This is a genomic window from Ruegeria sp. AF3 (assembly GCF_056536285.1).
The window spans coordinates 1-113,706 of sequence record NZ_JBQFJM010000003.1 but is presented as its reverse complement, the minus strand read 5'-3'; the positions used below and the strand labels follow the sequence as shown (position 1 = coordinate 113,706).

The 113,706-nt window shown below is 59.5% G+C and carries 107 protein-coding genes and 1 pseudogene (1 of these 108 only partly in view); 57 read left to right on the top strand and 51 right to left on the bottom strand.

The features are described from left to right. The 5 genes in view from ACR3FC_RS20760 to lnt are tightly spaced (at most 28 nt apart) and all read left to right on the top strand, a layout consistent with a single transcriptional unit that may run on beyond the window. Positions 1-887, top strand: partial view of a M23 family metallopeptidase gene (locus tag ACR3FC_RS20760; protein ID WP_038008349.1) — the 3' portion only. The gene continues 487 nt to the left of window position 1, outside the view; the window shows 887 of its 1,374 coding nt (coding positions 488-1,374); its start codon lies off the left edge, out of view; its stop codon occupies positions 885-887. A 3-nt stretch (positions 888-890) separates the two neighbouring features. Then, positions 891-1,346 (top strand): DUF411 domain-containing protein, encoded by a 456-nt coding sequence (locus ACR3FC_RS20755; protein WP_038008346.1) that lies wholly within the window; start codon positions 891-893, stop codon positions 1,344-1,346. 12 nt (positions 1,347-1,358) lie between these two features. After that, the gene (locus ACR3FC_RS20750) at positions 1,359-2,141 is read left to right on the top strand and encodes a ZIP family metal transporter (protein ID WP_038008344.1); all 783 of its coding nucleotides are present in this window, start codon (positions 1,359-1,361) and stop codon (positions 2,139-2,141) included. A 28-nt stretch (positions 2,142-2,169) separates the two neighbouring features. Next, a complete protein-coding gene (gene lspA, locus ACR3FC_RS20745; RefSeq protein WP_018001715.1) occupies positions 2,170-2,628 on the top strand; it encodes a signal peptidase II in 459 nt (152 codons plus the stop codon). Continuing rightward, complete coding sequence (gene lnt, locus ACR3FC_RS20740) at positions 2,595-4,202, top strand: apolipoprotein N-acyltransferase (protein ID WP_038008340.1); 1,608 nt, start codon at positions 2,595-2,597, stop codon at positions 4,200-4,202. Before lspA ends, lnt begins: the two co-directional genes overlap by 34 nt. On the opposite strand, the gene ACR3FC_RS20735 is transcribed toward lnt, so the two are convergent. Continuing rightward, positions 4,183-4,695 carry a L,D-transpeptidase family protein gene (locus ACR3FC_RS20735; RefSeq protein ID WP_038008338.1) on the bottom strand — a complete coding sequence of 171 codons (513 nt, stop codon included), beginning with the start codon at positions 4,693-4,695 and terminating at the stop codon, positions 4,183-4,185. The genes lnt and ACR3FC_RS20735 overlap by 20 nt on opposite strands. 63 nt (positions 4,696-4,758) lie before the next feature. Continuing rightward, positions 4,759-7,113, bottom strand: a complete 2,355-nt coding sequence (locus ACR3FC_RS20730; protein ID WP_038008337.1) for a heavy metal translocating P-type ATPase — start codon at positions 7,111-7,113, stop codon at positions 4,759-4,761. A gap of 182 nt (positions 7,114-7,295) precedes the next feature. On the opposite strand from ACR3FC_RS20730, the gene ACR3FC_RS20725 reads away from it, so the two are divergent. Further along, entirely contained in the window at positions 7,296-7,580 is a 285-nt protein-coding gene (locus ACR3FC_RS20725; protein WP_038008335.1) for a hypothetical protein, read from the top strand. A 25-nt stretch (positions 7,581-7,605) separates the two neighbouring features. Here the strand turns inward: ACR3FC_RS20725 and ACR3FC_RS20720 are convergent, their stop codons facing one another. Continuing rightward, positions 7,606-8,271, bottom strand: coding sequence for a L,D-transpeptidase (locus ACR3FC_RS20720; protein ID WP_038008334.1), 666 nt, complete (start codon positions 8,269-8,271; stop codon positions 7,606-7,608). A gap of 530 nt (positions 8,272-8,801) precedes the next feature. Beyond that, positions 8,802-9,872, bottom strand: a complete 1,071-nt coding sequence (locus tag ACR3FC_RS20715) for a hypothetical protein (protein ID WP_038008333.1) — start codon at positions 9,870-9,872, stop codon at positions 8,802-8,804. A gap of 299 nt (positions 9,873-10,171) precedes the next feature. Here ACR3FC_RS20715 and ACR3FC_RS20710 point away from each other — a divergent pair, with 299 nt between their 5' ends. The 11 genes from ACR3FC_RS20710 (at position 10,172) to ACR3FC_RS20660 (ending at position 22,326) form a co-directional block, all read left to right on the top strand. Then, complete coding sequence (locus ACR3FC_RS20710; RefSeq protein ID WP_480478343.1) at positions 10,172-12,343, top strand: ParB/RepB/Spo0J family partition protein; 2,172 nt, start codon at positions 10,172-10,174, stop codon at positions 12,341-12,343. 126 nt (positions 12,344-12,469) lie between these two features. Beyond that, entirely contained in the window at positions 12,470-12,850 is a 381-nt protein-coding gene (locus ACR3FC_RS20705; protein WP_480478341.1) for a DUF3768 domain-containing protein, read from the top strand. A gap of 116 nt (positions 12,851-12,966) precedes the next feature. Beyond that, positions 12,967-13,239 carry a hypothetical protein gene (locus tag ACR3FC_RS20700; protein ID WP_027246195.1) on the top strand — a complete coding sequence of 91 codons (273 nt, stop codon included), beginning with the start codon at positions 12,967-12,969 and terminating at the stop codon, positions 13,237-13,239. Between the two features lie 103 nt (positions 13,240-13,342). Further along, positions 13,343-13,726, top strand: a complete 384-nt coding sequence (locus tag ACR3FC_RS20695; protein WP_027246194.1) for a DUF6878 family protein — start codon at positions 13,343-13,345, stop codon at positions 13,724-13,726. 1 nt (position 13,727) lies between these two features. Next, positions 13,728-14,204, top strand: coding sequence for a DUF6915 family protein (locus ACR3FC_RS20690; RefSeq protein WP_027246193.1), 477 nt, complete (start codon positions 13,728-13,730; stop codon positions 14,202-14,204). A 106-nt stretch (positions 14,205-14,310) separates the two neighbouring features. Beyond that, on the top strand, positions 14,311-14,955 hold the full coding sequence (locus tag ACR3FC_RS20685) for a hypothetical protein (RefSeq protein ID WP_027246192.1): 645 nt from the start codon (positions 14,311-14,313) through the stop codon (positions 14,953-14,955). Between the two features lie 50 nt (positions 14,956-15,005). Further along, complete coding sequence (locus ACR3FC_RS20680; RefSeq protein WP_480478339.1) at positions 15,006-15,257, top strand: type II toxin-antitoxin system ParD family antitoxin; 252 nt, start codon at positions 15,006-15,008, stop codon at positions 15,255-15,257. Beyond that, a complete protein-coding gene (locus ACR3FC_RS20675) occupies positions 15,250-15,549 on the top strand; it encodes a type II toxin-antitoxin system RelE/ParE family toxin (protein WP_027246190.1) in 300 nt (99 codons plus the stop codon). The genes ACR3FC_RS20680 and ACR3FC_RS20675 overlap by 8 nt, the downstream gene beginning before the upstream one ends. A 126-nt stretch (positions 15,550-15,675) precedes the next feature. Next, complete coding sequence (locus tag ACR3FC_RS20670; RefSeq protein WP_480478337.1) at positions 15,676-20,073, top strand: strawberry notch-like NTP hydrolase domain-containing protein; 4,398 nt, start codon at positions 15,676-15,678, stop codon at positions 20,071-20,073. Beyond that, complete coding sequence (locus tag ACR3FC_RS20665; RefSeq protein WP_480478335.1) at positions 20,070-21,116, top strand: DUF7146 domain-containing protein; 1,047 nt, start codon at positions 20,070-20,072, stop codon at positions 21,114-21,116. Before ACR3FC_RS20670 ends, ACR3FC_RS20665 begins: the two co-directional genes overlap by 4 nt. A 298-nt stretch (positions 21,117-21,414) precedes the next feature. Further along, positions 21,415-22,326: a DUF2493 domain-containing protein gene (locus tag ACR3FC_RS20660; protein WP_027246187.1), complete on the top strand. Its 912-nt coding sequence runs from the start codon at positions 21,415-21,417 to the stop codon at positions 22,324-22,326. A gap of 81 nt (positions 22,327-22,407) precedes the next feature. On the opposite strand, the gene ACR3FC_RS20655 is transcribed toward ACR3FC_RS20660, so the two are convergent. Continuing rightward, a complete protein-coding gene (locus ACR3FC_RS20655) occupies positions 22,408-22,773 on the bottom strand; it encodes a hypothetical protein (protein WP_232237211.1) in 366 nt (121 codons plus the stop codon). Between the two features lie 596 nt (positions 22,774-23,369). Here ACR3FC_RS20655 and ACR3FC_RS20650 point away from each other — a divergent pair. From ACR3FC_RS20650 to repC, 4 genes are all read left to right on the top strand, one after another. After that, complete coding sequence (locus tag ACR3FC_RS20650) at positions 23,370-23,708, top strand: DUF736 domain-containing protein (protein WP_480478333.1); 339 nt, start codon at positions 23,370-23,372, stop codon at positions 23,706-23,708. A 228-nt stretch (positions 23,709-23,936) separates the two neighbouring features. Beyond that, the gene (locus ACR3FC_RS20645) at positions 23,937-25,292 is read left to right on the top strand and encodes a ParA family protein (protein ID WP_480478331.1); all 1,356 of its coding nucleotides are present in this window, start codon (positions 23,937-23,939) and stop codon (positions 25,290-25,292) included. Further along, the gene (locus ACR3FC_RS20640; RefSeq protein WP_480478329.1) at positions 25,289-26,332 is read left to right on the top strand and encodes a ParB N-terminal domain-containing protein; all 1,044 of its coding nucleotides are present in this window, start codon (positions 25,289-25,291) and stop codon (positions 26,330-26,332) included. Before ACR3FC_RS20645 ends, ACR3FC_RS20640 begins: the two co-directional genes overlap by 4 nt. 234 nt (positions 26,333-26,566) lie before the next feature. Next, entirely contained in the window at positions 26,567-27,847 is a 1,281-nt protein-coding gene (repC, locus tag ACR3FC_RS20635; protein WP_027246246.1) for a plasmid replication protein RepC, read from the top strand. 12 nt (positions 27,848-27,859) lie between these two features. Here repC and ACR3FC_RS20630 read toward each other — a convergent pair whose 3' ends face one another. Beyond that, on the bottom strand, positions 27,860-28,885 hold the full coding sequence (locus ACR3FC_RS20630; RefSeq protein ID WP_480478327.1) for a tyrosine-type recombinase/integrase: 1,026 nt from the start codon (positions 28,883-28,885) through the stop codon (positions 27,860-27,862). A 421-nt stretch (positions 28,886-29,306) separates the two neighbouring features. Between ACR3FC_RS20630 and ACR3FC_RS20625 the strand changes: the two genes are divergently transcribed. Further along, complete coding sequence (locus tag ACR3FC_RS20625; protein WP_297757218.1) at positions 29,307-30,260, top strand: DUF1403 family protein; 954 nt, start codon at positions 29,307-29,309, stop codon at positions 30,258-30,260. Further along, a complete protein-coding gene (gene scpB, locus ACR3FC_RS20620; protein ID WP_297757221.1) occupies positions 30,257-30,871 on the top strand; it encodes an SMC-Scp complex subunit ScpB in 615 nt (204 codons plus the stop codon). Before ACR3FC_RS20625 ends, scpB begins: the two co-directional genes overlap by 4 nt. Here scpB and ACR3FC_RS20615 read toward each other — a convergent pair. From ACR3FC_RS20615 to ACR3FC_RS20605, 3 genes are all read right to left on the bottom strand, one after another. Beyond that, positions 30,868-34,167 carry a DEAD/DEAH box helicase gene (locus ACR3FC_RS20615; RefSeq protein WP_297757224.1) on the bottom strand — a complete coding sequence of 1,100 codons (3,300 nt, stop codon included), beginning with the start codon at positions 34,165-34,167 and terminating at the stop codon, positions 30,868-30,870. The two genes, scpB and ACR3FC_RS20615, sit on opposite strands and share 4 nt — an antisense overlap. Then, positions 34,160-34,813, bottom strand: a complete 654-nt coding sequence (locus tag ACR3FC_RS20610; protein ID WP_297757227.1) for a hypothetical protein — start codon at positions 34,811-34,813, stop codon at positions 34,160-34,162. The genes ACR3FC_RS20615 and ACR3FC_RS20610 overlap by 8 nt, the downstream gene beginning before the upstream one ends. 293 nt (positions 34,814-35,106) lie before the next feature. Then, complete coding sequence (locus ACR3FC_RS20605) at positions 35,107-36,537, bottom strand: Fic family protein (RefSeq protein ID WP_480478325.1); 1,431 nt, start codon at positions 36,535-36,537, stop codon at positions 35,107-35,109. Positions 36,538-37,583: 1,046 nt separating this feature from the next. Here ACR3FC_RS20605 and ACR3FC_RS20600 point away from each other — a divergent pair. The 5 genes from ACR3FC_RS20600 to ACR3FC_RS20580 all read left to right on the top strand — a co-directional run bounded on the left by ACR3FC_RS20600 (position 37,584) and on the right by ACR3FC_RS20580 (position 43,732). After that, on the top strand, positions 37,584-37,922 hold the full coding sequence (locus ACR3FC_RS20600) for a DUF736 domain-containing protein (protein ID WP_027238685.1): 339 nt from the start codon (positions 37,584-37,586) through the stop codon (positions 37,920-37,922). A gap of 635 nt (positions 37,923-38,557) precedes the next feature. Further along, complete coding sequence (locus ACR3FC_RS20595; protein WP_480478323.1) at positions 38,558-38,734, top strand: hypothetical protein; 177 nt, start codon at positions 38,558-38,560, stop codon at positions 38,732-38,734. Positions 38,735-39,260: 526 nt separating this feature from the next. Further along, positions 39,261-39,881 (top strand): helix-turn-helix domain-containing protein, encoded by a 621-nt coding sequence (locus ACR3FC_RS20590; protein WP_480478363.1) that lies wholly within the window; start codon positions 39,261-39,263, stop codon positions 39,879-39,881. Further along, entirely contained in the window at positions 39,874-41,802 is a 1,929-nt protein-coding gene (locus ACR3FC_RS20585) for a relaxase/mobilization nuclease domain-containing protein (RefSeq protein WP_480478321.1), read from the top strand. Before ACR3FC_RS20590 ends, ACR3FC_RS20585 begins: the two co-directional genes overlap by 8 nt. A gap of 16 nt (positions 41,803-41,818) precedes the next feature. Beyond that, positions 41,819-43,732, top strand: coding sequence for a type IV secretory system conjugative DNA transfer family protein (locus ACR3FC_RS20580; RefSeq protein ID WP_480478319.1), 1,914 nt, complete (start codon positions 41,819-41,821; stop codon positions 43,730-43,732). 18 nt (positions 43,733-43,750) lie between these two features. Here ACR3FC_RS20580 and ACR3FC_RS20575 read toward each other — a convergent pair whose 3' ends face one another. Genes ACR3FC_RS20575 through ACR3FC_RS20560 form a run of 4 tightly spaced genes read right to left on the bottom strand, consistent with a single transcriptional unit; the run spans position 43,751 to position 47,396 of the window. Then, the gene (locus ACR3FC_RS20575; RefSeq protein WP_480478317.1) at positions 43,751-45,172 is read right to left on the bottom strand and encodes a phospholipase effector Tle1 domain-containing protein; all 1,422 of its coding nucleotides are present in this window, start codon (positions 45,170-45,172) and stop codon (positions 43,751-43,753) included. A 3-nt stretch (positions 45,173-45,175) separates the two neighbouring features. Further along, positions 45,176-45,775: an SLATT domain-containing protein gene (locus tag ACR3FC_RS20570; RefSeq protein ID WP_480478315.1), complete on the bottom strand. Its 600-nt coding sequence runs from the start codon at positions 45,773-45,775 to the stop codon at positions 45,176-45,178. Then, a complete protein-coding gene (locus tag ACR3FC_RS20565) occupies positions 45,765-47,093 on the bottom strand; it encodes an SMODS domain-containing nucleotidyltransferase (protein WP_480478313.1) in 1,329 nt (442 codons plus the stop codon). Before ACR3FC_RS20565 ends, ACR3FC_RS20570 begins: the two co-directional genes overlap by 11 nt. Positions 47,094-47,153: 60 nt before the next feature. Further along, a complete protein-coding gene (locus ACR3FC_RS20560; protein WP_480478311.1) occupies positions 47,154-47,396 on the bottom strand; it encodes a hypothetical protein in 243 nt (80 codons plus the stop codon). Between the two features lie 445 nt (positions 47,397-47,841). On the opposite strand from ACR3FC_RS20560, the gene ACR3FC_RS20555 reads away from it, so the two are divergent. From ACR3FC_RS20555 to ACR3FC_RS20545, 3 genes are read left to right on the top strand one after another with little or no spacing between them, the layout of a single operon-like run. After that, positions 47,842-48,222 carry a helix-turn-helix domain-containing protein gene (locus ACR3FC_RS20555; RefSeq protein ID WP_480478309.1) on the top strand — a complete coding sequence of 127 codons (381 nt, stop codon included), beginning with the start codon at positions 47,842-47,844 and terminating at the stop codon, positions 48,220-48,222. Continuing rightward, entirely contained in the window at positions 48,219-48,740 is a 522-nt protein-coding gene (locus ACR3FC_RS20550; RefSeq protein ID WP_089423616.1) for an ImmA/IrrE family metallo-endopeptidase, read from the top strand. Before ACR3FC_RS20555 ends, ACR3FC_RS20550 begins: the two co-directional genes overlap by 4 nt. A 13-nt stretch (positions 48,741-48,753) precedes the next feature. Next, positions 48,754-50,163, top strand: a complete 1,410-nt coding sequence (locus ACR3FC_RS20545; protein WP_480478307.1) for an exonuclease domain-containing protein — start codon at positions 48,754-48,756, stop codon at positions 50,161-50,163. 77 nt (positions 50,164-50,240) lie between these two features. Here ACR3FC_RS20545 and virB11 read toward each other — a convergent pair whose 3' ends face one another. Genes virB11 through ACR3FC_RS20475 form a run of 14 tightly spaced genes read right to left on the bottom strand, consistent with a single transcriptional unit; the run spans position 50,241 to position 61,512 of the window. Beyond that, the gene (gene virB11 / locus ACR3FC_RS20540) at positions 50,241-51,221 is read right to left on the bottom strand and encodes a P-type DNA transfer ATPase VirB11 (RefSeq protein ID WP_480478305.1); all 981 of its coding nucleotides are present in this window, start codon (positions 51,219-51,221) and stop codon (positions 50,241-50,243) included. Then, the gene (locus ACR3FC_RS20535; RefSeq protein ID WP_480478303.1) at positions 51,221-52,645 is read right to left on the bottom strand and encodes a TrbI/VirB10 family protein; all 1,425 of its coding nucleotides are present in this window, start codon (positions 52,643-52,645) and stop codon (positions 51,221-51,223) included. Before ACR3FC_RS20535 ends, virB11 begins: the two co-directional genes overlap by 1 nt. Positions 52,646-52,647: 2 nt before the next feature. Then, positions 52,648-53,370 (bottom strand): TrbG/VirB9 family P-type conjugative transfer protein, encoded by a 723-nt coding sequence (locus ACR3FC_RS20530; RefSeq protein ID WP_480478301.1) that lies wholly within the window; start codon positions 53,368-53,370, stop codon positions 52,648-52,650. A 5-nt stretch (positions 53,371-53,375) separates the two neighbouring features. Beyond that, a complete protein-coding gene (locus ACR3FC_RS20525) occupies positions 53,376-54,056 on the bottom strand; it encodes a VirB8 family type IV secretion system protein (RefSeq protein WP_480478299.1) in 681 nt (226 codons plus the stop codon). A 17-nt stretch (positions 54,057-54,073) separates the two neighbouring features. After that, a complete protein-coding gene (locus tag ACR3FC_RS20520; RefSeq protein WP_480478297.1) occupies positions 54,074-55,087 on the bottom strand; it encodes a TrbL/VirB6 family protein in 1,014 nt (337 codons plus the stop codon). Next, positions 55,088-55,513 (bottom strand): hypothetical protein, encoded by a 426-nt coding sequence (locus tag ACR3FC_RS20515; protein WP_480478295.1) that lies wholly within the window; start codon positions 55,511-55,513, stop codon positions 55,088-55,090. Between the two features lie 8 nt (positions 55,514-55,521). Next, complete coding sequence (locus tag ACR3FC_RS20510; protein WP_480478293.1) at positions 55,522-56,289, bottom strand: type IV secretion system protein; 768 nt, start codon at positions 56,287-56,289, stop codon at positions 55,522-55,524. Then, positions 56,286-57,398, bottom strand: a complete 1,113-nt coding sequence (locus ACR3FC_RS20505) for a lytic transglycosylase domain-containing protein (RefSeq protein ID WP_480478291.1) — start codon at positions 57,396-57,398, stop codon at positions 56,286-56,288. The genes ACR3FC_RS20510 and ACR3FC_RS20505 overlap by 4 nt, the downstream gene beginning before the upstream one ends. Beyond that, complete coding sequence (locus ACR3FC_RS20500) at positions 57,395-57,604, bottom strand: hypothetical protein (protein ID WP_480478288.1); 210 nt, start codon at positions 57,602-57,604, stop codon at positions 57,395-57,397. Before ACR3FC_RS20500 ends, ACR3FC_RS20505 begins: the two co-directional genes overlap by 4 nt. Continuing rightward, a complete protein-coding gene (locus ACR3FC_RS20495) occupies positions 57,601-59,994 on the bottom strand; it encodes a VirB4 family type IV secretion/conjugal transfer ATPase (RefSeq protein WP_480478286.1) in 2,394 nt (797 codons plus the stop codon). The genes ACR3FC_RS20500 and ACR3FC_RS20495 overlap by 4 nt, the downstream gene beginning before the upstream one ends. Beyond that, positions 59,969-60,247 carry a VirB3 family type IV secretion system protein gene (locus tag ACR3FC_RS20490; RefSeq protein ID WP_038070148.1) on the bottom strand — a complete coding sequence of 93 codons (279 nt, stop codon included), beginning with the start codon at positions 60,245-60,247 and terminating at the stop codon, positions 59,969-59,971. The genes ACR3FC_RS20495 and ACR3FC_RS20490 overlap by 26 nt, the downstream gene beginning before the upstream one ends. 15 nt (positions 60,248-60,262) lie before the next feature. Next, entirely contained in the window at positions 60,263-60,544 is a 282-nt protein-coding gene (locus ACR3FC_RS20485; protein ID WP_009574106.1) for a TrbC/VirB2 family protein, read from the bottom strand. 16 nt (positions 60,545-60,560) lie between these two features. Further along, a complete protein-coding gene (locus ACR3FC_RS20480; protein WP_480478284.1) occupies positions 60,561-61,259 on the bottom strand; it encodes a lytic transglycosylase domain-containing protein in 699 nt (232 codons plus the stop codon). After that, complete coding sequence (locus tag ACR3FC_RS20475; RefSeq protein ID WP_480478282.1) at positions 61,198-61,512, bottom strand: hypothetical protein; 315 nt, start codon at positions 61,510-61,512, stop codon at positions 61,198-61,200. Before ACR3FC_RS20475 ends, ACR3FC_RS20480 begins: the two co-directional genes overlap by 62 nt. 132 nt (positions 61,513-61,644) lie before the next feature. Between ACR3FC_RS20475 and ACR3FC_RS20470 the strand changes: the two genes are divergently transcribed. Beyond that, positions 61,645-62,223 carry a hypothetical protein gene (locus ACR3FC_RS20470; protein ID WP_480478280.1) on the top strand — a complete coding sequence of 193 codons (579 nt, stop codon included), beginning with the start codon at positions 61,645-61,647 and terminating at the stop codon, positions 62,221-62,223. On the opposite strand, the gene ACR3FC_RS20465 is transcribed toward ACR3FC_RS20470, so the two are convergent. From ACR3FC_RS20465 to ACR3FC_RS20450, 4 genes are all read right to left on the bottom strand, one after another. Further along, positions 62,217-62,417 carry a hypothetical protein gene (locus ACR3FC_RS20465; protein ID WP_480478278.1) on the bottom strand — a complete coding sequence of 67 codons (201 nt, stop codon included), beginning with the start codon at positions 62,415-62,417 and terminating at the stop codon, positions 62,217-62,219. The two genes, ACR3FC_RS20470 and ACR3FC_RS20465, sit on opposite strands and share 7 nt — an antisense overlap. A gap of 77 nt (positions 62,418-62,494) precedes the next feature. Further along, positions 62,495-62,815 (bottom strand): helix-turn-helix domain-containing protein, encoded by a 321-nt coding sequence (locus ACR3FC_RS20460; protein ID WP_480478276.1) that lies wholly within the window; start codon positions 62,813-62,815, stop codon positions 62,495-62,497. 89 nt (positions 62,816-62,904) lie between these two features. Next, on the bottom strand, positions 62,905-63,624 hold the full coding sequence (locus ACR3FC_RS20455) for a response regulator (protein ID WP_480478274.1): 720 nt from the start codon (positions 63,622-63,624) through the stop codon (positions 62,905-62,907). After that, complete coding sequence (locus ACR3FC_RS20450) at positions 63,621-65,618, bottom strand: PAS-domain containing protein (protein ID WP_480478272.1); 1,998 nt, start codon at positions 65,616-65,618, stop codon at positions 63,621-63,623. Before ACR3FC_RS20450 ends, ACR3FC_RS20455 begins: the two co-directional genes overlap by 4 nt. A 185-nt stretch (positions 65,619-65,803) precedes the next feature. Between ACR3FC_RS20450 and ACR3FC_RS20445 the strand changes: the two genes are divergently transcribed. The 16 genes from ACR3FC_RS20445 (at position 65,804) to dmdD (ending at position 85,908) form a co-directional block, all read left to right on the top strand. After that, positions 65,804-67,444: an acyl-CoA synthetase gene (locus ACR3FC_RS20445; RefSeq protein ID WP_480478270.1), complete on the top strand. Its 1,641-nt coding sequence runs from the start codon at positions 65,804-65,806 to the stop codon at positions 67,442-67,444. Between the two features lie 67 nt (positions 67,445-67,511). Then, positions 67,512-68,270 carry an ABC transporter ATP-binding protein gene (locus ACR3FC_RS20440; RefSeq protein WP_480478268.1) on the top strand — a complete coding sequence of 253 codons (759 nt, stop codon included), beginning with the start codon at positions 67,512-67,514 and terminating at the stop codon, positions 68,268-68,270. A gap of 53 nt (positions 68,271-68,323) precedes the next feature. Next, positions 68,324-69,022 carry an ABC transporter ATP-binding protein gene (locus tag ACR3FC_RS20435; protein WP_480478361.1) on the top strand — a complete coding sequence of 233 codons (699 nt, stop codon included), beginning with the start codon at positions 68,324-68,326 and terminating at the stop codon, positions 69,020-69,022. 23 nt (positions 69,023-69,045) lie between these two features. Next, entirely contained in the window at positions 69,046-70,251 is a 1,206-nt protein-coding gene (locus ACR3FC_RS20430; RefSeq protein WP_480478266.1) for an ABC transporter substrate-binding protein, read from the top strand. A 69-nt stretch (positions 70,252-70,320) separates the two neighbouring features. Next, positions 70,321-71,211 (top strand): branched-chain amino acid ABC transporter permease, encoded by an 891-nt coding sequence (locus ACR3FC_RS20425; protein WP_480478264.1) that lies wholly within the window; start codon positions 70,321-70,323, stop codon positions 71,209-71,211. Positions 71,212-71,224: 13 nt separating this feature from the next. Continuing rightward, positions 71,225-72,148 (top strand): branched-chain amino acid ABC transporter permease, encoded by a 924-nt coding sequence (locus ACR3FC_RS20420; RefSeq protein ID WP_480478262.1) that lies wholly within the window; start codon positions 71,225-71,227, stop codon positions 72,146-72,148. A gap of 60 nt (positions 72,149-72,208) precedes the next feature. Further along, positions 72,209-72,967: an electron transfer flavoprotein subunit beta/FixA family protein gene (locus tag ACR3FC_RS20415; protein WP_480478260.1), complete on the top strand. Its 759-nt coding sequence runs from the start codon at positions 72,209-72,211 to the stop codon at positions 72,965-72,967. After that, positions 72,967-73,890 carry an electron transfer flavoprotein subunit alpha/FixB family protein gene (locus tag ACR3FC_RS20410; protein ID WP_480478258.1) on the top strand — a complete coding sequence of 308 codons (924 nt, stop codon included), beginning with the start codon at positions 72,967-72,969 and terminating at the stop codon, positions 73,888-73,890. Before ACR3FC_RS20415 ends, ACR3FC_RS20410 begins: the two co-directional genes overlap by 1 nt. 16 nt (positions 73,891-73,906) lie before the next feature. Beyond that, the gene (locus ACR3FC_RS20405) at positions 73,907-75,694 is read left to right on the top strand and encodes an acyl-CoA dehydrogenase (RefSeq protein WP_480478256.1); all 1,788 of its coding nucleotides are present in this window, start codon (positions 73,907-73,909) and stop codon (positions 75,692-75,694) included. Between the two features lie 46 nt (positions 75,695-75,740). Next, the gene (locus tag ACR3FC_RS20400) at positions 75,741-77,393 is read left to right on the top strand and encodes an electron transfer flavoprotein-ubiquinone oxidoreductase (RefSeq protein WP_480478254.1); all 1,653 of its coding nucleotides are present in this window, start codon (positions 75,741-75,743) and stop codon (positions 77,391-77,393) included. A 15-nt stretch (positions 77,394-77,408) separates the two neighbouring features. Then, complete coding sequence (locus ACR3FC_RS20395) at positions 77,409-77,855, top strand: MaoC family dehydratase (protein ID WP_480478251.1); 447 nt, start codon at positions 77,409-77,411, stop codon at positions 77,853-77,855. A gap of 24 nt (positions 77,856-77,879) precedes the next feature. Further along, positions 77,880-79,631 (top strand): PHA/PHB synthase family protein, encoded by a 1,752-nt coding sequence (locus ACR3FC_RS20390; RefSeq protein ID WP_480478249.1) that lies wholly within the window; start codon positions 77,880-77,882, stop codon positions 79,629-79,631. Positions 79,632-79,696: 65 nt separating this feature from the next. After that, a complete protein-coding gene (locus tag ACR3FC_RS20385) occupies positions 79,697-81,955 on the top strand; it encodes a 3-hydroxyacyl-CoA dehydrogenase/enoyl-CoA hydratase family protein (RefSeq protein WP_480478247.1) in 2,259 nt (752 codons plus the stop codon). A 44-nt stretch (positions 81,956-81,999) separates the two neighbouring features. Continuing rightward, positions 82,000-83,640, top strand: a complete 1,641-nt coding sequence (locus tag ACR3FC_RS20380; RefSeq protein WP_480478245.1) for an acyl-CoA synthetase — start codon at positions 82,000-82,002, stop codon at positions 83,638-83,640. A gap of 77 nt (positions 83,641-83,717) precedes the next feature. Continuing rightward, a complete protein-coding gene (locus ACR3FC_RS20375; RefSeq protein ID WP_480478243.1) occupies positions 83,718-84,893 on the top strand; it encodes an acetyl-CoA C-acyltransferase family protein in 1,176 nt (391 codons plus the stop codon). A gap of 196 nt (positions 84,894-85,089) precedes the next feature. Continuing rightward, positions 85,090-85,908 carry a methylthioacryloyl-CoA hydratase gene (gene dmdD / locus ACR3FC_RS20370; protein WP_480478241.1) on the top strand — a complete coding sequence of 273 codons (819 nt, stop codon included), beginning with the start codon at positions 85,090-85,092 and terminating at the stop codon, positions 85,906-85,908. Positions 85,909-85,992: 84 nt separating this feature from the next. On the opposite strand, the gene ACR3FC_RS20365 is transcribed toward dmdD, so the two are convergent. After that, positions 85,993-87,003 carry an IS30 family transposase gene (locus ACR3FC_RS20365; RefSeq protein WP_480478239.1) on the bottom strand — a complete coding sequence of 337 codons (1,011 nt, stop codon included), beginning with the start codon at positions 87,001-87,003 and terminating at the stop codon, positions 85,993-85,995. A 159-nt stretch (positions 87,004-87,162) separates the two neighbouring features. Between ACR3FC_RS20365 and ACR3FC_RS20360 the strand changes: the two genes are divergently transcribed. Continuing rightward, positions 87,163-87,804, top strand: coding sequence for a hypothetical protein (locus tag ACR3FC_RS20360; protein WP_424991127.1), 642 nt, complete (start codon positions 87,163-87,165; stop codon positions 87,802-87,804). Here ACR3FC_RS20360 and ACR3FC_RS20355 read toward each other — a convergent pair. The 4 genes from ACR3FC_RS20355 to ACR3FC_RS20340 form a co-directional block, all read right to left on the bottom strand. After that, the gene (locus ACR3FC_RS20355; protein WP_424991126.1) at positions 87,801-88,316 is read right to left on the bottom strand and encodes a disulfide bond formation protein B; all 516 of its coding nucleotides are present in this window, start codon (positions 88,314-88,316) and stop codon (positions 87,801-87,803) included. The genes ACR3FC_RS20360 and ACR3FC_RS20355 overlap by 4 nt on opposite strands. Before the next feature lie 101 nt (positions 88,317-88,417). Beyond that, positions 88,418-88,759, bottom strand: coding sequence for a copper-binding protein (locus tag ACR3FC_RS20350; RefSeq protein WP_013959881.1), 342 nt, complete (start codon positions 88,757-88,759; stop codon positions 88,418-88,420). A 33-nt stretch (positions 88,760-88,792) separates the two neighbouring features. Further along, positions 88,793-91,975, bottom strand: coding sequence for an efflux RND transporter permease subunit (locus tag ACR3FC_RS20345; protein WP_093454932.1), 3,183 nt, complete (start codon positions 91,973-91,975; stop codon positions 88,793-88,795). After that, positions 91,972-94,395, bottom strand: a complete 2,424-nt coding sequence (locus ACR3FC_RS20340) for an efflux RND transporter periplasmic adaptor subunit (protein ID WP_480478237.1) — start codon at positions 94,393-94,395, stop codon at positions 91,972-91,974. The genes ACR3FC_RS20345 and ACR3FC_RS20340 overlap by 4 nt, the downstream gene beginning before the upstream one ends. Before the next feature lie 182 nt (positions 94,396-94,577). Between ACR3FC_RS20340 and ACR3FC_RS20335 the strand changes: the two genes are divergently transcribed. The 3 genes from ACR3FC_RS20335 (at position 94,578) to ACR3FC_RS20325 (ending at position 98,429) form a co-directional block, all read left to right on the top strand. Then, positions 94,578-95,783 carry a DsbA family protein gene (locus ACR3FC_RS20335; RefSeq protein ID WP_480478235.1) on the top strand — a complete coding sequence of 402 codons (1,206 nt, stop codon included), beginning with the start codon at positions 94,578-94,580 and terminating at the stop codon, positions 95,781-95,783. A 59-nt stretch (positions 95,784-95,842) separates the two neighbouring features. Then, positions 95,843-96,298, top strand: coding sequence for a rhodanese-like domain-containing protein (locus ACR3FC_RS20330; RefSeq protein ID WP_480478233.1), 456 nt, complete (start codon positions 95,843-95,845; stop codon positions 96,296-96,298). 73 nt (positions 96,299-96,371) lie between these two features. After that, positions 96,372-98,429 (top strand): protein-disulfide reductase DsbD family protein, encoded by a 2,058-nt coding sequence (locus ACR3FC_RS20325; protein ID WP_480478231.1) that lies wholly within the window; start codon positions 96,372-96,374, stop codon positions 98,427-98,429. A gap of 5 nt (positions 98,430-98,434) precedes the next feature. Here ACR3FC_RS20325 and ACR3FC_RS20320 read toward each other — a convergent pair whose 3' ends face one another. From ACR3FC_RS20320 to ACR3FC_RS20300, 5 genes are all read right to left on the bottom strand, one after another. Then, entirely contained in the window at positions 98,435-99,088 is a 654-nt protein-coding gene (locus ACR3FC_RS20320) for a DUF3047 domain-containing protein (protein ID WP_424991120.1), read from the bottom strand. Between the two features lie 8 nt (positions 99,089-99,096). Beyond that, positions 99,097-99,864 carry a MauE/DoxX family redox-associated membrane protein gene (locus ACR3FC_RS20315; protein WP_424991139.1) on the bottom strand — a complete coding sequence of 256 codons (768 nt, stop codon included), beginning with the start codon at positions 99,862-99,864 and terminating at the stop codon, positions 99,097-99,099. Between the two features lie 16 nt (positions 99,865-99,880). After that, positions 99,881-100,819: a DUF305 domain-containing protein gene (locus ACR3FC_RS20310; protein ID WP_424991119.1), complete on the bottom strand. Its 939-nt coding sequence runs from the start codon at positions 100,817-100,819 to the stop codon at positions 99,881-99,883. Positions 100,820-100,887: 68 nt separating this feature from the next. After that, a complete protein-coding gene (cueR, locus tag ACR3FC_RS20305; RefSeq protein ID WP_424991118.1) occupies positions 100,888-101,289 on the bottom strand; it encodes a Cu(I)-responsive transcriptional regulator in 402 nt (133 codons plus the stop codon). A 12-nt stretch (positions 101,290-101,301) separates the two neighbouring features. Then, positions 101,302-103,812 carry a heavy metal translocating P-type ATPase gene (locus ACR3FC_RS20300; protein WP_480478229.1) on the bottom strand — a complete coding sequence of 837 codons (2,511 nt, stop codon included), beginning with the start codon at positions 103,810-103,812 and terminating at the stop codon, positions 101,302-101,304. Positions 103,813-104,018: 206 nt separating this feature from the next. Between ACR3FC_RS20300 and ACR3FC_RS20295 the strand changes: the two genes are divergently transcribed. The 3 genes from ACR3FC_RS20295 to ACR3FC_RS20285 are packed head-to-tail and all read left to right on the top strand — an operon-like array spanning position 104,019 to position 104,854. Beyond that, on the top strand, positions 104,019-104,312 hold the full coding sequence (locus ACR3FC_RS20295) for a DUF2933 domain-containing protein (protein WP_424991116.1): 294 nt from the start codon (positions 104,019-104,021) through the stop codon (positions 104,310-104,312). A gap of 51 nt (positions 104,313-104,363) precedes the next feature. Further along, positions 104,364-104,576 (top strand): heavy-metal-associated domain-containing protein, encoded by a 213-nt coding sequence (locus ACR3FC_RS20290; RefSeq protein ID WP_299784433.1) that lies wholly within the window; start codon positions 104,364-104,366, stop codon positions 104,574-104,576. A gap of 8 nt (positions 104,577-104,584) precedes the next feature. Further along, positions 104,585-104,854, top strand: coding sequence for a hypothetical protein (locus ACR3FC_RS20285; protein WP_480478227.1), 270 nt, complete (start codon positions 104,585-104,587; stop codon positions 104,852-104,854). Between the two features lie 34 nt (positions 104,855-104,888). On the opposite strand, the gene ACR3FC_RS20280 is transcribed toward ACR3FC_RS20285, so the two are convergent. The 10 genes and pseudogenes from ACR3FC_RS20280 to ACR3FC_RS20235 all read right to left on the bottom strand — a co-directional run bounded on the left by ACR3FC_RS20280 (position 104,889) and on the right by ACR3FC_RS20235 (position 112,777). Beyond that, complete coding sequence (locus ACR3FC_RS20280; protein WP_424991114.1) at positions 104,889-105,557, bottom strand: L,D-transpeptidase; 669 nt, start codon at positions 105,555-105,557, stop codon at positions 104,889-104,891. Between the two features lie 54 nt (positions 105,558-105,611). Further along, on the bottom strand, positions 105,612-106,340 hold the full coding sequence (locus tag ACR3FC_RS20275; protein WP_424991113.1) for a DsbA family protein: 729 nt from the start codon (positions 106,338-106,340) through the stop codon (positions 105,612-105,614). A 10-nt stretch (positions 106,341-106,350) separates the two neighbouring features. After that, on the bottom strand, positions 106,351-106,827 hold the full coding sequence (locus tag ACR3FC_RS20270; RefSeq protein ID WP_424991112.1) for a c-type cytochrome: 477 nt from the start codon (positions 106,825-106,827) through the stop codon (positions 106,351-106,353). Next, complete coding sequence (locus ACR3FC_RS20265; protein ID WP_424991111.1) at positions 106,824-108,209, bottom strand: multicopper oxidase family protein; 1,386 nt, start codon at positions 108,207-108,209, stop codon at positions 106,824-106,826. Before ACR3FC_RS20265 ends, ACR3FC_RS20270 begins: the two co-directional genes overlap by 4 nt. Continuing rightward, positions 108,206-108,862 (bottom strand): copper resistance D family protein, encoded by a 657-nt coding sequence (locus ACR3FC_RS20260; protein WP_480478225.1) that lies wholly within the window; start codon positions 108,860-108,862, stop codon positions 108,206-108,208. Before ACR3FC_RS20260 ends, ACR3FC_RS20265 begins: the two co-directional genes overlap by 4 nt. A 213-nt stretch (positions 108,863-109,075) precedes the next feature. Beyond that, positions 109,076-109,341 (bottom strand): annotated as a pseudogene (locus tag ACR3FC_RS20255) (copper resistance CopC family protein). Positions 109,342-109,442: 101 nt separating this feature from the next. Then, positions 109,443-109,757 (bottom strand): c-type cytochrome, encoded by a 315-nt coding sequence (locus ACR3FC_RS20250; RefSeq protein WP_259650590.1) that lies wholly within the window; start codon positions 109,755-109,757, stop codon positions 109,443-109,445. Between the two features lie 125 nt (positions 109,758-109,882). Beyond that, positions 109,883-110,455 carry a L,D-transpeptidase gene (locus ACR3FC_RS20245; RefSeq protein WP_424991109.1) on the bottom strand — a complete coding sequence of 191 codons (573 nt, stop codon included), beginning with the start codon at positions 110,453-110,455 and terminating at the stop codon, positions 109,883-109,885. Positions 110,456-110,576: 121 nt separating this feature from the next. Beyond that, the gene (locus ACR3FC_RS20240) at positions 110,577-112,022 is read right to left on the bottom strand and encodes an ATP-binding protein (protein ID WP_480478223.1); all 1,446 of its coding nucleotides are present in this window, start codon (positions 112,020-112,022) and stop codon (positions 110,577-110,579) included. Between the two features lie 5 nt (positions 112,023-112,027). Further along, on the bottom strand, positions 112,028-112,777 hold the full coding sequence (locus tag ACR3FC_RS20235) for a response regulator (RefSeq protein WP_480478221.1): 750 nt from the start codon (positions 112,775-112,777) through the stop codon (positions 112,028-112,030). Between the two features lie 164 nt (positions 112,778-112,941). On the opposite strand from ACR3FC_RS20235, the gene ACR3FC_RS20230 reads away from it, so the two are divergent. Both ACR3FC_RS20230 and ACR3FC_RS20225 read left to right on the top strand, forming a co-directional pair. Then, positions 112,942-113,265, top strand: coding sequence for a hypothetical protein (locus ACR3FC_RS20230; RefSeq protein ID WP_480478219.1), 324 nt, complete (start codon positions 112,942-112,944; stop codon positions 113,263-113,265). A 3-nt stretch (positions 113,266-113,268) separates the two neighbouring features. Further along, positions 113,269-113,706 (top strand): TVP38/TMEM64 family protein (locus ACR3FC_RS20225; protein WP_480478217.1); only part of this gene is annotated, 438 nt, incomplete at its 3' end.

The following is a 113,706-nucleotide window of genomic DNA, read 5'->3' as shown; positions in this document are numbered from 1 at the left end:
TTCGGATCGAGGTGGTTTTCGGCGAGCAGTTGTCCACACAGGTCGTGGCTCCGGATCCGGAGATCGTAACCCTTGCCGGCGAAGCCGTGATCGACAGCTCGATCTTCGCGGCACTCGACGAAGCCGGCATACCCGCCCGTTTTTCCGTGGACCTTGCGCAGATGCTGGGAGGGACCGTGGATTTCCGCCGCGAGATGGCCGGCGGCGAAACACTAAGGCTTCTCTGGCGTGAGGCGCGGGTCGGCGAGGACAGGATCGGACAGCCCGAACTCGCCTTCGCCGCACTGGACATCGGCGGTTCGCTCTACGAGATCGTATGGCCTGACGACGGCAGCGGTCAGGCGACGATCTACGTCGATGGCGAGGTGCTGCGCGTCTTCGCACAGCCGGTCGAGGGTGCGCGCCTCAGCTCGGTGTTCGGGCGCCGCACGCATCCGGTCTTTGGCAACGTCCGGATGCACACCGGCGTCGATTTTGCAGCGGCACGTGGGACACCGGTTCAAGCGACGGCACCGGGGCGGGTCAATTTCATCGGCTGGCGCGGCGGATATGGTCGCGTGGTCGAAATCTTGCACGGCTCCGACACCATGACGCGCTACGCGCATCTGAGCGCCGTGCCGGAAGACTTGGCACAAGGCCAACGCGTTGCGGCGGGAGACGTGATCGGCCGCGTCGGCGCGACTGGCACGGCGACAGGTCCGAACCTGCACTACGAAGTCCTCGTGGATGGGCGCCCGACTGACCCCCTCGCTGACGACCGGCTCGCCGAAGCAGCCGAGAGCGAAGCGGATGATACCGCCGCGCTCTCGCGTCTGGCCGAGGCGCGCGCGCTTCTGAATGAAAACCTCGGCAGCGAGATTGCCGAAACGACAACCGAAAGGCTCTGACCCATGAAACGCATGACCCAAGCTCTTGCCATCACGCTCGCCCTGTTCCCGGCGGCACAGGCCCTCGCAGAGGCAACGGCGATCGACGTCCGCAAGACCAACGGTTGCGGCTGCTGCCTCTCGTGGATGAACCATCTCGAAGAGAATGGCTTTGCGCCGACCGGCCAGGACATGTTCGGCGGGTTGCTGGTTCGCTTCAAGCTCGACAACGGCGTGCCGCAGCGCATGGTCTCCTGCCACACCGCGCTCATTGATGGCTACGTGATCGAAGGCCATGTCCCGGCCGCTGACATCCGCCGCCTTCTCGAGGAGCGCCCGGACGCCGTCGGCCTCGCCGTTCCGGGGATGCCCTATGGCTCGCCCGGCATGGGGCCAGAAGACGACCGCGAGGCCTATGATGTCTTCCTCATCCGCAAGGACGGGTCGACGGAAGTCTTTTCGAGCTACGCCGAAGGATAATCTGGCCCGCCCATGGAAAATCTGTCTCCGATAATGCTCGGCTTTCTCGGAAGTCTCGCCGCCGGATCGCTCACAGCAGTCGGAGCAGTTCCTGTGCTGTTCGGGCGCATCCCGTCTCGGGCCACACGCGATCTGTCGCTCGGCTTCGCTGCCGGTGTGATGCTCGCCGCTTCTTTCTTTTCGCTGATCATCCCGGCATTGGATGCGGCGGAGCCGATGTTCGAAAACGGCGCGATGCCTGCGGCCATCGTATGCGTTTCGATTCTTCTGGGCATGGGGGCTGTCGCCCTGATGAACGAAAAGCTGCCGCACGAGCACTTCAAGACGGGACGCGAAGGGCCCGAAGCGGCGTCTTTGCGGCGGGTCTGGTTGTTCATCATTGCGATCACGATCCACAACTTCCCCGAAGGCCTTGCCGTGGGGGTCGGCTTCGGATCCGGAGGTATGGAGGGCGGTCTGCCGCTCGCCATCGGCATCGGGCTTCAGAATGCGCCCGAAGGATTGGCCGTCGCTGTATCTCTGCTGGGCGAGGGATATCCGAAGCTGCGCGCCTGGGGCATCGCGGCGCTGACGGGCATGGTCGAGCCGATTGGCGGTTTGCTCGGGGCCGGCATCATCACACTGTCGGAACCGCTGCTTCCATGGGGTCTGGCCTTTGCCGCGGGCGCAATGCTCTACGTCATTAGCCACGAAATCATCCCCGAAACCCATCGCAGCGGCCATCAGAACAGGGCGACGCTCGGTCTCGCAGTCGGGCTCGTTCTGATGCTGTTCCTTGATGTCTGGTTGGGATGAGGCAATGTCACTAAACAAGGTATCTCCGATGATCGGCGTCTTCGCAGCACTTGCTGCGTTCGCGATCGATCAGATCACCAAAGCCATTGTCGTTGCGAATGCCGTCACTTTAAGCGCCGGAATTCCCGTGTTTCCGGGATTCAACCTCGTCTTTTATCGTAATGACGGCGTGACTTTCGGGATGTTGGGCGGCGCGCCGTGGTGGAGCCTCATCGCTTTCGCTCTTGCCATCTGTGTTTGGCTGGGGGTTATGCTGTTTCGCGCCGACAATGCGGTGGAAACGCTTGCCTACGGTGCGATCATTGGCGGAGCCCTAGGCAATGTCATCGATCGTGTGCGGTATCGGGCTGTAACAGACTTTCTCGATTTCTACATTGGCACAACACATTGGCCTGCCTTCAACTTGGCCGATGTATTTGTCGTCAGTGGCGTGGGGCTCTTGCTCGCCGCGCCATGGATCAGCGCGCGGCGTTCGATCAAGTCGTGAAGCCGGAAATTCTGAACCGCATCGCTCTGCGCCACCGTTTTCTTTCGCGGATGACGCTTGGTTTCGCCGCCGGGGCGATGACCGTTCTGACTTTCCCGCCTCTTTCGATTCTCCTGCTCGTTCCCGTTGCCTATTCCGCGTTGTTTGTCGGGCTTCGCGATCTCTCCTTCGGGCGCGCTTTCCTCGTCGGCTGGGCGTTTGGTCTCGGCCAGTTCGGTTTCGGGATTTGGTGGATCGCGGAAAGTTTCTACGTCGAGGCCGAGCGGTTTGGGACGATGGCGATTCCGGCGGTCGCGGGATTGTCCGCAGGTCTCGCGATTTTCCCAGCCATTGCCGCTGCGCTTTTTGCCGAAATCGCGCGGCGCGGAACCATGGGCAGTCTCTTGGCCTGCCTCCTGTTCGCGACCTCCTGGACCGTGGCCGAGTGGTTGCGTGGTCACGTTCTGACAGGGTTTCCCTGGAATCTGGCCGGTTACGCACTTGTAGACTACGCCGCCCTTCGCCAGACCGCCGCCTGGGTCGGAAGCTATGGGCTAAGCTTTCTCACCGTGTTCGTCGCGGCACTTCCCGGCGCGGCTGTCATGGCGTCCGGGCGGCAACGATTGACCGTTTCGCTCATGGCGCTGGCCGGCATCGCGGCTATGTGGGCCGTCGGCACGCTTCGCCTCCAGTCGGATGCACAACAGCCACCCAGTGTCGACCTGCGCATCGTCCAGGGCAACATTCCACAAGAGGAGAAATGGGCGCCCGAGAACCGCGAGGCGACCTTCGCGCGCTATCTTGAGCTTTCAACCCGGCACGGCGATTTCGACGTGCTTCTCTGGCCGGAGACCGCCTTTCCGGGTTTCCTCGATGAGGATACGGAGGCGCGGGCCCGCATTGCCGCTGCGCTAACGGAAGGCAGCGTGCTGCTCACCGGGGTGCCGGACCGTGTACCGAGCGACGATGGCACCCGATATTTCAACACGGTCCAGGCTTTTGGCGCGACCGGCAGAATCCTGACCGGATACGCGAAACACCATCTCGTACCCTTCGGCGAATATGTGCCATTCCGTGGCTGGTTGCCCATCGAGCGGCTCACGGCGGGTCTGGGCGATTTTACGCCCGGACCGGGCCCGCGAACGCTTGCGCTTCCGGGTGTGCCGCTGGTCGCCGTGGCGATCTGCTATGAGATCATCTTCCCAGGTCATGTAGTCGACGACCTGTTCCGACCCGACTGGATCTTCAACGCGACAAACGATGCCTGGTTTGGCAGCAGCATCGGACCTGAGCAGCATCTGGCTTCCGCACGCATGCGCGCCATAGAGGAAGGCCTTCCTGTCATTCGAGCCGCGAATACAGGCATCTCTGCGGTCATCGACGCGAACGGAGAGATCGTTGCGCGGCTCGAGACCGGCGAAACGGGCATCATCGACGCTAGTCTGCCCTCCGCGCGGCCGCCGACACTCTACGCGAGCTTCGGGGACTGGATGCTGTTGGCGCTCATTTTGGCTTCGTGGAGCTGGGCTCTGACGGCCAATGCGACGGCTCATTACCGCCGCATGAGAAAAACCGTCATGCAAAGATCTGGATAGGTGTTCCGTCCTTCACCATTGCATAGATGTCCTCGATCTGCCGATCTGTGACCGCGATGCAGCCAGCTGTCCAGTCGCGGACGTCCGTTGGGTCGATGCCCGGGCGTGGACCACCATGGATGAAGATGTCGCCGCCGGGGGAAAGGCCCTGCGCTTCGGCAAAGGCGATGTCGGCCTCATTCGGATAAGAGATGCCAACTGAAAGATGATAAGTGCTTTCAGGGTTGCGCTTATCGACTACGTAAGCGCCCTCCGGGGTCCGACCGTCTCCCTCAAATTGCTTGTGACCTTCGGGCGCGAAACCCAGCCCGACCGGATAGGTTTGCAATACCCGGTCGACTCCGTCGAGAACAAGCAAGCGCTGCCCCTTGTAGAGCCGAACACGGGTCACCTCGGGTCCGCCATAGCTGCGGAACTTGCTGGCACACCCGGACAAGAACGTTGCCAGCGCGCCTAACAGGACGGCGCGGCGGGGAAATCGGATGGTTTTCACTGCTCGATGCCTCTTTCGTGAGGTCTGATATGGACATTACGTTACCCTGCAAATGCTGCCTGATCAATGTCCGTGGGCAAGCGCGGCCTTTGTCATCTGTGGACCAACCTGTTCACCGCCGGACGGCGGCGCCTTGGCCTCTTGGCTGTTAAGCAGGCGCAGGGCGTTGGCCACCACCAGCAATGACACTCCTACGTCGGCTGCAATAGCGCCCCACATCGATGCCACTCCGAACGCAGTAGCGACGACGAAAACGCCCTTGGTCGCCAAGGAAATACCGATGTTCTGATGAATGATCGACACTGTCCGGCGCGAATGACCGATCAGCCAAGGCACCTTGCCGAGGTCGTCGGTCATCAGGGCAATATCCGCCGTCTCGATTGCCGCGTCCGAACCAACAGCACCCATCGCGATGGCGTAATGCGCACGTGCCATGGCGGGGGCGTCGTTCACCCCGTCGCCGATCATGGCCACCATGTCATGCGTTTCGACCAGTTCTTCGATGGCAGTCACCTTGTCTTCGGGCAGAAGCTCGGCGCGGACCTCGTCGATGCCGACCTCGGCGGCAACGGCGCGCGCTGTCCGCTCGTTGTCGCCCGTCAGCATGACGATGGTCTTCACGCCTTGCGCGTGGAGCTGTGCCACGATGCCCTTGGAGTCGGGGCGGATACGGTCGCGCAATTCCAGGATGCCGGTGACGCCGGTGTCGTCGCCCACGGCAACAAGGGTGCTGCCGGCCCCTTCGATGCGGTCGCGCAGATCCTTCGGAATGGCGTCGCCGAAACCCTTCTCCTCGGCAAACCGGTCGGACCCTAGCCAGATCGACCGGCCGTCTGTGCGTCCTTCAAGTCCCCTACCTGGAACGGTTCGGGTATCTTGCGCGGCGGACACATTGATGCCGTCGGCTTCTGCCCGCGCGAGAATGGCGCGCGCCAAGGGATGCGAGGAACGTGCCTCCAGCCCAGCGGCGAGGGTCATCAGATCTTGCGCCGATGCTTTGCCCAGCGGATGCACCGCCGCCACCTCCGGCTCGCCCATGGTGATCGTGCCGGTCTTGTCAATGGCCAGTGCAGTGGTCTTGCCCGGTGCCTCAACATATGCACCGCCCTTGATCAGCACCCCAGCCCGCGCTGAGGCGGTGAGTGCGGCGACGATGGAGACCGGTGTCGAGATGACCAGAGCACACGGGCAGGCGATCACCAGCAGCACGAGTGCATTGTAGAACCAATAATCCCAGGCCCCACCGAAAATGAGCGGCGGCAGCAGGGCAATTGCAATGGCGAGAGCCATGACGATAGGCGTGTAGATGCGGGCGAACTTCGCCACCCACTGCTCCACCGGCGCGCGGCGGGCATGGGCGTCACCGACCATGCGGATGATCTTGGCCAACACGGTATCCGAGGCGGCCTTCGTGGCGCGCACCGTCAGTGTGCCTTCGCCGTTGATCGTACCGGCATAGACTTCGTCGCCCCGTTCCTTTGGGACCAGCGCACTCTCTCCGGTGATTGGCGCCTGATCGACGGCCCCTGCCCCATCGACAACCTCACCATCCAATGGGATGCGGTCTCCGCCGCGCACGACGAAACGTGCGTTGATAGCAACCGCAGAAGCCGGAACGTCCGCTTCTGAGCCGTCATCATTAAGAACTCTTGCCGTCGGCGGCGCCAGGTCGAGCAGAGCTGAAACCGCATTCCTCGCACGCCCGACGCTCCAGCTTTCGAGGTAGAGCGAGAGCGAGAAGAAGAACGCGACTGTCGCCGCCTCGAAAAATTCGCCAAGCCCGATGGCACCGGCCACGGCGACCACCATGAGCAGGTTCATGTCGGGCGACAGCCGCCGAGCGGACGACCATGCCTTGGGTGCCACGAGCCAGACACCGAACAGGATCGCAACCGCGAACAGCCCTGCCTCGACCAGTGGCATCGGCGCTTCGCCGTGACCCGCGAAGAGGCCGAGCGCCCCGCCCATGCCGGTCTCGATGATGTGCCACAGAAATCCCGCGGCCCAGAAGCCTCCACTGAGCGCCGTAAACAGCCGCTGTCTTGCAAGATGGGCCGCCTGGTCGACCGACGCGTTCTCGGCATCCCAAGGCTTGGCGGTCATGCCGGTGCTTGCGACCAGTTCTGCAATTTCGCCGTCCGATAAACTCTTGGCGCTGTCGAGAATAGTCATCCGCCCATTGATCACGTCGAACGCGAGATGCTCGGCCCCGCCGATCTTCGGGCCGACCACCTTGTTTAGGATTGCTACCTCCTCGGCGCAATCGAGGCCGGACACCTGAAAACTGCGCCCGCCCGCTGGCGCGGGGGTCGCCGGAACGATGTCGCCGCACGTTCCGGCGCTCCTGCAGCAGCTGCCGCCGCTTGTCTGGGCATCTTCGGCGTGATCGTGGTCGTGACGATGGGTGTCGGGCGGCATGAATGGACCTCTGGATTCGGGTGCTTTACCATGACATAGCCCCTACAGTAGCTAGAGCTTCAAGAGCAAAATACGGTGGTATTTCAGTTTGTTTTATTGCTAGAGGATGCGGTGACTGGCTCTATCACGCCTTGAGGCATGAACAGCCGCTGCAAAGAAAAACAGTCACGAAAGGAAGCTGAATGCGGGTTTTGATGCTGAAGCAAAAAATGATAGGCGCAGTGGCGCTGTCGCTCACGGCCGGGTGCGCAGTCCAGCCGACTGGACCGGGCGACGCGGCAAAACAGGGGGGCAACGTTCCCGAAGCCGTGATTGCAATGGCTGGCCCGGATCAGGATGTTGCAACCGCGCGCTTGGTGCCGGAAGACGGCTGCTATTGGTACGAACACAGCGGCCCCGTCGAGACGACCTTGCTGCCGCTGCGCACGGCGAACGGCAATCGTATCTGCACCCCTCGCGAAACTTAGCTACGTTTGCCGACCGCTGCTTGGCTTAGCTGCGGGCAGTGACGCTGTCCTCTGCCGAGTAAAGATAGGCCGTAGAGCCGGTTTCGACGTTCGGGTAAAGGTTATTGATATGCGCCATAACCATCCGTACGCAACCCGAACTTGCGCGGCCACCGATACTTCGTGGGCTCGGAGTGCCATGGATGCGCAGAAGGGTATCGCGATCCCCGACGTAGAGATACAGCGCCCTTGATCCAAGCGCGTTTTCCGGTCCCGGTTCCATGCCATCGGCAATGTCAGCATAAAGTTCGGGGTCGCGATTGATCATGCTCTGTGTCGGTTGCCAGTGCGGCCACCTGACCTTGCGCTTGATGGTATAGACACCCGGCTCGTAGAGGTTCCCCCGCGCGATCGCCACGCCATACCGCATCGCTGTTCCACCATCTTCGATATGGTAGAGATACCGCGCGACCGCGTCGACATGGATATCTCCTGGCACGAGACCAGCCTTCGCAAGGACTCGTTGCGGCAGGAACCGCGGGTGCAAATCCCAGGGATTGGAGGTTTCGGGGACATAATTTGGAGGCGTCACCTGTGCGTCCCATTCAGCCTTCTGCGCCTCGGTGGGCCAGCTATCGGCAAACGTCACGCCGGGAACGGTCGCAGAAAATAGCGCCGTTGTTGTTTGAATGAAGTGTCGTCTTGTCAGCATGTCGTACCCTTTCGGTTCTCACCGGCGATTGATGGCAAGAACGGTATGTGTTCTCCTTGAACAGATAGGACTTCTAGTGGCTAGAGGTTCAAGGGCAAATTTTCGTAAGTAAACATGCGATCCTTGCAGTTTCCAGTTTGCTAGGGAGGAGAAAACTGCTCGCACGATACCTGGTCCGAAGTTGCGCAGCGACAATTCGTTAAGTCGCAGATTGTCTGGAAATTTAGGCACAGCGGCTTCGATATCGCGACCATGAGATCGGGAACGTCACGGCACAGGGAACTTACGCCACTCGCAAATGCTACGATGCCATCTCTGGCTCCGGCTCTCATTCCGTTATTTCGCCCGTTACAACCTTCACCCACTGGAGCTTCAAGCGATCAATTGTCACAAAAACGTGAGACGAATGGCTAACGAACGCTTTGGGCTGGAAAAGCCTTTTCGCATTCGAACGGAAAGTGGCTTAAACGATCATCTGGGGCGGCACTAAAGCGTGCCAGGTCAAGCCGGTGTCAGCCTCGACAAATGACCTATATTAGGTCAGCTTTCCACATGCGATACCTCCCGTGCCCCGTCACCTCGCGGATCAAACCGCTTGCCTCCATCCATGCGAGATTGCGCTGAACGGCGGCGCGGCTGGCTCCGGTCATGGCCTCAGCCATCGGGGCGGAGACCAAGGGCCATTCCGTGAAAACCTTTCGCAAGGCAACCGGCGTGCGGCCAGATAATTGCGCCATGACGTTTTCTGCCCGCCCGATCCACACTTCAATATCATCAAGTGTTCGCATCGCCGTAAGAATTGCGCTGTTCATCCCATCCAACCAGCGGGCCAAACGCTCGGGTGGCAAGCCCGAAACGCGCAGCCCCCCGGCCCCGGCCATAGCGAGCGGCGCGAAGATGGCACCGCTTCCATCGCTGGTCGCGATCCTGGACGCGGTGACGGCAGCTTCGATCTGGTCGCCGTGGCGTCCGAGGCCCGCCAAGCTCCACAGGTGATACCCCATGCACGCCCGCGTGATCGGGTGGAGACCCTTTGCGGCTGCCATGACGTCCAGCCACCCACCCGCGCGATCCTTGAAACGCTCAGCGCTGTCTTCAATGTTCTCGGGATCGCGGCGATCCAGGAAGGCGGCCAAGTCAGCTTTCGGTCCAGGACCGCCTGTTAGGCGCCGAACAGCCCATCCAACTCTTGCCAGTGCATTTGGGTCATCCTGTGCACCTGACAGCCGCATCGATATCCAGAGCGCCAGACGATCAGAACTCACCCGATCCCCTGCGAACCAGCTGAGATCCGCTGCCTCGATAAGAGCGAGGCGATGCCGCCAGCCTTCCGGGCCACGCAGCAGCCGGTCATCCAGAGCTCCCAGGCGTCCAGCCACTCTTGCCAGTCGCGCAGCGTGAACGCCTTCTGCTTTTGCCCAGTCTTCGACGACAGCAGTGTCGGGCGGTTCCGCCCGTGGCCCTGGAGGCAAATCATCCGGTTCTTCTTCAAGTGACCTAGGTAGAAACCAGAGATCGTCTTCGTGAGCCTCTTCATCCTCCTCGATGGTGATAAGGGGGTCGTCGTAATCATCAGTCAAAGAAGAGGCTTGCGTCATCATGTGTGCAAAATACTGATTTTTTGCACATTGCCCAGGCGTTTTTGTGGCCGCTGCCTGCGCCCTTTATATAGTACGAGCGCGCGACTGCAGGTGAAACCTCTCAGATCGCTTTCAGCGCAAGGAAACCAAAGGTTTTTGGACGAGCACGACGAGAGAGCACCTACTTGCATTTGTTTACAAACGGTCGATTGTTCACGTGATCCGCATTTGTAAAGAGCCAGAGAAAGGGAAGCCCGGGTGCCGGGCTTGAAAGGATAGAGAGAGGCTCTTCCGGGTCCGGCATGACAAGGACCCTGATCATGGCCAAGACCACGACCCGATCGAAACCCGCCACCAAGAAAAAGACCGAAGGCACCGGACCGGCAACGCCCGACGGCGCCGCCGGCGTCCGGATGATCTCACTCGACCAGTTGGAGCCGAGCCCGCTCAACGTGCGCAAGGTTGCGGCAAGCGCCAGCGATGACGCCGAGCTCCTTGCCAGCATTCGTGAGACAGGCATCAAGCAGAACCTGGTGGTTCATGCTCTGTCTGAGACACGTTTTGCGGTCGATGCTGGCGGCCGCCGCCTCAAGGTGCTGAAGCAGCTCGCACAGGACGGCGTCATTCCCGTTGATCACCCGGTGCCCTGCCTCGTCGAAGATGAGCGCAATGCTGTCCTCACCTCCGCCACGGAAAACCTCCAGCGCGCGGCGATGCACCCGGCCGACCAGTTCGAGGCCTTTGAGGCGATGATCGGCGAGGGGCGCAGTGAAGACGAGATCGCCCTGAAGTTCGGCGTCTCGGTCGACCTGGTGCGCCGCCGGCTTAAGCTTGCCCGTGTCGCGCCGGAAATCATCGAGCAGTTCCGTGCCGGTGATCTGACCCTCGAATGCGTCATGGCCTTCACGTTGACCGACGACCATGATCGCCAGCTTGCGGTCTGGAACGCAGTGAAGGGCGGCTATCACATCCATCCACAGAGCATCAAACGCCAGCTGACCGAGACGGCGCATTCGGCGAACTCGGCCCTCGGGCGCTTTGTTGGCATCGAGGCCTATGAGGTGGCGGGCGGTATTCTGCTACGCGATCTCTTCGACGACCGTGCGAGTGCCCATATGGAAAACCCCGAACTCCTCGAGCGCCTCGCCATTGAGAAACTTCAGGCTGCGGCCAAACCCTTCGAGGCGGCGTGGAAATGGGTCGAAGTGCATCTCTCGGTGGACTACGGCGCGTTTCGCAGTTTCGGGCGGGTCTATCCACAGGATATCGACCCCGATCCGGACCTGCTCGCCGAGGAAGAGCGTCTGATTGCGCGCGAGGAAGAACTGGCGGCGCAGAATGACGGTGAGGATTGGACCGACGCCGAAACCGAGGAATACTACGCCATCGAGCCGCGCCTGCGCGAGATCGAGGCCTTGCAGCGCGAGCGGCAACCTTACGCAGACGAAGACCGCGCTATCGCTGGCGTCGTTCTGACCATCGGTCATGACGGGGCGTTGCGCGTCGAGAAAGGACTCGTGCGACCGGAGGATATTCCCGCTGCGCCGGAACCTGACGAGACCACCGCAGATGCGGATGGCGCCCCCTCCCCTGCCCGCCCACACGTGACGCCGCCGACCTCCTCCACGCCGGTGCCGAGCTCCGACCCGGCCGCGACGTTGCGCAAAGCCGATGGAATTTCGGCGAGCCTTGCTGATGATCTGCGTGCCACGCGTCAGCACATCCTGCGGGCGCATCTGGCGGCGGATTTCGAGGTGGCGTTCGACGCGATGCTCTACGCGCTCTGCGAGCAGGCTATGGGGCGGTCCTACAACAATGAGGCGCTCGATATCTCGATCCGGCCCTTCCAGGCGCAGAACCGCGAGGTTCTGCATGTGGACACCGTCGCCCAGAAGATGCTCGAGGCGCTGGAGCAGGACCTCGCCACCGACTGGATGAAGCTGGAGAAACCCGAGGACTTCCGGGCCATGTCGGTGCTGCCTATTGCCGACAAGCAGGCGCTTTTCGCCTGGGCGACGGGTCTGGCGGTCAAACCGCAGCTCTCCTCCGACAATCGCCCCTCCCCGATCATCGAGGAGATTGGCGCGCGGCTCGATGTCGATGTGGCGGCCTGCTGGCGCCCGACCGCGCAGAACTACTGGGGTCGGGTCAACAAGGGGCATGCGGTGGCCACTGCGCGCAAGCTGATCGGCGACGACTACGCCGAAGATCGCAATCGCGAGCGCAAGGGCGATATCGCGGCCGCGATGGAACGGGCTTTCGCGGAAACGGCGGGCGAGACGGAAGGGTTCAACGCCGCGACGGTTGCAAAGACGACGCGCTGGCTGCCTGACGGGATGGTCTTTGCCGGTGCGACGGAGGCTGACGCCAAAATGACTGGCGATGCGCCCGAGGCCGAGGAAGGCGACGTGCCCGCGGCAGATCCTCTGGCCGAGGCGGAGAGCGATGAACCATCGTCCTTGCCCGCCTTCCTCAGCGGGGATGCGGCCTGACGCAGCAAACACCGATCTGAACCTGACCTGAGCCTTGGGCCGTCCTCACATCGAGGGCGGCCCTTTCCGGCTGACGGGTTGCCTACAGCCGATATCGGATCGGCTGGCCCGTCCTGGAGATATCCCATGACCACCACACTCGATCTCGATCCCGTTCGGGAAGCCGCGCTGATCGCCGCGCAAAACGATGCGTTTCGCCGCTTGATCCTCGGCACGACCCCTGTCGCCGATGCCCCGCAGGGCCAGTTCGTGATGACACGCGGCGTCGCGGCGCTTGGGCCCGACGCCCAACTGGAGCTAACCCGCCGTGTTGCCGCGTTTGACGGGTTCGATGCCGACAGCGACCCGCAGGGTTGGCACGAGATGGGCGTCATCGACCTCGATGGCACAACCGTCTGGTTCAAGGTCGATTTGTACGACGTCGACTACCAATATGGCTCGCCTGAGCCCTCCGATCCCGCGCAAACGCGCCGCGTCCTGACCCTGCTTCTGCCGTCGGAATACTGACGCCCTCCACCCCCAATCGCCGCCCTGGACCGCCCTTGCACAAAGGGCGGTCCTTTCGGGCTGGCGGGTTCCAAGGGGTGCGATGATCGCGTCCGGCCTGCTGCAGGAGACCAGAGATGGCCAAGACACTCGACTACCAGATCACCCTCTATCCCGCGCATCGTGACGGCGCCTTCGTTGTTACCCAGTTCCAAATGCTGGGGAGCTACCCCGAAAAGCGCATCCAGGCCGCTGGCATGGATGACCTGATCGACAAGGTGACGCAGTTCGCAATGGAGCACGGCGAAAGCTGTAGCGCTTCAGTGCGTTGTCTCGCCCCGCGCAAACCTCCGGGGTTCAAGCGCGCGACTGAGAACCTCTATTTCAACCTGGTTGACCGGACGGCTTAAAACCGCGGTGACGCTGCGGCCTGAAGCCCCCCCAAAGGAAACTCCCGGGCGGCCTGGCTGAGCGGGCGCCCTCCCCTTCCTTCAATTCCAAAGGACCAAAGACATGACACAAGCGACTGATTTCTACGCGCAGAAGCTCGAATCCCAGAGACGTGCTGCCGAGCAGCGGGCCGAGACCCGTGCGGCGCTTCTCTCCGAGCTGCGCGCCCTCGGCGTGACCAGCATCGAGGTGCAATACGAAGGCTACGGAGATTCCGGCAACGTTGAGGATGTCGTGGTGACGCCTGATGCGATCACCCTGACGGAGGAGTTGCGACGCCGGGTCGAAGACTTCGGCTGGGATTTTGCCTACGCACTAAGCCCCGGCTTCGAGAACAACGAAGGCGGCTATGGCGAACTGACCTGGGTGCTCGAGGTCGATAAGATCGATGTCAGCCACTCGAACCGCTATGTCGAGACCAACACCACCGAACACGAGGGGCTCTGACATGGCCCATCCTCTCCATCACGCCGAAAGCTCGGCCCGTAAGTTTGGCGGTGTTCCGGATGATTACCAACATGTGCATGATTGGTTCGATGCATCCAAAGAGCACCTGGCCCTCTTCGTTCACAGAGCCTATCGTCATCATACGGCCGGGGTCTATGATGCTCAACGAATTTTCGGCCACAGCCTGATCAACAGCGCGGGCCGGGTCGTCCCGATCCGCTGGATCGGCGAGCAGCATGTGCGCGAGGATTGCCAGGGGCGCATCCCGTCGCTGGCGGACTGGCTCGGGCGCATTCAGCCGGAACCGTGGATGGCCAATGGCCGGATCGACAATGATCCGACGCAGATCGGCAGCGATCCGCGCGCGGCTTGGGTCGCGGCGGTCTCCAATCACCAGACCATTCTCGGCTTCGAGGATTGGCTGCTGAAGGTCTCGGTCGAGCACGTCCAGCATCGCGAGAACCGCGCCGCCGCCTGATCCATGGGGGCAATGACGCCAACGCCCCTCGGAAAGCACTCTGATCGACCCGCTCGAGCCACTACCGGCCGGGCGGGTCGATTTCGTTTCAAGAAAGGACATCGATATGCACGACCCTGTCTATGAGGAGGCCCACCGCGGCCACACCATCAAGATCTACCACGACCCCGACGCTGAGAGCCCGCGGGAGTGGTCCAACCTCGGCACGCTGATTTGTTGGCACCGCCGATACCGCCTGGGTGACAGCCACTCCTTCGACAGCCCCGAGGCGTTCTTGCGCGATCTCTCGGGCATCTCAGCGCAGAGCGACCTTTCGATGGACCAGCTGCGGGACCGCGCCGAACGCAAGTCCGTCCTGCTGCCCGTGTTTCTCTACGACCATTCCGGCCTCGCAATGAACACGATCGGGTTCCATTGCCCGTGGGATTCCGGTCAGGTCGGTTACGTCTATGTGACGCTCGAGGCGGTTCGGAAAGAGTTCGGTGTGAAACGCGTCACCAAGGCGCTGCGCGAGAAGGCTGAAGACATCCTGCGCGGCGAAATCGTCAGCTACGATGCCTATCTCGGCGGCCGGGTCTATGGCTATGTCATCGAGCAGGACGGCGAGGAGATCGATGCCTGCTGGGGTTTTTTAGGGCACTATGAGTTGGACTGCCTGTCCGAGGCACGAGCATTTGTAGACCAAATGAACTTGCGAGAGGCACACTGGCCCGCCGCCGCCGAGCAGGGCGCAAGCCCAGCCCCGAGTTGAAATGCCCGCAATACTCATATATCTTATTCATGCGTATTCCGGAGATGAGAATGGCAAGCACAAGCGTGACACTCGGCCCCCATTGGGATGAATTTATCGCCCTGATGCTGAAAGAAGGCCGATACGGCTCGACTAGCGAGTTGATCCGCGCTTCCTTGCGTCTGATGGAAGAGCAGGAAGGTCAGCGGGCGCGGCTTCGCGTTGCGTTGATGGAGGGCAAGCAATCCGGCTACGCGGGTCCGCTCGATATGGATGAGATCAAGCGCGAGGCGCGGCGCCGCTCCGGCGCTCCTGATGCGTGACATCCATCTCTCCCAGGCCGCAAGATCCGATCTCGTCGACATCTGGGCCGAGACATACCGACAGTGGGGCGCGGCGCAGGCAGACCGCTATCTCGACGACATCGATCGTGCCTTGCAGGGGCTGATCGCCAATCCTCAAATGGGGTCTGACTGCTCTGATCTTCTGCAGGGCGCACGCAAATTGATCACGGGTCGGCACCTGGTTTTCTACGAGGTGGGTCGGGACAGGATATTCGTGATCCGGGTCCTGCATCAATCCATGGACGTGCCGCAACATCTGCGTCCGGCCTGACATCGGACAAACACGCAGCGGGGCTCTGCCATGAAAGAGCAAAAGACAGGACGGGAGGGGTGACCCCTCCCGGGTGAGAGAGTGCGCGCGGGGCTTGGGGCCAACCCTCAACCCCGGAGATTGCCGATGAACGCTCACCCCCATTCCGTCCAGCTTGCAACCGAGCCCGAAGCCCCTGCCCGACGCGAGGCCTCGGGTTTCGCCCAACACCTTATGCAGGTTGCGAGAACCCTCGTCCCCCTGTTCGAGGCAGGCAGGTCCATCGACGCCGCCGCCCTTCGCGCCGCCATGGAAGAGGCCTTCGGCGTCAGCGACACGAGTGGCGCCTGGGTCTGGAAGGACGCCTATGAGGCCGCCGAGACCGCCCAGATCCTGATGCTTTCGCGCTACGGCGCGCTGATGCAGCGCCAGGCACCCTCGCCGCAGGCCTTTCTTTACATGATCGAGCGTCTCGCCGGTCTAGCGCCGTCCCACACGCGGCGCTCTGAGGACAGCGTCCGTCTGCAACAATTCTCAACGCCTTTGCCGCTCGCAGCCATCGTTGCGCAGGCGGCAGGGTTTCGGGCCGAAGATCTGGTGCTGGAGCCCTCTGCGGGCACCGGCATGCTGGCGATCTTTGTACAAATTGCAGGTGCTCCGCTGGCGCTGAATGAGCTTGCGGAAAATCGCCGCGCCTTGCTGGAAAACCTGTTCCCCGGTGCCGTCGTCTCGGATCACGATGCCGCCTCGATCGACGACCGGCTTGATCGCTCGATCATGCCCTCGGTCATCGTGATGAACCCGCCGTTTTCTGCGGCCAACCATGTCGAGGGCCGGTTCCGGCAGGCAACCAGCCAACATGTGCTTTCCGCCCTGGCGCGCCTTGCACCGGGTGGGCGTCTTGTCGTCATCACTGGCGAAAGCTTCCGACCCTCGACGAAATCCTTCCAGTCGACATTCCAGCGGATTGGCCAGAGTGCCGATGTGGTGTTTTCTGCCGCCATCGATGGCAAGGTCTTCGCGCGACATGGCACCACGATCGACACGCGGCTGACCGTGATCGACAAGCGCACGGTCGGCGAACAAGAGAAAGCTCCGGACGACATCGAGGCCGCCTATCATCCGATCTGCGCGACCACGGCCGATCTCCTCGCGTCTGTTCTGACTAACTGCCCGGAGCGCCGCAGCCCCCCGCCCTGCCCTACTAGTTCGGCGTTGTCGGTTCCGTCCAGCCCGACGCGTACGAACCTGCATGCCCTGCGCAATGCCGCCCGCAAGGAAACCCGTGCGCTCGCCGAGGAACGTGCGAGGCATCCGTTCGGCGACATCCAGACGGTCCCGCTCGACTACCTGCCGAAAGCCTGGAGTGAACCCGAGGGCACGCTGCAGGACACGGTTTACGAGGCCTATGACCTGCAGGCGATCCGGATCGACGGCGCAGCGTTGCACCCGACCGCACTTGTCCAATCCGCCGCCATGGCCTCGGTCCCGCCGCCCGTGCCGACTTATCGTCCCGTCCTGCCGAAGACCCTCGTCGCGGACGGGCATCTTTCCGCGCCGCAGATCGAAAGCGTCATCTACGCGGGCAATGCGCATGAGATGCATCTCAAAGGCTGGTTCAAGCGCGGCGAGGTCGAGGGCCAGCTGATGGCGGCGGCCGAGGGTGATGAGGGGGCCTTTCGCCTGCGCAAGGGCTGGTTCCTCGGCGATGGCACAGGCTGCGGCAAGGGGCGGCAGGTCGCGGGCATTATCTTGGATAACTGGCTGCAGGGACGACGCCGGGCGGTCTGGGTCTCGAAGAGCGACAAGCTCATCGAGGATGCCCGGCGCGACTGGATGGCGCTCGGGGGGCGCGAAAGCGATATCGTGCCGCTCTCGAAGTTCCGTCAGGGCGGCGACATCAGGCTGCCCGAAGGCATCCTCTTCGTCACCTATGCCACCCTGCGGTCGGCTGAACGCGAGGGCAAAGCCTCCCGCCTCGATCAGGTGACGTCCTGGCTCGGCGAAGGGTTCGACGGTGTCATCGCCTTCGACGAAAGCCACGCCATGGCGAATGCTGCCGGCGAAAAGTCCGACCGCGGCGACAAGAAGGCGTCCCAACAGGGCCTCGCTGGCCTCGCGCTGCAGAACGCCATGCCCGACGCCCGCGTGCTCTACGTCTCGGCCACCGGCGCGACGGTTGTCGGCAATCTCGCCTATGCTTCGCGACTTGGCCTTTGGGGCACTGGCGATTTCCCCTTCGTGACGCGGGCAGAATTTGTCGCCGCGATGGAGGCTGGGGGCATTGCCGCCATGGAGATGATCTCGCGCGACCTGAAGGCGCTCGGGCTCTATCTCGCGCGGTCCCTCTCTTATGCCGGGGTCGAATACGAGATGCTGGTGCATGAGCTGACCCCCGCTCAGGTCGCGATCTATGACAGCTACGCCGATGCCTACCAGATCATCCACAACAACCTTGAGGCCGCCCTTCAGGCCTCAGGCATTTCGTCTGAGACGGGCACGCTGAACCCCCAAGCGAAGTCTGCCGCGCGTTCGGCTTTCGAGAGCAACAAGCAGCGCTTCTTTAATCATCTCATCACCGCCATGAAATGCCCCTCGCTGATCCGCGCCATCGAGGCGGATCTGACGGCGAGTCATTCGGCAGTCATTCAGGTGGTGTCGACCAGCGAGGCGGTCATGGAACGCCGCCTCGAGGATATCCCGCCTTCGGACTGGGACGACCTGCAGGTCGATTTTACGCCCAGGGAGAACATCATGGACTACCTGATGCACAGCTTCCCGACGCAGCTCTTCGAGCCCTACACCGACGAGAATGGCGATCTGCGCTCCCGCCCTGCCCTCGATGGCGACGGCAACCCGATTATCTGCCGTGAGGCGGAGCGGCGACGGGATGATCTTGTCGAGCATCTTGGGGCCCTCGCCCCGGTGCAGGGCGCGCTCGACCAGATCCTCTGGCATTTCGGCGGGGATGCGGTCGCCGAGGTCACCGGACGCAAGCGGCGCATCGTGAAGACGCGCGAAGGGCGGCTTAAGGTCGAGAACCGCCCCGCCTCCTCCAACCTCGGCGAAACCCAGGCCTTCATGGATGATGCCAAGCGCATCCTGATTTTTTCCGATGCCGGGGGCACCGGGCGCAGCTACCACGCCGATCTGGGGGCCAAGAACCAGCGCCTCCGGGTGCATTACCTGCTTGAGCCCGGTTGGAAGGCCGACAATGCGATCCAGGGGCTGGGGCGCACCAACCGCACCAACCAAGCGCAGCCGCCGCTCTTCCGCCCCGTCGCGACCAATGTGAAAGGTGAGAAGCGGTTTCTCTCTACCATCGCGCGCCGCCTCGACACGCTTGGTGCCATTACCAAGGGGCAACGCGAGACCGGCGGGCAGAACATGTTTCGCGCCGAGGACAACCTTGAGAGCCCCTACGCGCGCGCGGCACTGCGGCAGTTCTTCTACAAGCTGCGCGCGGGCAAGATCGACGCCTGTTCTTACGCGAAGTTCCAGGAGATGACCGGGCTGACGCTCGATGAGGCGGATGGCACGATGAAGGAAAACCTGCCGCCGATACAGCAGTTCCTGAACCGTTGCCTCGCTCTCCGCATCGACATGCAGGACGCGATTTTTGAGGCTTTCGGCGGGTTCCTCTCGGCCATCATTGAAGATGCGCGCCAGGCGGGCACGCTGGACGTCGGGCTAGAGACCCTGCGCGCCGAGAAATTCGACATTGTCGACCGCAAGGTCATCTTCGAGCATGAGGCGACGGGGGCGACGGCGACCGCCCTGACCGTTGAGCGGACCGATCGCAACGACCCGCTCACCCTGCCCCGCGTCAAGACTATTTGCTCCGATACGAAGGGTGCGACGCTGTGCTGGAACAAGACTTCCAAACGCGCGGCGCTGATGGTGAAGGCGCCGGCCTTCATGGATGAGGACGGCGTGCCGATCCTGCGGGTGAAGCTCCTGCGACCGATGACAACCGAAATCCTCGCCGCCACCGAGTTTTCGAAATCGCACTGGGAAGAGGTCGACGATGCGATGTTCGAACAGCTCTGGCAGGCCGAGGTCGAGGCGGTGCCAGAGTTCACCATCTCGAAAATCACCCTGATCTGCGGGCTTCTTCTGCCAATCTGGGACCGGCTGCCCGCTGAGAACATGCGCATCTATCGCTTGCAGACTGAAGATGGGGAACGCGCTATTGGGCGTCTGGTCAGCCAGGAGCAGCTTCTCAATGTCTACGCGCGGCTCGGGCTCGATTGCCAGATCGAGATGACGCCGCAGGAAGTGCTCAGCGCAGTGATGGAGGCGAAGACGACCCTCAGCCTGCTCGGGGGCTACCAGCTGCGGCGGTCGCTGGTCATGGGACAGCCGAGGCTCGAACTCATTGGGGGGTCAAGCGCGGCCCTGCCCTCTCTGAAGGCCATGGGCTGTTTCACCGAGGTGATCCAATGGAAGACGCGGGTGTTCATCCCGGTGGATGGCATCGAGGTGCTGGCGCGGGTTCTCGCGGTGCATCCTGTTGGTGCCAGCGCAGCGGATACGGCGGCATGAGCGCGCAGCGCAGCATCGCAGACCTCTCGGCCGATCTTGCGAACCGGGTCGAGAGTTTCTGCCGCCAGTATTTCCCCGACGGACGCAAGCAGGGCAACTATTGGCAGGTCGGCGATACCTCTGGTGCCAAGGGGCAGAGCCTCGCCATCCGGCTGCAAGCGCAGGGTGGTCGTAAAGCCGGATCCTGGCAAGATTTCGCGACGGGGCAATATGGCGATCTGATCGATCTGCTGCATGAACGGCTCGGGTCGGTCACGCTTAAGGAAACGCTGAGGGAGGCCCGGTCCTTCCTCGGTGAATCGCCCTGCCCCGCCGTCCCGCACGCGGCCCGAAAGGCTGAGCGCCCGGATGCTGCCTCCGAAAAACGCATCGCGCGGGCGCGGAAGCTCTTTGCCGCCGGCAAGCCGGTGCTCGGCACATTGGCCGCCACCTATCTGCAGAGGCGCAGGATCACACGGCTCGGCCCGGCCCTCAGCTATCACCCCCGGGTCTTTCTGCGGCAAGGCGAGGATGAGAACGCTCCGCCGCAAAAGGCCCCTGCCCTGCTCGCGAAGATCACCGACAATCGGGGTCAGATCACCGGCTGTGCGCGCACATATCTGGACCCGTCGACCGGCGGTTTGGCCGCGATCGAGAGCCCGAAACGGATCCTGGGGCAGCTGCACGGCCATGCCATCCGTTTCTGGTCCGGTACGGGCCGCTCCGACCTCATCGTCGGCGAAGGTCTCGAGAATACCCTTTCGGTCGGCATTGCCCTCCCTGAGTTCGACCTCGCCTCCTGTCTCACCGCCACCCATCTCGGTCTCTTCATCCCGCCGCCGGGGATCAAGCGTATCTGGATAGCGCGGGACAATGACGAAGTTGGACGGAACGCATCCATGAGATTGCGTAACCATCTGGAATCGCTTGGAATTGCTGGTGGTGATCTTGTACCGCAGTTGGACGATTTCAACGACGATCTGCGGGCATTTGGCAGAGATGCGCTGCGCCGGTCCCTGCTCAAGGCCATGAAAGAGCAAGGTCTGAAGGTCGAGGACGAGTGACAGCCAACCTCCTCTCGGATGCCTGACAGAGCAAAGGTTCCGCCGGTTAGATCTGATCCCGTTTGGATAAGGGGAGCGATGGACCGGCGGGTCGGGGCTGAGCGCCCCTCGCCCGGGCAGCAATGCGCCGCTACCCGGAAAATTCCCCTGCCCCTTCGGGCCATTCCTCGCGGGACCAATTTTCCGGCCCGCGGCGCATTCTCCGCTTTGCTCCGATCCTGACGGATGCGGCCCGGTCGCCGCCGGTCCTGGTATCGCCCCATCCAAATCGGGTCAGATCAAACAGAGGAACCAGACCATGCCCCATCAGACAGACATCCAAGAGGAGACCGGCGTGACCTCCGCCATCCTCGACCACCTCGCACTTCACGGCGCAACGCCCGGGCCCGGCGAGACCGATCATCGCCCCCTGCCCCAGCCCGACGAGGTCGAGCTCGCCATAGCGACGCTCTTTGACACCACCATCGGCCTCCTCACCGGCAGCCAGTTGGAAGACAATCTCGAAGAGATGCTCTGGTCCCTCACCTCGATCTTCCATCGCCGGCTCACCCATATCCAGAAGCTCCTCGACGACAACGAATTCGAGGTTCGGGAAAGTCTGGCCAACCAGGACGGTTCCGAGGTCTCCTCGGTCGAACTCGAGCGCCTCCAAATGATTGGGCTGAAGCTCTGGGACCATCGTGACGCTTTCGAGCAGATGCGCGATCTGGCCGTGGAGCATTTCTCGGCCACCACCGGCTCGCCCTGGCTGCCCCGCACGGGATCGAAGGTCTCGCATCGCGGTCTCACTTCCGCCGTGGTGGACAGCCGTGCCTATCTTTCGGCCAAGCGGCGCAAGGAGACCGAAGTGCACTGCCCCGAAGGCACGCGGATCGCCTTCTCGGGCGGGGACTATCAGGCCTACGACCTGATCTGGTCCGTGCTCGATGCCACCCATGCGAAATACCCTGACATGGTGCTCTTGCATGGCGGTACGCCCAAGGGTGCCGAGATGATCGCCGCCCGTTGGGCAGATACCCGTGGTGTCACCCAGGTGGTCTTCAAGCCCGACTGGAAAAGCCACGGCAAGGCCGCTCCCTTCAAGCGCAACGACAAGATGCTCGAGACGATGCCGCAGGGTCTGATCGCCACCCCCGGTTCGGGCATCACCGAAAACATCGTCGACAAGGCCCGCAAGCTCGGGATTCGCATCAAGAGGATCGGGGCTTAGGCCCCGGTTCTACCATGACATCAGTCTGAGCGCCCTGTGCGGTTCGCTCAATGATTTCACAGTTCTGCGTGATTTGGTCTGTCAGACTGCTGAGTGTGTGGATGAGTGTTTCAAGCTGGTCGCTGTAGCGGGACTTCCTAAAGCCTCATGGCGCTCACGTCGTCCAGCGATCAGCGGGATGTTCGCCGAAAGGCAGCCCATGTCGGCCAGGAAACTGACCAATCCGACGATCGTCTTAAACTTGCGCAATTTGAAGACGCTACGGCTCGTGACAAGCATCTTCGCATCCTTGCCATCCTTCGTCACCGCGTGCACGACCCAGGAGCCATACCAACTGTTGTGGCGCTTCTCGGCGGTCTGGTTGCAGATCACCTCAATGAGGTAGCCATCTGAGAGCAGATTGCGCAGGCCATCCTCGGTGACCACATTCGGTGTTGCGCCATCCAACAGCTTATCCCCTTCACATGTGACGAGACGCAACAGAATTTGAGCAGGCCCGAGCTTTTGCCTGATCTTCCGAGTCGCATGCGTCGTTGCTCAGTTTCGCGATGCCATACGGGACATCCTCGAAGTTCGCAACGCGGCCGGGATTGAAGCCTTCGGGGACAGATACGCGTGTCCTCGCCCTGGCATTTCATCTTCTCCAGCCTGTCAGATCGCTTTCTGCTTGAGGCCCCTTGTGACTCGACCGAGGAACTGAATACGGGCCGGTGCCGCGTTGCGACGGGTCGTGGTGTGTGTCGAAAGATCAGGCGTGACTGTGCAAGGATCGCTTTGGCGTTCTTGACTGTCCGCTATTCATCCAGTTTCCTTCGCGGCCACAGCACTTCTCCCTTTGTCTGAGTTGCATGACATGCTGGTCGCAGCTGTCGTCCCGTCCACAAAGGTTGTCGCCGATCTTTTTCCCCTGTCCCTGCGGGCCATTCCGCGCGAGCCAAAAAGACCGGCGCCTGCCCCTCTCCGCTGCGCTCCGCCTTCGGTGTGGCCGGGCCTTGGCCAGCTGCAAGGTGACCATCATTGCAACGCGAACAAGGAGAAGAGCAATGACCACGAACTGCATCAAATTCACCAGCGCCGACATCAAAACCGCCAAAGGCGTCGGTTCCATCTCGACCCTGACCTTCGACCTCGACATCACGGTCAAGCCCGTCGCGAGCGCGAACCCGATGGCCCCCACGCACCGCGTCCTCGGCCGCTCCCCGCGCGGCAAGCTGGTCGAGTGCGGCGGCATCTGGAAGAAGCAGAACAAGGAGACCGGCGCCGACTACTACACGCTGACCATCCGCGACCACGGCTTCAACGCCAACCTCGGCAAGGCCGCCAACCAGGACGATCTGTCCCTGCAGGCCGTCATCCCCTGGGGCCCGAAAGACGCCGCCTAAGCCAAGGGCCAGACCGCTCCGGCGGTCTGGCTGCACCAGGCTCCGAGGTTTTTGCACGCGTGCAAAATCACCTCGGCGGTTCAGGTTGCTGTCCGTATTTTCAATCGGTGTAGCCCATATTGTGCGCCGGAAATCCTGTAGGCGTACAATATCTGTACATTTCCTCAAAAACCGTGCTATTTACAGCTCGGAGCGATTCCGTGAGAGAGTCGAAATGAGAGCGGTGTAATGGGCGGCAGTATAGAACAGTTCCTTCAAGAGCTCGAGCGGGGCCTTGGCAGGACCATGGTCTCGGTCAACAAGGAGTTGACGATGCGCGAGCGCATCAAGCGCTCTTGGTCGATGCGCCAATGTGCTCGCTTCCTGAACATTAGCCATCAGCATCTGACGAAGTTCGCTAAGGACAATGAGGATTTTCCTGCCGGCAAGCATGTAGGGCGCGAGCGTGTTTTCACCCTGACGGAGCTGATGCACATCCGGGCTTTGATGGCTGCCTCAGCAAAGCGGCCTGAGCATTTTCTTGCTTGGCGCAAACCCGACGATCCTTTGCCCGTTATTTCGTTTGCAAGTCAGAAAGGTGGCACGGCGAAGTCGCTTAGTGCTGCGCACTTCGCTCAGTACCTGAGTCTGCACTACGGCATGCGAGTCGGCGTCATGGACGCTGACCCGCAGAGCACGATCACGCTCTATTTTGTCGGCGGCGAAGAAATGCCAACTTTGCCAGATGACGAAACTCCGACGATGGTTGACTTCGCGGGGCTGTTTCAGACCGACGAATCCATCCCCTACACTGACTATGATGCGGAGACGCTTGACGGGTTTTTCAAGAAAACGTCCTGGCCGGGCGTGCGGCTAGTACCTGCGCATGGCGAAACCTCAGAAGGTGAAATTCAGATCGCGAGGTTGTTGCGAGCGGGCACCCCGGAAAAGCGGTTCTACAGATTCCTAAGAGACTCCATAGATCGTTGGAAAGAGGGGAATCCACCGGTCACCCGTCCGAATGAACTGGTGAGCAACGGTAGGGTTGACCAAGCGAAGCTTGAAAGTGCCCTCAACGAGACCTTGGACTGCATCATTATCGACTATCAGCCTGCGCTGACACTGTTCCAGCTGAACAATGTGATGGCGTCTACTTCGTTGATTATCCCGCAGACGATGAAGGGGTTCGACATTGCGACCTTGTCCACCTTTGTGACTGGTCTCCTCACCATGCTGCGCCACATTTTCGCGACGGATCGGATCGATATGGGCGGTGCGGCACATATGCTGTTGCCCACGATCGTGCAGAGAACAAATGAGCAAGATCTCACACAGGTCGGCAACCTGCTCGAAAACTGCCCAGATGAGGTGCTGCCCGTATTCTATCTTCGCTCCGATGCTATTTCGAACGCGTCGGACGTTTATCAGTCCGTCTACGAGTATGACCCAGATACGCCAGGCAAGCGAAAAGGCATCAACAGGTTCATCGAGAATGCTGACGCAGTGAATGACGCCATCGTCTCACGCCTCTGGCCTGGTCTTGAGCGTGGCTATGCCGAGGATTGGATGCAGAACTTCTACAATTTCGAGGAGGAAGCCGAATGAAGCGAACATTGAGCAGCTCGGTCCTCAAGAAAAAGTCCGCGCGCCCAGATGAGAATGTGTCTGCGGCTCCTGGATCTGGTGCAAGCGAACAGGTCCACGAAGACGAAGCGAAACTGGTTGGTGGGGTTAAGTCAAGACTGGGCGGCTCTGGTAGTGCTTGGAAGGCCGGAGCGCTTTCAGACGCCAGCCAGATGCTTCACGTTGAGCGCGCACAGGTCGTGGAGCGCATTCTCGCGGGTCGACATGAGTTGCAGATTGATCCGTCTCAGATCGTGGACGTGATTGGATCGGACCGGCGTGAAGATTGGCGCGACCAAGAGGCATTCGAGAAGCTCAAAGAGAGTATCGAGAAGAATGGTCAAGATACGCCCATTCATGTTCGGCCAGCGGATCCTGATTGGCGACCGGATGAACGTGAGCCCGAGAACGTAGAAGGCGTGACATTCCAGTTGATCGTGGGTCGGCGACGCCATGCGATCCTTGAAGCTTTGGGATTGCCTGTCCGCGCCATTCTGGTTCCACAATCCCATCGGGGTTCCCGTGAAGAGCAGTTCGAGATGCTATTCATGCGCTTCCGGGAAAATGAGGAACGTGAAAACCTGAGCGCTTTCGAGCGTCTGGTTTCGATAGGCGAAATGTTCGAGCGGCTACAAGATGCCAAACCGGACGAGAAGATAACTGCAACCGAGTTCGCCAAGCGTGTGGGTGTCCATAACAGCGCGGTATCACGTGGTCGCGCTGTCTATGCGGCTAGAGGTGAGATTTTGCACACGTGCAAAGATGTCTACGATCTCAGCCACCGTGACCTCGAAAAGGTTCTTGGCGACCTGACTAAAAAGCCGTCCAAGCCTGCAAAAAAGAAATCGCAGAGCCCAAAGAAACTCACGGTACAGCGAAAGATCGGTTCGCGGAAATTGAGTGTTACAGGGCAGGGCGGGAAGCTCTCGGTCGCTGCCACGGGGCTAACATTGGACGAGGACATTCTCAGAGGTTTGAGTGATGTCATCGCTGAGTACTTGGAGAAACACGGATCGAAGTAAGAGGCAGGAGCCGCGGAGACGGTCGTCTTCGATCCAAACGAGGTAAGAAACAGGAGCGGATATGCTTTGAGATAACGGCAAAAGAAAAGCCCCCAAGCTGAGGGCCTGAGAGCTTATCAAGATTAGTTTGGTCGCTATCAAGATAGTTCTCCGGCGAATCACTGTCAACAGCAACGCTCCTGAGCGAACGGGATTCTTTTGCCCTCCATCAAGCAGAGGAGGCGAGAACTATCCATGAAACATACAGGTTGGCGCAAGCCGACACCGGGTCTTGGCATTGCAGAGCAGCTTGCCCAAGCCGGTGAACAGGTGGCTGTACCCAAAACGCGGGCCTTCGTGGCCGTGAAGCGGGTGGGGGCCTACATCGGCCTCAAGGCCGGAGACATGATGCTCCTCGACACGCTCGGGGCGTTTACACAGGCTCAGGACTGGGAGGAGGGGCAGCGTCCGATCGTCTGGGCGTCGAACGCTTATCTGATGGAGCAGACGGGGTTTTCGCTCTCCGCGCTCAAGCGCCATGCGCGACGCCTGGCCGAGATTGGCGTGATCTCCTTCCAGGACAGCCCCAACGGCAAGCGGTGGGGCCGCAGAGACGCCGAGGGACGCATCGTCGAGGCCTATGGCTTCGATCTGTCGCCCCTGTCGGCGCGCGTCGAAGAGTTCGAGGAACTGCATGCCGAATTGCAGGCCGAACGTGAGCTCTGTCAGCGCCTGAAGCGCCAGATCACGGTTGCACGCCGTATGATCCGCGCTCGGATCGAAGCGGCCGTCAGCAGCGCGCTGCGCGGACCCTGGACGCAATTCACAGGTCTCTTCGAGGAGCTTCTGGACCGGCTTCCTCGCCGCCATGAAGCTTCAGAACAGCTTGAGCGGCTGCTAACCTGGTTCAAGGAGCTTCAGGAGCGCGTCGAAGCGGCCTATCTCAAGGCAACCGAGGTTGTTCAGCTTGTGGAAAACACCCCTGAAACCAAGGAACAAGGTTCTAAGAAAACTCAAGAAATGAACCCCAGGGAGGTCATTTCCGACCCTCATATACTAATTACAAACCAACTTAATCCTGTAACTCGTAATTCCTCAGAAAATGAGGAAGCCGCGGCCGTGGTGCCCAATGCTCAGCCCGAAGATCAGGTTGATAGGGAGCTGGAAGAGTGGGTGGCTGAAGTACGCAAGAAGCGCGCGGCACTGGATCTGCCCACAGTGATGCAGGCTTGTCCCGAATTCGCATCCTGGGCACGCAATATGGGCGGGTTCCTGAAAGATTGGGGCGATCTGCACCGGGTTGCTGGTCAACTCAGGCCGATGATCGGGGTGTCCGAGCATGCCTGGAACGTGGCACAGGACCGGCTGGGCAAACAGGTGGCGGCAGCAGCGCTGGCGCTTGTCTTCGAGAAGCATTGCGCGGGCGAAGTGTCCTCGCCGGGCGGATATCTGCGCGGCATGGTCGAGAAGGCCGGGGCAGGGGAGCTGCATCTCGAGCGCAGCTTCTATGGCAGGCTCAGTGGACAGGCGGCATGATGGGGCAGGGGGTCAGAGTCCGGCGGCCTTGGTCAGGTTCACGCGGAACCGGTCGCGGCGGCGCTGGTAACGGCGGGTCATCTCGGCCGAGGCGTGCCCGAGCTGTTTCTGGACATAGCGCTCGTCGACTTCGGCTGAACTCGCCAGACCGGCGCGCAGCGAGTGACCAGAGAACAGCGACAGGCGGTCCTTTTCGGGTAGCTCGGATCGGATGCCTGCGTCCATGACCGTACGCTTGATCAGGCGCGCGACGTGCTTGTCGGAGAGGCGCGTTTCCAAGGCCTTCTTGCCGTCCCGCGAGGTGCGCACAAAGACCGGGCCGATGTCGATCCGGGCGAAGTGCAGCCATTTCTCGAGCGCATGCACCGGGCAGGTCCGATCAGAGGATCCCCGGCCAATCTCAACCTCGCGCCAGCCGGTCTTGGCGTTGAGGGTGAGGATCGCGCTATCCTCGAGGACCTCGATCCAGCCGCCGCTGTCGAGGGTGTCGCCTTTGCCGTGATCGAGGGCGACGATTTCAGAGCGCCTGAGCCCGCCTGCGTAGCCGATCAGCAGGATCGCTCGGTCCCGAAGTCCGCGCAGATCGAGGGGCAGGGTGGCGACCATGGCGAGGATGTCCTCGGGGAGAATGGCCTCCTTCTGCACCGGCGGTCGGGCGTGCTTGCGTTTGACCCCCGCCAGGACCGAAGCAATGTGGCGGTTCTTGCGATCGAGAGTGAACCCCCGTTGCGCATAGTTCCATGCCAGACCTGAGAGGCGACGCTCGATGGTGCTGACCGAGAGGGCAGGGGATCCGCTCGTCGGCGCGGCCAGATCGGCCAGATACAAGCCGATCATCTCTGAAGACGGAGGTAGGGACTCCGCACCCTTCAGCCTGCACCAGCGCGCGAAGTGCTTCCAGTCGGCGGCATAGGCCTTGTTCGTGTTCTCGGCCGTCGAGGCTTTGGCGTAATCCCGAGCGGTGTCGACAAGGCGGTCGAGTGTGCCGGAACCGGCGACATGCACGGGCAGGGTAATCCGATCGTCATCCTCCCTCATAGTAGAACCTCTCTCGTTGAGCTAAAGGCCTTCGGTCGGACATGGGTGCGCGCAGGTCGACGAGAGAGCATGCCAAAATGCCAGGAAGCGTCCGAACCACCGCCAGTCTCACGAATACTGCTCCACCCAGTCTCACGAACCCCGACTCGAATTTGGTCCGCTTCAACTTGGTTTGGCATTTCGTCAGGAGTCCAGTGTTTGAGCTAAAGCCTTGTCCACCAATGAAATCCGAACGAGGTCGACGAGAGGGCCGATTTCGGGCGAGTCCAGTGATGAAACATGAGCTGAAGACCATGTTTCTGCGCATATCATTTTTACGTCCGATAATGCAAACTTATTGGACATGTCTGGGAACTGCAGAGTGGGGCGGTTTGCACACTATATGGTAGGCAAAAGCGCCGTCTTAAGATAGTCTTGTGGCATGACATATCAGCCCGCCACCATCTCTGACGACCTGAACACCCTACCGCGGCTGCCGGGCTGGGTCACCTCCGGACGTGCCGAAACCCCTGAAACTGTGGCCTTTCGGTCGGGGGCGGCACTGATGGCGCTCGACCAACTGATCGGCGATCCGAGGCATGGCGTGCCGGTGAAGCTCCTGGCCAACCGGCTGGCACTGAGCGCCGCAACGGCGACCTCGAAATTGGAAGGACGGTTGGCGCGAGAGGCGGACATCCGCGACGCTTTCCATCTGACGCCGCCAGGCGAAGCACGGGGTCCGGATGGCGATCTGTTGGCGTTCTGGCGCGAAGGCGTCCGGCTTCATGCAGGCCGGACGGGCGAGATCACCGACTTCGTTGGTGCGGAGTTCGCGGGCGAGGCGGGCGCTTGGCTCGACGTGGGATTGGAGCGCGCACGGACCCATGGTCCGTTGTCGGGTTGCGTCGCCGCCCTGCGCGCCGTGCTCGAAGTCGACGACCGGGCAGAGCGCACCGCCTGCCTGCTCTCGGACGTCGTCCTGGCGCGGACGCTGAACTGGAAGGAGGTTCTGCCGGTTTCGGCGCAGAGGCTGACCAAGACGGCGTTGCATGATCTGGCCGCGGTCGGGCAGGGGGGCGAGTTGGTGGTTCAGGCGCGGACTCTGGAAAGCATCGAAGAGACGATCCGAATGGCGCGGGACCTGGTCCGGCGAGCCGGTGCGCTTCACGCGATTGCGCCGAAGCTGCGGGCGAAAGGGTCGGGCGCTGCGGTTGATCTGTTCCTGACCGAGGATGCCGTGGCTCCGGCGTCGATGCTGTCGCCGCGTATTCGTGGAACGTCGATCCCCATGACTGACCGCGCCGCGCGGCGGTTTTGCGACCGGCTTGTTGAGTTGGGCGTGGCACGGGAACTGACCGGGAGGTCGACCTTCCGGCTCTACGGGATCGCATCATGACGGTCGCGACAAGAAAACGGAAACCGGCGGAGGAGGGCGGCGGCTTCTTCGATCGGGAGCTTGACGATCTGCCACAGGAACTGCGCTGGCGCGAATGGATGGGGCGGATCGAGGCGGTGCTCTTCGCCTCCGCCTCGCCGGTCGGCCGTGAGGATCTGGCGCGAGTGGTAGGGCAGAGGGCCTCGATCGAGATGCTGATCGAGGACATCCAGGCCGAGCTCACCGGGCGGCCCTACGAGCTGGTCCATGTGGCTGGCGGCTGGATGTTCCGGACGCAACCGCAGTTCGCCGATGCCATCAAGGCCGCCGCCGATCTGGGCGACCAGCCGCTCGCCTTCACCGAGATGGAGATGGGCGTGCTGTGTGCCATCGCTTATCACCAGCCGATCGACCGGGCAGGTCTGGCCGACATCTTCGGCAAGGAGGTCAGCCGCGATCTTCTGGCCCGGCTGCGGTACAAGGACCTAATCGCCAGCGGGCCGCGGTCGCCACGTCCCGGGGCGCCGCATACTTTTGTCACAACCGAGACGTTTCTGGTGACGTTCGATCTGCAGAGCCTGCGGGATCTGCCGGAACTGGAAGTTGTCGAGCCGTCCAATCTTGCTGGTTAGATGAGGTCGTCCAGATCTCGATTATTTAGTTCGCTATCAGAAGCGGACTCCACGCGTGCTTCCAATGCCTCTTGAGATTCACCGACCGCAGCCGGTTTGAGATAGGGTACGATATCTGCGAATTGTCGATGGACTTCACGCCGCGACCATTTGGCTGACCACATAAGTGATCCAAACGAGGCCATCTCAGCATTTGAAAATCCCCGCCTCACGCAACGATTGGCGAACGCCATCGCTGTACACGGTTCCGTCTTTTCCTCGGAATGCACGTTGACATGACCCTGAAGGATTTGAAGCGGCGCCCCCATGAGATGGGCGAGATCAGGAACAAGCCTAATCACGAATTTTCGGGCACTGGTAGAACGTTTTTTGTCGCGTGTTTTGTCTGAAAGCCGCGTCTGAATTTGCTTGAGCGGCGCGCCGTTCATCCAGTCCTGCAAGGCTGCGCGAATCTTCGGAAGAGAAAAGGATGCACGGGAACGATCATCTTTGAGCTTCTTGATTTCCGTTCCGAAGAGATACTCTAGGGTCTCCAACTTAACCAAGCGAACGAGGTATTGCGGTCTAACCATCAGCCACTCAAAGACCCAATCGCACAGGCTGTCGACTGTTTCGAAGTTTCGAAAACCGTGCATGTCGAGCGCCTTTGACATGTCGTCCAGGATATCCTCCGGCAACCCCAACATGGATGCAGTGTTGCGCAAAGACAGTTGCTCTACGGGCAATTCTCCGTCATCACTCTTCAGCAGTGAAAGGGCTGCGGAGGTTCTGCTCTCAACCCAGTCTTCATCCGCATCGTGACGTTTACGATAAGCCGCGAAGCTCCTCGCGAGGCCAAGTCGTATGTCTACTTTTCCATCGTCGCCTTGATCAGTTTCAGCCAAGCGCGCGACGACGTAGCGCTCCAGGTCACCGATGTCTGTTGCGCTGTCGTGGATGCGGTCCATCAGGGCCGTGAATGGATCGTCCAATACCAAACACTGATCGGTTTGCCCAAATATGTCTCGCAGCCTACTCCATCTTGAACCGATCCTGTTCTCTGCATCGTCCAGGCCAACGACCTGGCCTGGAATGACTAGAACGATACCGGTTGCGCTTTCACCGGCCCGCCCGGCACGGCCGGCTGCGTTCAGCAGGTCCTCTGGATTCAAAAGGTCCTTTCGACCGGAAGATGCGTCGAACTGGCTGTCCTCCGCAATGATGACCAGGTCCGCAGGCAAGTTCATACCCTGGCCGAGCGTCGGGGTTGCTGCGAGCACCGCCAACGCACCCTGGCGCTTGTACAGTGCCTCCACCAATTGGCGCTCCTCAGGAAGCAATTGTCCATGGTGGGTCGCAGCCTGGGACGCCAATTTTCCGCCCACAAGAGTCAAGTACAGCTGATCAGCACCACCCATTTCATCGACGGAAATCTCATACAGACGCTGCTCAGTTTCAGTCAGTTCGACACTACACTCATCAAGTGCTGCCCCAGCCTTTTCTGATATAGAAAAGGCATTCGGTATGGATTGAGAAAAGACGAGAGTTCGTAGCCCTGCTCCGGCGGCTGCAGCAGCGACTGAAGATGCAACGACACCGGAGTTGGGCGTCACTTTCCAGAACTTGTTTGTCGAAAGCTGAAGTGCTTCGTTCAAGAGTGGTACAAGAGCATAGTCGCGGCGAACCTGTGACGCCCATGTCTGCTTCACGCTGAAGAACGCGTTTGGTTTTGCCGTCAGCTTGCGCTTTACCGCAGCAGGAACCCCCGCAGTGGAGCTTTTTGCGCGAGCATTCCGCAAGAGTTTTCGCAGGTCAGCAAGTCTCTTTTCATCGTAAACGACGCATCCTCTTAGTTGCCGGGTTGGTTTCCATGCATTGTCGAGAGCAAGAGAGTTTCTACCTGTCAGCTCCGCCAGCCAACCGCTCAGTTCATATGTGTTCTTCATCATAGCCGACATCAGGACGATATCGGCGTCCGGTACGACGCGGGTAAACCCCAAGATGCATAGCATCGCGTCGATTGCTCTCCGGTCTCCGTCAGTGCTCGGATGCATCAGATGACATTCATCGAAGATCAAAAGACCGACGTCATCAAACCGCTCTGGTTCCATATGACTGGTAAGGAGACAGGCTTCTGGAGTCATCACCATGACGTCCGGCAACTCGTCGCTATCCCCAGAAAACCCGAATTCGTCCATACGTTCACCGCGAACGGTTGCCCGCGGAAATGCACCGCGCAGGTCCCGTGCTGTCTGATCAACGAGAGCGTGCGTAGGAGCTAGGAATACCGCCTTGCGCCCGGACAACAAAGTTGCATGAATTTTGAGTTGTGCGGTCGTAGACTTCCCGGCCCCAGTGGGGAACCCTATCGCAGCAGATGTGCCAATCTTGAGGTACCCTTGGGCGACGGCGTCCTTGTGATTACGCCACAGATACGGGCGCGTCTCGGCAACCGTTTTCATGGCCTCGGTCCAACGATCCTCAGGTACGCCATCCGGAGGCGGTAGGTTGACGACGGCGCTTTCCATCAGGGCAGAGCCTGCAGCGATCAAGAGACTGGCCAAATGGAACGGTCCGGGAAAGACAGCGATTGCACCTTCGGGGAATGTATCCTCCAGATCTGATGCGCCGGCGGCGAGCGACTTTACTTCAGAGAAGACTGCAATTGGATCGACCATCCCCCTCACTCGACGCCCTTGCAGCACGAAGGCCAAGGCTCGAACACCTCGCAAGAGTCGATAGTAGAGCGCTGCATTGGCTCGCTCGCCACCGGTACCCGAGACGAGTCGGTCTTGGGGCGGTCGCTTTCGATTCCGAATACGACCAACTTGTCCTTTTGCGAGCATGATCAAGTGAAGAATCAGTTCCGACTGCAGCCAATCGCCGCTCGGGATGCGGATAGAGTCTGCCACCTCAGCAGCGTCCGCCGATGCCCCGGCTACCAAGAACAGGAGCATTGCCGAAACATCCGGACTGATCGCATTCGGCGATACAAATGAAACTGGCTGGTCCGAGTCCCGTAGAGCGATCGCTTGATGAACCAACTGATAAGCCGTTGCGGCAACAAAGCCTGCCGCTGCCCGGTTTTCTCTATCGGGATTAATGGCTACCAAAGCTTCATTGGTCTGCGCCAACCGGCGTGCAAATCGAATTGTGTCCTCGAGAAGCTCTTCCCCATTTTCACTCTCGCGAAGCAGTACCCTTGCCGATACGATCTCGGCGAAAGCACGTGCAAGACGGTCAGGCAAACCTTCGCGGTCCAGGTCGGGCAAGTCTGGGGTGGACCTGATGAGTTCGGACGTTGCGGGATCATACATTGGCTGCCGCCTCCGCACTGTCGATCTTGACGAGCGCTTTCTCCGCTACACAATCTATCCAGTCGCGAACGTCTTCTAAAACTAAGGTTTCGGCGCGCCGGCGTGCTACGTCGCCCAGTACAGACTTCTCATACCCTTTGAACAAGCCCTTGCGTCCCTTTGCCGATGCATATTTGCCACCAACGGTCACCGCCACGCGGTATGCCCGTTTTTCATTCCATAGAATATCGGCAACAGTCCCGTCGGGGTCTGGGTCTCTGGATACCTGAAGTAGCGAAGTTACCGACGCAATGAGTTCGTTGTCTCGTCCGCCTGTTTCAAACTGCTCAAACTCCGGCCAGACCTTTGATTTAACTTGGTTCCGAGGGTTCTTGGTCGCCTTCTCTTCGCAGATGACAACATGGGCAATGCCGTCGCTGTCGAATTCAATAATGAGGCCATCCAACCCTTTGTCCGCTTTAATCATCTGTGGAGCCCGTATGAGAGCCTCATCGTCGAAACGGTGAGCGGCGATCCACGCAATGACCTGAAAAACCCAACCATCCCGATGGTAGGTCTTGTCGCCAGTGCCGACGGTCAAAAGCTTTCGCGCACCTTCGAAACCGCCTTTGGGATAGCGCGCGGGCAAATCGCCTGTGGCGCGCAATATGCGCTCCACTGTTCGCGACTGACCTATTGCGACGCGGGCCAGGAGCTCAGCAAGCTGGTCCTCGTCCTCAATCGTCCAAGTGGAGCCCGACCAACAATCTTTCTGCCGTATTGGGGTTAGGGTTACTGGCATGAGCTAGACGCGCAACTCAGCGATGTCGATCAGGCTTGGCGTCTTAATGGTAGCTGCAGAATGAGTGTTTCTCATCGTCGGACTCGCTCAAATGTAGAACTTGAATGGCTGGCGTTCGGCGTCATTGGCGCTTCCCATGACCAGAACATATTTATTTGTCATTGCGCTGCCCTTGTCTCGGCCAGAAAAGCTGCAAACGGTCGAATATCTTCCCTCACGCTCGCTGTCTCTAAAGCGGCCATGTAAGCCGCGCGCTGTTCGAGCTTGATGACTGTCCATGGTTGCCCGGCAGCGGCCATCATGACGTTCATCAGAAAGCGCGCTATTCGACCGTTCCCGTCCAGGAACGGATGGATAAATACGAAGATGAAATGTCCAAGGACGATCCGAACAGTCGGGTCATCTTCCGCCTTGAGTAGGTCGAAGAAGACCGGCATGCAGTCTCGAACTGCCTCAGGACTCATTGGTACATGCTGGGATTGCCGAATGTACACTGGGGACGATCGGTAGCCTGCCAGTTGGGAGGCCTTCAGGATGCCCGCTGTGACAGACGGTGCGAACAGGTTGCGATACCAATCACTCAGATCGCGTTCAACAACCTCGCCGGCATCAGCACCCTCCAGAACTGCCCGAATGCTTTCCTTCACTCTCTGAAATGCTTCCCAATATCCACGCGCTGCAAGGGCGTCTTTCAGCGCTCGGTCTTGCTCATCTGTTTCTGGGTTCCAGGTTCCCGAACGCACTTTGTCAATCAGTTCCGGCGAGACACGATAGCCCTCAATGGAGAGCGAATGATACGCATCCGTGACATAGATTTCGTCGATCTGCTTGAGATAGGCGTCGATGTCATTGGTGATGGGTTGGGCCTTTGGAAAGAGATCAATAACATCGTCGCGCATGCTCTCCCACTTCAAGCGGATGCGATGCACGTGGGGCGAGGTGATCCGCCCGGCGTTTGGCACAAGAATCGACTGCTCAAAGGGGTTGATCTCGCGAACGTCATGCGAAGCGGCTTTCATCGCCGCAAGAATTTCGTCTGCGACCTTTTCGGACCCGATGCTTCTAAAAGCACCAGCAAGCCTGCCGGCCGCTCGCGTGTGCCCCCCGTCCAACAGCTTGCCAAGAAGCCGTGAGGCATCCGGCATCATCGCAAGCACAGTGCGCGCTTCTGTCGGATGGTTTTGAAAGAAGACCTCGGGAACGAGGATTAGGGCATCCTCGACGGAGAATAGTCGTAAATTGTCGACGATTTCGAGCGCCTCATCTGACGCGATCGTTGCGCGCGTCTCAAAAAGCGACGTGTTGTGGGGCAGATCGGTCTTAGAGTTTCCGCCCTTGACCGCTCTTACCAAAAGCTGTGCAGGAACTGTCGTGTTTCCAGCATGTATGATGAGGGACTGTTCAGGAGACAGAGACCAGTCAGTGCCAAACCGATCTGACAGGTATTGTGCGCAGAACCCCCAAAACGATGTGTACCATGCTGTGCTCTCACCGGCGTTTTCATCGGGGCGTGATGGGATGTACCAGCCCTTCATGACTTCCTTCAGGAAGCCAGCCTTCAGCAGCCGTTCGCGGTGAGTGCGTGACATGTCTTTGGAGCGAATGGCAATCGAACCACCAGACTGTAGTGTCTCGAGCTCTTCCAAGGAGCTTGCAAGCTTCTCTGCGGCACTCGGCATAATTATTCGGCTCCGTTCGAGATTTAGGTTTTAGCGTCGTACATGATTTAGGTGTATGTGTCGAACGATCTTTAGGGTTTTGTGATGCGCAAACCTTAGGTTTTAGTGTTATTGGCCCCTCCTGCCCTTTGGTCAGGACCGCGCCCTACTCGGTCGGCTGCGCGCAGCCGCCCTCCCCGAGCTGAACCGCCGCCTCTCCCTACGACGTGCTGCTGGCCATGCCGTCTCCTCCGGAGCCAACCCGACCAGCCGTCGCATGGTCGTGGCAACGCTTCATCTCGGCCGTTCCGGTTACGGTCGCTGGGGCGGGCGCGTGACATCATTGATCTCGTACCTCGCGTCTCGGCCGGTATTGCTCCTTGCTTTGCCGGACGTGCTGCGCAGCCCCGTCATCAAGGGTCGCAAACGGCGTTCCACGACCGCCGGATTGCATTGACCGCAGCTGGCATCAGGCCAGTGATGGTCGTGCTGCGCGGATTGCAGAATATCGGTCTGCCGTAGAGGGTTCGTTCGAAATCCGGGTGAGCCGAGCACGGTGTCGAGGCTTCGACGGTCTGCCTGCTGCTCTTCCAGACAACACGCATCACGGTGCCACGGAAACCAGCCGTCGCGGCACGTGAGGCAGGGTCAGGCAAAGCTCTGCCTAGTCCGAGTGTGGATCGGGGCAAGAGGGCAAGAAGGGCGCGCGCCCTTGACATCTTCGACGGCTGTTCCTCCACCTTCCTTCGCGGCCACTGCACTTCTCCCTTTGTCTGAGTTGCATGACATGCTGGTCGCAGCTGTCGTCCCGTCCACAAAGGTTGTCACCGATCTTTTTCCCCTGTCCCTGCGGGCCATTCCTCGCGGAGCAAAAAGATCGGCGCCTGCCCCTCTCCGCTGCGCTTCGCCTTCGGTGTGGCCGGGCCTTGGCCATCTGCAAGGTGACCATCATTGCAACGCAAACAAGGAGAAGAGCAATGACCACGAACTGCATCAAATTCACCAGCGCCGACATCGAAACCGCCAAGGGCGTCGGCTCCATCTCGACCCTGACCTTCGACCTCGACATCACGGTCGAACCCGTCGCAAGCGCGAACCCGATGGCCCCCACGCACCGCGTCCTCGGCCGCTCCCCGCGCGGCAAGCTGGTTGAGTGCGGCGGCATCTGGAAGAAGCAGAACAAGGAGACCGGCGCGGACTACTACACGCTGACCATCCGCGACCACGGCTTCAACGCCAACCTCGGCAAGGCCGCAAACCAGGACGATCTGTCCCTGCAGGCGATCATCCCTTGGGGTCCCAAAGACGCCGCCTAAGCCAAAGGCCAGACCGCTCCGGCGGTCTGGCTTTTTCTCGTTCCGGGGAACTCGCTCCGGGCGGGCGCACTATCGGTGTCCGAAAGAACGCGGCATATTTCGGACGCGGAGGCAGAGCCGGGTCGTCAGGCAGGTTCGGTTGCTGATGCGGCTCCGATCTCTTTGTTCAGTGACAGCGTGGATCGCGCCAACCCGAGGCGGAACCGAAAGATAGCCGGGAGACCTGGGAGCCCACTGAGCGAGGCAAGCGCACCCCTTCTCTCAGTCGAGCAACCCGTGCCTTGGTCGTCTTGGCGAAGCTCCCTGGGGCGGCGAACTCGCCCTGCGCCGTAGGCAACGAAATCGCAAATCAACGTCATGCATCCCGGGGCAACGTCTCACGTCAGGGTCACCGCCGCGCGCCTTTCCGTCGACCTGTTGGCCTTAGAGATCGCTAGCCCGGGGTCGAGCGGTCGGCAACGCCGGGGTCAGGTTTCTGGGCGGCTGACGCCTTAAGCGCTGCGGTGCACCGCTCACAACAAACCTGCCCCCGGCGTGCTCCATTTCATTCCGCCCCGTTCCGGGTGCAGCCCGCTCTCATACCCCCGGTCTTTTCCACGATCCGTCCAACGACGATCAACGGAAAGGATCACACCATGACACTCGAACAATCCATCGACCTCGCTGAACTGCAAGCCGACATGGCCTTCGATGCCTACCTCGCCGCCTTTGATGAAGACGCCCATCTCGAGACACTCGACAGCCTCGAGACCGAGGCTCTGATCGCCCGCAGCCGCTACGACGATCTGCGCAATCAGGGACTGGGTCACTGACCCAGATACCCCTGCGGGTCTTCGGATCCGCAGGGGTTTGACGCCGTCTCTCAGAAGCTTCGTGACGCTCGCAGAGGATGCGACCCGCGCCATCCAGCGCGGGCCGTTTTCGTCGTCTTGGCGCCCGATCCGTGACCGGCTCGAGCGTTTGGTTTGCCTTTCGTCGCGTGCGTCTTGAACACAAGTTTCGTAAGCCTTTTCGACCTGCTTGTCCTGCATCGATGAGGGTGGGACCCGCCCCGCGTCGCGCCGCGACGCGGGGTCTTGATGGCGTCTGATAGCCGCAAAAATACACAACATGCAAAACGTCATATTGCGCAATGTGAAGTATTGAAGTATAAGCGAAGGAGAGAAGAAAGACGTTGGCAGGATATGGCCAATGTTTGCACATTTTGTCCGAGGGGTATGACATGGGCGTTTCCCGCAAAGCTGAATGCTCCGCCGCACACGAACGCGATTGCAGGCAATCGCTGCCTCGCGCGCGACTGCGCATGCATCCATTTCTTTGAAGCGGGAGAACGCCCTAGTGCCGAGGCCAGCGAAAAACCTGAAGCTTGAAGAGCGCATCGAAGTCGCGCGGCGCTTTGCGGCGGGCGAAAGCGCGAAGGACCTGGCGGCGGCGTTCGGCATCTCTCCACGCCACGTGAACCGGCTCGCGAAAGAAGAGGCGGGCGAGGGGCTCGCGGTGCGCGATCCGAGTGAGACGGTGGCGTTCCGGGCAAGCCGATTCGAGCTCGATGCCTTCGACGCGGAGTGGCGCGCGCGGGGCTATGCCAACCGGTCACAGGCGCTGAATGCGGTGCTCCGCGGACGGTGCGGTTTCCTCGATGTACCCCGTGATCTGGTCGCGGAATTCTGCGCCGCATGGCGTCAGGCCAAGGATGTGAGCAACGCCGGATTGGTGCTCGCCAAGGCGGTCCATCGCGGTCGGTTGGAGGTCTCGGAGGCCGACCGCGCGGTGCTGATCGAACTGCTCGATCTGGCGCAGTCCATGAGCCGTGAGATGGGCCGGATGAAGGATGCGGCGCAGGTGCTGCGTCATCAGGAGTGGCCACAAAAGGAAGAAGGGCAGGGGGCGGATGGCGCGGTTCTGGAGGATGGTCCGCGCGCGATTGAGCGCGGATTGAGGCTCGTCAGGAATGGCTGATCCGCTTGCCCTCTACACCTCGGTCATGGGCCGGCTCTGGGAGGATGAGCGCATCCGGGGCCAGGCCGCGGCGCGGATCGACGCACGGCTGGCGGGGCGTCGGCAGGGGCGGAGTTTCGCGCGCGTCGGATCCATGTCGGCGCGCAACGCGCTGAAGGCGGCGTCGGGGCAGAGCCGCGCGGCGGTGTTCAAACGTATCCGGGCGGGAGGCTGCAAGACGCGTGCTTCGCTTGGGGCGCAGCTCTCCTACATCAACGACAAGGCGGTCTACACCTACTCGACGATGACCAATGCGCTGACCGATGCGGCGGTGCTTTCTGAGGAGCAGAAAGTGGACATCATCGAGGACTGGGCCGGGACCTGGCGCGGCTCGACCAAGCTCGGTTTCACCTCGCACATGCTTCTGTCCTTCCCGACCGATGTGACGGTCGACGAGGTGCGCGACATCGCCATGGACTGGACGGAGCATTTCTTCGAGAGCGGGGAATATGGCGATCAGTGGGACTATGTTCTCGCGGTTCACGACGACCGAGACCACAAGCACGCCCACATCATCCTGAACAACCGCGGCGTCGAGAAGGGCACCTGGTTCTCTTGCTGGGCCGAGGGCGTGATGTCGCCGCAGCTCATGCGCGAGAAGCAGGCCGAGATCGCGGAAGGCTACGGCGTGATGCTCGACGCCACTACCCGGCTCGAGCGGGGCATCTTCGAGAAGCCCGCCGGTCTCGAGGAGATCTACCGCGCGAAGGAAGAGGCCCGCCTGCCGCGCGAGATCGTCATGACGGCCCAGGAATCCGCCGTCGCGCAGGCGCAGGTGGTGGGCTTCGCCAAGGACTACAAGACCCTCGCCGACCTGCTGGACCGGATGGACCAACGCCACATGGCCCGCGCTGTGCGCGGCATGGCGGACGGGCTTGGTTCGGGCACGCCGTGGAACTTCACCGAAGGAGAGATAGACATGAAGGACATCAAGACCGTCGGTGACGCGATCGACTATTCCGAGCGCACGATCGAGGCGCTCAGGCTCAAGGCCGAAGAACTGGACCCGGCCGAGCGCGCCGCCTTTGAGGCCAAGGCCGCGCCGATCATCGCGGACCTCTCGCAGATGGTCCCCGACCCGGACCTGCGCGCGCGCTTTGGCAAGCAGCTCGAAGAACCCTATCCGCCGGGGGCGGGCAGCGAGGTGCTGATCGCCGCGCTGCGGTCCGGCAATGACGAGGGGCTGCGCGACGTGCTCGAGCGCGCCGAGGAGGTGGGCATGGACAGCGAGGAGCTGGTGGCCCGGATCGCGGCGGGCGGCACGCGGAACTACGGCATGGCGCAGGACTGGGTCGAGCGCGACATGAACGCGGTGCTGGCGAAAGACGGCCTCAGCGTGGAGACCGCGAGTGACGACCAACTGGATGCCGCACTCGAGAAGGTCGATGGGGTGATGGACGCGCTGATGGAACGCGCCAAGGAACTGGGCGTCGAGATCGGGCGAACCCTCACGGACGAGGAAGAGGCGACACTGCCGCTCATCGACGAGGATGACCGGACGCCAAATCCCTACCTGCAGGACCTCGCCGACATGTTGCGGGACGGCAAGCTCACCGAGGAACAGGAAGAGACCGTCGAGCGGACACTGCAATTTGAGCTCTTCAAGGAGTTGGGTGAGGAGGGCCTGGCCGAACTTCGGCGCGGGAACTACGAGGTGCTGGATGCGGCCCTGCCGAGCAAGCTCGACCAGATCACCGTCACGCAGGAGTTCCTCGAGATGACCTTCGAGGAGACCGGCGACCAGGTCTTCGCCGACCGCGCCGCCGGGTTGCAGCAGGACAAGGCGACCGAGGTCGCGCGGCTGCGCGGCCAGCAGGAGGCGCAGGAGATGGGCCGTGATCTGGGTCGTGACCGCGGTCTCGATGACGAGATGGAATTCTAAGGGGGAGATGACAACCATGACCAAGACACTTCCCCTCTGGGCCGCGCTTCTTTTCGGTGTGATCTGCGGCGCCGTCATCGGCACCATCGTCGCCGCCTTCTACCTGACCCTGGCCCTGAAAACCGGGTTTCAGAGTTTCGACATGCTGGCGCTCTGGAAGGCCAGCGCCGGCACCCGCGCGGCGCACCCAGAGGCCTTCAAGGTGGGGTTTGGCGCCGTCGGGCTCAGTTCCATCGGGCTTGGCGCTCTGGCGCTGGCCTGGACGTGGAAGAAGGAGCGCGACGATTACGGCTCGGCCCATTGGCAGACGAAGCCCGAGCTGAAAAAGAACGATATGCTGCAAGCGCCTGGCAAGGGCTTCGTCTGTGGCAAGCTTGGCGCGCCGACCTCTAAGGCGGAGTTCATCTCCTCTACCACCATCCCCCATGTGATGATGGTCGCACCGACCCGTGCCGGTAAGGGCGTCGGCTTCGTGATCCCGAACCTTCTGAGCTTCGCGGGCTCGGTCGTGGTGCTCGATGTGAAGGGCGAGAACTTCGAGAAGACCGCGCGTTTCCGGGCACTCAACGGTGACGAGGTCTATCGCTTCAGCCCGTTTGACTGGGCCAATGCCACGCATCGCTACAACCCGCTCGCCCGGATCGCCAGGGCCCCGAGCTTCGCGCAGCGGTTCACCGAGGTCTCGATCCTCGCCGACCTCTTCCTCGACAAGGACAACAAACAACTCGACACTTTCTCCGAGGCCGGCAAGTCGATCTTTGTCGCCGCCTGCCTGCTGGCGATCCAGCGCGGCACCCCAAACCTTGGCGCGGTGAACCAGATCGTCGCCGGGGGTGAATACAAGAACGCGCAATACAAGACCTATGCAGACGAGGCCGAGGAAGACATCCTGCGCGAGCTCTGGACCAACGCGGCCTCTGCCTCGTCGCGGCTGCTGACCTCGAACATCCAGGCCCTGATGACCGCCGGTCTCAAACAGTGGGACAACCCGGCAGTGCGCTCGGCCACGCAAGACAGCGACTTCGATTTCTCGACGTTCCGGAAGACCCCGCAGTCGCTCTACATCGCGGTGTCCGAAGATCACATCGCAACACTCGCCCCGCTCCTGCGCCTGATGTTTGCCGACCTCATCGCCTCGATTCGCCTGAAGGAGCCGGGCCCGGACGAGCCCTGGCCGGTCATGATGATGATCGACGAATTCCAGCAGATGGGGGCGATGCCCTATCTGGAACGCGCGATCCATTCACTGGCAAGCTATGGCGGCCGCGTCGCGATGATTGCGCAGTCGCTGGCCTCGCTCGATCGGATTTACGGTCCCGAGGGCCGCGAAAGCCTCGAAAACGGGGCGGGGCTCAAGCTCTACATCACCCCGCGGGACCAGCGGACGGTGAAGGAAGTCTCCGCCGCCGTCGGCAGCACCACCCGCGAGGCCGTGACCCGCATGTATGGCCGCAACAAGGGATTCCTTGGCGCGACCTCGACATCAGCGCGGCTGGAAGAGCGGCCGCTGCTTTCCGAGACCGAAGCGCGCTTGATGGACCCCGACGAGGTGATCATCCTCGCCTCGCCCCAGCATCCGATCAAGGCGAGCCGGATCAAGTATTACGACGATCCGTTCTTCAAGGAGATGCTGGCCCGCCAGGAGGGCAAGCCCTTCCCCTATCCGCCAAGCGTGCAGGGCGTGGGGCCTTGGGGCGGCGACGGTGAAGACGAGGTCGGCGCAGACGAGCAGGCGAAACCAGCCGAACGCGCGCCAGTCCGGGACCGCTCGCAGCGCCGCGAAGCGCGCGCGATGAGCGTCATGGCGATGGAGGCGGGGCGTGGGCAACCGGAGCCGGAGACGCTCGAACGGGAAGCCGCCGTGCCGAAGGAATGGGAAGCAGCGCTCGATCGGCAGGAGGACTTCATCGAGGAATTGTTGGGAGGGTGAGCGCCGTCGATTAGTCCCCTATTCGTCGTAGTAGAATTTCAAGTCGCGTCGCTCTTTCAACTGGGCAGGTCGGTAGGGCTTAACCTCGCCACACTGGGCGACGGCCTTGGCTCGCATGCGCTCTTCGACTGAAGGATGGAGCGGGAAGTCGTCGCCAACTGCGCGAATTCCCTTCTTCCAGCGGATGCGGAGGGGGCCAAATGCTACCATCGCGTCTTCGCGGTGCTGCAAACCCAGAGGGTCAGGGGTGCGGTTCAAGACGTTCTCGTTGATCTGGATCGACGGCACGCAGTCTTTCAATTCGTCGACCATCCAATCGAGGGCGATATCGCTCAGGCGGGACTCTGCCTCGGGATAGCTTCCACCGATGTCGCTATGGCAGCCCGGGAACCAGACCTGCTTCAACCACTTCGGCTCTCGATCTTTGGTCTCAATCGCGGCCGCCTTGGATGCCCATCCGACCCTTGGAAAGTCAGCACGGTCTTCGTCGATCGCCATGGCGTGACGGGCGTGTTGGACATCGGGATCAAGCCACTTGTCGTAGTTGCGCTTGTTCCAAGCCGCGAAATGACCCGTCTTGAGAATCTGCGGCCAATCGGTTGGGCGCCATAGCTTCAGTTTGTGCTCGGGATCGTCAGAGAAATATTTGAAGTTGTCGAGCAACAGGGAACCAAGCTGCCAAAGAAGCGCTACTAGTAGGACGCCGAGTGGAATAACCAAAAGCCAAGACCACCCGAATGCAACGCCTGCGGCAAAAGCCGCTCCGACCCCGAACGTGACGCCCCAGACCAAGGTGCGGACAACTGCCGTTCGCAGTGATGCCACCGTATCGAAGACCCCAATGAATGTTGGCTGAACGTTTCCCTGATTGTCTTCGCCTACGAGAGGAAAGCTTGAATACTTCTTGCGAAACCGCTTGCCGAGCTCTTCACGGTTCTTGAAGTACGGATTTTGTCCACGGGGTTTTCCAGCGCCGTGATTATAGACAAATTTCACAGCATCTTTGGCGATCTTGCGCAGGCCGGGACCATGACGCGGCACCGGAGAACCATCCGGCATCTGCGTCGGGACACCGCAGAGGTTCATGACGTTTGCCAGCGCTCTGACCGTGTAGGCCCCCCGCGAGAACCCGAACAGCAACACGCGGTCGCCAGGTTCGTAGTGAGCGATAATCTGCTCGTAGCAATCGATGATGTTGTGATCGATGCCGGTGCCGACGGCGCTTTCAAGGATCGGCTTGATCCGACCGAAAAATCCGCCCCGTTCTCCCGTTCCCAAGCCAGGGTCGTAAAAGGCCACTTGGTCCTTCGGGCTAATTGGTGAATCTGGGCCGGGACGCATGGCTCGATACATCTTGTAGACGTTCGACAGCCGTTGATCCGGCCTGGCACCGCCCATTTGGCCGGTTCCGTCCGAGAATATGCAGATGTTCTTCGCCATGATTTAGCTTTTGCCTTCGCCCGGACGAATTTCGATTGGCTTGGGACGTCCGCCTGACCGTTTTAGGGAGAAAGGAAGAAAGCAGTCGATTTCATCGTCGGAAAATGTCATATCTTCCAGCTTTTTTAGTCGGTGTTGCGCTTCCCGGTATGCCTTACCGTCAGTCTGTGGTGCGCTTGCATAAAGGGCTGCGAGAGCCGCCTGAAGTTCATCACGGCGCTCGACTGCCGCTTCATGCTCAAGTCTAACGAGGTCCGTTAGAAGCGAAAGATAGCACTCGCGGACGTTCCAGAGCTTTGCAGCTGCGTCGCGGTGCTTTTGGGCGATGGCGCCTGGGTCGAAGTTTTTTAGGTAAGCGGCTACGAACAGCGTCAGGAAAGAGACCACGACGGTCGCGATCTCTACCCATTTCTGGTCACTTGCTATGACCCCGACTGCGCCGGCACTGGTAAGCGCTGAGAGCGCGATCTGGGCCATCTTGTATCTGCGCAAAGTAGCCGCGCAACGATCGGCCATACGTTCATGGGTCTTGTGGGTATAGACCACACGTCCGAAGCATTCCCTGACTTGGTCTTCAAATGCGATATCGTAGTCAGGCTGCATAGTCTTCGTCCTCGGCGTCTCGCACACGGATCGGTACACGGATCATGTCCCTTGCTATGACAACGCCACGGCTGACGGCGTAGCACTCGACGAGGTGATCGCCGCGGAAATTCGTCGTTTCTCGATGCTCGCCGCGTCCGTGGTCGCGTACAATCTGACCCCGGATCATATCGCGGCGCTCGGCTTCGTCACCTCGGTTCAGGACTTTCCAGTACAGCTCAATATCATCTGGCAGGTCCGATGTGTCGGAAAGAAAAAACCGAAGATCTTTCTGCGGTCGGAGGATACCGTACCCTTCTAGTAGCTCACGGAGCATCGTAGGGCGGAACCCATCCTGCGTAACTTCGCAGTTGATGCGAAGATGATGGCGAATATCGACACGGAACCTTTCTTCAACAAACTGTTCAGTGTCTCGAAAGACATGGGAATACGCTGCGGACTCTCCCGCTGCGCTCTTCGTCACAGGTGCTGGATAGGCATTGCCGAACACGTCACGCCACTTTTGGCGCTCATTCTTTTGACCGCTGGCCTCGATTGCCTTGACGCACAAGTCATAGGCCTTCTTGGCCTTCGTCTCGAAGCGCTTCTTGACCCGCACTCGTTGCCGACTACCCAATGCGGCGTATTCGGATTGCTTCGGTTGATCGGCCAGAAACTTGAAAAAATCCCGGCACATCCAGTCATAATAGTAATAGCTTCGATCGTCGTATTCGTCTGTCGATTCTAGGAAATTGTACGCCAAGGTATCGATCAACAGCCCACCCATGGCGACACCGTGTTTGTTTTTCCACGCCCTCGCCATTTTACAAAGTCGACGAAGATTGCGGTTCTTGCGCTTGTTGGCCTCGCGCATTTCATCAATTTCTGCCTGCGGCTTAGTGATCTTCCACGATCCGCCATTCGCGGTATCTGGGTATTTGTAACTACCATCATCCTGCTTGAACGCTGGCATCACTTCTATGTGGAAGTCCTTGTAAAGGACGCGAACAACCAAACGGTCCACACGTACCGTCGTAGACGGATAGCGACGCTTGATAGCTTCTTTGGTGTCTTGGAGTAGCTTGGTCTGACCACTGTTCTTATAGTCGTCCCATTTTCCGGCGGGCATGATGTAAATCATGTCCAAGTCAGACACACCCTTGATGGCGGTCCACCGTCCGTAGGATCCAACTTGGAGGCTGTTTGCTGTCTTGGATTCGGTATCTCGGAACTGCTTGTTAAGGGCAGCTGTAACCTCGCCGTACCGTAGCGAAATAGTTTCGGCGTTATCGACCTGGATGTTTTCCAAAAACGCTTTGAAATCGTCGGAAATGCTCATTTGACCTCAACTTCTCTTCTGGAAACACACACCAAGACCGCCCGATCGCAGGGCTTGGCCTCAGCTTGCGCCCATGATTTTCTTTGCTGCTGCGATGGCTTTTGGCGAACCTTCGACATTCCAAGTCGCCTTGCCATTTCGAACCTGCTTAGTGACCTTAACCGGTCGCCCTGTTTCGGGATCACGAAGGGATTGCAGGCGGCGCTCCACCTCGCCTTCGGCCTTGGCAAGAATATCCTTCTCGATGCCGTCAAAGAACTGTTGGCTCGAAATTTTGCGACCATTGCGTCTGAATTCTAGCATCTGCTCATTTCCCTAGTTCCCATGTTTTCTCCTGCATACGCTTCTGCCCATCTACTCCGCGAGGAGGTTTCCAAGGCGAAATTGCTATCTTTCGCGCACAGTAGTTTTCGGGTTGGCCTTCCCGTACTTCGCCGTCACAAAACGACCACTTACAGCGCTTCGGTAGCTCCCGCCCGTGGACCCACTCTTTCCGGGCGCCTCTAGGACAGTCGTCCGTGGATGCGATTTCCCGTATGCCTTCGTGACGTAGCGACCCGACTTCGCGCTGCGGTATCCGCCGCCACCTTTTCTCTGGTTTGCCATGAGCTGCCCCTTTCGTTTCCAGTGCTCGATTCTAGTTGGTCATGCCTAGGATGAATGGTTAACCGTGTGTTGTCAATGCAAGCACGTTTGCAGATCAATATGTTGAAAATACAAACATGATGTTTGTGATATTGACACGACAATGACAAAAATGGTAACGGAGCGCATGTCAAGGGAACTGATACACAGGGCGTTCGGTCGTGCAGTGGCGACCCGAAGGAAGCAGCAAGGCAACATGACCCAATTGGAGCTCGCTCAGAAAACGGGGCTCTCGCGTGCGTCGATTGCGAACATAGAGCGCGGTCAGCAGAATGTTGGCCTCCATCACCTTTACTCGATAGCCAACGCACTCGAAGTGTCTTCGTTATCTGACCTGCTACCTCCTCTGAGTATTGGTCAGGATAGGGAGGAAGAACCGCAAATGCGTACTAGCGAGAAACTGTCTGAAGCCAGCAAGGCAGGTGTAGAGCAACTCATCCGCAAAGCTTTGAAACAGGGCGCGAAGCAGAGTACCGGACGATGAGTGCGGACAAAGAGCGAGCAATAACGGCGGCGCGCAGAATCCTTGAAGAGCACAATATTCAACGAGCGCCAGTTCCCGTAGAGCGCATTATCAAGAGCCGGAACATAGTGCTTGATTACGCGCCTCTTGATGAGGACTTATCGGGTATGGCCTATAGCCAAGACGGTGTTTCGATGATCGGGGTAAACGCTTTGCACCATCCCAATCGACAAAGGTTTTCGGCGGCGCATGAGCTGGCTCATCACGTATTGCATGAGGAAAGACTGCATGGCGAAGTTCACCTTTCCAAGGGATTGCGGGCATTGAGGCGCGATCAAGTATCTTCGCAAGGCACAGATCCATTGGAGGTCGAAGCGAATACATTCGCTTCGGAACTTCTAATGCCTCACCAACTACTGCTGGATGCTTGTGGCAAAGAGGGCTTGGATTTGGATGATGAGGCCAAGGTCGAGAAGCTCGCCAAGAAATTTCGGGTCAGCGTGTCTGCAATGAAATACCGGCTGGCCAGCCTCATGTGATTTTGGTGGCCACTTGTCGTTCATTTTTTTTGACACTGAAACTACTGGTTTGCACGCTGGCTTCGATCAGATCGTTCAATTTGCAGCCGTCAGAACAGACAATGACCTCAACGAAACCGATCGGTTCGAATTGAGATCAAGAATCGATCCGAATGTTGTTCCGGACGTACAGGCGATGCTTGCCAACGGTTTGTCAATTGAAGAACTGACAGACCAGCATCTTTCCACCCATTATCAAATGATGCGGGATTTGAATGAGCGGCTGGTGTCTTGGTCGCCAGCCATTTTTTTAGGATACAATTCCATAAGATTTGACGAAGAGTTTCTTCGCCATGCGTTGTATCGAACATTGCACCCTCCCTACCTTACGAGCCTTCATGGGAACGGTCGGAATGACGTTATGTCACTCGCTTTGTCCTGCTCGGCGTCTGGTGACAACGCCCTACGCGTGCCGCTCAAGGACTCAGGTGATCCAAGCCTCCGCTTGCATGATATTGCAGCGGCCAACGGCATTACTGTGCTCAAGGCACACGATGCAATGTTCGACACGCAAACAACGCTTGAGCTCTGCCGCCTTGTGAAGAAGCTGAGCCCGGATCTTTGGCGAAAGTTTGTGCGTTTCTCCAACAAAGCTTCGGTTGCCGATTTTGTTACGTCGGACGAACCCTTCGTACTTACTGAGTTTTATGGAAACAGCGCATATCACACTCCTGTAGTTTTCGTTGCAAATGAACCCGACCAACCAAATGGCATGCTTTGCTTGAGCTTGGTCGAGCCAATCGAAGAGCTCGCATCAATGTCAGATGAGCAGTTGGCAAGCTGGTTATTGAGCCCACCACGCCCAATCCGGAGAGTTCGATCAAACGCAGGTCCGACAATGATGCCACTTTGGGAAGCATCTGAGGAAATTTTCGTGGGCACCTCATGCGAAGAACTAGAGGATCGGGCCGCGCGAATTGTGGAAGACGAGGGGCTCAAAACTCGAATCGAGCGAGTCTTCTCAGAAAACCGTGCGCAGTATCCTGAGCCAGCTCATGTTGAAGAGATGTTGTACACCAAGTTTTCAAGTCGGAACGACGCTACGCTTTGTGATCGGTTCCACAGCGCTCCTTGGAGCGAACGGCGCGCAATCGCACGGGCCTTCGAAGATGACCGACTCAAAGAACTAGCGCTGCGCATTTGCCACTTTGAATGCCGTTCTGCACTCGCACCCGAGTTGGTGCAGGCGATGGATGTCGAACTCGCGCATCGACTTATGTCTACCGACGCTCGGCCTCCGTCGGTTGAGCGGGCCCTAAAGAAAGTCGAAGAGGGGCGAGCGAGTTCCGAGTGTGAAGTGAGCGATATCGGGCTGCTGGAAGGCTATGGGGCCTTTCTTTCTCAGCGTCGGACAAAAATTATGAGGTTTCTTGAGGGGCAATAGGAGGCTGTAACGGTTCGTTGGGAAACCGCTGTACCGTATCAGGGAATGGCGACATTCCACTCCATAGGCGCGACGCCTCACCTGCTCGGCAAATAAAACTCGGTAATCCCCCGCTTCCCCTCGGCCCGCCCGAGCTGCACGATCACATCGATGGATTTCCGGATGTATTCCCGCACCTCGGCGAAGGTCAGCGGTGTGCCAGCCTGCAGCACCATGATCGCCAACCGGTCGATGGCGAGTTCCGCGGTTTCGGCGTGGATGGTTGAGACCGACCCGCCATGGCCGGTGTTAATGGCTTCGAGATAGGTCAGGGCCTCTGCGCCGCGCAGCTCGCCGACGATGATCCGGTCGGGGCGCATTCGGAGGGAGGCCTGCAGAAGGGCGTTGGCGCTGCGTTGCGAGCCGGCACCTCGGTCGGCCAGGAGGGCGACGGTGTTCGGCTGGCCGGGGAAGAGCTCGAAGGCGTCTTCGATGGTGATCAGCCGCTCGTGCTCGCTCACGTGGGTCAGGAGATGGCGGGCGAAGGTGGTCTTGCCGGTCGATGTGCCGCCGCTGATCAGGACGTTGAGCCGCGCCTCGACCAGGGTCTGTAGGGCAGCTTCGAGATTCTCTTCGGCAAGACTGGCAATGTTTTTCATCTTCTCGGCGCGGAGCGCGTCGAGCGAGACGGCCTTACTGAAGAGATAGGCGGGGGCGTAATCCCGGACGCTGCCCGAGGCGAAGAGACGGATCGTGATCGAGGCGCCGCGATCGATGGCGGGCGGCACGGCGACCTGGACCCGGAGGGGTCGGCCCGCATATTCCACCTTGCCGGAGACGAGGGGGTTCTTTTCAGAGACGCGGGCCTTGGCGTCGCCGACGATGGTCTGGGCCATGTTAAGGGCGGTGGTGCGATCCACGGTCTGACCTTCGTGGCGCATGGTGGCGTCGCCTGCAACCTCGAGCCAGACCTTGCCGTCCGGGTTGATCGCGATCTCGACCACGTCGTTGCGTCTCAGCAGGTCGCGGAACGGGTCGAGGTAGCGCTCGAGATATGAGGCTGGTGATGCATGCTCCATCAGTAAATCACCACATCCCGGTCCACGAGCACGGTGACCGAGGCCCCCTGATCGACATAGATCGTCGGCGCGATCGAGACCTGGTCGGCGATGACCGAGCCGACCGCGTCCTGAAGGTCGCTGCCGACATCGCCCAGGACGATGCTGGTGGTTTCATCGTTGGCACTTTCCGCCGCGACGGCTGGTGCCGCCCCGATCACGGAAATCAGCGCCGCCCCGCCGAAGCGCTCGGCGAATTTGGTGTCGACGAGACCGGTGAGGCCCGAGCGGCCAAGCTGGTCCCCGCCTACCGCGGCGATTTCCATCGAGGTGCCGTCCGGGGTCAGGGCGCGGGTCCAGAGGATCAGGATGCGCTTCTGGTGCATCTCGATCCCTGAGCGGTATTGGCCAAAAAGGCGGGAGCCGCGGGGGATCAGGATCCGGTCCCCGGAAAACGCAGGGACCGGCTCGGAAACGACCGCCACGACAGACCCGGGCAAATCGCTGTTGATGGCGGTCTGGAGCGCGGCCTGGATTACGGACCCTTGGGTCAGCGTGCGTTCTGGATGGGTGAGGCGGGCGGCCTCCTGCACCTCGAGCGGCCGCGCACTCTGCAGGAACTGCTCGTTGCCCGAGAGGACCGGCCCGCCAGTGCCAGCGGCAGCAGGATCGGCAACCGCCGCGCCACTTTGGCCACCACGTGGACCATCTGCGTAGACCACGGCGGGGGATTTAATCTGCGCGGTCAGTAGTTCCTCGGCGACCCGTTCGGCTTCGCGCTGGCGTTGTTCCTCTTCTTGGCGGCGGCGTTCTTCGAGCAGGCGCTGATCGGCGATCAACCCTTCGCGGTCGAGCTCGGCCTCGAGGCCTTCGCGTTGTGCGCGTTCGGCATCGAGCATGGCTTGCAGCCCTTCGATGCGGGCCTCGGTCTGACGCTGCAGGTTGGCAAGCTCGGTTTCCTTGGCGGCGAGCGTCGCTTCAAGCGCGGCCTTCTGTTCGTCGAAGGCTTCGCGCAGGTCGGCGACGGCGGACTGGATTTCCGAGTTGCGCGCGGCCTGGCTGGCGGCAAGCGCCTCGCGGAGCTTGGCGATCTCGGCCAGCACTTCGGCGCTCGGTTCGGGGGCAGGGGCGGCGGGCACGTCCAGAGCTTCCTCGACAGCGATCAGCGCGTCATTGACCCGCTGCTCTGTCTCATCAGGAGGAAACTCCAGCCGCCCGCCGGTGCCGGGGCGGCGGTCCTGGAAGGTCTCGACATCGGAGGTCTCGAGCGCACTGTCGCCCTCCTGCAGGCCAGTCGCCAGGAAATACGCGACCCCGGCACCGCCCAAGGCGAGGGCAGCGGCGAGCGCACCGACTCCGAGGCTGTTGCCCCGGCCTTTGGATTTGCCGCGATGGCTGAATTGATCGAGGCGGTTTTGAAGGTCAGGAGGGGTTTGATCGGCCATGGTCAATTGCTCACATAGATCGCGCTCTCGTCGCGCCAGGCACAGATCGCCTCGTCGCCGATGCGCAGCGTCCAGTAGGTGTTGACCCCGAGCACGCGGACGGTATTGCCTTGCTGGGTCCAGTTCACCGTGCGTTCGCGGCCCTGGTCATCGGCCTTGAAGAGGGCGGGCTGGCGACCACTCTCCGGGAAGACAAAATACGTGTAGCGCCCGTCGTCGTAGATATGGCTGGGGCGGAAATCCCCTTTTCCCGAGACGCGGTAGTTGTAGTTGCGCGGTGCCTCAAAGCCTTTGGGCTGGGTCGCACCTGCCGCGCGGCGCTCCTCGTCGGGGTAGCGGAAGCGTACCTCGAAGAACATTCCGGTGCGGTTCGGGATCGAGCCCTCGCGCAGATGGAAGGAATAGGTGCGGCGGTTGGTGATCACCGTCATGTTGGTCGAGGCATTGGCCACATGCGGTTTGATCGTGAGCACATTGCCAAGCTCGGGGATCGGATCGACCTGGAAGCTTTCGGTGTCGCCGACAATCACCGCCTCGAACCGCTCGCCTGCGCCAAAATGGATCGTGGTCGAATGTCTGAGATCGGTCTCGATCCGGTAGACCTGGTTTTCATTATAGACGGCGGTGCGGATGCGGATGTCGAGCGGGCCACCTTGCGGTGTGGCCTCGGCATTGGCGGCAACAGGAAGGGCAAGCGCCAGGAGGAGCGCGGGCAGGGATCTCATCTTGGTCAGTTCTCCAGGGTCTCGGCATCGACGCGGTAGGAGGTCACCACGAAGCCCAAGGGGTTGGCCCAGACGTCCTGAAGGCGCTGGCGGGTTTCGGGTTGGAAGTCGTAGCCGACGGTGGCCACGTAAGACCGGGTGACGGTGCGGGTATCTCGGGGGCGGCGGAGCGTGCGGGTGAAGCGGACCTGTGCCACGCCGCGCTCGATCTGGTTCACCGACTTGATCACCACCTCGATCTTGGCGTCGCGGCCATAGACGGTGATCGGGTAGTCTTCGTTGGTGGAGGACCAGAGATCACGCAGCGTGCGGGCGGCGTCGCCATTCGAGCGATCGAGCACCGAGTTGATGCGTTGCTCGCCATCGGTCAGATCATAGGTCTCTCGGTCATCGACGTAAGCGACGAGATTGGCCTGAATGATGGCGTCGCTCTCGGAAAGCGTCAGCGCCTGGACAGCCGCAACCCGGTCCATCTCGCCGGTTTCCTTGTCGACCACGACCACGAAGGTCTCGGTCGATTTGAGCGGAAAGAGGCTCGCGCCCGCGACCATGCCTGCGACGCCGACCAGCACACCGGCCGCCGCGACAAACCATGCGAAGCGCTCACGCTGCCTTGGCCCGTAGATGAAATCCGCCTCGAAAGCGTCGCGGTCAGGCGCGGAGGAACTGGTTACAGTCTTCTTCAAAGTGGTCGTCTTTCAAATCAGGGTTTGCGAAAGGCCTTGGCGGCGGAGAGGAGCGCGCCGGGGCTTTGCCGGATCAGCTCGCCGGTCTTCACCACGCCCGCATTGGCCATCTGGTTCAGCTCATGCGGGGACTTGCCGGTGACGAGGCGCGAGGTCGCGCCCGCGCCATACTCCCGTGTGTTCACGAAACCCTGACGCGCAAGGCCCGTGAGACCCACAGCATTGGACGCAATGCCAACGACGCCGGTGAGGTTGGAGGCGATGTAGGGGACCGAGGCCATTATCCCGGCGCTGAGGATGAGGATCACGAGGAAGGGCAGGATGAGGCTGACGGTCTCGACATCGCCCGGATCGGCGGAGGCGTCCCCGATGGCCTCGGCGATCGCCACGATGATGCCCGCGGCCCCGGCGGCCGCGACGGGCATGAGCGCATAGCCGATGGTGGCGCGGGTCCAGGCCTCGAAAAGCGACTGGGTCGGCTTGAAGAGCGAGGTCACGATCATGAAGGGGGCGATGACGATCATCAGCGCGAAGACGATGCGGGCGAAGGCGATAATCCCGGCGGTGACGGCGGCGAAAACGGCGGAAAGGACGAAGAAGATCGCTCCCAGAACTGCGCCGAAGACCCAGCCCGCGCGGTCGCCGATCGTATCGCCATAGGCGGTGATGCGGGCGACCATGTTGTCGAGGCTCTCATAGACCCCGGCCTCGTCGCCCGAGCCGGTAAGCGCCAGGATCGAGGCGCCGACGGAGTCGGGCACCCGCGTGACGATGTCATAGATGACGCTGAAATTTTCCCAGCTCTGCGCGAATAAGCCCACCAGTGCCACCTTCATCCCGAAGGCAAACCCGGTGCCGAAGGGAAGGGGGCGGAGTTGCATCACCGCGTTGATCCCGAGGAGCACGACAAGGAGCGCGGCCCCGGCGGAGATCACGTCGCCGACAGCACCTGCCGAAGAGACAAAGCCGTCCTGCGCCACGGTATCCACCGCCGCGTCGACCTGGCTCAGGATGTCGCGAATAACGCCCATCTACTTTACGCAGGCCTCCACAACTTGCGCCTCGAGCGCGTCGGCTTGCGCGTAGAGATCGAGCACCTTGAACGGCAGGCGCGGGTTGTCCGAGGTCTGGAACCGGGGCAGGGCGGTGATCGCCTGATCCCAGGTGAACTGATCCAGCAGGCAGGTGCAGGTTTCCGAGGCGAGGGCTTCTTCGGCAATCAGGATGCGCAGGATCGCGCGGTAGCCGTTGCGGAGATAGGCGGTCTCGGCCAGATCGGCGGGCGGTTTTGGGACGCGGCAGGCGTCATTTTCGTCCGGCGCGATGGCCATCGAGCTGAAGGGCGTGTCGCCGGACGGGTTCGTGCTCGGGGTTTGGGCCAGCGCGGCACAGGGCAGGGCACTCACTACGAGCGCGGCGAGACAAAGAGACCGAATTGGCGCCAAGCTGTGGGTCATGGCTTGCCTCATGGATCCACCGCCATTGAGCGGAACTTGCGCTCATCCGCGAGGGTCGCGGCATCGACAACGCCAAGCTGGCCTGCACTCACGCCTTGCGCCGCTTCCAGCCGCCAGATCTGGGTCAGGATGATGCCAAGTTCGGCGGTAACGCGGGTGTTGAGATCGACGGCGGCCTTCAGCCCGTCCTGATCGTCGATGAGCCCGACCATGGTCTCGAGCCGTTCGAGGCTTTGCCCCGCCTCTTCATGGCTTTCTTGCGCCGCGACGGAGAGCATCGCACTGGCACCGGCCGAGGTCGCGATGCGGTTGTCGGCGGGCTGATCGGAGCCCGAAAGCGTGCTCAGGCGTTCCGAGGTGAAGCCGCTGCCTGAAAGGGCGCGCTCGACCGAGGCCGAGAGTTCCGCGCCGGGATTGAAGCCGCTCAGGAAATCACCGCTGGCCAAGGACTGCGCGGTATTGAGCGGGGCCACGAGCTTGCCGCGGAGCGCGCGGAATTCTTCGACAGTGGCAAAGAGTTCTCCCAACCCGCTGCCTTCGATCAGCGAGGTCAGTTGCGCCTCGAGGTTTGTGAGCTGCGACAGCTGGGTTTCCAACTCCAGCCGCATGGTGGCGAGTTGCTGCATTTGGACGTTCAGGTCCTCGGCCATGTGTTCGAGCTGCGCCACCAGCTGGCCAAGCTGCGAGCCATCAAAGGTTGGTACGCCCTGGGAAGAGGCGGGCTCGGAGAGTCCGAGTGTTGTGACCGCAGCCACGGTCAGGAGAAGCTGTCTCATTCGGGAACTCCCATCTGCATGAAGTCGCGCTCGGCCAGCCGGTCGGCCACAAGGTGCTGCGCATGGGCCGCCTCGCGCTGCTGGTTGGCGGCCATCAGCCGGACGCGGAGATTGAGGATGCGGCCGATCTCGGCCTTGGCGTAGGTGTTGAGTTCCCAAGCCGCCTTGGCATTGGGCTGGGCATCGATCTGCAGGATGATCGCGCGGAGGCGATTGATGACCTGCTCGGTCGTCGCCGAACTGTCGGCGGCGTAATAGACGCCCGCCTCGGAGATGCTCGCATATTCGGCGAGCGCAAAATCCGAGGGAGAGAGCGTGCCGAGCGCGTCGGCGCCGCCCACCACAGCGAGGTACTCGTTGTAGAATTTGGAGATGTTGCGCACGTAGCCTTGGGTCTCGGCAAAGGGCGGCACGCCGCCATATTCGATGACCCGACCCGGTCCCGCGTTATAGGCTGCGAGTGCGTGCGGAATGTTGCCGAAGCGATTGAGCTGGGTCGTGATGTAGCGGGCCCCGCCGCGGAGGTTGTCTTTCACATCGTAGCGGTCGACTCCAAGATCGGAGGCGGTGCCAGGCATGAGCTGGGTCAGACCATAGGCGCCGACCGGGCTTTCAGCGGCGACGTTGAAGCGGCTCTCCTGCTTGATCAGGGCCTGGAAGAGGCAGCGCCATTGGGTGGCCGAGAGACCGGCGCGGGCCACACCGGGCGCGCCTGCAAATTCGCCTGCCACCTCGACGATCATCATCTCGACCGTCTCGCGGCCCTCGCCGAAGAGGCGGCTGTTCATCGGGCTCGGATCGGTGTTCGGGTAGACCGCCGCTACCCCGAAATCCGCATTGCCCTCGAGCGCGCGGATATCGAAGCCGGGGCCGGTGATCGCGGCGGTCATTTCCTCGAGGACGCGCAGCTGGTCGGCCTGCACATCGGCCAGGGTCGACTCTGTCCGATCCTTGTCCTGCTGGACGCCCAGATCCTCGGCGAGCGCTGTCACCCGCGCGATGGCGCGGCCGATCGCGGAATTATCCTGTGTCGGCACGCCCTGGCCATGGGCGGGCAGGGAACCAAGGCCGAGGCAGAGCCCGGCGGATATGATCGCGGCGCGGCTCATTCCGGACGGGGCAGGGGCTCGAAAGTGCAGTCGGGTTTGGCTGTTGCGTGAGCCGGTGCGCCCATGGTCGAGACCGAAAACGCGGCGCGCGTCACCTGCGGCGCGCCATTGCGTCCGAAGCAGGGCGAGGTCTTCTCGGTGTATTTCTCGCAAGCGGCCAGAAGGCTTGTGGCGGCGCAAAACGCGAGGAGGGGTTTCGAACTCATTTCGCATGTCTCCAGAAATCAGGGTTGGCGCGCCAATCGGCGGGCACGCGGGCCTCACCGGTGGCCCCGCCGCCAAGGATGGGAAGGAGGTCGCCGAGCGCGGAGAGGTCGGCATCGACGAAGACGCTGTCGCCAGCTGAGCGGATGAGCGCGATGCGCTGACCGATGGTGGGCTGGACGAGAAGGGCAGCCTCCTTGGCGTTGACGCGGAGAAAATCGTAATCGGAGACCGTGGCGCGATCGTTCGGGAAGAGGATCTGCGTCGGCACCGTCTCGACGATGGTTTTGCCGACGCGGCTGTCGCGCAATTGGTTCGGATACTGCGTCATCATGATCACGACGCAGTTCATCTTGCGTAGCGTGACCAGCCAGTTTTCCAGCCGGGCCCCGAAATATGGGTCGTCCAGGAGCTTCCAGGCCTCGTCGAGCACGATGATGGTGGGGCGGCGATCCTCGACCACGCGTTCGATCTGGCGGAAGATGTAGGAGAGCACCGCCATGCGCTCAGTAGTCATGTCGAGGATTTCGGTCATGTCGAAACCAATGATGTCGGAGGCCAGTTCAAGCCCGGCACCGTATTCCGGCTCATCGAAGACCCAGCCGTAGCGGCCGCCCGGGGCCCATTCGGCGACGCGGAACTGTAGCTCGCCATCGTCATCGAGCGACTGAAACAGGGTTTCGAAACTCGCGAAGCGCCGGAGCGAGCCCTCGGCATGGGCATTTTGCGCGACAGCGCTCTGGATGTGTCGTGACTGCTCGCCGGTGAGGGTTCCATTGCGTGTGAGAAGTGTCGAAAGCCAATCCGAGAGCCAGGCGCGGCCACGTTCGTCGATTTCGGTATCGAGGGGGTTCAAGCCCGAGGGCACACCGGCGCGGATTTCGTTGTAGCGGCCACCAAGGGCGCGCACGGCCATCTCGAGGCCGCGATCCTTGTCGAAGAAAAAGAGCCGTGCGCCGACCCGTTGCGCTTGGGCTGCGAGGAAAGCGGTGGTCAGCGTCTTGCCGGTGCCAGTGCGCCCCAGAACCAGCGTATGGCCAACGGTCGGTTCTTTGCCAGGGTTGCCCGCCTCGTGAAAATTGAAGCGATAGCCCGAGGTGCCGACCGTGGGGAGGACCGAGATGGTCTGACCCCAGGGCGACTGGTCAGGACCTCGCCCCTCGACACTGCCATGGAGCGCGGCGAAGTCGGCGAAGTTGATCGAGGAGATCGGCGTCTTCCGCGCCCTGTAGCCGAAATTTCCCGGAGATTGCGCGAAGTAGGTGGCTTTCAGCGCCATGTTCTCGCGCACGATGACAGACATGATCTCCTGGCCCACGCGTTTGATCTGGGCAGCGGCCCGCTCGAGCGTGTCGCGGTCTGGCGCATAAACCGCGATCGAGAGGTGATGGTCGCCAAAGGCGATGCGCCCCGCCTCCTGATCATCGGCGGCTTGGCCGAGTTGTTCCCGCAGGGAGACGGCGGCATCGTCGGAGGCATGCATCTGGCGGATGATCCGCTGGATGCGTTCGGCCATAATGTTGTTCGGGATCGGGCTGAAGGAGTTCGTGAGCACGATGTCGAGCGGCAGGTCGAGCGCATCGAGCAGCGTCACATCGGTCAATGCCGGGTAGGTCTTCATCGAAAAGAGCGCGCCGTATTTGATCTGACCGGTCACGGCGTCGGTCAGGGTGACGACGTCGCCGTCGAAGGTCGCGCGGCAATTGCTCAAGGTATGCGAGAGGGGCAGAGCGCTTTGCCCGAAGGCGATGGGGGAGAAGCTGCCTGCGTTCAGCGTATCGAGGTAGCCCAGCCATTCGCCGCCCTTGCGGGTCAGCCGCACGGGATTGGCCGAGGCAAGCGCCACCTCGAAGAAGCCCATAACCTCGTTCAGTTCTTGCATCCGCGTCGCGCGGTCCTTGACCCAGGCCTTGCGAGCCAGCGCCCGCAGAAGCGGAATGCGGGCCGAAATGTCGGGCCGCCGGATCACGCTGAGATAGAGCTGGCGTTTGGCCGGGCGCAGGTCTTTGACATGGGCCTGCCAGCGCGCGTCGATCGCGGCGGCGAAGCTGTCCCCCTCGATCGCGCGCATCCCGAGATCCTGCGGGACCGAGATGCGGTGGATGTAGAAGCCGAAGGCGTTGCCGGTCTGGGCGACGATGGCCGCGACCGCGCGTTTGAGCGCGTCGAGCCGGGCGTCCTCACTGGTCATCGGGTTCAGACCATCAAGGCGCAGGGTCGCCAAGAGGTCGCCCTCGCGCAGGACCATGACATCATCATCCGCGAGCGCGAAATACGGCAGGTGTTCGGCGAGATAGCTCTCCCGCGCGAACGCCCCGCCGCCAGCCTGAAGTAGTGCCGTTCCGTGAGTGGAAAGTGTGCCCGCATCAAGCGCCAAAGCTGTCGCCTCCATGCAGGGCCCGGTTCTTCGTCGGGCGCACCGATCCATAGGAGACGCGCAGCACTTCGAAGAAATGCGGCTCGCGGTCGGCGACGAACCAGAGGATCGGATAGGCGACGAGACCAATCAGGAAGAAGACCATCGACTTCGTCCAGATGAACGGCAGAACGACCCCTGTCGCCAGCACCACGAGGTATCCGACGGGGAGGCCCAGATACTTGGGCGGACGGGCGAGGCCCAGAAAGAGGGGAGATCGTTCTGCCACTGCTCTACTCGGTTCTCAGGAGAAGCCGTCAACGATGGTGCCGGCCGAGAAGATCAGCACGATCCCGATGATGACCGATGCGAACCAGCCCCAGTTCAGCCGTCCCATCATGCACATGAAGCCGGTGCCGATGACCGCAAGCGTGGCGACCGCGATCCCGATCGGACCGGTCAACGCGGCCTCGACGGTTTCCAGCATGGTCTGGATGGGTGACAAGTCTTGCGCGAGAGCGGGCGTTGCGAAAGCCGCCAGGGTTGTGGCGGCAGGCAAGAGGCGGCTGAGGCGATGTCGAAGCATGCGAAGTTCCCTTGTTTTACTGAAGATCGATGAGGACGGGCGCGCGGGCTGGAACCCGGTCTGCGACGCGGATGTCCGGAGCGGCAACGGGCGTGCCCGCGAGCCTGGAGCGGATCCAATGGATGCGCGCGATGTAGTCGCGGGTCTCGGCGAAAGGCGGGACACCGGAATATTCGACCACGCGGTGCGGCCCGGCATTATAGGCGGCAAGCGCCAGGTCGATGTCCTTGAAGGTCGCAAGCTGCGCCAGCAGGTAGCGCGCTGCGCCATCGAGGTTCTGGGAGGGATCGCGCGGATCGACCCCGAGGGCACGGGCCGTGTCCGGCATCAGTTGGCCAAGACCATAGGCGCCCTTGGGGCTCAGGGCAGTCGGATTGTAGCTGCTTTCGGCCTCGACCAGAGCGCGGAACAGGATCTGCCAGTCCTGCGCGTCGAGACCGACGCGACCCAAGGCACGATTGCCCGCATGGCGCTCTGCGGTGGTGCGGATCAGCGCGAGAATGCCGTCGCGACTGGAAGGCGGCGTGGCGTCCAGCGAGGCCAGAACGACTTCGGCCTCGGTGCTATCATCCAGCCCCGCCCAGGCAGGTCGCTCGCCATGAAAGGTCCAGCCAGAAGTCCGGGCCGTCCCGTCGCGGCCGAAGGCGATGACGTCAGCCGCGCTCCTCGAGGGTGATGCTGTAATCAGGACCAAAGCGCAGATCGCGCCCGTCACCGAACTCGAGATGATGTTTGAAGAGCCCCGGCCATATGTTGAAATACCGCGGCTCTGGCCCGTGCGGGGTGATCCGGGTCGAGACCAGAATGGCTTCCGGCTCGCCGTCGCGCAGGTAGATGCACTGGTAGCGCGGCTTGCCATCGTCCGTGAACCCCACGAGTTCATACCGGCAGCGGAACGCGATGCCCTTTTCGGACAGGTCTTTGACACCATCGATGGTGATCAGGATCTGGTTGCGCGCTATCGGCATGTTCGGACTCTCCCCACGAGAGCCCTTCTACTTCCTGCGCTTAAATCCATAAAGTCATATGGAGTCAATACGACATATTGCAGATAAATACATATTGCGCGATAGTCTGCGCAACTTTTGCGGGAGAGTGACATGAAACGGCAATTGATGGCGGCGGCGATGGGGGTGATGGCGGTGTTTGGAGCCCCGGAGAAGGCGCAGGCCTATGACATCGACTGCGCCATCATGCTCTGCATGGCGGGTGGTTTCCCCCCGAGCGCCGTATGTGCACGGGCCTATCGCACCATGATCCGCCGCATCACGCCCTGGCCAAGCCTGCCGCCCTTCGGGGTCTGCACCTTCGCCCATGTGCCGGTTGAGCTGGGTGGACCCGGCGGAGAGGGTGAGCTCGACACCAACCTGCCGGAGTATGAATGGCTGAACCGCACTCATGTGATCTGGTTCACCGGGCGCTCCTACGAGCCGCGTGACGAACCACGTCAGTGGGACTGGTCGATCCGCTCCTGCGATCGCGAAAACCGGACATGCCGTTACATTCAGCGGGTCTACGGATCCCACACGCCCTGGCCCGCGACATTCATCTCGGAAAGTGGACAAGAGATCGCCTATCCGACCAGTGGCGGTCTTTGGCACTTCTATTCCCGCAGCATCATGGTTGAATTTGGCGACTACGAGGGCAACATGGGCCACTCGGAGTGGTTTTCCTACTGATCTGAACTTTTACTGGGCGTCAGGGAAAACGGGCGCAGCTCAGCCAGACAAACATCAAAGCGTTCCGGATCGACATGCCAGCGGCGACTCACCGAGCCGTCATTCCAACGGTAATCGGTGAACAGGTGGATCTCCTGCGCACCATCGTTCAGAAACCCTTCCTGGAAAGGCCAGCCTGTCTTTCTCTTCGCCATTTACCCGCGCCACTCGTACCGTTCTTGTCCTTGTGTCTTTTCTGCTGAGCTGTGCGATCAAACTCGGATGAAACGGACTAGCGCTTCACAAAAAGTTCGACGGGATCGACATTGAGCGCCTTGGCGATGCGTTCGAGAAGGTCGAGGGAGGCGGCGAACTTGGCGTTCTCGACCTTGCCCATATGACCGCGGCTTACGTTGGCTCGATGGGCAAGCTCCTCCTGGCTGAGGCCGCGGGCGCGTCTCAAATCCTGGATGTTCTGTGCTACACGGTCCCGCAGTCTCATGCCTTTGAGACGGACACGGTGCATGATATATCGCCACGCGATATATGTTACATTCGCAGATGAAGAGAAGAAATCGTCGAACGGCGCAGGGTTGTAGTGAATATTTGCCAACCAGAAAGCGCGGCATTCGTCTACTCGCTATGTGATGTCATACTGCCAGAGATTCTTTCATTCCGTAGGTTTGGCATTGCTTTGAAGGACTATTCACCGTCTTTCCTCGGTGCTGCACTAAAGACATATCCGGCGCCATAGACGGTTCTTATCAGTTTCGGTGTTTTCGGGTCGTCGCGCAGCTTCTTTCTGAGACGACTTATTCGCGCGTCCATACTTCGATCAAAGGGACCGTCATGGTGACCCACGGTTGCGTCAAGCAATTGATCGCGGCTCAAGACCCGCCCCGCGGATTCAACGAAAACTTTCAGGAGGGATGCTTCCGATGCACTCAGGGTCTCTATGCTACCGTCGGAATGGGTCAATGTGCATGCGTTGAAATCGGCCGCCCACTCTCCGAATTCTACGTCCTGTCCAATGGGTTGCAAATTCGGTGTTGAAGACGACGAATAGCGCCGCAGAACTGCGCGGACGCGCGCAACCAATTCTCTGGGCTCGAAAGGTTTTACAACATAATCGTCTGCTCCGATTTCCAAGCCTACAACCCGGTCAGTAACATTGCCGCGTCCAGTTACGACAATTTTCGGCAAAGAGCCCAAATTGCCGGCGTCTTGAAGGAGAGTCATGCCATCACCATCGGGCAAACTCAGATCTATCAAGCAGAGATCTGGGACCTGTTTTTTCATAGCGATCTCTAGCTCCGAAAGTTTTCGGAGACACACAACTTGCATGCCTTGTTGCTTGAGCGTCCGTGATATCAGCTTGGAAATATCTGGATCATCCTCGATTAGGTAGATGAGCGTCCTCATTCTATCTTCATCCGATCTTCGGCGCCGTCATAATCGTCAACTTTCGTCGCTGTGAGGCATGAACGGAGTTCATCTGCCTCAAATGGCTTCTTTAAAAAGATAACATCCGAGGGCAGTTCATCTTCGGTTTGTATGGACCGATTTCCACTCATTAGAATTACCTTGATTTCATCAAATTGACTTTTCAAAACATGAGCCAACCCAATCCCGTCCATGGTGCCAGGCATGCCGATATCTGAAATTACGATCGAGATATCTTTGATCTGGCGGATGAGGTTCAATGCTTCGTCTGCATCGCCCGCCTCTACGACCGGGTAACCCAGGCCGGCTATCTTTCGACGCACCGTGCGACGGACGTCAATGTCGTCATCTACCAAAAGCACTAGGCCCGAACTCGTCGGAGAAATCGCTCCGGTGCTTTCGATACTTCTCAGCTTTTTGCCGGACGGGTCAGCTAATGGTTTTTTCGTATTCAGTTCAACGCTTGGCAAGAGGATTGAGAAAGTCGTTCCCTTGCCTAGTGTACTATCAACGAAAACGGCGCCGTTCGATTGTTGCACGAAGCCGTAGACCATCGATAAACCTAGCCCGGACCCTGAACCAGCAGCTTTCGAGGTGAAGAACGGTTCAAAGATCTTTTCCGAAAGATCGGGCGCCATTCCACAGCCATTGTCGTGGAAACTGATTTTTACATAAAGGCCTGTTGGAAGATGCGTCATATCTGCATGATCCTGAGTCATTTCAAAGGGCTCAGATCGAATTTCAATATTCCCCCGTCCGTCGGTAGCGTCGCGTGCATTCAGCGTCAGGTTGAGCATAGCCATTTCGAGTTGCGAAAGATCGACCAGCGCTATGGGGAGATTGTCACTTTGTTCTACAGTAATCGTCAAACTTTCCGGGACTGAGGATTCAAGCAGTTTCGCGATTTCTGTGATCGCCTCGCCAATATCAGTTGGGGCCGGATCGAACTGTTCGCGCCGCGCCAATGACACCAGACGTTTTGTAAGCGAAGAACCACGTCGTGCGGCGGAAATGGATGGAGCCACATATTCTTCGACGAGTTCATCCGAAATGAGCTCGGTCAGGGGATTAAGATTGCCCAGGATAATGGTTAATAGATTGTTGAAATCATGAGATATTCCGCTGGCCATCCGACCAAGTGCATCCATCTTCTGGGAGCGCATCAGCGCATTCAAGGTTGATTTCCGCCGGGTAACATCAATGGATACGAGATAGAAACCGATCACTTCTCCCGACGACGGTTTTTCAGGTCGCAACAGTGTGCGCACATCCTTGAAGCGCCCACCTGGCAGCTCTAATCGCATCTCGAAATCAACCAGAATGCCGCGCCGTGCCTGTTCGAAAAAGCGCGAGGATTCTTCCATGGTATTAGGGTGAAGCACATCGTAGGCGTTCAGCCCGACGGCGGCATGTTGATCGACCTGATATGCGCGAGCGAACCGCTTGTTCATGTAAAGGAGGGTCATATCCTTATCGACGTGAGCAATGCCAGCTGGGACTTCGTCTGCAATTAAGCTCAGACGCTCTTCACTGAGCTGTAGCTCGCTGCTTCGCTGGTCAACCTGTCGCTGCAATTCCTTAGTTCTGAGTGTGTAACGTGTGGTGTCAGAATAGGTGGTGACAAAACCGCCGTTGGGAAGCGGCGTACCTGCCACAAGGATTGTTGCTCCGCTAGACGTGGTGCGTTCCAACTGGTGCTTTTGAAACTTGCGGGCGGTCTCAACGCGAGCGCCGACTTGCTCGGACACATCCCCCTCACCATATTCTCCGCGTTCGGCGTTATATCTGATGAAGGAGTCGAAGCTCGCCCCTCGGTAAGCCATGTCGGCAGGATAGCCATAGAGGTCCAGAAATTTGGTGTTCCAAGCGACAAGCTTAAGATCTTGATCAAAAATGGTTATTCCCTGATCAAGATGTTCCAGCCCTTCCAAAATATGAACGGCGTCTGTGATTTCTCTTGGCTGCCTGACCACGAGGTAACCTCCGAAAAGCGTGATACCGGCCTTATGATTGGGGGCGCGTGGCGGATTACCAAGTGAAATTTCCTCCGCGTCACAATTGAGTACAATTCAAGCAAACTTCCGCAAGATCAGTGTGTGTAGTTAAGGCCTCGTAAACCGGCCCATGAGTCTCGGTCGGTCCAAAGGGGGGGAGCTACATGTCGCACGCTGGCATCTACAGTTCAGGTCTTGACGCGAATTCAGCGAATTTCGAAGCGCTTACGCCGCTCAGCTTTGTGGAGCGGACGGCGACAATTTATCCGGAATATGTCGCGGTGGTCTACAACGACCTTAGGCTTACGTGGGGCGAAACCTACGCACGGATGAAGCGCCTGGGTAGCGGTTTGGCCGCGCGCGGAATCGGCAAGGACGATACCGTTTCGGTCATTGCCGCCAACATCCCGGAAATGTTCGAAGCACATTTCGGCGTCCCCATGTGCGGTGCTGTGCTGAATACTGTGAACACCCGCCTCGATGCAGAGGCCATAGCGTTCATTCTCAACCATGCAGAAGCCAAGGCGGTTCTGGTCGATCCAGAGTTTTCCGAAGTCGTCGGCACCGCCATCAAGATGACCGGCCGTGATGACATGCTGGTGGTTGATATCGAGGATGCGAGCTTTGAGGGCGGAACGCGTGTCGGGTCGCTAACCTACGAAGAGTTGTTGGCCGAGGGTGCTGAGGATTACGATTTTGTTCTTCCCGGCAACGAATGGGACGCAATCAGCCTGAACTACACATCGGGCACCACCGGCGACCCCAAGGGGGTTGTCTACCATCATCGTGGCGCGGCCTTGAACGCGCTGTCCAATATCGTGACCTGGGGCATGGGTCATCATTCACGGTATCTGTGGACCCTGCCCATGTTCCATTGCAACGGCTGGTGTTTTCCTTGGACCATCGCCGCGAATGCCGGCGTATGCGTCTGTCTGCGTGCCGTGCGCGCGGAACCGATCTATCAGTTGATCCGCGATGAAAAGGTGACCCATTTCTGCGGCGCGCCGATTGTTTTGAACATGCTCGCGAATGCTCCGGATGAGCTGAAGGACTTCAGCCACGAGGTAAAAGTCATGACTGCCGGGGCATCGCCGCCCGCGGCGGTCATCGCAAATATGGAAAACATGGGGATCGAAGTCACCCATGTCTACGGTCTCACAGAGACCTACGGTCCTTCCGTGGTTTGTGCCTGGAAAGGTGGATGGGACGAAAAATCGACAGATGAGAAAGCCAAGTTGAAAGCGCGGCAAGGCGTCAAGAATGTCGCTTTGTCCGCTCTCATGGTGGCCGATCCGGACACGCTGGAACCCATGCCCAACGACGGCGAGTCTATGGGTGAAATCTTCATGCGCGGCAACAATGTGATGAAGGGTTACCTCAAGAATCCTTCGGCAACGAGCAAATCTTTCAAAGGAGGCTGGTTCGCTAGCGGCGACCTTGGGGTCATGCACCCCGACGGCTATGTCGAGCTGAAAGACCGGTCCAAGGACATCATCATCTCGGGCGGTGAAAACATCAGCTCGGTTGAGGTCGAGGATGTGCTCTACAAACATCCTGCCGTCATGGAGGCCGCCGTCGTGGCCCGTCCCGACGAGAAATGGGGGGAAACCCCTTGTGCCTTTGTTGCGCTCAAGCCGGGCAAAGACGCGACGGCTGAAGAGATCATCGCCTACTGCCGGGAAAACATGGCGCGGTTCAAGGCCCCCAAGACCGTCGTCTTCGGTGAGCTGCCGAAGACTTCAACCGGCAAGGTTCAAAAATTCGTCCTGCGTGATCGAGCAAGGTCGTTGGAAGAAACATCCTGAACCCTCCCTGCAACTGGGGGAGGGCGTTTTCCTCCCGCGTTCCTCCCCAACTTTTCCGGGTAAGACAATGACCAACACTGGACAATACATTCTTGAAACCGACGGACTTACGAAAGAGTTCAAAGGCTTTACTGCCGTGGACAATGTGGATTTGCGGGTTCAGCGGCACCAAATCCACGCGTTGATCGGTCCCAATGGCGCGGGCAAGACAACTGTCTTTAACTTGTTGACCAAGTTCTTGATTCCGACGCGCGGCTCAATCAAGTACAATGGCGAAGACATCACACATATCAAATCGGCAGAGATCGCGCGCAAGGGTGTGATCAGATCCTTCCAGATTTCGGCAGTCTTCCCACACATGACCGCACGGGAAAACGTGCGTGTCGCTCTGCAACGCAAACTGGGGACATCCTTCCATTTCTGGCGTTCGGTCAAGTCTTTGAGTGGACTGAATGACCGAGCAGACGAGCTTCTAACGATGGTTGGGCTCGAACGGTTTTCCGACAGCCAGGTCGCAGATATGTCCTACGGCCGAAAGCGGGCACTAGAAATTGCTACCACGCTGGCGATGGAGCCAGAGTTGATGCTGTTGGATGAACCGACACAGGGCATGGGCCGTGAAGACGTGGAATTGGTCACCGAACTGATCCGTAAAGTCTCGGCCAACCGCACCATCCTCATGGTCGAGCACAACCTCAGCGTTGTTTCTCGTCTCTGCGACACAATCACCGTTCTGCAGCGCGGCGCCGTCCTGACCGAGGGCAACTATCAGGAAGTTTCGGCCGACCCGCGCGTCAAGGAAGCTTACATGGGGAAGGCGGCATGACAACTGCGACCGTAGAAAACCACGAACTAGGTGGCCAGCACGTTTCCGAGCATATCGAAGAGCTGCGGATCCAAGACCTGCACGCATTTTATGGCGAAAGCCACGCGTTGCATGGCATCGACATGACGGTTCATCAAGGTGAGCTGGTTACCCTGTTGGGGCGAAACGGGTCCGGGCGCACCACGACGTTGCGCTCCATCATCGGGCTCATTTCCCATCGCACCGGGTCGATTGTCCTGAAAGGGCAAGAAACAATCAAATCGCAGCCGCACACGATTGCGCACCTGGGCGTCGGCTATTGCCCGGAAGAACGCGGAATCTTTGCCAGCCTGAACGTCGAAGAAAACCTGATGCTGCCGCCCGCTGTGGCTCCCGGCGGCATGTCGGTTGAAGAGATCTACGAGATGTTTCCCAACCTTGCCGAACGGCGCAAAAGCCAAGGTACGCGGCTTTCGGGCGGGGAACAGCAAATGCTGGCCATGGCGCGCATCTTGCGTACCGGCGCAAACGTTCTGCTGCTTGATGAAATCACTGAAGGTCTGGCGCCAGTTATCAATGACAAGCTGGCTGATGTTCTGATCGAGCTCAAGACCCGTGGCTATACCATCGTGCTGGTGGAGCAAAACTTCCGCTTCGCAGCACCCTTGGCGGACCGGCATTTCATCATGGACCACGGTCACATCGCCGCCGTCATTCACAAGGACGAACTGGAAGAAAAGCAGCACGTCTTTGACGAATACCTAAGCGTTTAACCAACTACTCCGGAGGAGAAACTATGAAGCTTACGAAATACCTGGCGGCCAGCGCGTCCGCCGTCGCAATGATGGCGTCCGCTGCGGCGGCAGAGATCAGCGATGGCGTGGTCAAGATTGGCCTGATGACCGACATGTCTTCCGTGTACTCGGATGTCGCTGGCCAAGGCGCTGTAGTGGCCGCAGAAATGGCAATCGAGGAATTTGGTGGCACTGTCGCCGGTGCGCCGATCGAAATCGTTACTGCCGATCACCAGAACAAAGCCGATATTGCGGCGAACAAAGCGCGCGAATGGGGCGATACCGGTCAAGTCGATGCCTTTGCCGAACTGGTAACGACCTCGGTTGCGCTGGCTGTCTTCGAGGTTGCCAAACAACAAAACAAGATTGCACTTGTGTCCGGCGCGGCTTCGTCTCCTCTGACAAACGATGCTTGCATCCCTACCGGCCTGCACTGGACCTATAACACCCGCGCACTGGCGGTTGGCACGGGATCGGCAATTGTCAAGGAAGGTGGCGACAGCTGGTACTTCTTGACCGCTGACTACGCTTTTGGCGAAGCACTGCAGCGTGACGTTTCGGCCGTTGTCGAAGCCGAAGGCGGCGAGGTCGTAGGTGCGGCAAAGCACCCGTTCCCGGGCTCCGACTTCTCGTCCTTCATTCTGCAGGCACAGGCGTCGGGCGCCAAGATCATTGGTCTCGCCAATGCCGGCGCTGATACGGTCAATGCGATCAAAGCCGCCAACGAATTCGGTGTCGTCGCTGCTGGGCAAAAAATCGCTGGCCTCTTGGTCTTCATGCCGAATGTCAAATCCATCGGTCAAGATGTGGCTCAGGGGCTTCAAATGACCGTGTCTTTCTACTGGGACATGGACGAAGAAACTCGCGCCTGGTCGCAAAAGTTCTACGAGCGCACCGGTACCATGCCGACGGGTGTTCAGGCGGGCACATATTCGTCTGTGCTGCATTACCTGAAGGCCATCGAGGCCACCGGTTCGGATGACACCGACACGGTTCTTGCCAAGATGCGCGAAATGCCCGTTCAGGACATGTTCGCCAAGAACGGTGTCCTGCGTTCGGACGGCCGCATGGTGCACGACATGTACCTTGCGGAAGTCAAAGCGCCTTCTGACTCGGATGGTGAGTGGGACTTGCTGAAGATCGTGCGCACTATTCCGGGAGAAGAAGCTTTCGGTCCGCTTTCGGAATCGACCTGTCCGACAAAGTAATCGTGACCGGCCCGGCAGCCGGACAGCCTGCTGCCGGGCACAACTCGCAAAATATGGGATATCTGGGACATGTTGACTGATCTGTTGGGCTTCCCGCCACAAGTTCTCTTTGGCCAGCTTTTGCTGGGCCTCATCAACGGCGCGTTCTACGCGGTTCTTTCTCTGGGACTGGCCGTCATCTTTGGGCTGCTGAACATCGTCAACTTCGCCCATGGTGCCTTGTACATGCTCGGCGCGTTCGCCACCCTTGCGGTGACCAAGTACCTTGGTGTCGGCTACTGGGGTGCTCTCATCATTGCGCCGCTGATCGTTGGCGCATTTGGCATCCTTCTTGAAAGACTAATGCTGCGGCGTCTCGCGGGCGTCGACCACCTATACGGCCTGCTTCTGACCTTTGGTCTTGCGCTGGTGATCGAAGGCACATTCGTCAAACTTTTCGGGTCGTCCGGGCTGCCATATGCGGCACCCGAGGCACTGCAGGGCGGGGTGAATCTCGGATTCATGTTCCTGCCTTGGTATCGCGGTTGGGTTGTGGTGGCGTCGCTGGCCGCGTGCCTTGCGACCTGGTACCTGTTCGAACGCACGAAGATTGGCGCCTACCTGCGCGCAGGCACCGAGAACCCGAAACTGTTGCAGGCGTTCGGCGTGAACGTGCCCCTGCTGACAACGCTGGCCTATGGCTACGGCGTCGCTCTGGCCGCCTTTGCCGGTGTGCTGGCCGCCCCGATCACGCAGGTGAACCCGCTCATGGGATCGAACCTGATCATCGTGGTCTTTGCCGTGGTCGTGATCGGCGGCATGGGCTCGATCATGGGCGCGGTCGTGACCGGCCTTGCCATGGGAGTCATAGAGGGGCTGACCAAGGTTTTCTGGCCCGAGGCCTCGTCCACTGTCATTTTTGTCGTCATGGCTATCGTCCTGGTTTTGCGCCCGGCCGGCCTGTTCGGCAAATCCGCTTGAAGGAGCTGAGCTTATGAACACCAAGATCGGTTACCTTATCGCGATCGCATTGCTGCTGGTGGCACCCTTTGCGATCTACCCCGTTTTCCTGATGAAGCTGCTGTGCTTTGCCCTTTTCGCCTCTGCGTTCAACCTGATCCTCGGATATGGCGGTTTGCTGAGCTTCGGGCACGCGGCCTTCTTTGGTGGAGCAGCATACGTCACTGGTCATGCTCTGAAAGTCTGGGGCCTGCCGACTGAACTGGGCATTCTGGTGGGAACCGTGATCGCGGGCGTGCTGGGGCTTGCCATAGGGCTTTTGGCGATCCGGCGCCAGGGCATCTATTTCGCGATGATCACCTTGGCCATGGCGCAGATGGTCTACTTCTTCTTTATCAGCGCTGACTTTACCGGCGGCGAGAATGGGTTGCAGGGTGTTCCGCGTGGGACGGCTCTTGGGTTTATTGACCTGCAAGACAATCTCAACATGTATTATTTCGTGTTGGCCATTTTCGCGCTCGGGTATTTCATCATCTCGCGTGCAGTTAACTCACCGTTTGGGCAAATCCTCAGTGCCATTCGAGACAACGAAGACCGCGCAACTTCCCTTGGCTACGATGTCGACCGCTACAAGCTGCTGGCCTTTGTGTTGTCCGCAACTCTGGCAGGTCTTGCCGGATCGACCAAGACGGTGGTGTTTCAACTTGCGTCATTGACCGACGCACATTGGCACATGTCTGGCGAAGTGGTCCTCATGACCCTCTTGGGTGGGCTTGGAACCATTGTCGGTCCGGCAGTTGGTGCCGGGATAATCGTCACGCTCCAAAATTACCTGGCGTCCGGTCCTCTTGGTGCCTGGGTGCCGGTGGTGCTGGGCATCATCTTCGTCATCTGTGTGCTTGCCTTCCGTCGAGGCGTAGTCGGCGAACTGCGCGAAATGCTGCGCAAGTCCTTTTGACAATCGGTGGGGCCAAAGCGGGCCCTCCATTAACGCAAAATGTATCGCAGGAAGAACGTCATGAAACTACTCGTACCTGTCAAACGCGTGATCGACTACAACGTGAAGGTTCGCGTCAAAGCGGACGGTAGCGGTGTCGATCTTGCCAACGTCAAGATGTCAATGAACCCGTTCGACGAGATTGCCGTAGAGGAAGCAATCCGGCTGAAAGAAGCCGGTGTAGCTACCGAGATTGTGGTGGTCTCGATCGGCGTGAAGCAGGCGCAGGAAACCCTGCGAACGGCGCTGGCCATGGGTGCGGACCGCGCAATTCTGGTTGTGGCTGCCGATGATGTGCACATCGATATCGAACCGCTGGCGGTGGCCAAGATACTCAAGGCCGTGATCGACGAGGAACAACCAGGCCTGGTGCTGGCAGGCAAGCAGGCAATCGACAATGACATGAACGCGACCGGCCAGATGCTGTCAGCGCTTCTGGGTTGGAGCCAGGCGACGTTCGCCTCTGAGGTCAAGATCGACGACGATCATGCTGTCGTTACCCGCGAGGTTGATGGCGGTCTGCAGACGATCAAAGTAAGGATGCCCGCCATCGTGACCGTGGACTTGCGCCTGAATGAGCCGCGCTATGCGTCGCTGCCTAACATCATGAAAGCCAAGAAAAAGCCACTCGAGGAGAAGACTGCCGAAGATTACGGCATCGACGTTTCTCCGCGTCTCCAAGTGGTCAAGACCTCCGAACCGGCCGAACGTGCGGCCGGGATCAAGGTCGGCTCGGTTGACGAACTTGTGGCGAAACTCAAAGAAGCGGGGGCTGTGTAATGGCTGTTCTTCTCCTTGCCGAAGTAAACGATGGCGCGCTGTCGATGGATGCCACAGCGAAGGCGGTGACGGCCGCCAAGTCTCTGGGCGATGTGACAATCCTGTGTGCGGGCGGATCTGCCGCCGATGCCGGGAACGAGGCGGCCACGATTGACGGCGTCGCCAAGGTACTGGTCGCCGAAGACGAGGGGCTGAGCCACCGTCTGGCTGAGGCCACCGCAGAGCTGATTGTGGGTTTGGCCGGTGATTTTTCCCATATCGTCGCCCCTGCCACCACCGATGCCAAGAACGTGCTGCCACGCGTGGCCGCACTTCTGGACGTCATGGTTCTGACCGATGTGTCGGGTGTGGTCGATGCCGACACGTTCGAACGCCCGATCTATGCGGGCAACGCCATCCAGACGGTGAAATCGTCGGATGCCAAGAAAGTCATCTCGTTCCGGACGTCGACATTTGACGCAGCGGGGACCGGCAATTCGGCATCTGTCGAAACCATCGGCGGCGCGTCTTCGGACCTGTCCTCTTGGGTCGAAGACAAGTTGGCGGAATCCGACCGCCCCGAACTGACATCGGCTGGTGTTGTCGTATCAGGTGGTCGTGGTGTCGGCTCGGAAGAAGACTTTGCGCTGATCGAGAAACTCGCCGACAAGCTGGGGGCCGCCGTTGGCGCCTCGCGCGCGGCGGTCGATTCAGGCTTTGCCCCAAACGATTGGCAGGTGGGCCAAACGGGCAAGGTCGTGGCACCGGATCTTTATGTGGCCATCGGCATCTCGGGGGCCATTCAACACCTTGCCGGCATGAAAGACTCGAAAATCATTGTCGCCATCAACAAGGACGAAGAAGCCCCGATTTTCCAGGTCGCCGATTTCGGCCTCGTCGCCGACCTTTTCGACGCCGTCCCGGAACTCACTGAAAAATTGTAAGCGTGGAGACAGAGCAATGAGCTATTCCGCCCCATTAAATGACATGATGTTCGTGCTCGAGGATCTCTGCGATTTGGATGGTGTATCCAAGTTGCCTGGTCTCGAAGATGCAACGCCGGACATGATTTCTGCTATCCTCGAAGAAGCTGGGAAATTCGCCGGTCAGGTGCTGGCGCCGCTGAATGTGATCGGTGATCAGAAAGGCCTGACTCTGACCGACGGAAAGGTCGGGACGCCTGAAGGTTGGGCCGCTGCCTATCACCAACTGGTTGAGATGGGCTGGAACAGCCCGACAACGGACCCCGAACACGGGGGAATGGGACTGCCTGCGGTGGTCAACGCTTGCATCCAAGAGATGTTCAACGGGGCCAATACAGCCTTCCAGCTGTGTTCCTTGCTGACGCAGGGCGCAATTGAGGCAATCGAAGGCTATGCCGAGGATTCGCTGAAAGAGACCTATCTTCCCAAGCTGGTGACAGGTGAATGGACCGGCACAATGAACCTGACCGAACCGCAGGCCGGATCGGATCTTGCGGCGATCAGGTCGAAGGCCGAACCGCAGGGTGATCATTACCTCGTATCCGGCCAGAAGATCTACATCACCTATGGTGAACACGATATGGCTGAAAACATAATTCACCTCGTTCTTGCGCGCCTGCCCGATGCGCCTGCCGGGGTGAAAGGGATTTCGCTATTCGTGGTGCCGAAATTCCTTGTGAATGCCGATGGCTCCCTGGGCGAACGCAACGACGTGCGCTGTGTTTCGATCGAGCATAAACTCGGCATCCATGCCAGCCCAACTTGCACTCTTGCTTTCGGTGATAACGGGGGAGCGACGGGTTATCTGGTGGGCGAACCCAACAAGGGTCTGCAGTACATGTTCGCAATGATGAATAGCGCGCGCCTCGGCGTCGGTCTGCAAGGCGTCGGCATTGCCGAACACGCCACCCAGCATGCCATCAATTATGCGATGGAGCGCAAACAGGGGGGTACACCCGAAGGCGCTGAAGCCACGATCATGGGGCATCCCGACATTCGCCGCATGTTGGGTTTGATGAAGGCCCGCACCGAGGCCGCAAGGGTCATCGCTTACCGCGCCGCGCGGTCACTGGACTACGCGCATCGCGCCACGGATGCCGACGAAAAGGCGCGTCACCAGCGCCGCGTCGATCTGCTGATACCGATTGCAAAGGGCTGGTCGACGGAGCTTGGCATCGAAAACGCGTCGCTTGGCGTGCAGGTGCATGGCGGCATGGGCTATGTCGAAGAAACCGGAGCCGCACAGCATTTGCGCGACGCGCGCATCACTACGATCTATGAGGGCACCACCGGCATCCAGGCATTGGATCTCGTCGGTCGGAAAATCCAGCGTGACGGCGGCGTCGCGGCCAAGGAACTGGTTGCGGATATGCGCGCATCTGCCAAAGCCTTGGGAGAGCAAACCTCTGCCCATGCTGATTGGGCGATGCTGTGCGCGACAATCATGGACGCGGCGGACACGGTGGAAGACCTGACGGATTGGCTATTGGCTCAGAACGGGTCTGAACCCTTGGCGGGTGCTGTGACGATCCTTGAATGCTTCGGCATATGTCTGGGCGCATGGGCCATGGGGGACGCGGCGATCAGCGCGGCAACCCGCCTTGAACAGAGTCGAAGCCCGGCACATGCGCAAGCAAAGCTCAAGATCGTGCACTTCTACATGAAGAACGTCCTGCCCAAGGCTGCGTCGCTTTCGGCGACGGTCAAGGGCGGCGCCGGGTCGGTTCTGGACCTGACAGCGGCCGATTTCGGCGTGGAGGCGTGAGGCCCTTCTAGAGGGTTTGTCGTCGCTGGACGCAGGAGGTGAAACTATGTCAGAATTCGAACGTGAAAGCATGGCCTATGACGTTGTGATTGTCGGGGCAGGGCCGTCGGGCCTTTCTGCGGCGATCCGGCTGAAACAGCTCGATCCGGATCTGGCAGTTGTGGTGCTGGAAAAAGGCTCCGAAGTTGGTGCGCATATTCTGTCGGGGGCGGTTCTGGACCCGTCAGGCCTCACTCGGCTGATCCCCGACTGGAAGGAGAGAGGCGCGCCGGTCACCGTCAAGGTCAAGGAAGACAACTTCTATGTGCTTGGGGAGGCGGGCCAGCTTCGCATCCCCAATGCCTTGCTGCCGCCCTTGATGAACAACCACGGCAATTACATCGTATCGATGGGCAACGTCTGCCGCTGGCTTGCCGAGCAGGCCGAAGAACTGGGCGTCGAAATCTTTCCCGGCATGGCCTGTTCCGCGCTGGTTTGGCACGATGACGGTAGCCTGAAAGGCGTGATCGCTGGCGAGTTCGGTAAGGAACCCGATGGCACGCCGGGGCCGGGTTACGAGCCGGGGATGGAACTGCATGGTAAATACATATTCCTGTCCGAAGGCGTACGCGGTTCGCTCTCCAAAGACGTGATCGCACGGTTCAAGCTGGATGCCGACTGTGATGTTCCCAAGTTCGGCATCGGCATGAAAGAAATCTGGGAAGTTGACCCGGAGAAGCACAACGAAGGCGAGGTCACACATACGATGGGTTGGCCGCTCGGGTTCGGGAACGGCGGGGGATCCTTCGTCTATCATCTTGATAACAATCAGGTCTACGTCGGCTATATCATCGACCTGAATTACAAGAATCCTTACCTTTTCCCTTACATGGAGTTCCAGCGCTTCAAGCATCACCCAAAAGTTGCGGCGCTGTTGAAGGGGGGCAAGCGTGTCGCCTACGGCGCCCGGGCGGTAACCAAGGGCGGCTATCAGTCGATCCCGCAAGTGGCCTTCCCTGGCGGCGTGTTGCTGGGGTGTTCCGCTGGTCTGGTGAACCTGCCGCGCATCAAGGGCAATCACAACGCGATGCATTCTGGCATCGAAGCGGCGGAGGCGGCCCATGCCGCGATGTCCGAAGGCCGCTCTGGCGATACGCTTCAGGCCTATGAAACGGCCCTTCGTCGTGGTGCCGTGGGCAGAGATCTCAAGATCGTGCGCAACGTCGCGCCGCTGAATGGCAAGTTCGGCCCCTTGGGCGGGCTCACGCTGGGCGGTTTCGACATGTGGTTCCAGACAATTTTCCGGTTCTCACTATTCGGCACGGTCAAGCACGGAAAGAACGATGCTAAATCGACCGAACCCGCCTCGAAGCACAAGCCGATCGACTACCCCAAACCCAATGGGGTTCTGTCCTTTGACCGACTGACCAACGTGTCTTTCGCTGCGACCAACCACGCCGAAGAGCAGCCCTGCCATCTGCAACTCATCGACCCTGACGTACCGATCCGAGTCAACCTGCCGCAATTCGCGGAGCCGGCTCAGCGCTACTGTCCTGCCGGTGTCTATGAAGTGATCGCGGAAGAAGGCAAAGACCCGCGCTTTGTGGTCAATTTTCAGAACTGCGTCCACTGCAAGACCTGCGACATCAAAGACCCCAGCCAAAACATCAACTGGGTCACCCCACAGGGCGGCGACGGTCCAAACTATCCCAACATGTGATCTCAGGAGGATCCTATGAACGAATTGAATGGGTACGACATCGAGGATTTGCAGGTTGGAATGACAGCCGCCTTTTCCAAGACGATTACAGAGGCGGATATCATTCTTTTTGCCGGAGCTTCCGGTGACAATAACGCCATCCACATCAACGAAGAATTTGCCAAGACGACACCGTTCAAGGGGCGTATTGCGCACGGGTTCCTCACAGCGAGTACAATCTCGGCGGCAATTGCGAACCGCCTTCCAGGGCCGGGCTCGATTTACATGTCTCAGCAGATGAAGTTCGTCGGACCGGTCCGTCCTGGAGATACAGTGCAAGCTCTGGTTCGGGTGAAAGATGTCGACATGGAAAAGAGCCGTGTCTTGTTGGAAACCATCTGTTCAGTCGAAGGCAGGAATGTCGTCGAAGGCGAAGCATTGATCCGCACGACATCAAAAGCGCGGCGCGAAGCCAAGAACTAATTTTAGATCTAAAGGTTCAACCAAATGGAAATCGAACGGCTCCAGCAACAAATGTCGGATTGGTCCGAGCTTCTTACCCGTACCCAATTGGCGTTTCAGAAGTCCGGGCGGCTGGCTGCTGATAAAGCGACAGGAGACGAGTTCTCGCTTGTTGATTTCAATTCCGTTTTGAATGCTTATCTTTCCGAATTGCCCAAGCTCCTGTCAGATCCGGTGCGCATGACTCAATGCGTTCAGACATACTGGTTGGACTGGGCAAAAGCCTGGACGCCAGCATGGCAGGATGGACAGCCGAGGACAAAGGACAAGCGGTTTCGAGATGAACGCTGGGACTCGGATCCAGCATTGAAAGGATTGAAAGAAAGTCACATTGCCCTTGAAAAGGCGACCGCTCAATTCCTGTCGGGCTTGCCAGAAGATTCAAGAGAGGCATTGCGGGTCAAATTCTACACCCGCCAGATGTTGTCGGCAATGTCCCCGGCAAACCACCTTTTGCTCAACCCGACGGCACGCGACAAGCTGATTGAAAGCGAAGGACAGAGCATCCTAGACGGGTTTCGGAACTTTGTGGAAGATCTGGAGCGCGGGGACGGGCGTCTGGATATTGCGACTAACGATGCACAGGCATTTGTCGTAGGACAAGACCTGGCCGCGACACCCGGCAAGGTCATCTTCGAGAATGAGCTCATGCAGCTCATCCACTACGCGCCTCTGACAGAAACGCAGAAGAAGCGCCCGTTGATCTTTGTACCGCCCTGGATCAACAAGTTTTACATCTTCGACATGCGACCACACAATTCAATGGTGCGCTATATGTTGGAACAAGGCCACAGCGTTTTCCTCATTTCCTGGGTGAACCCGACAAAAGAGCACGCCCATCTGAGTTTCGAAGATTACATGAAGTTGGGGCCCTTGGCGGCGCTGGATGTTGCTCAGAAGGCAACCGGTGAAAAGAAGTTTGACATACTTGGATTTTGCATCGGCGGCATCCTTGTGACGGCTACTTTGGCCTATCTCGCGGCGAAAAAAGACAGGCGCATCGTGACTGCCACGACATTGGCGACGATGGTTGATTTCGAAGACGTAGGCGAGACAGGTGTCTTCATCGACAACGACCAACTTGCATCAATGCGCAAGCATATGAAGGAGACAGGTTATCTGGAAGCAAGCCACCTTCAGGATATGTTTTCTATGATGCGGGAAAATGATCTTATCTGGTCATTCCATGTCATGAATTATCTGATGGGCAACAAGCCGCCCGCCTTTGACTTGCTGTACTGGAATGCGGACAGCACCCGTCTGCCGGCCGCCATGCTGCTATGGTATCTTGAGCATGTCTATCTTGAAAACGGGCTGCGCAAACCAGGACATCTGGTTCTCGACGGTGTGCCGATCGATATTTCGAAAATCAACATCCCGATGTTTGTTCTGGCGACCAAGGAAGACCATATCGCCCTTTGGAAGTCGATCTACCCGGCGACACAGCTTTTGGCAGGCGATGTGACCTTCGTTCTGGGTGGCTCAGGGCATATTGCGGGTGTGATCAACCCACCGGCCTCGAAGCCCAAATATGGCTACTGGACAAACGAAGATTACCCTGCCGACCATGAACAGTGGTTTTCGGGCGCAGAGCAGCATGAAGGCTCATGGTGGCCGGCCTGGACAGAGTGGATCACCGATCACACATCTGAAAAGGAAGTGCCTGCACGCATTCCGGGTGAAGGTGGGATGCCAGCCATAGAAGATGCCCCCGGACGATACGTCCTCGCAAAGTAAGGAAAATTCGGGTTTGCACGAGCGAACTCCGAGTTTCGGTGTCGAGATCCAAAGGACAAGTAGGCATGGTCAAAACCGCATGGGGCGTTGAGCGAACCGAGTGCAAAAAAGTTGCTGTTATTGGTGGTGGCAATATGGGCGGCGGCATTGCCGCACAATTTGCAAATGCAGGTGTCGCGGTCGAACTATTGGACGTTCCAGGCGCAGGACCATCCCGGAATGAACCTGCCCAACTTGGCCTGGAACGCCAGAAATCCGCAAACGCTTTTATGGTCGAATCTGCCGTTGAGCAGATACGCATCGGCAACACGGAAGATCATCTGGATCGTGTCGCTGAAGCAGACTGGATTGTCGAGGCGATCATCGAAGACCTGTCACTAAAGCAATCTCTCTATGCACGCATCGAACCGCTGCTGAAGCCAGGGGCGATCATCTCTTCCAATACCTCGACGATACCGAGATCAAAATTGATTGAAGCGCGCGGTAAGGCGTTTCAGGACAGCTTTATCATCAGCCATTTCTTCAATCCTCCACGGCGGATGGAATTGCTGGAACTCGTTAGCTCGGGCGAGAGCCAAACCTATCAGGCAGCGGCGGATGTCGCGCGGGTTGCGCTTGGCAAAACCATCGTTGAATGCCGCGATACCCCCGGTTTCATCGCGAACCGGATCGGATGCACATGGATGTCTGTCGCCGTCACCGAGGCGGTCCGGCTTGGCATCACTGTCGAAGAGGCCGACGCGATCCATTTCGCACTGGGCCTGCCCCGCACGGGGGTGTTTGGCTTGCTGGATTTGGTCGGCATCGACGTCATCCCCTATATCTGGGGATCGCTCATGACGAATTTGCCGGAAGATGATCTGATCAACGCCTACGATCTGCCGGGCCTTGGGATCATTTCAGTTTTGATTGGAAAGGGCTACTTGGGGCGCAAAACCGGCGCGGGGTTCTACCGGCGCACCACAGACGGCAAACGCGAAGTGCTGGATCTGCGCGACGCTGAGTATCGCGCCCATAGCGGGTTTGCGGTCGGTAACCTTCCCGGTTGTGGCAAGGATCTGGATGCATTGTTGTCGGATGACGGAGTTCATGGGGAGTATGCGCGCGCGGTTCTGGGAAATGTCGCGGCCTATGCGATTGCCCATGCAAACGAGATTGCACCGGGATTTGATGAAATCGATCTGGCGATGCAGCTTGGGTACGCGTGGCACCAAGGACCAATTGCGCTGGTGAATCGGTTGGCGCCGCAAACCCGCGGCATGCTTGCAAAAACCTACCAAGGCAGTGGGGATTTGGTCGCGGCGCCGGCAAACGTAGCTGTGGCAAGCGCCGATCGTGTCGCGCGGGCCAAAGCGCAGGGCGCGCCGCTGGCAAGCAATGACAGTGCGGCCTTGTTGGACATCGGCGACGGGCTGGTGTGTCTGGACATAAGAACCAAGATGCACGCCATTGACGGACGGGTACTGGATATTCTCCGAGAGGGGCTGAACGCATTGGCGGGGTCCGCCCGAGGAATGCTTGTGGGCGACCCCAATGCTCGCATTTTTTCCGCCGGGGCTAACCTGAGCGAAATGGCGGCCTTGATTGAGGCACAGAACTGGGCTGCGATTGAAGAATTTGTGCAACGAGGGCAAGATCTGTTCCTGGCCCTTTCCCTGTCGCAACAGCCCAGCGTCGCCGCCATTCCCGGGCTGGCTTTGGGGGGCGGCTGTGAGCTGGCGATGCATTGCACCGGAACCGTCGCCCATGCCGAGGCGCGGCTGGGCCTCCCTGAACATATGGTCGGGCTGATCCCAGGGTGGGGCGGCGTCCGACGGTTACTGTCGCGGCTCAATCGAAAGGGGCCCACGGCCAACGACGATTTGACGCCGCGTAAGATTTTCAGCGGAATGTCGTCGTCCGAGCCCACCGGGTCTGCGCGTGAGGCCGTCGAACTTGGTCTGCTCGAACCCCACCAAGAGATAGTCATGCATCCCGGTGATCTTTCAGTAGCCGCTATCCAGCGCCTTGAGGAATTGATATCTGTTTCTGCCCCCCGGGAGCCAGAGGCCTGCCAACCGCTTGGCACCGAGCTAGTGTCTGATCTGGTCGCACCTTTTCGTGAACGCCACCGTGAAGGAAAGCTGTCTTCTGAAGATTTTGGTCTGGCCATCCGGGTCGCCGAAGTTTTGACGGGCGGTCAGAACGAAGGACAATCCAAAGTAATGAGCGAAGAAGAGTTTGCGGCCTACGAAAGAGACACCTTCGTGTCGCTGGCACGCAATTCCATCACTCTGAAGCGCATTCAACACATGCTGGAAACAGGAAAGCCGCTGCGGAACTGAACAGTCGTCTTCAATCCAGTGACATTTCTCGGAGGAACCGATCTATGAGCGAAAACATCTATGAAATGGGGCTGGATCAGACCCCGGCAAACTATACACCGCTTACCCCCGTCAGCTTTATGGCGCGGACCGCGCATATCTATCCTAACCGGACAGCGGTGGTCTATAACGAGATCCGGCGCAGCTGGGCGGAAACCTATGATCGCTGTCGACAGTTTGCCAGCGCTTTGTCCAAGCGGGGCTACGGCAAGGGCGATACGGTTTCCATCATCGCAGCCAACATCCCGGAAATCTATGAAGCGCACTTCGCCGTGCCCATGGCTGGTGCGGTTTTGAATACTATCAATACCCGGCTGGATGCCGAAGCGGTAGCCTTCATACTGAACCACGCCGAAACCAAGGTGTTTATAGTTGACCCTGAGCTTTCCGAAGTCGCCGGCAGGGCCGTCAAGATGACCGGTCGGGATGATATTCTGGTTGTCGACATTCTGGACGAAACGTTCGAGGGTGGCGGTCGCGTCGGGTCCATTACCTATGACGAGCTTCTTGCCGAGGGTGACGGCGATTTCATGTGGACGCCCCCGGACAATGAATGGGATGCAATCAGCCTGAACTACACTTCCGGGACGACGGGTGATCCCAAGGGGGTCGTGTATCACTATCGCGGCGCTCATTTGAACTCGTTGTCCAATATCGCCACCTGGGAAATGGGAACGCAGCCTGTTTACCTGTGGACCCTGCCGATGTTCCATTGCAACGGGTGGTGTTTCCCCTGGACCATCGCCGCCGCCGCGGGCACGGTTGTGTGTCTCCGCGCCGTGCGTGACGAGCCGATTTTCCGTCTTATGAAACAGGAAAAGGTTACGCATTTCTGTGGTGCGAGTGTGGTTCTGGCCCTACTGGTCCATGCGCCTGATGACATGAAGGTCGGCCTGCATGCGGGCATCAAGGTCTTGACTGGCGGTGCACCTCCGCCTGCGATCATTATCGAAAAAATGGAAGAGCAGGGATTTGAGGTTACACATGGTTACGGTCTGACCGAAACTTACGGTCCTGCCGTCACCTGTGCCTGGCACGGCGAATGGGACACGCAGCCGGCCTCGGAGCGTGCCGCGTTGAAGGCCCGTCAAGGGGTCCGCAACCTTGCCGCCGAGGGCTTGATGGTCGCTGACCCGGAGACGTTGGAGCCATGCCCTTGGGATGGTGAAACCATGGGTGAGATCTTCATGCGCGGCAATAATGTGATGAAAGGATACTTGAAAAATCCGTCGGCCACGGAAAAGTCCTTCCGTGGTGGTTGGTTTGCAAGCGGTGATCTCGGGGTGATGCATCCCGATGGGTACGTTCAGCTGAAGGACCGTTCCAAAGACATCATTATTTCGGGCGGCGAAAATATTAGTTCGGTCGAAGTCGAGGACGTACTCTATAAACATCCCGCAATAATGGAGGCGGCCGTGGTCGCTCGACCGCACGAAAAATGGGGCGAAACTCCTTGTGCCTATGTTGCTCTAAAACCTGGAGCGTCGGTCACAGAGGCGGAAGTAATCGCCTATTGCCGGGACAATATGGCGAACTTCAAGGCGCCCAAAACAGTGGTTTTTGGTGATTTGCCTAAAACCTCTACGGGCAAGATCCAGAAATTCATCCTAAGGGAGCAGGCCCGAAATCTGCCGCTTCAAAGCTAGGAACCCGTGCGGCAGGCGGGGCAGTGATCCGCCTGCCATTTCATTCGCGCATATGCGCCAAAAAACGTGAGAAACATATGAAAGATATCGTCGTGTTGGGTGGTGCTCGAACCGCCATCGGGACCTTCGGAGGATCACTCGCAGGGACCTCCCCCATCGAAATGGGAACAATCGTCTTCAGGGAAGCTTTGGCGCGTGCTGGCGTGGACGGTGGCCAGATAGGCAATGTGGTTATGGGCCACGTTATCAATACCGAACCTCGCGACATGTATGTGAGTCGCGCGGCTTCGGTGGCCGCAGGTGTTTCTGAAACTGCTCCTGCGTTGACACTGAACCGGCTTTGCGGATCAGGGCTTCAGGCTATTGTCACGGCGTCGCAGTCTCTGATGCTTGGGGATGCGGACTTTGCGCTGGCTGGTGGCTCTGAAAACATGAGCCGGGCCCCTTACATCATGCCCTCGGTGCGGTGGGGTCAAAAGATGGGCGATACCAGCGCAATTGACATGATGGTTGGTGCCCTCACCTGTCCGTTCGGCACGGGCCATATGGGGGTCACCGCCGAAAATGTCGCAGAAGAACATTCCATCACGCGCGAAGCACAGGATGCATTTGCGTTGGAAAGCCAGGCCCGGGCAGCACGTGCTATCGAAGCCGGTTATTTCAAGGATCAGATCGTTCCCGTCGAGGTCAAGCAGCGCCGAGACACAGTTTCGTTTGACACCGATGAACATCTAAAACCGACCACTCTGGAAGGTTTGAGCAAGCTTCGCCCTGCATTCCGAAAGGACGGATCGGTAACCGCGGGAAACGCATCGGGTCTGAACGATGGCGCGGCAGCCGTCGTGTTGGCGACAGCGGCCGCCGCAGAAACCGCAGGCCTGAAACCCCGTGCCCGCATAGCAGGCTATAATATCGCGGGAGTTCGGCCTGAAGTCATGGGGATTGGTCCCATTCCTGCTGTCCAAGGTTTGCTGGAAAGGTCCGGCCTCGCCATTTCTGATTTTGATGTGATCGAATCCAACGAAGCCTTCGCCGCGCAAGCGCTCGCGGTTTCCAAGCAACTGGGCCTCGATCCGGCGAAGGTTAATCCGAACGGTGGCGCGATTGCCCTTGGCCATCCGATCGGTGCGTCGGGCACAATTATTTTTGTAAAGGCGCTGTACGAACTGGAGCGGATCGGTGGCCGATACGCTTTGATCACCATGTGTATTGGGGGCGGCCAAGGCATCGCAGTCGCAATCGAGCGACTCTGAGTTTCCAGCGGTATCCGGTCCCGAGCCGGTTTCGGATACCGCCGACCGAGACAGGTCTTCCGACGCCTCTGGAAGATTTCTGTCGCTTGCGGGATTATCCAGTGGTGAATGCTGCGCGCACCTTGCTGCTGGCCCCTTTGCCTGCAACGGCTGGTCGTTTCCGCAAAGGCGTAGCAACATGGTTGGAGGACCGAACATGAATAACGTCGTGAGCCCGGATAGTTATGAAAGACTGGCGATCTCGTCGCATGACAACGGTTTGTACGTCGTCAAGTTGAACCGCCCCTCCAAGCGCAACGCTTTGGATGTGGCGACCGTTGAGGAGTTGATCCGCTTCTTCAGCGGCGCACGAATGGCGGGCGTGAAAGCAGTCGTGCTGGCCGGGGAGGGTGACCATTTTTGTGCCGGTTTGGACCTTGTAGAGCACTGGCAAGCTGATCGCAGTCCAGACGAATTCATGCATGTCTGCCTCCGCTGGCACGAGGCTTTCAACAAGATGGAATATGGCGGCGTCCCGATCATTGCTGCATTGCAAGGCGCGGTTGTTGGTGGCGGGCTGGAGCTTGCCAGCGCGGCGCATGTGCGTGTGATCGATCCCGGCACATATTTCGCGCTGCCCGAAGGTCAGCGCGGTATCTTCACCGGCGGCGGTGCCACGATACGTGTGTCCGATATGATCGGGAAATACCGGATGATCGACATGATCCTGACAGGCCGTGTCTATCAAGGTCAAGAGGCTGTCGATCTCGGGCTGGCACAATATATTGTCGAAGAAGGCCTCAGTTTCGAAAAAGCGATGGAGATCGCGGACAAAGTTGCCCGCAACCTGCCTCTCACCAACTTTGCGATATGTTCTGCAGTGAGCCACATGAATAACATGTCCGGATTGGACGCAGCTTTTGCTGAAGCCTTCGTTGGCGGTATCGTTAATACTCAACCGGATGCCCGGGCCCGTCTGGAAGCATTCGCAAACAAGACAGCTGCAAGGGTGAGGCCTAAAAACCCGACGGAGTAGGCGCCTGGTTTGGTCGCGGCGAGACCCAGTTTGGAATTTGCCCGCTGTGAACTCACGGCGAAGTGCAATTTCTGATATGTCTTTTTATTCCAATCGGTTCTGGATTTCCATCAGCTTGGATTCGAAGATTTCGGCAGGCGTCCGGTAGCCGAGGCACTTGCGCGGCGTAGAGTTGAGGCGCTGGCAAATCGACCTCAAATATCGGTTTGTCAGCGCCGTCGGTTCGGTGGAACGGGGCAGGTACTTTCGCAGCCTGTTGTTCGTATTCTCGACGGTGCCTTTCTGCCAAGGCGCCTGAGGATCGCAGAACCAACTATCCGCGCCGATCCCGGCCTTGAGGCGTCGCCAGGCAGAAAACTCGGCGCCTCGGTCGAAGGTGATGGACTGTCGCGCATCTGCGGGCAGGGGAGCCAGGCCGTTGATCAGCGCTTCCATGATCGGCTTCGACCGGCGATCTTCGTTGCGCATGACGACGGCATAGCGGCTGACGCGCTCGACAAGCGACGTTACGTTGACCTTCCCGTGCTCTTTGCGGAACATCATCAGATCACACTCCCAATGGCCGAACTCAGCGCGTTCAGAGATGCGCTGTGGCCTGCGGGATAGGCTTTGGACGTCGAAGATATGTGTCCTGTTGTGCCTGCGGTAACCACGTGGCCTGCGACGGCGGCGGTGCTCCGGCAGATGGCGAAAGAATTGTTCGTCGCGGCCGTCTTTGGAATAGGCGAAGCGGTAGATCGTCTCGTGGCTCACACGGATCGGATGGCGCTCCAGGCGCATACGGCCTGCGATTTGTTCTGGCGACCCACCGGCCTTGAGCCGATCTTCGATGGCGGCTTTGAGTTCCGGGTGCACAATCATCTTGCGATGAACAGCACGGCGCTTCTCGTACATGTTCTGGGCATTCAACGCGTAGTAGCCGTTCAACTCGGGCAATTCCTTGTCGCCATAGAAATTCCGCTTCAGTTCGCGGTAGATTGTCGAGGGCGCACGGCCAAGCCGATCAGCAATCTCCGGCACTGGCATTTTGGCTTCACGCCACTTGTCGATCTTGCGTCGTTCTTCCAAGCTCAGGTGAGGGTAGTAGCGTCCCATTTGTGATCCTCCAGGCAACATTCTGTTTTGATACAGAATTTGCACTTCGGATGTGAATCCACCCGCCAACAGATCGTGTACCGATAATGAAGTTTATGTAAAATTTTAACGTTCGCGGAGAAAGTCGACTGTTGCCTCCCGACATGCCAACCTGCTCATATGCAACGGTTCTTCTCAACCAAGATGCCGGGCGTGAAATTTGTAATGAACGTCTTGGTCTTCAGCCTGATCGGGCTCCTACCGGTCTTGCTCGTTTATGTCATGCGTGCGCCTGGATTTGCTTCTGCGTTGATGGACAGTGGACCGGCATTATCACGATTTCTCAGACAGGTTCTGACGAATGGGCTACCGGTCATCTTTATCGTCAACTACGTCGGCTTCTTCCTGTTTGCGGTGTTGAATGCGAAAGACACCAATAGCCGTGATCCGGCGGTATTCATTCTCTTCGATGTGATAACTCGCGTCGCTCTTTTTCTCGTTCTCCACGCCTTCATTTACGTGCTTTCCGCCAGTTGGTTCGGCTCTTTTGGAGGCAGTCGGGCGACGGCTCTTTCAGTGGTTGCGCCCACACTGGCGCGGTCAGCACTCTTTGAAAACATATCCGGAGTCTACCTGTACGCCACTTTGGTAAGTGCACTGCCGCTCTATGTTACGGCAGCCGGAAAGTCGGCAATCCTGAGACCATTCGTTGATCTCTTCCCAAGGAAAATGGGCGCGGTTTCGGTTGCTCTCCTCGCTTTTTTGTCGGCCGCTGTGTGTCTGACGGCTATTGCCGTCGTCATCCTGCGTCTTCAGAGCTAGATTGCCGTCGCGCTCTCACGTGAGCGCGACGCGCGCCATGCTTTGGCAAAGGCCAGAACCCAGAGCCCTGCAAGAAGGAAACTCCAAAGCGCGTTCCAACTCGCCATAGACAGGCTGAAGAACTCCCAGGCGACTTGGTCGCACATGACCAAGGCTGACGGCGCGGATGATGCAGAGGGCAGAAGGTCCGCACCGGACAAGTTCGACATATCAAGACCAGAGCCGGTGCACGCCGTCGGACCTTCCCACCAACCCCGTTCGACGCCGGTGTGGAAAATCCCGATGCCTGCTGTCGTGAACGCTGCGGCAGCGCCTGCCATCAGTAGTAGTAAGATGGGCAAACCAACCATGAGGAGCGCGCCAATAGCGATGGCGATCGCGTGAGGGTATCGCTGCCAAATGCACATCGCGCATGGTGCGTAGCCCGCTGCCTGAAACAAGAAGGCAGCCAGCAAAAGAACGGCCGATCCGCCGGCAGCGATCAAACCAAGTTGTTTCGAAGACAGCGGCATTCACTTTCCTTTCGCCTACACGCAGCTCGGCGGTCGAACTCGGTGTACCTCTCCAAGTACGCGCCGCAGTTGCCGATTTCTCGGCAACTGCGCATTCGTGATCAGTTCGGCATTATGGCCCCGATTGCGTACATGCCATCCTCGCCCTTGACGAGCATCAGGGTCACCTCGTCACCATCGGTCACCTCGCCCATCATCTGCGCGTTTTCCAGAACCGTCATATCCATCGTCATTGCAGGCCAGCCGATCTCGGGAATCGGGTCATGGCTCACGTTGGCCGTGCCGTCGCCGATGGAATTGATCACGGCCTTTGCGTGAACTGCGCCCTCCATTTGTTCGGCGGACATCGGCATGTCCGAATGATCCATATTGTGGTTCATTTGTGCGATAGCCCCTGTCGCGGACAGGGTCAGAAGTGCGAGACTTGCAGTCAGTATCTTCATGAGAAGCTCCATTCTTGAGGTTTGTGCGTTCGATTATTCGGCAGGCAGTGCTGCATCGACGGGCTGCTGAATTGGGGACGTGATTTCGCGGTTAACGCGTTTCAGCGCGAGCCGTTTCCAAATCACGAATATGGAAGGAATGACAAAAAGCGTCAGCAGGGTCGCTGTCACCATACCGCCGATCATCGGTGCAGCGATGCGTTGCATGATCTCCGAGCCGGTGCCGGTGCCATACATGATCGGTATCAGCGCCGCGAAGATGGTGGCCACGGTCATGACTTTGGGTCTCACCCGAAGAACAGCTCCTTCAAAGACGGCCTCCTCGATATCGTCTTGTGTCAGCTTGCGGCCTTCGGATTGACCGAGTTTGCGTCGCTTTTCCCAGGCGAGATTGAGATAAAGCAGCATGACGATAGCTGTTTCGACGGCCACGCCGGCCAGGGCAATGAAGCCGACAAGGACGGCGATCGAAATGTCGAAGCTGAGATACCACAGAAACCAGACACCGCCTGCCAACGCGACAGGAAGCGCGGCGAGAATGATGCCAACTTCGATCACCCTATTGAACGCCATGAACAACATCAGCGTGATGATCATAAGCGTGGCGGGGGCGACGATCGCCAGCCGGTCCTGCATCCGCTCGATGTACTCATACTGCCCGGACCATGTCAGAGAATATCCGGGCGGTAGACGCACCTGATCGGCCACGACCCTCTGCGCCTCGGCGACATATCCGCCGAGGTCTCGTCCTGCGATATCGATAAACACGAACCCCGTGCGCCGAGCGTTCTCTGATCGGATCATGCCCGGACCATCCACAATTCGAACATCGGCCAAGGCGGTCAGCGGCACATGAGCCCCCGATGGGGTGACAACGGGCAAGTTTTCGAGGCGTTCGGGGCTGTCGCGCCACGCCTGCGGATAGCGCAGGTTAATCGGAAAGCGCTCCAGCCCTTCAACGGATTCCGATACCTGCATCCCACCGATGGCGGTTTGCACCACATCCTGAACATCCCGCACGCTCATCATGTATCGCGCTGCGGCGTCGCGCTTGACGTCGATTTCTATGAAGCGCCCGCCTACCGGACGCTCCGCATAGGCGGAGGCAGTTCCCTCGATATCCGACACGGCTCGTTCCACTTCGATCCCGATGTCTGTGATGACGTTCAGATCAGCACCCGAAATCTTGACACCAACCGGCGTTCGTATCCCGGTGGCAAGCATGTCGATCCGGTTCTTGATCGGCTGGATCCAGACATTGGTCACGCCAGGGATCTGCACAGCCCGATCAAGCTCATCGCGAATTTTTTCCATGGTCATGCCAGGGCGCCACTCAGCTTCTGGTTTGAGTTGGATCGTGGTTTCCACCATCGTGAGTGGTGCAGGATCGGTCGCTGTCTCTGCGCGCCCCACTTTGCCGTGCACAGTTTCAACCTCTGGGATTGTAGCGATCAGGCGATTGGTCTGCTGCAAGACCTCGCGCGCCTTACCGATCGACACTCCCGGGTAGAAGCTTGGCATGTAGAGGAAGTCGCCCTCATTCAGCTCGGGCATGAACTCGGACCCGAGCCGTTGGTAGGGATACCACATTGAAGCCACGAGGGCACCGGCAAGCAAGGTTGTCGCCCACGGCCAGGCGATGGCTGCGTCCAGAAAGGGACGATACAGGAAGACCACCAATCGGTTCAGTGGGTTTTTGCGCTCGGGCAAAATCCGGCCCCGGACAAAGTATCCCATCAAGACCGGAACCAGTGTGATTGATAGGATCGCGGCGGCGGCCATCGCGTAGGTCTTTGTATAGGCCAGCGGGGCAAAAAGCCTCCCCTCCTGATTTTCCAGCACAAAGACAGGCAGAAAGCTGACCGTGATGATTGCCAAAGAGTAAAAGAGGGCCGGACCGACCTCAGAGGCGCATTCCTGCACGATCCTCCACCTGTTTTCTGCGGTCAGCTTTTCCTTCTCCAGCCGCCTGTGCATCGCCTCGATCATCACGATCGACGCATCGACCATGGCTCCAATGGCAATCGCGATGCCACCAAGCGACATGATGTTCGCATTCACGCCCTGCGCTTTCATCAGAATGAAGGCAGCGAAGATGCCGAGGGGCAACGACAGCAGGATCACCAGTGATGAGCGCAGATGCAGCAGAAAGGCCGCACAGACGAGGACGACGACAACGAATTCCTGCGTCAGCTTCTTCTTGAGATTGTCGATTGCGCGTTCGATCACGCCGGACCGGTCATAGGTCGTGATAATCTCGACACCTTCCGGCAGGTTTGGCCGCAACTCTTCGATGCGGGCCTCCACCGCTTTGATGGTCGCAAGGGCATTGCCACCCCATCGCATGATGACCACGCCGCCAACGGCATCGCCCTGCCCGTCAAACTCTCCGACGCCGCGGCGCAATTCCGGTCCTAGGCGAATGTCAGCAACGTCGCCGAGGGTCAGAGCAGCTCCACGCTCGTTGATCATTAAGGGTGCGCTGGATAGATCAGAAAGCTCATCGATGTATCCGGACGAGCGGATCATGAATTCTGCTTCGCCCATCTCGATCACGCTTCCGCCGGTCTCTCGATTGGCCGCCTGAATCGCGTTCCTGAGTTGTGTCAGCGTGATATCGTAGGCCCGCAATTTGTTCGGATCGACGACGACCTGATACTGTTTGACCATGCCGCCAATCGTTGCGACTTCAGACACACCGTCGACAGCCTGCAGTTCGTATTTCAGAAACCAGTCCTGCAGCGTTCTCAGTTGCGCGAGATCGTGTGTGCCGGTTCTGTCGATCAACGCATATTGGTAGATCCATCCGACCCCGGTGGCATCCGGGCCAAGCTGAGGGGACACTCCGTCCGGCAGGCTCCCGGTGATCTGCCCAAGATATTCGAGGACGCGGGATCTTGCCCAATACAGGTCCGTGCCATCTTCGAAAACGACATAGACAAAACTGTCACCAAAGAAAGAAAAGCCGCGTACATCCTGTGCGCCAGGTACCGCCAGCAACGATGTGGCGAGCGGATAGGTGATCTGGTTTTCGACCACTTGCGGCGCCTGCCCCGGATAAGGGGTGCGGACGATCACCTGCACATCGGACAGGTCCGGTATCGCATCGACCGGTGTCTCGCGGATGGCCCAGATGCCTGCGACACCCATCATGACGGCAAGGACCAGAATGACAAACCTATTGGCCAGCGAGGCGCGGATGATCGCCGGGATCACTGGGTAACCCTCCCGTCACGGACAACATCGATCAATGTCATCGAGAAATCCGGGTTGCGCCGCAGGATGAGCGTGACGTCCGTTCCCACTGTGAGTTGGGAAATCTCGAGCTCCTCAGCCAAGGGAAAATCCATCGTCATTCCGGGCATGCCGATATCGGTCATCGGCCCATGGGTGATGTTCGCCGTCCGTGATTGAGCATCGATGGAGTTGATTTGACCTGAAACCTGCATGGGCGGTGCCACAGGTTCGGCCGCTGCCAGCACCATGTTCATGCCGTCCGGGCGCGCGAAAGTGAGCACCATCTCCACATCTGTCATCAAAGCGGAAGCGTCGAGTGACGGATCAATATCAGAGGCCATGGTCATGCCAGGCATGCCGATATCGGTCATCGGTCCATGGGTGATCGTGGCCTTTGAGGCGTCTGTATCGACACTATCGATCGTGCCTGAGACCACGATGGGCGGTGCCGCAGCTGCCTCAAGCTCGACATCAGACAAGATCATGTTCAAGCCATCCGGCCGTGCAAATGTGAGGGTCATTTGGACGCCGGTTTTCAGCGATGCCATGTCCAAGTCCGGATCGATGGGGAAATCCATGGTCATGCCTGGCATTCCGATCTCAGCCATGGGCCCGTGGGTGATCGTTGCGGTTCCGGAATTCAGATCCAGGTCGTCGATGGTGCCGGACACCATGATCGGCGCTGCGGCATTTGTTTCAGCCGCTTCCACCTCTTCGGGATCGGTGCCCTCGGCGCGGACCGCGACTACGGAGAAAAGGCCGCCATCACCTGCCGTGAGATCGAACTCGATCGGCGCATCGAGGGGCACGGTCTCAAGATCAACCCCCAACACCGGCAGGTCCATCGTCATTGCGGGCCAGCCAAGCTCTGGGATCGGGCCATGCTCCAGCGTTAGCTTGCCATCCGACGTCACCGCGCGTGCAATCCCAGTGCCGGTACCGGCAATTCCATCATCTGGCGCAAGTTCGGTGAGGCTCAGGAGTCCATCTGCGCCACGGGCCACGAGAAACGCGACTGCCTCCCCCTCCTTTAGCCGATCCAGGGGAACATCGGCTCTCACCGGGAAGTCGGATGTCATCGCTGGCCAGTCCAGGCTTTCCAGGGCGTCATGCTGCACGGTTGCCACCCGCTTCTCAGGATCGAGAGCAACGAGAACACCGCTGCCCCGCGCCGGGTCGGCATCCGTTGGCGCCATGCGCGTGAAGCCTGCGCTCAAAGCGCTTTCGCTGTCGATCAGGAACTGTGCGGAGGCAACGACCTCTTCACCCGGACCCAGGCCCTGAAGAATTTCTGTCCGCCCGCCTTCTCCGAAACTGTCCCGGAGACCGGCAGTCACCAATCTCGGTCGGAAGATCCCCTCCCCTGTTTTAAGGATGACGCGCTCAGCCGACCCTGTCCGTATTACGGCCTCAGATGGCACTGTCAGGACTGTACGGATTTCGTTGGGCGTGAGACTGACACTTCCGAACATTCCGGGGCGGAGCACGCCATCGGAATTGTCAAACCTCAGTCGAACAGGAAGCGTTCGTGTTTGAGGATCGAGTTCGGGATAGATGTAGTCGATGTCGCCTTCAAACACGCGCCCAGGCAAGTGTTCGAACCGAGCGATGGCCCGCATATCCTCAGACAGCCGGGCAATATCACGTTCAAAGACATCTACAATGAGCCAGACCTTCGACAAGTCTGCGACGGAGAAGGCAAGCGTTCCAGGTTGCAGATACATGCCATCGGCCGCATTCAGGGCAATGACCACGCCGTTCTGTGGTGCTTCGATCTCGATGTTGCGAACCAATTCGCCGCCCGCCTCTATCTCCGCAACCTGGCGGGCGGACATACCGTGGCTCATCAGCTTGTTGCGCGCCGCATCCAGAATGCGGGGGTCACCATCTTCGACAGCGCGAACAAGATCACCCGTCGCGGCTGCGATGAGTGGAGAAAAGAGCTCGAAAAGAACCTGCTCCCCGGCAACGCGGTCTCCGACCGCTCGGACCTTAAGCCTTTCGACCCAACCTTCTACCCGCGTATGCACATGACTGGTCAGATGCTCGTCATACCCCACGAAACCCACAGTCTCGATCCGAGGTTGCACTTCACTCATGCGGGCGACCGCCGTGCGTACGCCGATCGCGTTGATTTCGGCCGCGTTCAGTGTGACCTCGGCAGGATCACCAGATGGTTCCTGTCCGGCATAGACGGGAATAAGATCCATCCCCATGGGCGACTTGCCCGGTCCTGGTTGACGGAAATTTGGGTCCATGGGCGCAACCCAATAGAGAATCTCGGGGCCTTCAGATCCGCCTTGCACCGCTGGATTCAGGTACAACCGCTCAACGTAGACCCCACCGCCAAGGCCGGCTGCCAAGGCAAGAACTGAAAGTGCCGCGTATCTTCCACGCATAAACATCGTCTCCTGACGGCTGCATTGGATGCAGCGATCGATTGGTCAAACAGCCCGCACATGCGGGCACCGAAATGTCAGGAGTGTCGGGGTGGGCGATCGGGCACGAGGGGCTCACGGGATACATGAGCCCTTGAGAATGCGGCCCGTGTTGGCGCCGTAAAAGCGGTTTCTTCAGACCGATGATCCAGCTGTTGCTGGTAGTCCATGACACAGCAAAGACCGGTGTGGCACCCGTCGCCGTGTCCTGCGTGAGCGTCCGTTTGCCGCTTGCCATTGTTTTCGGGGTGGTGCGCGTGAATGTGGTTGGACACTTCTCCCGCCGAAGCGACAGCGGCGATGTGCAGGCCGCTCTCCACGCCGCTGATCTCTCCATCAAACGGCATTGCCTGCGTTCCGACGACGGTGATCGTCAGACACACACAGGCAAGACATGCCGATCGCAGGAAAAAGAACGCGTTCCAAACCATATGCGTGAAATAGCGCTCTTCAGAAGTTGCGGCAATTGGAGCGGGGCTGAAAGATTGTATCAGTTTGTAAAGTTGACCTTTTCCAAGGCTTCACACTACGAACTTAAGGGGGGACACGGTGAGATCAGGCTTCAGATGGATTCCAAGAAACGGTCAACGCTTTTGACGATCGGTGCGATCATCGCAGGGTACGCCGCCCTGCGCACAGTTCCCTCATTGTTGCCGGAAAAACTGGAATTGCAGGCGCTCGATAGACCAGAAGGATTTCGTAAGTTCGTTGCGGGTGAGACGTCAGGCGGCTTCGATCCTTTTGTAGGCTTGGGCACGGCGGACAGCACCGAGGTGGCGGCGCAGAAAGCTGCAGCCTTAACGCGTGTCTCCGAGAATATTTGTTCGGCCCTTTACGGTGGTCTGAGTCCCACGCCTACCCAGGTCCCGATGGCGTCGTTCTCGGACTACTATTGCCCCTTTTGCCGGGTGCAGACCAAACGGTTGGCCGACATGACGAGCGAGATGCCAGACAAGATCGCAGTGGCGTGGCATGAATTGCCGCTCCTCGGCGACAGCTCAAATCTTGCGGCCAAGGCAGCTCTTGCGGCGAAACGGCAAGGCGCGTACGTCGCTTTCCACGAACGTTTGATGACAACGCCGTTCCAAGCATCGCCGGAATACCTTGCCCGCCTCTCCGATGACATCGGCGTCGATAGCAAGAAATTGATCACCGACATGGAGAGTGCCGAGATCACGCGCGAGCTGGAAGACAGTGCAGCGCTTGCACGCGTGTTCGCGTTTGTCGGCACGCCGGCCCTCGTGATCGGCCGCACTGTCGTCCAAGGTCAGATCAGCGACAGAATGGTTCGGGAAATCATCGAGTTGGAGCGCGAAGAGGGTTGGCAGAATGTTTGTAAGGCTGCTTAGGCTGCAAGGCTCGCCCTGGGAAGTCCTGGCGTTTCTCGTCAATCGACTGTGGAGGCAACATGGATAGGCGGTGCTTCATCCTGCTTGCATCGACATGGGTCATGGGGCCGCAGGTCGTTGCGGCCGCAACGCGCGAAATCTGGTCGGCTGCTAAGACGGCCGACGCATTGGCGCAGGACAAGATTTCCCTGATTGATGTTCGATCGCGCCCTGAATGGGTGGAAACGGGCGTCGCAATAGACGCATGGCCCATCAGTATGCACGAACCCGGGTTCGAGCAGCGCTTGTTCGCCGCACGCGATTTTTCAGGCGAGAAACCCATTGCGCTGATTTGTGCCACCGGTGGGCGAAGCGGCCGTCTTTTGAGCGTCTTGAAACGAGCCGGCTACACGGGCTTCATCGATGTCTCAGAAGGCATGCTGGGATCACCGAAGGGGCCAGGCTGGATCGCACGCGGATTGCCGGTGACGGATCTCGAGGCGGCCTTGGCAAGCCTGCCTGGCGCTTTGCGTTGATCGCATGCTCATCCAAATGACCGTCCGGGTTTCTCACCTCGGGGCTTGGCTTCTGCTCTTCTTTCTCGGTTGCATGGGCATCTTCCTATCCGATGCCGTCAAGGCTGCCGAATCCGAGAGCTTTTCAAACCCCGCCGTAACCGCGCGTCTTATCTCGGCCGAAGACGGGATTGCGCCAGATGCCGCCTCCGTCTCACTCGGATTGGCCTTGGAGTACGGCGAGGGCTGGAAGGGATACTGGCGCACGCCCGGCGAGGTCGGTTTGGCACCGAAACTCGACTGGGCTGGTTCGACCAATCTGAAATCCGCCAAGCTCCTCTGGCCCGCGCCGGAACGTTTCGAGGCCTTCGGGATCGAGAACTTCGGCTATTCAGGTCAGGTTGTCTTGCCGATCCGCGCGAGACTTGAGGACGCCGGCCACCCTCTGGAACTGCGTGCCCGCGTGTCCTTGCTGACATGTTCGACTGTCTGTGTGCCCCATGACTTCGAACTTTCGCTCGCCCTACCGCAAGGCGTCGGGATCGATACAAACTCGGCTGGCCAGATTGCTACTTACGCCGATCGCGTTCCCGCGGTACCCGAGAACAGCGACATCAGGATATCGGTCACGGCCCTAGATACGCGCGACTCGGCTCTCATCGTTGTGGCAAAGAGCGACACACCGTTCGGTGAGGTCGACGTGTTCCCGGAATTCGGACCCCTTGTGACCTTTGGCAAACCAGATATCCGGTTGGATCGCGATAGAACGGAACTCTGGGCAGAAATACCGATCAACGCCTGGACCGAAGAGCATTCAGAGCCTTCGGTGACGATCACAGACACCGCACGTGCAATCACGGCGCCGATCACGCTTACCTCAGATCCCCCTGCCCCACCGTTTTCAAGCGCGAACCCTCGAACGAGTGTGCTGAAGGTCGTGGCGGTGGCCGCCATCGCCTTTCTCGGTGGTCTGATCCTGAATGTCATGCCCTGCGTGTTACCCGTTTTATCGATCAAGCTCACATCCGTTTTGAAGGCAACCGGTCAAACCCGGCAGATGACGCGCAACGGATTCCTGTTTTCAGCCTTGGGGGTACTGACATTTGTCTGGGCGCTTGCGGCTGCCTTAGTGTTTCTTCAATGGATCGGAGTATCCGTCGGCTGGGGTATACAATTCCAAAATCCGGTCTTCGTGACGCTGATGTTCATGGTCATCGTCGTCTTTGCCGCCAATCTCTTCGGTGCATTCGAGATAACCCTGCCCGCGGCCCTTCAAGACCGCCTGGGTGCCAGCAATGCCAGAGCCGGGTACATCTCAGACTTTGGCACCGGACTGCTTGCGGCCATCCTCGCTACGCCGTGTTCCGCCCCGTTCCTCGGCACCGCGATCACCTTTGCGCTCGCGGGTACACAACCGGACGTGATAGTGATATTCACGGCGCTCGGTCTTGGACTGGCCCTCCCCTACCTGGTCATTGCCGCACGTCCCGAGTTGGTCACGCGACTGCCCCGGCCCGGGCGATGGATGCTTCTGGTCAGGATCCTTCTTGGCGGTCTGTTGCTGGCAACAGCCGCATGGCTCTTGTTCGTTCTTGTCGGCGTGACGGGTGGGCGTGCAGCTGCCTTCATCTCGGCACTCACAGCTGTGTTCATCGTCGCCGCATCAATCCCACAGGCAAACCAATGGGTACGGCGTGCGGTTCTCAGCGCCTGTGTTTTTCTGGCGATTTTCGGGGCAGGTCTCACCTCAACCCCTGACCGCACCACAGCAGGGGTTGATGCGACGTCCCACTGGCAGGATTTCGAACCCCTCGGCATCGCGCGCCGCGTCTCTGAAGGCGAGACGGTGTTCGTCGATGTGACCGCGGATTGGTGTCTGACCTGCAAAGCCAACAAGTCTCTCGTGCTTGACAGGGATCCAGTGCGTGCGCGGTTGCGCGGCGGTTCCGTGATCGCCATGCAGGCGGATTGGACCCGCCCGGATGACAACATCGCGCGGTTTCTCGAGCGATATGACCGCTACGGCATTCCGTTCAATATCGTCTTCGGGCCAGGGTCGCCTTCCGGCATCGCTCTCCCGGAAATTTTGACGCCACAGGCAGTTCTTGACGCTCTCGACACAGCGTCTGTTCGAAGTGTCGCGTCGGAGTAACGCGTTTAATCGAGCTGAAGATCGGAAATCGACGCAACGATTCTGCCCTTGGTATCATCGCTGTCGGCCGACACGGCCAATCCAATCAGGGCACCCGGCTCGATCCCGAACGCAGTGCGATGATCTGATGCGAGATCGACCTGCTCACGATACTGCCCGATCTCTGAAGGGCGCAGGACTTTGCTGCGCAACCGGGGCGAATAGGGGCTGGGCAATATCGCATTGGTCGGGTGCGCACCGCCCCACACGTAGATCAGGGCGCGTGCGCTGTCCTCTTGAAGAATGCGCCGCGCGCTCTTTCCGCTCAGAGCGTCCACCCTCTCCGGATCGACGAACACGAAGTAGATCGCCAGATTTCTGTCGTCACCACCTTTGATCGTAAGATCGGTCGGTCGGACACCCTCGTGGACCCGCCAGACCCAACGCGCAGACTCAGCCGAACGATTGAGGTCCTCAACGGGGCGCCAGAGCAACGAGACCGTACCGTCCGAAACGATGTCCAACTGGCGTCCCCGTTGACCAAAATCGTTCGAGAAAAGGCGCAAGAAGCCCTGCTCTTTCCAGCTGCCGTCAAAAGAAATGACCTCGTTGGCGGTGCCCGCGGCTGGTGCAAACACGGCGCATGTCAGCAAGGTCAGAACTTTGGCGACATGGACCATTGCTCGTCCTATATCCAACCGAGTGCGCGCGCGGGCATCCAGACCCCCATAAAGATCATCATCAGATTTTCGGTCAGCGACACAAATCCCAGTGGCACGTTCGACCCGCCACCAACGCAAGCGCATTTCAAATCTCGCCCGTCGATATAGACCGCCTTGAACACGGAAACCGCCCCGATGGTCCCGATCACGAGGGCAATTGGGGCGCTGATCCACACTAGTGCGCCCGCGACCATGAGAACGCCCGCGATGGCTTCACCAAAGGGATAGATGTAGCCGTAACGCACCCAGCGTTGCGCGAGCAGATCGTAGTTCAGGAACATCGTCGAGAAGCCTTCGATATCCTTCAGCTTCTGGACGGCAAGGAAGCACATGGAGATCGCGATAAACCACTCGAAAGCACGGAGCGTAAGTATCGACCCAGAGAACGCCCAGCTGAGACCAAGGGCCATGAGAAACGACACCGAGAAGATCGCGATGACCGGCTGATAGGTTGTCTCGTCCGCGTCCTTAACCTCTTTCCCGAAGTGCTCGCGCAAGGCGTCATAGCCGCCGATGCGCGTACCGCTGATGAAGGTCTGGGGTGTTGTCGATACGTCGTGTTCCGCCTTGAACGCGTCCGTCTCTTCGCGCGTCGTCAGATGATGATCTTCGACCTCATACCCTTCGCGCTCCAAGAGATCTTTCGATTTCAATCCATAGGGGCAGAGGTGGTCTTCCATGACCATGCGATAAAGAACAGCCTTTCCTGCGGCCTGGTTTGTATCTTTCGGCATCATGTCCTCCATTGGTCTAGCTGTTGCAGGTCCAGTATCCCATGAAGCCAACCGCGAGCGGGGTTTCACCGGTCAATTCGAACAGAAGGGTAGAGCCTTCTCCGTTGTCAGCATCGCTCATCGCGACGGTCATCTGGCCACCATCGGCCATCAGAACACCTCCAGGGGCCACATTGCCGGTCGCTTCGAATTGCACCAGCGACCCGGAGACTTTCGCGATACCCTGCCCGTTTCCATCGGTCGCCAATACGGGGTCGGCGTTGACGGCGCGAACGAACGTACACATCGGCTCGGTGCCGAGCCCGCTCTCGATCTCCGCGTCCGAAAGAGGAGCAGGACGGATGCCTGCAATAACCGGCGTCGAGATTGCCTGCGTCAGGCTTGCCAAGCTTGCAGGTCCATCGGATTTACCCAATGGCCATTCTGGCCCAGCTTCGCCATTTGCTTCGATGTCGGCAAGCAGGAAGCGCATCTCCGCAATTTCCCGATCTTGGGCAACGACAATTTCTTCGGCGAGCGCTCTGACGCGTGGGTCAGTGATTTCCGCCCTCTTGCTGGTCATGATTGCAATCGAATGGTGCGGGATCATTGCACTCATCCAGCTTTCATCCTGCACGGATTCCTGGCTGCGCACGAGCCAGAGAGCGCCGGCGAACAGGACTGCCGAGCCTGCAAGAATGGCGACATTGGCGACGAGGTTTTTGTACATGCCCCACATGAAAAGGAGCATCACAATAGCCATCGTCGCACCCATGACAAAGGTCATATAGAACCGTGTCTCGCTCCAGTAGACATGTTCGAGAGCATAGGTGTTCAGATACATCAGACCGAACATGAGGGCCGTCGACGTTCCAACCATCGCGATGAAGCGCCCGTAAGAAGACTTGCCGTGACTGTCCGATTTGACGGAAACAGCAGAGTTGCGTTCATAATGAGATATTTCTGAATCTGACATGTGAACTCCTTTCGCTTTCCTCTGGAACGAGATTCCAGCGCTGGAGGGTTCCGAAATAGAACGCGTTTTCAGCGGATGTTCTTCAGGTCACCAGAAAGATCCTTCAAGATCGGGCAATCCGGTCGGTGGTCTCCGTGACAGGCCTTGACGAGATGGGACAGGGTCTCGCGCATCTCCTGAAGCTGAGCGATCTTGTCGTCGATTGCGCTCAGGTGCTCTTCAGCGATGGTCTTCACCTGGGCGCTTTCCCGCGTTTCATCCTCGTAAAGGCTCAAGAGATTGCGGCAATCCTCAATCGAGAACCCGAGCGCACGCGCGCGACCCAGGAATGCAAGCTTGTGCAGATCGGTCTCGCGAAACGCGCGGTATCCATTGCCGCTGCGCTGCGGTCTAACCAGGCCAATATCCTCGTAGTAGCGGATGGTTTTGGGCGGGATGCCGGACCGCTCTGCAACTTCTCCAATGTTCACGACACGATCCTCCTATTCTGCGGGTTGGGTCTGTGCACTGATCCGTGGTGCGGTGATGTCTCTGTCTTCACGCAAGGCTGGCGCGATGCGGCGCAGACGCAGGGCGTTTGTCAGAACCGATACCGACGACAGGGCCATCGCACCCGCCGCGAAAACCGGGGAAAGAAGCAGACCAAAAGCCGGATAGAGAACCCCGGCGGCGACCGGGATCAGCGCAACATTATACCCGAAGGCCCAGACGAGGTTCTGGCGAATGTTCGACATGGTGCGCCTGGAAACCTCGACCGCATTCACCACGCCGCGCAGATCGCCTGACATCAAGACCACATCGGCGGATTCGATGGCGACATCGGTTCCGGTGCCGATGGCGATGCCGACATCCGCATGGGCCAGGGCCGGTGCATCATTGATGCCGTCGCCGACGAAAGCAATCTTTTGGTCTCCCGCGCGCAGATCGTCGAGAGCTGCGACCTTGCCATCCGGCAGGACTCCCGCGATCACGTGGTCGATTCCGGTTTCGCGCGCGATGGCCTCCGCCGTCTCGCGTTTGTCTCCGGTGATCATCGCAACCTTGAAACCGCGCGCGTGCAGGGCTGCAACGGCTTCCTGGCTGGCGGGTTTTACGGGGTCCGCCACGGCGATCACGGCGGCCAGTTTGCCGTCGATCGCCGCATAAAGCGCTGTCCGGCCCCGCCCAGCCAGCTCGGCTTCGGTTTTGGCCAAAGCGGTGATGTCGATGCCTTCGCGGGACATATAACGGTCCGCGCCGACCATCACCTCCTGACCTTCGACGGTCGCGGCGACACCGTAACCCGTAATAGACCGGAAGCCCGTGGCATTCGCGACGGCGATTCCTTCGACCCGCGCGCCGCGAACAATGGCTTCGGCGATGGGATGCTCAGACTGGGCCTCGACGGCAGCGATCAGGCTCAGCACCCTGTCTCGGTCGAAACCGTCGGCGGTGACCAGATCGGTCAGCGTCGGCTGACCTTCGGTGACAGTCCCCGTCTTGTCGAGTGCGATGACATCGACTTCGGACAGGGCCTGGAGCGCATCACCCTTACGGAACAGCACCCCCATCTCTGCGGCGCGCCCCGTTCCCACCATAATCGACGTGGGCGTGGCCAAGCCCATGGCGCAGGGACAGGCAATGATCAGAACCGAGACGCCGGCCACCAGCGCAAAGGTCAAAGCTGGGTCCGGTCCGAAAAGCAACCAGACCGCCACCGTAAGCGCGGACAGCACCATGACCGCAGGCACGAACCACAGGGTCACGCGGTCAACAAGGCCCTGGATGGGCAGCTTGGCGCCTTGCGCCTCCTCGACCATGCGGATGATCTGTGCGAGCGTGGTATCCGACCCGACCCGTGCGGCCTTGAACGTCAGGCTCCCGGTGCCGTTGACGGTCCCGCCCGTTACGGCGGCACCTGCTGCCTTCTGCACGGGCACAGGCTCTCCGGTAATCATGCTCTCATCCACATTGCTGGATCCCTCGGTCACCTCGCCGTCCACAGGGATCCGCTCACCCGGGCGGACCAGGATCACATCGCCGACGGCGAGTGCATCGACATCGACCTCTACCGTGTCACCACCCCGGACGACGCGCGCGGTGCGGACCTGCAGGCCCAGCAGAGCCTGAATCGCAGCGCCGGTGCGGCCCTTGGCGCGTGCCTCGAGCCATCGGCCAATCAAAATAAGGACGACGATGACCGCAGCGGCCTCGAAATAGACCGCGCGCACACCCTCTGGCAGAAGTCCGGGAAGAAAGGTTGCGACCACCGAATATCCCCAGGCAGCGCCGGTGCCGACGGCGACGAGGCTGTTCATGTCCGGGGCGCCCTTGAAAAGCGCGGGAAACCCCTTGGTGTAGAAATGGCGTCCCGGCCCGAAGAGGACGAGTGTTGCGAGGACGAACTGGATGATCCAAGACGTTTGGAGACCAACCGTCGTCATCACCAAGTGATGAAATGCCGGAATAAGGTGGGAGCCCATTTCAAGGATGAAGACCGGAAGCGTTAGAATTGCTGCCAAAAGGACGCCGCGGCGCAGTCCGTCGGCTTCTTCTGCCTTGCGTGCGACGCGAGACTGGCTCGCCTGCGCCTCTGCAATCTCGGCCGGATAACCAATCGCCGCCGATGCCGCCATCAAATCGCCCAAGGACACGGCGCCCTCGAAATACTCGACCGTCGCCGTTTCTGCCGCCAGGTTCACGCTAACGGAAAGCACTCCGGGCACGTCCGCCAGTGCCTTGTCCACCCGCCCGACGCAGGATGCGCAGGACATGGACGCAATGTTCAAGGTGACCTTGGATGTCCGCGCGGGATAACCCAAGGAGGCAAGCGTCTGCGTGGCGTCGGCAAGCCGAGACGGATCATCCAGCGAAAGGCGCGCCGTTTCGGATGCGAGGTTGACGGCGACTTCGGAAACCCCGTCGAGCCCCGCCAAGGCCTTTTCAACACGCCCCACGCAGGATGCACAGGTCATGCCTTCGATGCTGAGCGTTGTTTGTCTGGTGTCGGTCATGGCATGTTCCCTCGATTGCGTACTCGAGGCAGATATAGGGCTTCCAGTCACTGGAAGCTCAAGGAGTTTATCGGAGATTTCTTTTTCAACCGGCACAGCATCAACCTACAGTCTCTCTAACCCCCTGTTTCCGATTGAAATGTATCGATTTGTAAACTTGTCGCACGAGCGATTGGTGCGCTATCTCCGAGGAAGGAGTATGTTCGATGAATATGTCAGATCAAGAAAAGCAGCCGCAGAATTCAAAGATGATGCACGTCGGCATGTGGGTATGCTGCGCGGTGATGCTGCTTCCGCTGCTTGTTTTCTTTGTCCGAGGCGGCTCATTTTTTGGATTGCAGGACAGTTTGGGCGTTCTGGCACCAATCGCCCTTTGCCTCGGCGCACATGGCGTGATGTTCTTCTTCATGGGGAAGTCCTGTCATGGAGGCAGCAAGTCATCGAATAGCAACGCTCCCGTCGCCATAAAAACCCCAGTTCCAACATCGACGGACGCTTGACCTTCCACCAACTGGAATCCCTATTTCCAATTGGTGAGAAAAGGATGCGCCATGAAATTTCACGTCCCAGAGATGAGCTGCGGCCATTGCGTCGCTGCAATCGAAAAAGCGGTAAAAGCCGCAGACCCGTCAGCAACCATCCGGACGGATTTGGCTGCACACGCGACAGAGATCGACTCGACAGTCTCCACGGCTGCCCTGCTTCAGGTTCTTGCGGAAGCTGGTTATCCGGCGATCGCTTTGGGAGAAGGTTCGGAGGATTGAAAATCCGGATGAACGGGACCTCTAAGGCGTTGGGCCTGATTTTTGGTGCGTATCTGTTGACCGGATGTTCCACGACACCCGTGGTCGATGCGGACGGTGCCTTCACCGAATTGCCTGAACCACTCGTCGGTCTCGCTGCGCCATACCAGAACCTCAACAAGGTACGGCTGGATCCGAATGACAGTTGCTTCTGGTGTTTGCACAACGGCCCGGTCGAAGCGACCTGGTTGCCGCTCAGAACGTCACAAGGCAATCCAATCTGCCAGGCGGTAAGCTAGGTCAAGACGCTTTGAGCAACATCAAGGTGCCCATTTAGCCGCCGATCGCATCTTCGGGCGGATACAGGTGAGCGGTCTTGCGCGTTTCCACGTTGGGATAGAGATCGTTGATATGTGCCATGATCATGCGCACGCACCCTGAACTCGCACGACCTCCGATCGAACGCGGCTCAGGCGATCCATGAATACGCAGATAAGTGTCCCGGTTCCCCACGTAGAGATAAAGCGCACGGGATCCCAATGGGTTGGTTGGCCCCGCGTCCATCCCCTCCGCATGCTGTGCATATAGGTCCGGGTCGCGTTCGATCATGTCGTCCGTTGGACGCCAAGTGGGCCACTTGGCTTTACGCCGGATCGTGTAGACACCCGGCTCGTACAATGTCCCGCGTGCGATGGCCACGCCATAGCGCATCGCCGTGTTGCCGTTCGGCTCGATATGATACAAGTAGCGCGCAACGGCATCGACATGGATGTCACCCGGCACGAGGCCCGCCTTTGCCTCCACCCGAACCGGTAGGAACCGCGGATGAACCCCCCACGGATTGGAAGTTGAGGGGTCATAACCCGGAGGTGTGACTTGCGCATCCCAGACATCCCACATCGCGCGCGGGGACGTGGGCGCTGCCGATATCGACGTGGCGAGCGGCGCCGAAAAGAGCATTGCAGACCCTACCACAAAGTGCCGACGCGTCAGTTTGGCCATCAAAGTACCTCTTTCACTCGTTTTGACTGTGTCCGTTCGCCCATTGTCAGGAAACTATTGACCTGCGGCGCGTGCTTCCTGCGCAAGACGGATCATCTGATCTGCCTCGATGACCCCCGGAACCAGCGCGTCTCCGATCACAAAGGATGGCGTGCCATTGAAGCCGAGCGCGCGGCTCATCTCCATTGACGCCGCGATATGGGCATCGATCTCAGGCGCCTGCATGTCCCGTCGCAGCTGCGCAATATCCAAACCAATTTCCTGCGCGACCTGGATGACGGACGCTTCCTCGGCTCGGCCCTGCATGCCCATCAACGCCCAGTGAAATTCCTCGTATTTGCCCTGCTCTCGCGCGGCCAATGCGGCGCGCGCGGCAAAAACCGAGCCGTCTCCGAGGATCGGCCACTCTCGATAGACCAGCCTCACATTGGGATCTTCGTCCAAGAGCGCTTCGATATGCGGCTTCACGCGACGACAATAGGGGCAGTTGTAGTCGAAAAACTCCACGACCGTGACGTCGCCTTCAGGATTTCCGAGAACCGGTGCGTTCGGGTCGTTCTCGAGGAGATCGCGGTTTTCGGAGAGGACACTCGCCGCCGCGGCCGCCTGCCGTTCCTGTTCACGCCGTTCAATGATCTGAACCGCCTCGAGGACAATTTCCGGGTTTTCGCGGATGGCCTCCAGAACCAATTCCTTGACCCGGTCTTCGCTGAGCGCGTCAGCATGAGACGCGAGTGGTGCAAGCAGAAGGGCGACCAGAGACATTGCCATTGCGATCTTCATGAGAGTTCTCCTAGTTCACCGGCACGCCATTGGTGCGCGCGGCTTGCATATCCTGTATTTCCTCGGGCCAGGTCGACTTGATGTACCCGAGTATATTCCAGATTTCCTGGTCGGACAGTTGGTCGCCGAAACCGGGCATACCGCTGTCGAACTCCATGCCCTGAGCGGCCATCACCTCTCGGCCCCCAAGCTTTGTATAGTCGAACAGCACCTGGTCGGCATGATGCCAGGTGTGACCGGTTTCATCATGGGGAGGTGCCGGCAGCCGACCGTCCGCGCCCGGACTCCGCCAGTTCTCCTGACCCTCCAGATTGGCCCCATGGCACGCAGCACAGGTCTCGACATAGAGCGCTTCGCCGGCCACGAGATCGACGCTTTCCGGCATCACCCCGCTTTGGACATCACCGACAGACCCGGTCCAGACATAGGCTGCCGCCCCGAGCGCCGCCAGGACACCAATCCCGAGGATGGCAGCCATCGCTCTCATGCCACATTGACCCATGTCATCATGCCGGACGCCGCGTGTGACAGCATATGGCAATGCAGCAGCCATTTTCCTGGGTTGTCTGCCACGAAGGCAATGTCGCGCACTTCGCCCCGGTCGAGCAGCGTGGTGTCGCGCAGCGCGCCGAGGCTGCCATCGGGTGCGATCTCGTGAAAATGCATGCCATGAAGATGCATGGCATGCGGAAACGACGTGTCATTGGTGATCTTCAGCCGAACGGTTTCGCCACGCGACAGTACCGCCAGTGCTGGACCATCCATGCCACCCACCGCGCCATTGAAGGCCCAGAAGTTTCCTGTCTCCATCATGTCGCGCATCGAAGACATCCGACCGCCCATCATGGCACCGCGCATGCCGCCCATGGCCCCCCCTTCCATCAGCAATGCGATGTCCCTTGCCGATGCCAGATCGGGCATGGTATGGGCATTCGGCGGCAGGGGTAGAGGCGTTTCGCGCCGCGCGCGTGTACCGTCGCTCGTCACTTCGAAGGCCACCTGAGAAAAGCTTTCATCGCGGCTCAATTGCACGATATGGCCTGCGCTGCCGACCTCTGCGGTCACGTCGACGATCAGGTCCACCCGTTGTGCCGACGACAGCAGGAATGAACCGTCCACGGGTTGCGGCACGGCCAGCGGCATCCCGTCCATGGCCACAATCCAGCCTTCGAGCCCCTCCAGCGCGAGTTGGAAAATCCGGGCGTTCGATGCATTGATCAGCCGCAGGCGTAGACGCTCATGCCGTTTCACGGTCTTTGCGAGATTGTAGACGCCGTTCGTTGTGATGTAGTTCCCAAGACGCCCGGCATGGCTGAGGTCATGCATCGCCCCGAAGGTATCCGCAATCTGAGCTGTTTCCGGATCGATGCGCCAATCGTCAAGGATCAGGACCTCTTCCCGATCGATATCGATCGGCTCCGGCTCTTCGACGATCAGCGCACCCTGAAGACCACGTGCGACCTGCTCAAACGAGCGGTTGTGCGCGTGATACCAGTAGGTGCCCGCGTCGGGGACAACGAAATCGTAGTCAAAGCTGTCCCCAGGGCGAATGGCGTCCTGCGTCAGACCCGCCACCCCATCCATCGCATTTTCGATGCGGATCCCGTGCCAATGGGTCGATGTCGGATCGGGTAACTCATTGATAATACGTCTCTGTACCCGCGCGCCTTGCGTAACCCGGATTTCCGGGCCCGGCGCGATACCATCAAACCCCCAGATCTGCGTTTTTCCGTAGTCGTCAGGTAAAAGCTGAATATCGGCGACCCGGGCTGTCACCGTGCGCATGGCTGATTGTGCAGACAGTGCATTCGGCATGCACACCAAACCGGCAGCACTCATACGAAGAAAGTCGCGTTTTGAAAGTTTCATGATGGCACCGTTAGAATTGAGGTGAAGACAGCCGTGGCAAGCAAGATGACACCGATACAAACCCATTCGAGAGAAATCGATCTTGCAAGGTGCGGCCCAGCTTTGGGATCACCGCTCTGCAAAGCGGGCACAAGCCGTGTTTTGTTGATGGCGGCAAGGGCCAGAAGCAGCGTCACGACGGCAATCTTTGCCAGAAGTGTCAAACCATAGGCAGTGCCGAGAAGCGCGGATAACGAACCAACCAGTCGCCAGGTCATTACCACGCCAGCGAGTAGTAGGAGTGGGACCGCAAAAGATGCGACCTGTCCAAAGCGATGTCCAAGCACGGCAGCAACTCGCAATGTGTCCGCAGACCCCGAAAGCTTATGGAGCGGAAGAAGGACGCCGATCCAGAATGCGGCAACGATCAGATGACCGAACAAGACGCTCTGAAACCATAGGCGATCTTCGCTGGCGACATGACCGATCTCGCAAAAACTCCAGATTGCCAAGAAACTGCCCAAGAGCGCTAACCATAGCCACCGTCCCCCCAAGACCACACCGCTCAGGAGTGCCCCCAGACCCAAAAGCCGCAACAGCAGGGCGTCTCCGGGCGGCGTTTCCCAGAGCAACGCAAGGATCGCCAGATCAGTCATGCCTGAAGCATCATCCATGAGCACTGCGCCCCGCACGGCAAAGCCGAGGAATGACATTGCAGCCGCCAAAAGAGCAAAGAAGACGGCCCAGGCCCGTAGAAAACGGTCGAGCCCAGCCAACTGCTCGGAAAAGACTTGGCGACAGAGTATCAGCCCGGAACTCGTGAGGACGCCGAGATAGAGCAAAAACTTTGTGGCAACCGCAGCCTGTCCCCAGATATCCGGCACCGCTCACTTCACTTCAAACGAGAAGACACCGTTCATCGGGTGCCCATCAACACCAAGCCCGCGCCATTCGATGTGATACATCCGGGCCCCATGGGCGTGAGAGGAAGCGAGAATTCTTTGACAAAACCGGATTGGGTGCCGAGGTCCAGAGCCTCGGTGTGCGTCTCAGCATGGGTCATTTCGACTTTCGTCAATCGCATTCCATCGTTGAAGCGCAATCCAATCGTCTCCGGTACGGCGTCAAGAATGGCTCCGTCTGCAGGCGTCATGCTTTCCTTTTCAGAATGGGCGAGGGCTTGCGCGCTGGTCAGCGCCAAAATTGTCAGTGCGACTCTGTATATCACGGATCGTCCTTCGTCGGTTTCTTCAGTCAGTTTATACCATTCGCGCGTTGCAACTCACGCACATAGGCCACGATCATTTTCACATCGCCATCGGTGACACCTTCGACCGGCGGCATGTTCCCAAAGCGCCAATGATGCGCACGGACACCATTCTTGGCCGCCAGAAGGAAGGCGGCATCCCCATGGTGGCTGGGTTCGTAAATCTTATGCACAAGAGGGGGCGCCACACCGTCCTGCCCGGCCGCATTTGCGCCGTGACAGGCTGCACATTTCGCATCGTAGGCCAGTTTGCCGACCTCCGCGTTGGCCGACAGCGCTTCCGGCAAGGCGACATCGACCATGGGTCCGTTGGCGCGAGACGCGTCGTCCGTGGTCGTTGCCACGTCATCGTCAGTTGGTCCTGTCCACCAGAAGCCAATGCCAAGAACCACCGCAAGGGCGACGGATAAGATCGTGTAACGCCCCATCAGATCAATTTGACCTGGGTCCCAACGGGTGCGCGTTCAAACACCTCTTCAATGTGTTCATTGTAAAGACCGATGCAGCCGTTGGACGATCTTCGCCCGATCTTTCGCGTGTCCTGGGTGCCGTGAATACGGTAATACTGCCAAGACAAGTACAGCGCCCGAGTCCCGAGCGGATTAGCAGGGTCGCCCCCCGGGATCCTTGCGGGCCATTCAGGATTGCGCTCGCGCATGGAGGGCGTCGGGGCCCAACTTGGGTTTTCTCGCTTTTCCACAACCTCCGTGTAACCAAGCCGTGTCAAGTCCTCGGACAAGGGGACAGACGTCGGGTAGAGACGCATTTCCCCATCGGTCGTCCAATGCTGCAATACTTTCGAGTTGGTGTCAGAGATTATCAAGCCGACACCGAGCGCGTCGAAATGGTCCTGCCAAGCGTGCGTTCGGAACGACGATACATTGCGCCGAACCGGGTCTATCGTCTGGGCCCTGACAATTGAAGGCGCGAAGAGCACCATGGCACCAAGTCCGCGCGCAAAGCTGCGCCGGGTGAGAGAAAGTCGATTTCTTGCCTGCATGGCTCTGCCTCGTTTCCATGTCGAACGCTTTGTTTTCTATCGGAGATCAGCAAGCGGCGAAACGCAGGAAGGGCCGGAATTTTGTAAGGTTATGTATCAACCCGCCGGTTGGATGGCGGCGCTACACTTTTTTGGTCCGAGCCGAAAATCCGGTTTCGGCGCGCGCTTCGGGATGCTCTGACGGGGAAGTCATCGCGGCTTGATCCGCAGTCACGGGCAAAACAATCCGGGCACAGAGCCCCCCCTCCGCGCGGTTCGACAGGGTGATCGCGCCGCCGTGTTGCAAAACGATGCTGCGGGCGATTGAAAGGCCCAGCCCATGGCCTCCGGTTTCGCGGGAGCGCGATCCCTCAAGGCGCAGGAAGGGCTGGAAGACATCGCGCAACCGGTCATCGGGGATCCCCGGCCCATCGTCCTCGACCAAAATCTCGATGCTCTCGTCAGAGACGCCCCAGGTTAGGGTCGGGTTGCGCCCGTAGCGCCCCGCATTGTCGATGAGATTGCGCAAAGCACGACGCAGTGCCTTCGGCTTGATCTGCACAATTGCCTCGGGTCCCGGGCGCACGTCCAACGCACCGTGGGTTGCGTCCCGAATGTCGGTCAGGAACGCGCCAATCTCGGTCCGTTGCAGGGCCTCGTCCTGTCCCACACCGCGCGCATAGGCCAGCGTGGCTTCCACCATATCCTGCATCTCGTCGAGAGAGGCCGTGATGCCGGTCTTGGTCTCCGCATCCTCTACCATCTCGGCATGAACCCTGAGCGCGGTGAGTGGCGATCTCAAGTCATGGGCCAGGGCGGCCAGCATTTGCGTCCTGTCCGTGACGAAGCGAGCCAGGCGCGTTTGCATGTCATTGAAGGCCGTCGTCAGGTTCCGCACTTCATTTGGGCCGACCGGCGTGAGGGGTCCTTGCCCGCCACCGCGCCCGAACTCCTCGGCTGCCGCGGCGAGATCATTCAGTGGCCGCGTCAGGCGCGTCAGCAGAAACCAGAAGATCGCAAGCAGCAACACGGCGGCCGTCAACACGAAAGAGAGGGTGGAGGCCCAAGACCACTGTATGGGCGGCCGCTCGAAGCGGGTGGCGACGTTCAGCCATTGGCCTCCGGCAATGGCGATCGAGACCTCCATTTCGAGGGCCGCCAGCGTGCCCTGCATCATCTCGGCGTGCATTTCCGCCATTTCCGGAGAGAGGTTCGGCAGCGGCAACAGCCCCTGTTCAATCTCATGCACTTCGACCCGAATATCGCGGGTGTAGCCATCGTTCAAAAGCGCCCGCACGCGCGCCTCAACCGCTCCGTTCTCATCATGATGGGAGTGCGTCACAGCAGGCGTGTCGCCGAGTTCGAAGCGCACAAGGGGCGAGTTTGCCGCGGCCACGATATCCTCATGCAACATCGGCGGTGCTTCCTCGATCAGACGGGCGACGTTGGCTGCGCGTCCGGCTGCCTCGCTGCCGATGGCCGCTTGCACCGCAAGCGACCGTTCATCGACGAAAAGCCACAAACCCACGACCTGCGCCACGAACAGGACCACCACCACCAAAAGGGCGATCTGTGAGCGGAACCCCATTCGCATCAGGCCTCGACCTCCACATCACAGTTCAGGCAATATCCACCATTGCGCACGGTCGATATGATCCGAGGGCGAAGCACATCGGGTTCGATTTTCCGGCGCAGGCGCGAAACCTGATTGTCGATCGTCCGGTCAAATGGTCCGGCGACACGGCCGGCGCTCAATTCCAGAAGCTCATCCCGGCCGATCACCGCCCGAGGACGCTCAAGTAAGACCGTCAGCAGCTTTGCTTCGGCCGTGGTCAGTGTATTGACCGTGCCATCGGGGCAAATGACATGGCTGGCGTCGTGATCGAATGTGATCCCGGCAAATACGGCCCGCTTGCCCGCAAATGTTCCGCCATGGGGCGCATATCCGTCTCCCGCACGTCGCAGGATCGCATTGATCCGAGCCAGAAGCTCGCGCGGATTGAAGGGCTTGGCCAAGTAGTCATCGGCACCGGTGTCGAGCCCCTTGATCCGAGCGTCATCGTCGCCGAGCGCCGTCAGCATGAGAATCGGCGTTTGCTGCCGCTCCCGGCGCAACCGTGCGCAGGCCGCGAGCCCGTCCTCTCCCGGCATCATGATATCGAGCACGATCAGATCGAATTTGTCCTCGCCCAACCGTGCATCCATCTCGCCCGCACTTTTGGCTCCCGTCGCGCGCAGCCCGTTTTTCTCCAGGTAGCGCGTCACGGAGTGCCGGATCTCGGCATGATCATCGACGACCAGAATATGCGCCGATGCCGCCATCAGCGATCGGGTCCCACACATCGGCACGTCTGGCCGATCGGCCTACTATTCAATAGATTGAGTTCCATAACACCCAGAATAGATTGTTCTTTCGGGAAAGACCCGCACCTCGTTTGTCGCAATATGTATCAATAGACCTGACATGTCTTGACCCTCCAGCTGCTGGAAGCCCCATTTAACCCAGCATGACAAACACACGACCAGACACACCGGGGCAACATCCCGCCCAATCGGTGCACAAGACCGTGGCGGCACCCGCGTGGATCGGGTTTGCGCTTTTTGTGGTTACAATGCCCGCCCACCTTCTTCTGGAACAGGCAGACTCGCTTGCCCTGGCGGCGGTCACACTGGCCCTGATCGGCGGGGCCTACATCGGGTTCGGTGCCGCCGATGGCCGTCGCTCCGTGTTCTGGTCTGAGCTGGCGGTTGCTCTCGTCTTTGGGGCGGCGGCCGTAGCGGGTCTCCTTTGGCATTGGGCAGCCTTTCTTGTGCTGCTCTATACGAGGTAGGCCATGGTGCGTGTCGTTGTTCTTGTCCTTCTGGGGCTTTTGCTTCTCGTGCTTGCGCGTCCGGACCTTGCGGGGCTCAATGCCGCTCTGCCGGAGCGCGACGACCTGCGCCTTTGGATCGAGGCGGCTGGTCTTCTTGGTCCGGTTCTGGTCGTGGCGCTGATGACGCTGGCGATCGTGGCCAGTCCCCTGCCCTCGGCGCCGATCGCGCTGGCTGCCGGGGCCGCCTATGGTCACACCTACGGAACACTGCTCGTCGTGCTCGGCGCAGAGATCGGAGCGCTTGCCGCGTTTCTGCTCGCGCGCGGGCTGGGGCGCCCTTTCGTGGAACGCCATGTCGGCGAGACGATCGGACGTGGACTTCTGGGGTCACAGAATACACTGACGTTTCTGGTGTTCGAAGCCGGCTGCTGCCGTTCCTGTCCTTCGACATGGTCAGCT

Coding starts and splice junctions, on each gene's coding strand:
- ACR3FC_RS20290 (WP_299784433.1), top strand. CDS start 104,364: ATGAAATTTCACGTCCCAGAGATGAGCTGCGGCCATTGCGTCGCTGCA.
- ACR3FC_RS20320 (WP_424991120.1), bottom strand. CDS start 99,088: ATGGTCCATGTCGCCAAAGTTCTGACCTTGCTGACATGCGCCGTGTTT.
- ACR3FC_RS20465 (WP_480478278.1), bottom strand. CDS start 62,417: ATGGCGAAGAGAAAGACAGGCTGGCCTTTCCAGGAAGGGTTTCTGAAC.
- ACR3FC_RS20400 (WP_480478254.1), top strand. CDS start 75,741: ATGTCAGAATTCGAACGTGAAAGCATGGCCTATGACGTTGTGATTGTC.
- ACR3FC_RS20315 (WP_424991139.1), bottom strand. CDS start 99,864: ATGCCGAAAGATACAAACCAGGCCGCAGGAAAGGCTGTTCTTTATCGC.
- ACR3FC_RS20570 (WP_480478315.1), bottom strand. CDS start 45,775: ATGCAGCCTGACTACGATATCGCATTTGAAGACCAAGTCAGGGAATGC.
- ACR3FC_RS20530 (WP_480478301.1), bottom strand. CDS start 53,370: ATGAGATCCCTGCCCGCGCTCCTCCTGGCGCTTGCCCTTCCTGTTGCC.
- ACR3FC_RS20245 (WP_424991109.1), bottom strand. CDS start 110,455: ATGCAGGCAAGAAATCGACTTTCTCTCACCCGGCGCAGCTTTGCGCGC.
- ACR3FC_RS20270 (WP_424991112.1), bottom strand. CDS start 106,827: ATGAGAGCGATGGCTGCCATCCTCGGGATTGGTGTCCTGGCGGCGCTC.
- ACR3FC_RS20670 (WP_480478337.1), top strand. CDS start 15,676: ATGAACGCTCACCCCCATTCCGTCCAGCTTGCAACCGAGCCCGAAGCC.
- ACR3FC_RS20700 (WP_027246195.1), top strand. CDS start 12,967: ATGGCCAAGACACTCGACTACCAGATCACCCTCTATCCCGCGCATCGT.
- repC (WP_027246246.1), top strand. CDS start 26,567: ATGAAACATACAGGTTGGCGCAAGCCGACACCGGGTCTTGGCATTGCA.
- ACR3FC_RS20430 (WP_480478266.1), top strand. CDS start 69,046: ATGAAGCTTACGAAATACCTGGCGGCCAGCGCGTCCGCCGTCGCAATG.
- ACR3FC_RS20720 (WP_038008334.1), bottom strand. CDS start 8,271: ATGCTGACAAGACGACACTTCATTCAAACAACAACGGCGCTATTTTCT.
- ACR3FC_RS20730 (WP_038008337.1), bottom strand. CDS start 7,113: ATGCCGCCCGACACCCATCGTCACGACCACGATCACGCCGAAGATGCC.
- ACR3FC_RS20260 (WP_480478225.1), bottom strand. CDS start 108,862: ATGGATGATGCTTCAGGCATGACTGATCTGGCGATCCTTGCGTTGCTC.
- ACR3FC_RS20685 (WP_027246192.1), top strand. CDS start 14,311: ATGCACGACCCTGTCTATGAGGAGGCCCACCGCGGCCACACCATCAAG.
- ACR3FC_RS20295 (WP_424991116.1), top strand. CDS start 104,019: ATGAATATGTCAGATCAAGAAAAGCAGCCGCAGAATTCAAAGATGATG.
- ACR3FC_RS20250 (WP_259650590.1), bottom strand. CDS start 109,757: ATGGTCGATGTCGCCTTGCCGGAAGCGCTGTCGGCCAACGCGGAGGTC.
- ACR3FC_RS20350 (WP_013959881.1), bottom strand. CDS start 88,759: ATGAAGATACTGACTGCAAGTCTCGCACTTCTGACCCTGTCCGCGACA.
- ACR3FC_RS20580 (WP_480478319.1), top strand. CDS start 41,819: ATGACCAAGACACTTCCCCTCTGGGCCGCGCTTCTTTTCGGTGTGATC.
- ACR3FC_RS20355 (WP_424991126.1), bottom strand. CDS start 88,316: ATGCCGCTGTCTTCGAAACAACTTGGTTTGATCGCTGCCGGCGGATCG.
- ACR3FC_RS20405 (WP_480478256.1), top strand. CDS start 73,907: ATGAGCTATTCCGCCCCATTAAATGACATGATGTTCGTGCTCGAGGAT.
- ACR3FC_RS20660 (WP_027246187.1), top strand. CDS start 21,415: ATGCCCCATCAGACAGACATCCAAGAGGAGACCGGCGTGACCTCCGCC.
- ACR3FC_RS20390 (WP_480478249.1), top strand. CDS start 77,880: ATGGAAATCGAACGGCTCCAGCAACAAATGTCGGATTGGTCCGAGCTT.
- ACR3FC_RS20605 (WP_480478325.1), bottom strand. CDS start 36,537: ATGTCACGCACTCACCGCGAACGGCTGCTGAAGGCTGGCTTCCTGAAG.
- ACR3FC_RS20505 (WP_480478291.1), bottom strand. CDS start 57,398: ATGAGCCGCGCCGCGATCATATCCGCCGGGCTCTGCCTCGGCCTTGGT.
- ACR3FC_RS20675 (WP_027246190.1), top strand. CDS start 15,250: ATGCGTGACATCCATCTCTCCCAGGCCGCAAGATCCGATCTCGTCGAC.
- ACR3FC_RS20600 (WP_027238685.1), top strand. CDS start 37,584: ATGACCACGAACTGCATCAAATTCACCAGCGCCGACATCGAAACCGCC.
- ACR3FC_RS20625 (WP_297757218.1), top strand. CDS start 29,307: ATGACATATCAGCCCGCCACCATCTCTGACGACCTGAACACCCTACCG.
- ACR3FC_RS20470 (WP_480478280.1), top strand. CDS start 61,645: ATGAAACGGCAATTGATGGCGGCGGCGATGGGGGTGATGGCGGTGTTT.
- ACR3FC_RS20280 (WP_424991114.1), bottom strand. CDS start 105,557: ATGGCCAAACTGACGCGTCGGCACTTTGTGGTAGGGTCTGCAATGCTC.
- ACR3FC_RS20715 (WP_038008333.1), bottom strand. CDS start 9,872: ATGATGACGCAAGCCTCTTCTTTGACTGATGATTACGACGACCCCCTT.
- ACR3FC_RS20560 (WP_480478311.1), bottom strand. CDS start 47,396: ATGCTAGAATTCAGACGCAATGGTCGCAAAATTTCGAGCCAACAGTTC.
- ACR3FC_RS20360 (WP_424991127.1), top strand. CDS start 87,163: ATGCAACGGTTCTTCTCAACCAAGATGCCGGGCGTGAAATTTGTAATG.
- ACR3FC_RS20445 (WP_480478270.1), top strand. CDS start 65,804: ATGTCGCACGCTGGCATCTACAGTTCAGGTCTTGACGCGAATTCAGCG.
- ACR3FC_RS20310 (WP_424991119.1), bottom strand. CDS start 100,819: ATGTCAGATTCAGAAATATCTCATTATGAACGCAACTCTGCTGTTTCC.
- ACR3FC_RS20630 (WP_480478327.1), bottom strand. CDS start 28,885: ATGAGGGAGGATGACGATCGGATTACCCTGCCCGTGCATGTCGCCGGT.
- ACR3FC_RS20325 (WP_480478231.1), top strand. CDS start 96,372: ATGGGCATCTTCCTATCCGATGCCGTCAAGGCTGCCGAATCCGAGAGC.
- ACR3FC_RS20585 (WP_480478321.1), top strand. CDS start 39,874: ATGGCTGATCCGCTTGCCCTCTACACCTCGGTCATGGGCCGGCTCTGG.
- ACR3FC_RS20330 (WP_480478233.1), top strand. CDS start 95,843: ATGGATAGGCGGTGCTTCATCCTGCTTGCATCGACATGGGTCATGGGG.
- ACR3FC_RS20710 (WP_480478343.1), top strand. CDS start 10,172: ATGGCCAAGACCACGACCCGATCGAAACCCGCCACCAAGAAAAAGACC.
- ACR3FC_RS20680 (WP_480478339.1), top strand. CDS start 15,006: ATGGCAAGCACAAGCGTGACACTCGGCCCCCATTGGGATGAATTTATC.
- ACR3FC_RS20495 (WP_480478286.1), bottom strand. CDS start 59,994: ATGGAGGCGACAGCTTTGGCGCTTGATGCGGGCACACTTTCCACTCAC.
- ACR3FC_RS20415 (WP_480478260.1), top strand. CDS start 72,209: ATGAAACTACTCGTACCTGTCAAACGCGTGATCGACTACAACGTGAAG.
- ACR3FC_RS20705 (WP_480478341.1), top strand. CDS start 12,470: ATGACCACCACACTCGATCTCGATCCCGTTCGGGAAGCCGCGCTGATC.
- ACR3FC_RS20690 (WP_027246193.1), top strand. CDS start 13,728: ATGGCCCATCCTCTCCATCACGCCGAAAGCTCGGCCCGTAAGTTTGGC.
- ACR3FC_RS20695 (WP_027246194.1), top strand. CDS start 13,343: ATGACACAAGCGACTGATTTCTACGCGCAGAAGCTCGAATCCCAGAGA.
- ACR3FC_RS20565 (WP_480478313.1), bottom strand. CDS start 47,093: ATGAGCATTTCCGACGATTTCAAAGCGTTTTTGGAAAACATCCAGGTC.
- ACR3FC_RS20425 (WP_480478264.1), top strand. CDS start 70,321: ATGTTGACTGATCTGTTGGGCTTCCCGCCACAAGTTCTCTTTGGCCAG.
- ACR3FC_RS20300 (WP_480478229.1), bottom strand. CDS start 103,812: ATGACCGACACCAGACAAACAACGCTCAGCATCGAAGGCATGACCTGT.
- ACR3FC_RS20750 (WP_038008344.1), top strand. CDS start 1,359: ATGGAAAATCTGTCTCCGATAATGCTCGGCTTTCTCGGAAGTCTCGCC.
- ACR3FC_RS20265 (WP_424991111.1), bottom strand. CDS start 108,209: ATGAAACTTTCAAAACGCGACTTTCTTCGTATGAGTGCTGCCGGTTTG.
- ACR3FC_RS20340 (WP_480478237.1), bottom strand. CDS start 94,395: ATGCGTGGAAGATACGCGGCACTTTCAGTTCTTGCCTTGGCAGCCGGC.
- ACR3FC_RS20485 (WP_009574106.1), bottom strand. CDS start 60,544: ATGCTTCGACATCGCCTCAGCCGCCTCTTGCCTGCCGCCACAACCCTG.
- ACR3FC_RS20335 (WP_480478235.1), top strand. CDS start 94,578: ATGATCCAGCTGTTGCTGGTAGTCCATGACACAGCAAAGACCGGTGTG.
- lspA (WP_018001715.1), top strand. CDS start 2,170: ATGATCGGCGTCTTCGCAGCACTTGCTGCGTTCGCGATCGATCAGATC.
- ACR3FC_RS20665 (WP_480478335.1), top strand. CDS start 20,070: ATGAGCGCGCAGCGCAGCATCGCAGACCTCTCGGCCGATCTTGCGAAC.
- lnt (WP_038008340.1), top strand. CDS start 2,595: ATGGATCAGCGCGCGGCGTTCGATCAAGTCGTGAAGCCGGAAATTCTG.
- ACR3FC_RS20515 (WP_480478295.1), bottom strand. CDS start 55,513: ATGACCCACAGCTTGGCGCCAATTCGGTCTCTTTGTCTCGCCGCGCTC.
- ACR3FC_RS20475 (WP_480478282.1), bottom strand. CDS start 61,512: ATGCCGATAGCGCGCAACCAGATCCTGATCACCATCGATGGTGTCAAA.
- ACR3FC_RS20440 (WP_480478268.1), top strand. CDS start 67,512: ATGACCAACACTGGACAATACATTCTTGAAACCGACGGACTTACGAAA.
- ACR3FC_RS20640 (WP_480478329.1), top strand. CDS start 25,289: ATGAAGCGAACATTGAGCAGCTCGGTCCTCAAGAAAAAGTCCGCGCGC.
- ACR3FC_RS20595 (WP_480478323.1), top strand. CDS start 38,558: ATGACACTCGAACAATCCATCGACCTCGCTGAACTGCAAGCCGACATG.
- ACR3FC_RS20375 (WP_480478243.1), top strand. CDS start 83,718: ATGAAAGATATCGTCGTGTTGGGTGGTGCTCGAACCGCCATCGGGACC.
- ACR3FC_RS20385 (WP_480478247.1), top strand. CDS start 79,697: ATGGTCAAAACCGCATGGGGCGTTGAGCGAACCGAGTGCAAAAAAGTT.
- virB11 (WP_480478305.1), bottom strand. CDS start 51,221: ATGGAGCATGCATCACCAGCCTCATATCTCGAGCGCTACCTCGACCCG.
- ACR3FC_RS20285 (WP_480478227.1), top strand. CDS start 104,585: ATGAACGGGACCTCTAAGGCGTTGGGCCTGATTTTTGGTGCGTATCTG.
- ACR3FC_RS20755 (WP_038008346.1), top strand. CDS start 891: ATGAAACGCATGACCCAAGCTCTTGCCATCACGCTCGCCCTGTTCCCG.
- ACR3FC_RS20275 (WP_424991113.1), bottom strand. CDS start 106,340: ATGAAGATCGCAATGGCAATGTCTCTGGTCGCCCTTCTGCTTGCACCA.
- ACR3FC_RS20575 (WP_480478317.1), bottom strand. CDS start 45,172: ATGGCGAAGAACATCTGCATATTCTCGGACGGAACCGGCCAAATGGGC.
- ACR3FC_RS20380 (WP_480478245.1), top strand. CDS start 82,000: ATGAGCGAAAACATCTATGAAATGGGGCTGGATCAGACCCCGGCAAAC.
- ACR3FC_RS20650 (WP_480478333.1), top strand. CDS start 23,370: ATGACCACGAACTGCATCAAATTCACCAGCGCCGACATCAAAACCGCC.
- ACR3FC_RS20420 (WP_480478262.1), top strand. CDS start 71,225: ATGAACACCAAGATCGGTTACCTTATCGCGATCGCATTGCTGCTGGTG.
- ACR3FC_RS20365 (WP_480478239.1), bottom strand. CDS start 87,003: ATGGGACGCTACTACCCTCACCTGAGCTTGGAAGAACGACGCAAGATC.
- dmdD (WP_480478241.1), top strand. CDS start 85,090: ATGAATAACGTCGTGAGCCCGGATAGTTATGAAAGACTGGCGATCTCG.
- ACR3FC_RS20500 (WP_480478288.1), bottom strand. CDS start 57,604: ATGAGTTCGAAACCCCTCCTCGCGTTTTGCGCCGCCACAAGCCTTCTG.
- ACR3FC_RS20550 (WP_089423616.1), top strand. CDS start 48,219: ATGAGTGCGGACAAAGAGCGAGCAATAACGGCGGCGCGCAGAATCCTT.
- ACR3FC_RS20520 (WP_480478297.1), bottom strand. CDS start 55,087: ATGGGCGTTATTCGCGACATCCTGAGCCAGGTCGACGCGGCGGTGGAT.
- ACR3FC_RS20535 (WP_480478303.1), bottom strand. CDS start 52,645: ATGGCCGATCAAACCCCTCCTGACCTTCAAAACCGCCTCGATCAATTC.
- ACR3FC_RS20615 (WP_297757224.1), bottom strand. CDS start 34,167: ATGTATGATCCCGCAACGTCCGAACTCATCAGGTCCACCCCAGACTTG.
- scpB (WP_297757221.1), top strand. CDS start 30,257: ATGACGGTCGCGACAAGAAAACGGAAACCGGCGGAGGAGGGCGGCGGC.
- ACR3FC_RS20395 (WP_480478251.1), top strand. CDS start 77,409: ATGAACGAATTGAATGGGTACGACATCGAGGATTTGCAGGTTGGAATG.
- ACR3FC_RS20555 (WP_480478309.1), top strand. CDS start 47,842: ATGACAAAAATGGTAACGGAGCGCATGTCAAGGGAACTGATACACAGG.
- ACR3FC_RS20725 (WP_038008335.1), top strand. CDS start 7,296: ATGCGGGTTTTGATGCTGAAGCAAAAAATGATAGGCGCAGTGGCGCTG.
- ACR3FC_RS20410 (WP_480478258.1), top strand. CDS start 72,967: ATGGCTGTTCTTCTCCTTGCCGAAGTAAACGATGGCGCGCTGTCGATG.
- ACR3FC_RS20455 (WP_480478274.1), bottom strand. CDS start 63,624: ATGAGGACGCTCATCTACCTAATCGAGGATGATCCAGATATTTCCAAG.
- ACR3FC_RS20645 (WP_480478331.1), top strand. CDS start 23,937: ATGGGCGGCAGTATAGAACAGTTCCTTCAAGAGCTCGAGCGGGGCCTT.
- ACR3FC_RS20230 (WP_480478219.1), top strand. CDS start 112,942: ATGACAAACACACGACCAGACACACCGGGGCAACATCCCGCCCAATCG.
- ACR3FC_RS20235 (WP_480478221.1), bottom strand. CDS start 112,777: ATGTGTGGGACCCGATCGCTGATGGCGGCATCGGCGCATATTCTGGTC.
- ACR3FC_RS20510 (WP_480478293.1), bottom strand. CDS start 56,289: ATGAGACAGCTTCTCCTGACCGTGGCTGCGGTCACAACACTCGGACTC.
- ACR3FC_RS20240 (WP_480478223.1), bottom strand. CDS start 112,022: ATGGGGTTCCGCTCACAGATCGCCCTTTTGGTGGTGGTGGTCCTGTTC.